At 47.7% G+C, this 115,343-nt stretch carries 81 protein-coding genes and 1 pseudogene (1 of these 82 cut by a window edge); 58 read left to right on the forward strand and 24 right to left on the reverse strand.

Annotated elements, in window-relative coordinates:
* Positions 1-52 precede the first annotated feature (52 nt).
* From ABWV76_RS04790 to ABWV76_RS04820, 7 genes are all read left to right on the forward strand, one after another.
* The gene (locus tag ABWV76_RS04790) at positions 53-406 is read left to right on the forward strand and encodes a MerC domain-containing protein (RefSeq protein ID WP_353375372.1); all 354 of its coding nucleotides are present in this window, start codon (positions 53-55) and stop codon (positions 404-406) included.
* A gap of 77 nt (positions 407-483) precedes the next feature.
* Positions 484-933, forward strand: coding sequence for a ZrgA family zinc uptake protein (locus ABWV76_RS04795; protein ID WP_353375373.1), 450 nt, complete (start codon positions 484-486; stop codon positions 931-933).
* 2 nt (positions 934-935) lie between these two features.
* The gene (locus ABWV76_RS04800) at positions 936-1,403 is read left to right on the forward strand and encodes a Fur family transcriptional regulator (RefSeq protein ID WP_020415334.1); all 468 of its coding nucleotides are present in this window, start codon (positions 936-938) and stop codon (positions 1,401-1,403) included.
* Positions 1,403-2,443: a CobW family GTP-binding protein gene (locus tag ABWV76_RS04805; protein WP_353375374.1), complete on the forward strand. Its 1,041-nt coding sequence runs from the start codon at positions 1,403-1,405 to the stop codon at positions 2,441-2,443. Before ABWV76_RS04800 ends, ABWV76_RS04805 begins: the two co-directional genes overlap by 1 nt.
* Before the next feature lie 122 nt (positions 2,444-2,565).
* The gene (locus ABWV76_RS04810; RefSeq protein ID WP_353375375.1) at positions 2,566-4,929 is read left to right on the forward strand and encodes a M1 family metallopeptidase; all 2,364 of its coding nucleotides are present in this window, start codon (positions 2,566-2,568) and stop codon (positions 4,927-4,929) included.
* 108 nt (positions 4,930-5,037) lie between these two features.
* Positions 5,038-5,523: a DUF6702 family protein gene (locus tag ABWV76_RS04815; RefSeq protein WP_353375376.1), complete on the forward strand. Its 486-nt coding sequence runs from the start codon at positions 5,038-5,040 to the stop codon at positions 5,521-5,523.
* A 471-nt stretch (positions 5,524-5,994) separates the two neighbouring features.
* Positions 5,995-6,600, forward strand: coding sequence for a hypothetical protein (locus tag ABWV76_RS04820; protein WP_282950662.1), 606 nt, complete (start codon positions 5,995-5,997; stop codon positions 6,598-6,600).
* A 758-nt stretch (positions 6,601-7,358) separates the two neighbouring features.
* Here the strand turns inward: ABWV76_RS04820 and ABWV76_RS04825 are convergent.
* The 3 genes from ABWV76_RS04825 to ABWV76_RS04835 form a co-directional block, all read right to left on the reverse strand.
* The gene (locus ABWV76_RS04825; protein ID WP_282950661.1) at positions 7,359-7,574 is read right to left on the reverse strand and encodes a PD-(D/E)XK nuclease superfamily protein; all 216 of its coding nucleotides are present in this window, start codon (positions 7,572-7,574) and stop codon (positions 7,359-7,361) included.
* A gap of 164 nt (positions 7,575-7,738) precedes the next feature.
* The gene (locus ABWV76_RS04830) at positions 7,739-10,045 is read right to left on the reverse strand and encodes a TonB-dependent receptor (RefSeq protein WP_353375377.1); all 2,307 of its coding nucleotides are present in this window, start codon (positions 10,043-10,045) and stop codon (positions 7,739-7,741) included.
* Positions 10,046-10,087: 42 nt separating this feature from the next.
* Positions 10,088-10,810, reverse strand: coding sequence for a DUF1826 domain-containing protein (locus tag ABWV76_RS04835; RefSeq protein ID WP_353375378.1), 723 nt, complete (start codon positions 10,808-10,810; stop codon positions 10,088-10,090).
* A 630-nt stretch (positions 10,811-11,440) separates the two neighbouring features.
* Between ABWV76_RS04835 and ABWV76_RS04840 the strand changes: the two genes are divergently transcribed.
* Complete coding sequence (locus ABWV76_RS04840; protein ID WP_353375379.1) at positions 11,441-13,666, forward strand: S46 family peptidase; 2,226 nt, start codon at positions 11,441-11,443, stop codon at positions 13,664-13,666.
* Positions 13,667-13,717: 51 nt separating this feature from the next.
* Here the strand turns inward: ABWV76_RS04840 and ABWV76_RS04845 are convergent, their stop codons facing one another.
* On the reverse strand, positions 13,718-14,341 hold the full coding sequence (locus ABWV76_RS04845) for a DUF3299 domain-containing protein (protein WP_353375380.1): 624 nt from the start codon (positions 14,339-14,341) through the stop codon (positions 13,718-13,720).
* 86 nt (positions 14,342-14,427) lie between these two features.
* Here ABWV76_RS04845 and ABWV76_RS04850 point away from each other — a divergent pair, with 86 nt between their 5' ends.
* Positions 14,428-15,165, forward strand: coding sequence for an ABC transporter ATP-binding protein (locus tag ABWV76_RS04850; protein ID WP_353375381.1), 738 nt, complete (start codon positions 14,428-14,430; stop codon positions 15,163-15,165).
* A complete protein-coding gene (locus ABWV76_RS04855) occupies positions 15,155-16,363 on the forward strand; it encodes an ABC transporter permease (protein WP_353375382.1) in 1,209 nt (402 codons plus the stop codon). The genes ABWV76_RS04850 and ABWV76_RS04855 overlap by 11 nt, the downstream gene beginning before the upstream one ends.
* 119 nt (positions 16,364-16,482) lie before the next feature.
* On the opposite strand, the gene ABWV76_RS04860 is transcribed toward ABWV76_RS04855, so the two are convergent.
* Positions 16,483-18,102 carry a (2,3-dihydroxybenzoyl)adenylate synthase gene (locus tag ABWV76_RS04860; RefSeq protein ID WP_353375383.1) on the reverse strand — a complete coding sequence of 540 codons (1,620 nt, stop codon included), beginning with the start codon at positions 18,100-18,102 and terminating at the stop codon, positions 16,483-16,485.
* Positions 18,103-18,223: 121 nt separating this feature from the next.
* Here ABWV76_RS04860 and ABWV76_RS04865 point away from each other — a divergent pair, with 121 nt between their 5' ends.
* The 14 genes from ABWV76_RS04865 to ABWV76_RS04930 all read left to right on the forward strand — a co-directional run bounded on the left by ABWV76_RS04865 (position 18,224) and on the right by ABWV76_RS04930 (position 49,259).
* Complete coding sequence (locus ABWV76_RS04865) at positions 18,224-18,961, forward strand: thioesterase II family protein (protein WP_353375384.1); 738 nt, start codon at positions 18,224-18,226, stop codon at positions 18,959-18,961.
* A 317-nt stretch (positions 18,962-19,278) separates the two neighbouring features.
* Positions 19,279-19,608: an isochorismate lyase gene (locus ABWV76_RS04870; protein WP_282950653.1), complete on the forward strand. Its 330-nt coding sequence runs from the start codon at positions 19,279-19,281 to the stop codon at positions 19,606-19,608.
* Positions 19,605-21,020, forward strand: a complete 1,416-nt coding sequence (locus ABWV76_RS04875; RefSeq protein WP_353375385.1) for an isochorismate synthase — start codon at positions 19,605-19,607, stop codon at positions 21,018-21,020. Before ABWV76_RS04870 ends, ABWV76_RS04875 begins: the two co-directional genes overlap by 4 nt.
* Positions 20,998-27,621: a non-ribosomal peptide synthetase gene (locus tag ABWV76_RS04880; RefSeq protein ID WP_353375386.1), complete on the forward strand. Its 6,624-nt coding sequence runs from the start codon at positions 20,998-21,000 to the stop codon at positions 27,619-27,621. The genes ABWV76_RS04875 and ABWV76_RS04880 overlap by 23 nt, the downstream gene beginning before the upstream one ends.
* A gap of 48 nt (positions 27,622-27,669) precedes the next feature.
* The gene (locus ABWV76_RS04885) at positions 27,670-33,255 is read left to right on the forward strand and encodes a non-ribosomal peptide synthetase (RefSeq protein WP_353375387.1); all 5,586 of its coding nucleotides are present in this window, start codon (positions 27,670-27,672) and stop codon (positions 33,253-33,255) included.
* On the forward strand, positions 33,256-35,064 hold the full coding sequence (locus ABWV76_RS04890) for an ABC transporter ATP-binding protein (protein WP_353375388.1): 1,809 nt from the start codon (positions 33,256-33,258) through the stop codon (positions 35,062-35,064). It abuts the gene before it with no gap.
* Positions 35,061-36,815 carry an ABC transporter ATP-binding protein gene (locus ABWV76_RS04895; protein ID WP_353375389.1) on the forward strand — a complete coding sequence of 585 codons (1,755 nt, stop codon included), beginning with the start codon at positions 35,061-35,063 and terminating at the stop codon, positions 36,813-36,815. The genes ABWV76_RS04890 and ABWV76_RS04895 overlap by 4 nt, the downstream gene beginning before the upstream one ends.
* Positions 36,812-37,912, forward strand: a complete 1,101-nt coding sequence (locus ABWV76_RS04900) for a saccharopine dehydrogenase NADP-binding domain-containing protein (protein WP_353375390.1) — start codon at positions 36,812-36,814, stop codon at positions 37,910-37,912. The genes ABWV76_RS04895 and ABWV76_RS04900 overlap by 4 nt, the downstream gene beginning before the upstream one ends.
* Positions 37,909-39,060: a class I SAM-dependent methyltransferase gene (locus tag ABWV76_RS04905; RefSeq protein ID WP_353375391.1), complete on the forward strand. Its 1,152-nt coding sequence runs from the start codon at positions 37,909-37,911 to the stop codon at positions 39,058-39,060. Before ABWV76_RS04900 ends, ABWV76_RS04905 begins: the two co-directional genes overlap by 4 nt.
* Before the next feature lie 9 nt (positions 39,061-39,069).
* Positions 39,070-41,631, forward strand: coding sequence for a class I SAM-dependent methyltransferase (locus tag ABWV76_RS04910; protein ID WP_353375392.1), 2,562 nt, complete (start codon positions 39,070-39,072; stop codon positions 41,629-41,631).
* Positions 41,621-42,727: a Gfo/Idh/MocA family oxidoreductase gene (locus tag ABWV76_RS04915; protein WP_353375393.1), complete on the forward strand. Its 1,107-nt coding sequence runs from the start codon at positions 41,621-41,623 to the stop codon at positions 42,725-42,727. The genes ABWV76_RS04910 and ABWV76_RS04915 overlap by 11 nt, the downstream gene beginning before the upstream one ends.
* Positions 42,728-42,794: 67 nt before the next feature.
* The gene (locus ABWV76_RS04920) at positions 42,795-43,682 is read left to right on the forward strand and encodes an ABC transporter ATP-binding protein (RefSeq protein WP_353375394.1); all 888 of its coding nucleotides are present in this window, start codon (positions 42,795-42,797) and stop codon (positions 43,680-43,682) included.
* On the forward strand, positions 43,679-47,089 hold the full coding sequence (locus ABWV76_RS04925; RefSeq protein WP_353375395.1) for an ABC transporter permease: 3,411 nt from the start codon (positions 43,679-43,681) through the stop codon (positions 47,087-47,089). Before ABWV76_RS04920 ends, ABWV76_RS04925 begins: the two co-directional genes overlap by 4 nt.
* Before the next feature lie 25 nt (positions 47,090-47,114).
* Positions 47,115-49,259 carry a TonB-dependent receptor gene (locus ABWV76_RS04930; RefSeq protein WP_353375396.1) on the forward strand — a complete coding sequence of 715 codons (2,145 nt, stop codon included), beginning with the start codon at positions 47,115-47,117 and terminating at the stop codon, positions 49,257-49,259.
* 89 nt (positions 49,260-49,348) lie between these two features.
* Here the strand turns inward: ABWV76_RS04930 and ABWV76_RS04935 are convergent, their stop codons facing one another.
* Positions 49,349-50,032, reverse strand: a complete 684-nt coding sequence (locus ABWV76_RS04935; protein WP_353375397.1) for a VOC family protein — start codon at positions 50,030-50,032, stop codon at positions 49,349-49,351.
* Between the two features lie 297 nt (positions 50,033-50,329).
* Positions 50,330-52,219, reverse strand: a complete 1,890-nt coding sequence (locus ABWV76_RS04940; RefSeq protein WP_353375398.1) for a potassium transporter Kup — start codon at positions 52,217-52,219, stop codon at positions 50,330-50,332.
* 324 nt (positions 52,220-52,543) lie between these two features.
* On the opposite strand from ABWV76_RS04940, the gene ABWV76_RS04945 reads away from it, so the two are divergent.
* From ABWV76_RS04945 to ABWV76_RS04955, 3 genes are all read left to right on the forward strand, one after another.
* The gene (locus ABWV76_RS04945; RefSeq protein WP_282950633.1) at positions 52,544-54,184 is read left to right on the forward strand and encodes an acetolactate synthase large subunit; all 1,641 of its coding nucleotides are present in this window, start codon (positions 52,544-52,546) and stop codon (positions 54,182-54,184) included.
* A 285-nt stretch (positions 54,185-54,469) separates the two neighbouring features.
* On the forward strand, positions 54,470-55,120 hold the full coding sequence (locus ABWV76_RS04950; RefSeq protein WP_353375399.1) for an MOSC domain-containing protein: 651 nt from the start codon (positions 54,470-54,472) through the stop codon (positions 55,118-55,120).
* 692 nt (positions 55,121-55,812) lie between these two features.
* A complete protein-coding gene (locus tag ABWV76_RS04955; RefSeq protein WP_353375400.1) occupies positions 55,813-59,412 on the forward strand; it encodes an amino acid adenylation domain-containing protein in 3,600 nt (1,199 codons plus the stop codon).
* Between the two features lie 160 nt (positions 59,413-59,572).
* On the opposite strand, the gene ABWV76_RS04960 is transcribed toward ABWV76_RS04955, so the two are convergent.
* The 3 genes from ABWV76_RS04960 to ABWV76_RS04970 all read right to left on the reverse strand — a co-directional run bounded on the left by ABWV76_RS04960 (position 59,573) and on the right by ABWV76_RS04970 (position 62,661).
* Complete coding sequence (locus tag ABWV76_RS04960) at positions 59,573-60,808, reverse strand: MFS transporter (RefSeq protein WP_353375401.1); 1,236 nt, start codon at positions 60,806-60,808, stop codon at positions 59,573-59,575.
* Between the two features lie 177 nt (positions 60,809-60,985).
* Positions 60,986-62,284 (reverse strand): type II toxin-antitoxin system HipA family toxin, encoded by a 1,299-nt coding sequence (locus tag ABWV76_RS04965; protein WP_020415370.1) that lies wholly within the window; start codon positions 62,282-62,284, stop codon positions 60,986-60,988.
* Complete coding sequence (locus tag ABWV76_RS04970) at positions 62,278-62,661, reverse strand: helix-turn-helix transcriptional regulator (RefSeq protein WP_353375402.1); 384 nt, start codon at positions 62,659-62,661, stop codon at positions 62,278-62,280. The genes ABWV76_RS04965 and ABWV76_RS04970 overlap by 7 nt, the downstream gene beginning before the upstream one ends.
* Before the next feature lie 801 nt (positions 62,662-63,462).
* Here ABWV76_RS04970 and ABWV76_RS04975 point away from each other — a divergent pair.
* The 5 genes from ABWV76_RS04975 (at position 63,463) to ABWV76_RS04995 (ending at position 66,939) form a co-directional block, all read left to right on the forward strand.
* Positions 63,463-64,314: a S1 family peptidase gene (locus ABWV76_RS04975; RefSeq protein WP_040629505.1), complete on the forward strand. Its 852-nt coding sequence runs from the start codon at positions 63,463-63,465 to the stop codon at positions 64,312-64,314.
* A 64-nt stretch (positions 64,315-64,378) separates the two neighbouring features.
* Positions 64,379-64,681, forward strand: coding sequence for a DUF1330 domain-containing protein (locus ABWV76_RS04980; RefSeq protein WP_353375403.1), 303 nt, complete (start codon positions 64,379-64,381; stop codon positions 64,679-64,681).
* Positions 64,682-64,920: 239 nt separating this feature from the next.
* A complete protein-coding gene (locus tag ABWV76_RS04985; RefSeq protein ID WP_282950626.1) occupies positions 64,921-65,346 on the forward strand; it encodes an MAPEG family protein in 426 nt (141 codons plus the stop codon).
* Between the two features lie 224 nt (positions 65,347-65,570).
* Positions 65,571-66,002, forward strand: coding sequence for a GFA family protein (locus tag ABWV76_RS04990; protein WP_353375404.1), 432 nt, complete (start codon positions 65,571-65,573; stop codon positions 66,000-66,002).
* 130 nt (positions 66,003-66,132) lie between these two features.
* Positions 66,133-66,939 (forward strand): amidohydrolase family protein, encoded by an 807-nt coding sequence (locus ABWV76_RS04995; protein ID WP_353375405.1) that lies wholly within the window; start codon positions 66,133-66,135, stop codon positions 66,937-66,939.
* A gap of 142 nt (positions 66,940-67,081) precedes the next feature.
* On the opposite strand, the gene hmpA is transcribed toward ABWV76_RS04995, so the two are convergent.
* A complete protein-coding gene (hmpA, locus tag ABWV76_RS05000) occupies positions 67,082-68,266 on the reverse strand; it encodes an NO-inducible flavohemoprotein (protein ID WP_282950623.1) in 1,185 nt (394 codons plus the stop codon).
* Between the two features lie 550 nt (positions 68,267-68,816).
* Here hmpA and norR point away from each other — a divergent pair.
* From norR to ABWV76_RS05030, 6 genes and pseudogenes are all read left to right on the forward strand, one after another.
* The gene (gene norR / locus ABWV76_RS05005) at positions 68,817-70,388 is read left to right on the forward strand and encodes a nitric oxide reductase transcriptional regulator NorR (RefSeq protein WP_353375406.1); all 1,572 of its coding nucleotides are present in this window, start codon (positions 68,817-68,819) and stop codon (positions 70,386-70,388) included.
* Between the two features lie 51 nt (positions 70,389-70,439).
* Positions 70,440-70,706, forward strand: coding sequence for a hypothetical protein (locus tag ABWV76_RS05010; protein ID WP_020415381.1), 267 nt, complete (start codon positions 70,440-70,442; stop codon positions 70,704-70,706).
* Between the two features lie 666 nt (positions 70,707-71,372).
* Positions 71,373-71,480 (forward strand): annotated as a pseudogene (locus ABWV76_RS05015) (IS66 family transposase); the annotation flags it as partial.
* 478 nt (positions 71,481-71,958) lie between these two features.
* A complete protein-coding gene (locus tag ABWV76_RS05020; protein WP_353375407.1) occupies positions 71,959-73,242 on the forward strand; it encodes a hypothetical protein in 1,284 nt (427 codons plus the stop codon).
* Positions 73,239-74,024: a transglutaminase domain-containing protein gene (locus ABWV76_RS05025; protein WP_353375408.1), complete on the forward strand. Its 786-nt coding sequence runs from the start codon at positions 73,239-73,241 to the stop codon at positions 74,022-74,024. Before ABWV76_RS05020 ends, ABWV76_RS05025 begins: the two co-directional genes overlap by 4 nt.
* A gap of 880 nt (positions 74,025-74,904) precedes the next feature.
* The gene (locus ABWV76_RS05030; protein WP_020415384.1) at positions 74,905-75,729 is read left to right on the forward strand and encodes a hypothetical protein; all 825 of its coding nucleotides are present in this window, start codon (positions 74,905-74,907) and stop codon (positions 75,727-75,729) included.
* A gap of 104 nt (positions 75,730-75,833) precedes the next feature.
* Here the strand turns inward: ABWV76_RS05030 and ABWV76_RS05035 are convergent, their stop codons facing one another.
* Positions 75,834-78,011, reverse strand: a complete 2,178-nt coding sequence (locus ABWV76_RS05035; protein WP_353375409.1) for a heavy metal translocating P-type ATPase — start codon at positions 78,009-78,011, stop codon at positions 75,834-75,836.
* 219 nt (positions 78,012-78,230) lie between these two features.
* On the opposite strand from ABWV76_RS05035, the gene ABWV76_RS05040 reads away from it, so the two are divergent.
* Complete coding sequence (locus ABWV76_RS05040; protein ID WP_353056927.1) at positions 78,231-78,359, forward strand: MerR family transcriptional regulator; 129 nt, start codon at positions 78,231-78,233, stop codon at positions 78,357-78,359.
* Between the two features lie 553 nt (positions 78,360-78,912).
* On the opposite strand, the gene ABWV76_RS05045 is transcribed toward ABWV76_RS05040, so the two are convergent.
* Entirely contained in the window at positions 78,913-79,494 is a 582-nt protein-coding gene (locus ABWV76_RS05045; RefSeq protein ID WP_353375410.1) for a TetR/AcrR family transcriptional regulator, read from the reverse strand.
* A gap of 113 nt (positions 79,495-79,607) precedes the next feature.
* Here ABWV76_RS05045 and ABWV76_RS05050 point away from each other — a divergent pair, with 113 nt between their 5' ends.
* The 5 genes from ABWV76_RS05050 to ABWV76_RS05070 all read left to right on the forward strand — a co-directional run bounded on the left by ABWV76_RS05050 (position 79,608) and on the right by ABWV76_RS05070 (position 82,931).
* The gene (locus ABWV76_RS05050) at positions 79,608-80,750 is read left to right on the forward strand and encodes an aromatic ring-hydroxylating oxygenase subunit alpha (RefSeq protein WP_353375411.1); all 1,143 of its coding nucleotides are present in this window, start codon (positions 79,608-79,610) and stop codon (positions 80,748-80,750) included.
* Positions 80,751-80,924: 174 nt separating this feature from the next.
* Complete coding sequence (locus tag ABWV76_RS05055; protein WP_083922857.1) at positions 80,925-81,071, forward strand: TetR family transcriptional regulator; 147 nt, start codon at positions 80,925-80,927, stop codon at positions 81,069-81,071.
* A gap of 63 nt (positions 81,072-81,134) precedes the next feature.
* Positions 81,135-81,386, forward strand: a complete 252-nt coding sequence (locus tag ABWV76_RS05060) for a hypothetical protein (protein WP_020415391.1) — start codon at positions 81,135-81,137, stop codon at positions 81,384-81,386.
* Between the two features lie 173 nt (positions 81,387-81,559).
* Positions 81,560-82,396: a metallophosphoesterase gene (locus tag ABWV76_RS05065; RefSeq protein ID WP_353375412.1), complete on the forward strand. Its 837-nt coding sequence runs from the start codon at positions 81,560-81,562 to the stop codon at positions 82,394-82,396.
* Positions 82,397-82,511: 115 nt separating this feature from the next.
* Positions 82,512-82,931 carry an acyl-CoA thioesterase gene (locus ABWV76_RS05070; RefSeq protein ID WP_040629508.1) on the forward strand — a complete coding sequence of 140 codons (420 nt, stop codon included), beginning with the start codon at positions 82,512-82,514 and terminating at the stop codon, positions 82,929-82,931.
* A gap of 44 nt (positions 82,932-82,975) precedes the next feature.
* Here ABWV76_RS05070 and ABWV76_RS05075 read toward each other — a convergent pair whose 3' ends face one another.
* Positions 82,976-83,866 (reverse strand): LysR family transcriptional regulator, encoded by an 891-nt coding sequence (locus ABWV76_RS05075; protein ID WP_353375413.1) that lies wholly within the window; start codon positions 83,864-83,866, stop codon positions 82,976-82,978.
* Between the two features lie 115 nt (positions 83,867-83,981).
* Between ABWV76_RS05075 and ABWV76_RS05080 the strand changes: the two genes are divergently transcribed.
* A complete protein-coding gene (locus tag ABWV76_RS05080) occupies positions 83,982-84,719 on the forward strand; it encodes an SDR family oxidoreductase (protein ID WP_353375414.1) in 738 nt (245 codons plus the stop codon).
* A 92-nt stretch (positions 84,720-84,811) separates the two neighbouring features.
* Here ABWV76_RS05080 and ABWV76_RS05085 read toward each other — a convergent pair whose 3' ends face one another.
* Genes ABWV76_RS05085 through ABWV76_RS05095 form a run of 3 tightly spaced genes read right to left on the reverse strand, consistent with a single transcriptional unit; the run spans position 84,812 to position 88,429 of the window.
* Positions 84,812-86,134 carry a phenylacetate--CoA ligase family protein gene (locus ABWV76_RS05085; protein WP_353375415.1) on the reverse strand — a complete coding sequence of 441 codons (1,323 nt, stop codon included), beginning with the start codon at positions 86,132-86,134 and terminating at the stop codon, positions 84,812-84,814.
* Between the two features lie 19 nt (positions 86,135-86,153).
* Positions 86,154-87,011: a TauD/TfdA dioxygenase family protein gene (locus ABWV76_RS05090; RefSeq protein ID WP_020415397.1), complete on the reverse strand. Its 858-nt coding sequence runs from the start codon at positions 87,009-87,011 to the stop codon at positions 86,154-86,156.
* Positions 87,008-88,429: an aromatic amino acid ammonia-lyase gene (locus tag ABWV76_RS05095; RefSeq protein ID WP_353375416.1), complete on the reverse strand. Its 1,422-nt coding sequence runs from the start codon at positions 88,427-88,429 to the stop codon at positions 87,008-87,010. The genes ABWV76_RS05090 and ABWV76_RS05095 overlap by 4 nt, the downstream gene beginning before the upstream one ends.
* Positions 88,430-88,607: 178 nt before the next feature.
* Between ABWV76_RS05095 and ABWV76_RS05100 the strand changes: the two genes are divergently transcribed.
* Entirely contained in the window at positions 88,608-89,471 is an 864-nt protein-coding gene (locus tag ABWV76_RS05100; protein WP_020415399.1) for a LysR family transcriptional regulator, read from the forward strand.
* Positions 89,472-89,613: 142 nt separating this feature from the next.
* On the opposite strand, the gene ABWV76_RS05105 is transcribed toward ABWV76_RS05100, so the two are convergent.
* A complete protein-coding gene (locus tag ABWV76_RS05105; RefSeq protein ID WP_353375417.1) occupies positions 89,614-90,750 on the reverse strand; it encodes a DUF294 nucleotidyltransferase-like domain-containing protein in 1,137 nt (378 codons plus the stop codon).
* Positions 90,751-91,278: 528 nt separating this feature from the next.
* The gene (locus tag ABWV76_RS05110; protein ID WP_353375418.1) at positions 91,279-92,454 is read right to left on the reverse strand and encodes a thiolase family protein; all 1,176 of its coding nucleotides are present in this window, start codon (positions 92,452-92,454) and stop codon (positions 91,279-91,281) included.
* A 1,233-nt stretch (positions 92,455-93,687) separates the two neighbouring features.
* On the opposite strand from ABWV76_RS05110, the gene ABWV76_RS05115 reads away from it, so the two are divergent.
* Both ABWV76_RS05115 and ABWV76_RS05120 read left to right on the forward strand, forming a co-directional pair.
* Entirely contained in the window at positions 93,688-100,317 is a 6,630-nt protein-coding gene (locus ABWV76_RS05115; RefSeq protein ID WP_353375419.1) for an RHS repeat-associated core domain-containing protein, read from the forward strand.
* A 20-nt stretch (positions 100,318-100,337) separates the two neighbouring features.
* The gene (locus tag ABWV76_RS05120) at positions 100,338-100,589 is read left to right on the forward strand and encodes an immunoglobulin domain-containing protein (protein ID WP_353375420.1); all 252 of its coding nucleotides are present in this window, start codon (positions 100,338-100,340) and stop codon (positions 100,587-100,589) included.
* Positions 100,590-100,709: 120 nt separating this feature from the next.
* On the opposite strand, the gene ABWV76_RS05125 is transcribed toward ABWV76_RS05120, so the two are convergent.
* Positions 100,710-100,901, reverse strand: a complete 192-nt coding sequence (locus ABWV76_RS05125) for a hypothetical protein (protein ID WP_353375421.1) — start codon at positions 100,899-100,901, stop codon at positions 100,710-100,712.
* 158 nt (positions 100,902-101,059) lie between these two features.
* Here ABWV76_RS05125 and ABWV76_RS05130 point away from each other — a divergent pair, with 158 nt between their 5' ends.
* The 4 genes from ABWV76_RS05130 to ABWV76_RS05145 all read left to right on the forward strand — a co-directional run bounded on the left by ABWV76_RS05130 (position 101,060) and on the right by ABWV76_RS05145 (position 103,246).
* Positions 101,060-101,341, forward strand: a complete 282-nt coding sequence (locus tag ABWV76_RS05130; protein ID WP_353375422.1) for a hypothetical protein — start codon at positions 101,060-101,062, stop codon at positions 101,339-101,341.
* A 412-nt stretch (positions 101,342-101,753) separates the two neighbouring features.
* Complete coding sequence (locus tag ABWV76_RS05135; RefSeq protein ID WP_353375423.1) at positions 101,754-102,044, forward strand: hypothetical protein; 291 nt, start codon at positions 101,754-101,756, stop codon at positions 102,042-102,044.
* Between the two features lie 245 nt (positions 102,045-102,289).
* Positions 102,290-102,745, forward strand: a complete 456-nt coding sequence (locus tag ABWV76_RS05140; protein WP_020415412.1) for a hypothetical protein — start codon at positions 102,290-102,292, stop codon at positions 102,743-102,745.
* A 30-nt stretch (positions 102,746-102,775) separates the two neighbouring features.
* Positions 102,776-103,246, forward strand: coding sequence for a hypothetical protein (locus ABWV76_RS05145; protein WP_020415413.1), 471 nt, complete (start codon positions 102,776-102,778; stop codon positions 103,244-103,246).
* A 36-nt stretch (positions 103,247-103,282) separates the two neighbouring features.
* Here ABWV76_RS05145 and ABWV76_RS05150 read toward each other — a convergent pair whose 3' ends face one another.
* Positions 103,283-103,507 (reverse strand): hypothetical protein, encoded by a 225-nt coding sequence (locus ABWV76_RS05150; RefSeq protein WP_353375424.1) that lies wholly within the window; start codon positions 103,505-103,507, stop codon positions 103,283-103,285.
* Positions 103,508-103,726: 219 nt separating this feature from the next.
* On the opposite strand from ABWV76_RS05150, the gene ABWV76_RS05155 reads away from it, so the two are divergent.
* Positions 103,727-103,921, forward strand: coding sequence for a hypothetical protein (locus tag ABWV76_RS05155; protein WP_353375425.1), 195 nt, complete (start codon positions 103,727-103,729; stop codon positions 103,919-103,921).
* A gap of 1,362 nt (positions 103,922-105,283) precedes the next feature.
* Here ABWV76_RS05155 and csrA read toward each other — a convergent pair.
* Positions 105,284-105,463 carry a carbon storage regulator CsrA gene (gene csrA, locus ABWV76_RS05160; RefSeq protein ID WP_353375426.1) on the reverse strand — a complete coding sequence of 60 codons (180 nt, stop codon included), beginning with the start codon at positions 105,461-105,463 and terminating at the stop codon, positions 105,284-105,286.
* Positions 105,464-106,507: 1,044 nt separating this feature from the next.
* Here csrA and ABWV76_RS05165 point away from each other — a divergent pair.
* The 3 genes from ABWV76_RS05165 (at position 106,508) to ABWV76_RS05175 (ending at position 111,464) form a co-directional block, all read left to right on the forward strand.
* Positions 106,508-108,217, forward strand: a complete 1,710-nt coding sequence (locus ABWV76_RS05165) for an alkaline phosphatase D family protein (protein ID WP_353375427.1) — start codon at positions 106,508-106,510, stop codon at positions 108,215-108,217.
* A gap of 242 nt (positions 108,218-108,459) precedes the next feature.
* Positions 108,460-109,893 carry an aldehyde dehydrogenase family protein gene (locus tag ABWV76_RS05170; RefSeq protein ID WP_353375428.1) on the forward strand — a complete coding sequence of 478 codons (1,434 nt, stop codon included), beginning with the start codon at positions 108,460-108,462 and terminating at the stop codon, positions 109,891-109,893.
* 296 nt (positions 109,894-110,189) lie between these two features.
* Positions 110,190-111,464: a serine hydrolase domain-containing protein gene (locus tag ABWV76_RS05175; RefSeq protein WP_353375429.1), complete on the forward strand. Its 1,275-nt coding sequence runs from the start codon at positions 110,190-110,192 to the stop codon at positions 111,462-111,464.
* A gap of 402 nt (positions 111,465-111,866) precedes the next feature.
* On the opposite strand, the gene ABWV76_RS05180 is transcribed toward ABWV76_RS05175, so the two are convergent.
* The gene (locus ABWV76_RS05180) at positions 111,867-112,874 is read right to left on the reverse strand and encodes an aldo/keto reductase (RefSeq protein ID WP_282950595.1); all 1,008 of its coding nucleotides are present in this window, start codon (positions 112,872-112,874) and stop codon (positions 111,867-111,869) included.
* Between the two features lie 237 nt (positions 112,875-113,111).
* Between ABWV76_RS05180 and ABWV76_RS05185 the strand changes: the two genes are divergently transcribed.
* Positions 113,112-114,017, forward strand: a complete 906-nt coding sequence (locus ABWV76_RS05185; RefSeq protein WP_282950594.1) for a LysR family transcriptional regulator — start codon at positions 113,112-113,114, stop codon at positions 114,015-114,017.
* A 205-nt stretch (positions 114,018-114,222) separates the two neighbouring features.
* Here the strand turns inward: ABWV76_RS05185 and ABWV76_RS05190 are convergent, their stop codons facing one another.
* Complete coding sequence (locus tag ABWV76_RS05190; RefSeq protein ID WP_282950593.1) at positions 114,223-114,525, reverse strand: hypothetical protein; 303 nt, start codon at positions 114,523-114,525, stop codon at positions 114,223-114,225.
* A 106-nt stretch (positions 114,526-114,631) separates the two neighbouring features.
* Between ABWV76_RS05190 and ABWV76_RS05195 the strand changes: the two genes are divergently transcribed.
* Positions 114,632-115,343 carry the 5' portion of a LysR family transcriptional regulator gene (locus tag ABWV76_RS05195; RefSeq protein ID WP_353375430.1) on the forward strand. Its footprint extends 194 nt past the window's final position, so 712 of the gene's 906 nt are visible here — the first part of the coding sequence; it begins with the start codon at positions 114,632-114,634; the stop codon falls past the right edge of the window.

The raw sequence follows: 115,343 nt of genomic DNA on the forward strand, positions 1-115,343 counted from the left end.
TGGCTGAAGTGTGGCTATCTGTCTTAATTACTCGAAGATTAAAAGGATTGTTGTGAGAGATACTTTAGGGATTTTGGCTTCTGGAGTTTGCCTGGTGCACTGTCTTTTGACCCCTTTATTACCGTTATTGGGTGGTTTGGGGATATTGGGTGCACTGCAGGGCGACCAGTTTCTCCACTTGCTTTTACTCGTGCCGGTAGTGACCTTGGCTTTGGCCAGCTTCCCGGCCTCCTGTCGACGCCATCAACGCTATGCGGTAATGGTCGTGGGCTTCTCTGGGGCACTGCTATTGGTTGGGGCGCTTTACTTGGAGGGAGTATGGGAGCTAGTCGCCAGTATCCTCGGTGCTGGCTTGTTAATCATTGCCCACGGGGTAAACCAGCGCTTGATATATCGGGTGGCTTAGGTTGATTAGGTGAGGATAATGAATTTTGCACGGGTTCCGTTGGTTGCTTTGTTTGTTGCCGGTCCAGTTGCGGAGATATGGGGGGGCATACTCACGGTGAGGCAGTAATGTACCTGGTGGCCGAGGCAGATAGAGTCCGTATCGAGCTGGAGTCACCTTCAGTCAATCTGGTGGGGTTTGAGCACGCGCCACGTAGCCATGCTCAACAACAATTGTTGGATCAGGTGTCCCTCGAACTTGCTAAGCCTGATCTTTTCCTGGAGTTTGTTGGAACCAATTGTAAGCCCCGAAGCGTGGATGTTGAGGTGCCTTATAGCGCGGAAGTTAGCAGTGATAGTTCGGTACATAGCGGTTTCCATGCTAGCTATGAATTCAAGTGTGATAATCTGGCACAGTTCAACAGCGTTATTGTTACCCTGTTCGAGAGATTTCCCGGTATTCATGGGATTGCAGTGCAATGGGTCAGCTCCGGTCGACAGGGGGCTGAACTGCTCACTGTTAAAGACAACAAACTGCAAATGAAATAGCTATGAAAGCATCCCAAATCAGACAGACCCTGAGTGTGGCAGAACAAGCCTGCCGTAGCTCAGGGGCGCGCCTGACTGAAAAGCGCAAGAATGTTCTTACCGTTTTGCTGCGGTCTAAAACCCCGCTCTCAGCCTACGAAATAGCGGAGCATTACAATAGTGACGTCGGCGACTCAATTCCTGCCATGTCAGTCTATCGAATGCTGGACTTCCTGGCCGCAGAGAACTTGGTTCACAAGCTTAATTCAGAGAACAAGTATCTGGCATGTGCTCATATTGCCTGTGATCACAGCCACCAAACCCCACAGTTTTTAATTTGCAACCGGTGTAGCAAAGTAAGGGAAATTGGCATCAGACCGGAAGTCATCACCGCGCTGCGCGATACGGTTGAAAGTGCTGGGTTTCATCTTCAAACGTCGCAGCTAGAGTTGGATTGTGTCTGTGATGAATGTAGCCGGGAAGCAGCTTAGTGGCGGCTAGTCAGTTGATACGCGGGGTACCCGCCAACGTTATCACCGGTTTTCTGGGTGTTGGCAAGACGACCGCAATCCGCCACCTTCTGGAAAGTAAGCCCGATGATGAACGCTGGGCTGTTCTGGTCAATGAGTTTGGAGAGGTGGGTGTTGACGGCGCACTTTTTGAACCGGACCAGGAAGACAGCATTTATATTCGGGAGGTACCCGGAGGCTGTATGTGCTGTGCGGCGGGCTTACCAATGCAGGTTGCTTTAAACCAGTTACTGGCCAAAGCCAGGCCCCATCGTTTATTGATCGAGCCCACGGGTCTGGGGCATCCGCGAGAGGTACTCGAAGCGCTGTCCGACGCTGTACGCGGCGGTGTTTTGAACCTTCGTGGTACGCTTACTTTAGTGGATGCCCGCTGTATAGAGGACGACCGCTATTTGCGTAGTGAGACTTTTCGGCAGCAATTAGAAGTTGCCGACCTGGTGGTTGCCAACAAGTCTGACCTCTATGGTCCTGAGGACTTGCAAAACCTTCAGCGTTTTCTCTCATTTTTAGGTGAAGGCACAGAAAAACCTCTTCAAGTGGTGGAGCAGGGGCGTATCGAACTAGACTGGCTTCTACTTTCAAGTGGTTTCCAGGTTTCTACAGGGAATGATCACCAGCATCCGGTAAATCAGTCGGTGGATGAAGTTGAGCTATTACCGGAGTGTGGTTATCTCCGCTCAGAGAATAGTGGAGAGGGGTACTACAGCTGTGGCTGGCGTTTTAGCCCTGAATTTATATTTGACTATGATGTGCTCTTTTCACTATTCAGCGGCGCTGAAGCTGAGAGAATCAAGGGTGTATTTATTACCGAGCAAGGTGTATTTGGATTTAACAAGGCTGACAAAGTGCTCACAGTATTGGAGCTGGATGATACTTTGGAAAGCCGGGTGGAGGTGATTAACCAGGTACCCTTGGGCTGGGATGAGATGGAGAAGTCCTGGATCGATGCTCTGGTAGATAATCAGGATGCAGAAACAAAAGTGTTTTATGAATCCAAATAGTTGTTAGGCCGGATATTCAAATCTGGCCTGGCTTATCGCAAATGCTTGCAAAGACCCTGATCATTTTTTGGGGACCGTGTTCTATAAAATTGTAATCTGACGTAAACCTCTGAAGTAAACCAATGAATATAAAATTACTCGGCCGCTTAACAGTGGCATGGCTTGCTATGTCCGGCTTTTCGGGCAGCTTTGCCGCAGACCCCCTAAATGTAACCGGTGATAAGTTCCGCCAGCTGGAGGAGCTGCTGCCGACACCTAATAGCTATCGCACTGCGTCGGGAGCTCCGGGTCATGCCTATTGGCAGCAGCAAGCGGACTACGATATCAAGGTGTCACTGGATGATGATAAGCAACTGATAACCGCTTCAGAGACCATCACTTACACCAATAATTCGCCAGATACACTGCGTTATTTGTGGGTGCAACTGGATCAAAATCGCTTCAAGCCTAACTCCTCTGGTAATTTGGCGAGGCCGGTTAACCTGGAAGCCATTGCCCCGGATACCATCCCGTTTAATAGTTTTCGTCATGCGGTGGTATCTGGGGAGTTTCCAGGGGGATACCAGATTACTAAAGTGGTTGACACACGGGGGAGGGAGCTTAGACATACTATTGTTGATACTGGTATGCGAATTGACCTGCCCCAGCCACTGGCCTCCGGTTCCAGTGTGAGCTTCCAGATTGGTTGGGCTTACAAAGTTGTTGAGCAAAAAGTGCTGGGTGGTCGCTCCGGTTTTGAATATTTCAAGCGCGATGATAACTACCTGTACGAAATAGCCCAATGGTTCCCGCGTATGGCCGCCTATAACGATGTTAGCGGCTGGCAAAACAAGCAGTTCCTGGGGAGCGGCGAATTTGCGCTTGAGTTTGGAAATTATCGTGTCGCTATCGAGGTGCCGGCAGATCATATCGTTGCCGCCACCGGCGTTCTTCAAAATCCGAGGGATGTGCTGACTTCCAAGCAGCGTGAGCGTTTGCGAAAGGCCCGTACTGCGAATAAGCCCGTGATGATTGTCACTAAGGACGAGGCCCTGGAAAATGAGAAAAGTCGTTCAACTGAGCGCAAAACCTGGGTTTTTGAAGCAGAAAATGTCCGTGACTTTTCCTGGGCATCTTCGCGTAAGTTCTTGTGGGATGCACAGGGTTATAAAAAGGGCGGTACCGACACAATGGCAATGTCCTTCTATCCAGAAGAGGGCACTCCTCTGTGGGATAAGTACTCTACAGAGTCCATTATTCATACAATAGACGTCTATAACCGCTACAGTTTTGATTATCCCTATCCGGTATCTATTTCAGTCAACGGCCCTGTGGGGGGAATGGAATACCCCATGATCACCTTTAATGGTCCGCGGCCAGAAATTGATGAGGAGGACCGCAGTAAGCGTACTTACTCCCGCCGCACCAAGTATGGGCTTATCTCGGTCATCATTCATGAGGTAGGGCATAACTACTACCCGATGATTATTAATTCTGATGAGCGCCAGTGGACCTGGATGGATGAGGGGCTAAACACCTTCGTACAGTTCCTGGCTGAGCAGGAGTGGGAGGAAAAGTATCCATCTCGCCGCGGAGATGCGCGAAAAATTGTCGAGTATATGAAGAGCGAGAACCAGGTTCCGATTATGACGAACTCGGAATCAGTACTTCAACTCGGTAACAATGCCTACGGAAAGCCGGCAACTGCACTGAATATCCTGCGTGAATCCATTATGGGACGTGAGCTGTTCGACTTCGCTTTCCGAGAGTATGCCCAGCGTTGGAAGTTCAAGCGCCCTATGCCTGCAGATTTTTTCCGTACTATGGAAGATGCATCAGGTATGGATTTGGATTGGTTCTGGCGCGGCTGGTTCTACACTACTGATAATGTTGATATCAGCCTTGATGCCGTACATCACTACACCGTTGGTACACAAAACCCTGAAGTGGAAGGGCCTTGGAAGCGCGCTCAGCATGAAAGGGAACCGGAGACTATCACTGTTATTGAGAACCGCGCGAGAAAGTTGACCCGTATCGTTGATGGTAAACCAGAATTGGAAGACTTCTATAACAAGCACGACGAGTTTGATGTTTCCAATGCAGATCGCAATAGCTACCGAAGTAAGCTGGAGGATCTGGAGGACTGGGAAAAAGATTTACTCAAGGTTGAGAGTAATGTCTACGTGCTGGACTTTAGCAATATTGGTGGCTTGGTAATGCCCCTGTTCCTGCGATTGGAATATGAAGATGGAAGTGTTGAGGATTTGCGTATCCCCGCTGAAATCTGGACTCGCAATGCTAAGAAGACCTCCAAGATGCTGGTGAGGGATAAGAGTAAGGTGCTGAAGTCAGTAGTGCTTGATCCCCACTGGGAAACAGCGGATGTCAATGTAGAGAACAACTTCTACCCACGCCGCATTATCAAGTCGCGCCTGGAGCTATTTAAGGATGAAAAGCAGCGTAATTTGATGAAGGATTGGGATGTAGAACTTAAAGAGGCAGGTTAAACCTTGGAGAAAATTGCAGCTCACTGATAATTGGTTTGGGGAGCTGCAATTTGTGTTTTTGACGCAAAATATCCATCTGAAACATTCATTATGTATTGGTAGTAATTGATGAAAGTTTTATTTTCCTTTTTGCTGGTAGTAACGACCTTAGTAATTGCACTCCAGGCAAATGCACATCGCTATCATTTTGGTTTGACTAGCCTCTCAGTAAATGAACGCACTCAAACACTGGAGATTTCCCACCGATTTTTTGTTGCTGATATTGAAAAAGCTTTGTCAATAAGTGCCGGTAAAGAGTTGAATGAAGCACAACAACAGATGGAGAACTATGTCAATTCAAGATTCCAGGTTAGCCAGAAAAATGGCGATGTGTTAAATCTCAATTGGGTAGGTATGGAAGCCGATGTTCATGATATCTGGATATATCAGGAAGTGCCTTTGGTAGATCTTTCCAGTAAAAAATTGAGCATTAAGCAATCGATGCTGATGGAGATTGAGCGGGACCAAGTGAACACTATTACTGTAAATAATAGCAGTGAAAATCAAAGCTATACCTTAAAGTCAGGTGAGAGTAGGGTAGAGTTCAGTTTGTAATCTGATCATATACTAGTTAATCACTATGAATAGTGAGTGATATGTGGGGTTTCAGCATACCTCACTCACTCTAACCAAATTCAGTCACTTATTATGGCTGTTGGTACCGTTATACAGTTCTACTGTTGTGGCCATTAGTGATAATAGCCACTGGGTCCAATTATTACTAATCAACCTGTTTTCAATAAGTGAAAAACCTCTTAAGAATCTAAAATATCAAAACGACTGGTAAGACCTCTGAACCCTCTCAGCCGGCGGAATAAGTTCTCTATCTCGCTCTGTTCTCTTATATGCCAGGCCGTCTTTACTTTATACGAGAAAATCCATGAGAACGTAGGCGTTAAAATCCATTATTGATAGTCTCTGTAGATGTAACTTGAGACTATCTTTTGAGCGCTACAAAAGTATATCTTCAAATGGGAAATATCAGTTTATATTCAATTCGACTTTTAAATTCCAAGGGAGACACTCATGACGAAGCATTCATTTTTACTCACAGTGGTTTTGATTGCCCTTGTCTTTGTGAGATTTGAAACGTCAGCTGAAGAAGACAATCTTAATTCCATCAAAAGTGGCAAGGGTATCATTTGCAGTAATGAGTATGTCTTATGCACATCTGCCCCCTGTATTCCAGACCCCAGGAATCCGGATTCAAATGCAATATGTAGGTGTGATGTTAACAAAGGATTGAACTTTGGGTTATCAGAATGTAAAACCCGGATACCTGCGACCAACTCAAACGGCGTTAAAAAAGCCTTGTCGACATTTTCTTTCGCTCAGGCTCCTACTAAGCCTGTACTTTCCTGCCCCGAGGGTAAACCGTGGACAGATTGCCTGGATCAGCCTTGTATTGTCGACCCAATGAATCCGCTCAAGGCCATATGCACATGCAAGATTGTACGTGATAAGCCTTTTGTAACTTTTGGAGGGGATTGTGTTTCTCTGACTTGTGATACGGGTTATTGGTCAGGTGCAACTGCAGAGTCCTATCTTGAGGCAAGTAGACAGCTTATGAAGGCAGTTGATTTAGATGAAATGCCCGCTAAATACTGTGTGGGAAGGCCCCCTGAGATTTAAAAGTGATTCCTGTATCATTCTGAGCCTTTCCACGGCTTCAGCCAATCGTTAAAAATGATATTCGATTTTTTCTATACGGTCCGTTGATCGTTAAATTGATTTGCTACTCGTATATATCTGCAAAAATAGATGTTTTATGTCTATGGCCAGATGTATCTCTTCAAGTCTGGTGCCTCCTAAATCAGCATTTAGACGGATACGTATCTGCGAAAGACTCCCATTTGCCTCGACAATCAGATTATTGCCCGAGCCAACCAGATTGAATATCTACTGAGCGATTGTTAACGCAACATAAACATCTAAAGAAAAACGGAAAATTCCGGGATCTCCGCTTGTCAGTGAGTGGAATAGTCCTATTGTATTTTTCTTTCATATCTATTTAGGGCACTTCTCCCCGCAAATCAAAGGTTGACACAATAAGAAAATTGTTTAAATAGAGGCTCAAGCGGAGCAAAAACATAGTTTTTCCAGGTATATTAACCTGGCTCCTTCTATTTACTAACAAACCCCTTCAGGAACATTCCTGACTCTAGATGCGCGAAAGCTAAGTCGCGTCATGGCACTGCCGGAGCATTAAAAATGGTCCACAGGCTGTCGCTAAATAAAGAGGTGGATGGATATCTAAATTTTATATGGTGGTGATATATGACTAAAAAATCTTTACATTTTCTTCATTTTGATAAGTTGGATTGATTTTTATATTCTTTGTCAGATTTTCATTTTTCGCAGATAGGCCAAAAGTGTTGATAGGTGCTAGATTATATTTTTTCACGCACTTGCTTAAACCAGTTGAGGACTTTCTGGTGGTGCTCTTGCCCATATAAGAGAACAAAGTTACGGGTATGGTAGTTATTCTTATCTTGGAGTGCGCTGATACGTTCATCAACAAAGCCTGGTGTTAGCTCAATACCGCATTCTATCGTAATACAATGCAGCCAAGCATTAAAATCTTCGGGTACTATTGGCTGAGTCATGTTAATTCCTAATTAGACTTTTGGTAACTGCACGTCCTATGGGTGAATTTATAGAAACGCTAGAATATTTCTCAGTACTTATTGAGTACTACTCATATAAAAGAAAAACCACCGGTAATAATCATTGCCGATGGTTTTTTTTGACTGACTAGAGCTTCCCTTAATTAAAACATGCCCCGCAATCCAAGACTAAAGTTCCTCCCGGGGAGTGGAGCAAGTTCTTTCAGGAAGGATGAATGCACATAGGCTAACTTGTCAGTTAGGTTATTACCCTTTAGGTAGACTGTAAGGTTGTGCGGATTTCCTAGAAAAGTGTACGCAAGCTCAGTACTCAAAAGTGTGTAAGCAGCGGTGGTAGTTTCCAGTTCTGCGACTTTGGTTTGCTTAAACGCGTGCGTAATCTCAATCCCTGCATCCCACCCATTGGAGCTATAATTTAGCATGCCGCCCAGTCGCATGGGTGGGATACGAGGCAAATTACCTCCGTTATCCAGCTTTCCACGAACAGTATCTCCCCACAATGTCAGTGTGAGAGGCTTGGATAATTGCCAGGCAAATTCAGCTTCTAGACCGTAGAGTGTCGAATCCGCTTGATCGAAAACATAAACCGGCAGTTCGCCATGATCATGACTCTCTTCTTCTTCGTGATCGTGTTCTTCAAAGTCTTCGCTGGTGTAGCCCGTATTGCGTTCGTAGTAGAAATTATCTATCTGGTTGTAGAATAAGTTCAGTACCCAGCCGATATTTCCTGAATGCCTGCGAAAGCTCAGGTCAATGTTGTTGGATACCTCTTCATCAACATTGTTTTCATAGTAAAAATAGGGTTCTTCTGTGTCATCATTTAGTTTAAAAAGCGCGCCGACTTCGAAGCTACTGGTGCCGATATGGGGGCCATACGAGAAAAGTTCAGCGGCGCTGGGGGCCCGTTGTGCGTGGGTAAAAGAGATCCCGGCATTGTAATTGGCGGCGATATCCCAGACCAAGCCAGCAGAAACGCTATAGGGCGTGAAAGCCAGTTTATCGAGATTTTCTCCTTCCCATTCATCATCGGCAGCTTCAACCGTGACTCTTTCGATACGGGCCCCTAATTGCCATAGGAATTCACCCGTGTGCTTTTCTTGTATCAGCCCAATTGCTGAGCTTTCTGTTGTGCTCGGCGGGGTGAAGGCCTCTTCACCTATCGCTTCAAAATCTGTAGTTTTGCTCTCCAGGGTTATTGCGCCGCGCCATCCGGCCCTTTCTTGCAGTAATAGGTTGACCCGAGCTTGAAGTGTCTGATTGCTGAATGTTGTACCGACAGCGTCGTTTTCGATTTCAGAATGTTCGTAGTCTGTGTATCCAATTCTGGTGTCCAGACCGCTCAACCATATGTTGTCCAGAGACAGTTCACTGACCAACTGCCATCGGTCCTGTTTCAAATCAGAAACTACTTCTTCTTCATGTTCATCATGATGCTCTGATTCATCATCTTCGTGTTCATCAGAGTGACCGTGCCCGGGAATACCATTAACTCGCTCCAGGCGTCCATAGGCAAGGCCGATAGATCCATTATCTAAAAACCAGTTGCCACCAATATTGAACCCGTTGCTTTCTGAATCGCTGTTCTCTAATACTCCTCTGGAATGTTCGTCATGGTCGCCCGAGGTGGGAATTTCATAGTCGTCACCTTTGCGCCAGAAACTGTCCACGTGGTATGCCAGCTGGTCATTACCGCCGGTATGAGCCAGTGAAGCTTCGCGCTCATTTGCAACAGTATTGCTTCCCAGCGAATAAGCAGTCCTGTTTTCACCAGAGGTGGGTATTCTCTCGTCTACCACATTGACTACACCACCGATGGCTCCGGACCCATAAAACAGGGTGGCAGGGCCTCGCAGGATTTCTATCTGCTCTGCGGTAATTGTCTCTGTGGCGACGATATGATCTGGGCCAACTCGGGAGGCATCAGCGCTGTCGAGTCCATTTTGGGTAATCAGAACACGGGGGCCGTTGAGCCCCCGGATGATTGGACTACTGGCTACTGGCCCAAAGTAGCTGGAATGAACTCCCACTTCATTTTTGAGGGTTTCTCCCAGAGTGGAGGCTTGTTTTCGACGCAGCTCTTCGCCAGCGACTACGGTTACAGGTTGTGCCGACTCAATAGTGGAGGCATGTAATGGTGTGGCTGTTACATCGATTTGTTCGATAACCGTGTGTTGCAGGGTAACCTTGAGGGGCTCATCCTGACCGGCTTGTAAAACTATTGTTTTGTGGCTGTGCCCTGGGGCATTGATGTGGATTTCGCGGAGTTGCGAAGTATTCACCTCAAGTGAAAATCGGCCCTGGGCATCTGTTTGGGTCTGTAGTCGACTTCCCGCGACTTCAATACTGGCGCCATAGATGGGCTCTCCGGAAGTATCTAATACCTGTCCGGAAATTCCATGGGCCAAGTTTGAAAGAGTCATCAGTGCGAAAAGGTTCGCGGTAAATTTCATGGGTTATTCCTAATAAGAGTTTTACGTCCCAGTAAGCGCTCCTCACTCGTCGGCGGACCCGAAATCGAAAGTGAGTAGCAGTCGCAGTTGGCCGGGCTCGACACTCGGCGAGCGGTGGATTAGACCGGCCCCTTCATTGCCCTCCCAGAGTTCGCCTTTGAGAAGGGCAACCGAGCCGCATGCCAGGTGATTGATGGAAGTTGGAGGGAATTCCTGGTTAGCCTTTAAGTCGAGCGTATTTGGGTGAATAGAGTCTGGTGCCAGCCACTCTGTACCCGTACCTAAATATGTCGTAATCAATCGGCAGGGCACCCGATCTACATGAAACTTGGGGCACATTGCTCCGTTCAGGGTTGTTAAACGAATACCGACTCCACTTAGCTCAAATAGGTAACTGAACATATCTGCCAGTAGCTGGATATCAGCACACAAGTGCGGGTAGGGAGCAAGCTCTGGCAATGCTTCACCGAGGCGCTCGATCTTGGCGGTAGGTAATAGAATCCTGCGGTTGGGGTGTACACCACTATTTAAGAGGGTACGGCAATCACTGGCTATGCTACTGGGCAGTTCCCGTTGCCAGATGGCCATATTGATATCAGCTTGGAAAATATCTGCTAATACTTCTCCATTATCTGCAGATACGGCCCGACGGGTATTTGGCAGGTATGCATCTGACAGTCCTTCCTCTTTCGGAGCCAGTTCAGCACTTGGAGTTTGTGTGATAAGTGTCTCATGGCTTCTTTCTGTAAAGTCGGTCAGGCTCAAGCTAATCTCCAATTAAGTAACTTCGGCTAATAAACACTATTTTCAGAGGCTTTAATTGCTTTGCTCTCTGCTGTGGCGGGCGCTGCAATACCTAAATTCCTCACTCGGACTACCCACTCCTCAATGCAGGCTATGATATAACATATCATATTGAGAATGGTCGGCCTTGGCAACCTCCAACATTGGGGTGAATCAAGCTTGAAGACCGAATTCATCGGGAGTTCTGATAGCTGGAGGGAACCTTGGTGAGGCGTATTGACCACTGCCTGGCGCAAGTAGATTATTCGGCGATGTTCTTTTTAGCTGCAAAACCGTTTATCGCAGATTTCTTTCTTGCTGTCGTCGTAATTCACATTTTGCTCAGATTTGATTGGATCAAAATGATACAATGTATCAATTGTGTATTTATGGTTTATCCCACTTGAGTGGAGGAGCCAGGGAAATAATGGCAATGATTGGCAGGATTTAGCTAGGGGTGCAGTTTCGTGCCGGCCTGCAGCCGGGGAGGGTGTGTTAAGCTGTCAGCCTGCCGTGTTTATGAGTGAATTTTCGGTGTACCGGAAAAGACAGGGTTAGCGTTGGGAAGTACCCAAAATTAACCTGTTATTTTTTAAATATTGCTGAGTAAATATGAAAATCAATAATTCTATTGTTTACGGGGTTGCAACTGCTGCATTATTTGCTGGAGCGAGTTGCGCCAGCCTCGCCGCAGAGAAAGAGAGTGTTTCGACTGAAGGCATGTGGCAACCTCACCAGTTGCCTGAGCTGTCCAAAGAGCTTCGGACTCATGGCCTGGAGCTGGACCCAGCCAGCATGACCAAGCTTACCGAATTTCCAATGAACGCGGTGATCAGCCTGGGGGGATGTTCCGCTTCCTTTGTCTCTCCCACGGGATTGGTGATTACCAACCACCACTGCGCCTACGGTTCAATTTCATACAATTCAACTGAATCCAAGGATTTACTGGCTGAAGGTTTCCTGGCCGGAGATTTGTCTGAAGAGCTGCCTGCTGCACCGGGCTCCCGCGTCTACGTCACCGTTGCAATGAACGAAGTAACGGACAAGGTTAACGAACGCCTGACAGATGAGATGGATGGTGCTGCACGTTTTGCCGCTATCGAAGAAGCGGAGAAGGCGCTGGTTTCCGAGTGTGAAAAAGATCCGGGCCATCGTTGTGAGGTCTATAGCTACTACGGCGGTTTGAACTACTACCTGGTTAAGCAGCTGGAAATCCGCGATGTGCGCTTGGTTCATGCGCCGGCGTCTTCGATTGGCAAATTCGGCGGCGATATCGATAACTGGATGTGGCCTCGCCATACCGGCGATTACGCTTTCTACCGCGCCTATGTTGGCAAAGATGGTAAACCGGCTGATTATTCCAAAGATAATGTCCCTTACGAGCCCAAGCACTATTTGCCTGTAGCGGCAAAAGGGCCTAAAGAAGGTGATTTCGTGATGGTTGCCGGTTATCCGGGGCGTACCAACCGTTATCGCACTGCCCAGGAAGTGGAAAGCAACTTCAACTGGTATTACCCAAACATGCAGCGGGTACTGGGTGAATGGTCGGAAACGATTGGTGCGGCAACTGCCGACAATAAAGATGCAGAGTTAAAGTATGCAAGCCTCGTGGCAGGTTTGAATAATTACTCTAAAAACTTTACCGGTATGATGGAGGGTTACCAGCGCAGTGATCTATTGCAGCGTAAAGAAAAGCTGGAAAAAGATTTGCAAGCTTGGGTGGATTCAGACAAGGCCCGCGAGAAAAAATACCAGTCGACGATCGATGATCTTGAGGCGCTGGTTGTAGAAAAAGAATCAACCCGTGAACAGGACCTGGCCATCGATTATATGGATCGTTCAGCCATGCTGGGTGCCGCGAGCAAACTGTATCGATTGGCCAAAGAGAACGAAAAACCCGATGTTGAGCGCAAGCCGGGTTATCAGGAACGGGATCTAACCCGATTCAAAGAGGGCATGCGTCGTATAGAGCGCAGCTATCACCCATTAGTCGACAAACAGATCTGGCTTTACTTTCTGGACCGTTACCAGGCGCTCCCGAAGGAGCAGCGTATAGCCAGCTTTGATCGTTACTTGAATATCGGCAAAGGCAATACTGACCTAGAGGCAACTTTCGACAAAATGTATAAGGAAACAGAGCTTTCCGATGTCGAGGTACGTGAAGCGTGGATCGGTAAAAAGCCTGAAGACTTCAAAGAGAGCAAGGATCCGTTTATCCAGCTGGCAGTGGCAATGTACGATGATATGCTTGCCCGTGAAGAGCATGAGGAATCCATGAAAGGGCGTTTCGCCCAATTGCGCCCACAGTATATGGAGATGCTGATAGATTATTACCACTCCCTAGGTAAGCCGGTCTACCCGGATGCAAATAGCTCTCTTCGCGTGACTTATGGCCTGGTTAAAGGCTATGAGCCACCAGCTGGAACAATTAAAGAGGCAGCAGATGGTAATGACGGTAAACAAGGCTTTGTACCTTTTACAACATTGCGTGGTATTAAGGCAAAGTATACCGGCGAGGACCCCTTTGATGCCCCCAAAGCTTTGATGGAAGCGATCGATAAGAAGAACTATGGCCGTTACTATGAAAAGCAGCTGGATTCAGTACCGGTTAATTTCCTAAGTACCGTAGATATTACGGGCGGTAACTCAGGATCTCCGACAATGAATGGTCGCGGTGAGTTGGTGGGAGTCGTATTTGACGGAACCTACGATAGCATCAATGCTGATTGGGACTTCACTGATAGTACCCGGGCGATTCATGTCGATATCGCTTATATTCTCTGGGTAATGGAGAATATTGACGGGGCCGGATACTTGGTTCGGGAGATGGGCCAGTAGCCGACTATAGTTGAGTTAACGTCCTCAAGTGAGCAATGCTCACTGAGGGCGTTATTCTTTGTAGGGTTGAATGTTATCCACTTCCATACTGTAAGCCGCAGTACCGAACTCACTCTCCATTTTTAGTGTTCTTAGTTTCCCTTCTATAGAGAAAGGCTCGTACAGAGCCTCAATTTGAACTCCCTCAGGAAAACGGCCATGGATAACCTGGTTTGGCGGTGGGGGTGGCAGATGAATACAGGCTCCGAAATAGGGCACAAAAAGTAAACGGGAGATCGTTAATTCGTCATTGAATTCAATCGGGACGATAAATCCGGCAATACGTATCTGTTGATTGTCAAACTCTGGTTTTATTCGGGTAGAGGTCAAAGCAGCTTGGTAACGGCTTTCATTTTCAGTCGTAGTGGTAATAGCTGATGTGTTAGGCATTGAGTCGGCAGCCGAGCCTTCAACAATATCATCTATGTATTCTGGTGGGTTGAGTAACGCATCCAGGTCATCTTTCGGGATTAACTCTTCCCAGCTGACTTCTCGATAATTGATACTTACTTGTTTGACTTGAGTATGTTCTGCAACTGGGGGCGAAACTGGACGAGTTTCAATTCGACTGTCACAGGCAGCAGCGAGTAGTGCGGTGGTCAGGGTGCAGGCTGCCGAAAGGGGAGTTCTATTCATGGCTCGGATTTATTTACTATATAAAATGATGTGATATATCATTATATATCTGTTTGCAAAAATCCATGCTGCAAATGAGGTGCAAGATGAATGCCTTCACTACAAGACCTCAACTTGCTATTGAGGTGGAGCAGTTGCGCTTCGCTTATCGTAAAGGCCCGGCGGTTTTAGAAGTCCCCTATTGGTCGCTACCAGTGGGGGAGCAGGTGTTTTTACGCGGCCGCTCCGGTAGTGGCAAGTCAACGCTGCTGAACCTCCTGGCAGGCATTCTGGTTACAAAATCGGGGAGCCAAAAGGTTCTAGGCCAATCGTTGGGTGAACTGAGTGAGCGCAAGCGGGACCGTTTCAGGGCAAAACACATTGGAGTTGTATTTCAGCGATTTAACCTGATTCCCTATTTGAGTGTGGAGGACAACATTCGTGTCGCCACCCACTTCGCTGGTTTCCGGGGCGATTTTCGAGGCAGGGTTAGGGAGTTGCTAGGGGGGCTGTGTTTGGGAGAAGAGGTTTTACCCAAGAAAGTGGTCCACTTGAGTGTCGGGCAGCAACAGAGAGTGGCAATTGTGCGTGTATTGATCAATGAACCGGAATTGTTACTGGTTGATGAGCCTACATCAGCTTTAGACCCCGAAGCGAGAGATGCATTTGTCCAGCTGTTGATGAATGCTTGTGAGCAAAAGAAATGCACACTGGTTTTTGTCAGTCACGATAGCTCCCTGGAACGACACTTCCCTTTGGTTGCGGATATGCGGGAAATAAATATTGCCTGGAAACTCAGGCCCGATTGGGATACTGCACCGGAGGCGTTGGCCGATGTTTATTAAGCTTGCCTGGCATAGCCTGATGCAGCGTAAGGGAAGTGTATCCCTGGCCGTTTTGTCTGTGGCAGTGAGTTTGATATTAGTGTTGGGTATCGAGCAGTTGCGAAGCCATACTAAAAGCAGCTTTGGTCGTACGGTGTCAGGGGTAGATCTTATTGTTGGAGCGCCCACTGGACAGTTAAATCTATTACTGTACAGCATATTCCATATCGGGAATGCCAGTAACCGTATTTCATGGGAGAGTTACCAGGAATTTGCTCAGCTCACGCAAGTTAATTGGGCTATTCCCCTATCCTTAGGAGATTCACATCAAGGTTATAGAGTGGTGGGAACCTCAACTGGATTTCTCGATCACTATCGGTATCGGAATAAGAGGCCATTGGAGCTTTCAAGTGGCCAGAATTTTGTCGATGCTTTTAGTGTGATATTGGGGGCGGAGGTTGCTCGTGAGCTAGACTACCAACTCGATGACTCCCTAACATTAGCGCACGGCTTGGTTGGAACTCATTTTACTGAGCACGATGAAAATTCATTTGTTGTTAGGGGGATACTCAAACCCACAGGTACTCCAGTAGATCGAGTTCTGTACGTAAGCTTGGCAGGGTTGGAAGCGGTCCACGGCGCTGATGTGGAGCATGATGATCTGGTGCCAGATAACATTACTGCCTTTTTGCTGGGGCTTAATTCCCCAATGGCTACATTCCAGGTGCAGAGAAAAATTAACGAATACTCCAAGGAGCCTCTATTGGCAATATTGCCGGGCATTGCATTATCGGAGCTCTGGCAGATACTGGGAGGTATTGAAAAGATATTATTTTTTGTCTCTGCGATGGTTGTTTTAGCTGCATTACTTGGCTTGTGTATCTTGCTACTTTCTACGATGCGTGAGCGAAGATCAGAGATAGCATTGCTGAGGACTATAGGATCGGGCCCATTGTTTCTATTTTTATTGATCCAGGCTGAGGCACTATTGGTTTTGCTTTTAGGTGCTGTAATCGCAGTTGCAGGGCTTATATTAGGAGTCTGGCTGGTTGAGCCGCTGTTGGCAGATCAGTTTGGAGTTTATCTTGATGGATTTAGTATGGGCGAACATACAATCATGCTTTTGGGGGCAGTGCTTGTTAGTACTTTGATAGTAGCTGCAATACCCGCTATTAGTGCATGTCGGCAGGGTTTAAGAGATAGCCACTGGGTAGGTTGAGCGGATAATTAGGCGCGGTATGGAGTATTTGCCCTCGTGTTTATTTAAAAAGTACGTCCTTTTTTGGCCAGTAGCATCACTAAACTAATCGAAATTGATTGTTCAGTGATGCATTAGGGCTAATCTACTCCCTGCTGATTTTCTTGCTCCAAAAGCTTCTTCTTATCAATTTTACCTACGGGGGTAACTGGAAGGCGAGATAATACTTTGAGATGTTCTGGTAGCTTAAAGGTGGCTAGGCCTCTTTCGGTCAGGAAGTTGCGTAACATTTGTAGGGTGGGCGCATTATCTGCACATACAATAGCTGCTCCAACTTGCTCTCCTAGCACTTTATCCGGCAAGGGCATAACAGCTGCTTGTTGAATGCTGGGGTGGGCGAGTAGGTGCTCTTCAATTTCGTCGCATACAAATGTTTCCCCGCCCCGATTCACAACATCTTTGAGTCGCCCGGTAACTACAATATTGCCATTGTCCAGAATGCGTACACGATCCCCGCTGCGATAGAAGCCATCTGGGGTAAAAGCGCGTCGGTTATGTTCTTCTGCACGGTAATAGCCTCTCAGTGTATAGGGGCCGCGAGTGAGCAGCTCTCCTTCTTCTCCGGCTTTCACTTCCTGTCCGTACTCATCGACCACTTTTAGAGTATCGAGGGAGCTCATAGGTCTGCCTTGAGTATTGGTGATGGTTTCATCGTTATCTTCGTAGTGGGTGTAACATATCAAGCCTTCGGCCATACCGAATACCTGCTGTAGTGCACCGGGAAAAGCATCTATTGCAGCATTGGCGTCAGTTGGACTCAGCTTTGAGCCACCGACTTGCAGTAAGCGGAGAGAGCTTAAATCAGTATCTTCCCACTCTGTCGCTGCAGTCCAGACCTGAGCCAGTGCTGGGACCAGGGCTGTGGCGGTTACGCCGTAGCGCTCTATCAGCTCGAAGCAGTAGTCCGGGCTTGCATCTTTGGTGAATATTACCTGCCCACCCATGGATAGCGTGCCCAGAATGCCGGGGCAACCCAGTGGAAAATTATGGGCGGCGGGGAGTACTGCCAGGTAGATTTCATCTTTTCCTAAATTACAAGCGGCGGTAGCGCAGGTAATGTTGTAACGATAGTCATTGTGGGTGCGTGGAATAAGTTTCGGAAGTCCTGTAGTGCCACCGGAAACGAGGAATAAGGCTGGGGCGTTGGGGTCTACGGGAACTGGGGTGAAGCCTTGGTATTCTCTTCTGGGCAGGGGAGGGAATGTGTCATTTTCATCAGAGCTGTATATGCCTCGCAAGGTCGGAGATTGCGAAGCAATTTGTTCTGTCATGCTTTGACGGCTTTCACCACTTTCCGCTCCTGAAGTGATATAGATACTGGCACCCGAGACCTGTGCAAAATGGCATATTTCATTTTGGCGATGTGCAGGCAAAGCTAGTACAGGAACCAGTCCCGCTCGAAATAAGCCGAGCAGGGCTGTAATAAAACTGACCTGGTTGCTCCACTGGAGTATTGCCCGCTCCCCAGCTTTGTAGCCTTGTTCCACCAGGCCTGCGGCAATACTATCGGCCTCGTTAACCAATTCTGTGTAAGTTAATTGATCCGATAGATCCCGAACTGCGCATCGGTTGGGAAAGTTTTTCGCATTACGCGTGATCAGCTCCCAAATAGGTTGGTTATCCCAAATTCCTTGCTGCTGATAGAAAGCCTCTAGTTCCTTTGGGTGAGGCGTGTAACCATTAAGTAAATTATTTTCCATGCTGGTCTCCTGAAATGTTTGGGTGGAGCAGGCGAGTGATTTTTTGAATCTTCTTTGGATTTCTAAATTAAGAATTAACAGTTAGTATTCACGGCTTCAAATTTCTTATTGAGATAAATTTATGTCCGGCGCTTGGCTACAGATTCCTCGCCCTCAACCTAAAGCGGCTATCCGACTTTTGTGTTTGCCTCATGCTGGTGGTTCAGCATCACTTTACCGGCCCTGGGCGAAATTATTGCCAGCTTCCATAGAGTTGGTTCTCGTATGTTTACCGGGTAGGGAGCAACGCTGTAATGAAGCTATGCCCGCAGATATGCAAACTTTAATTGCTTTGTTAAGTAGGGCTATCAAACCTGTCATCGATAAACCTTGGGCAGTATTTGGGCACAGTATGGGAGCTACAGTTGCTCATGAATTGGCTCTCTCCTTGTATCGCGAAAAATTGCGCGGTCCTGAACACATATTTGTCTCTGCGCGCGAAGCGCCACAATTTCAAAAGAGTGGAAACGTACACCAGTTGAGTGATGAGTCTCTCTGCCAACAACTTATTGAACTTGGTGGTACTGCCCCTGAATTATTAGAGATTCCTGAGTTAAGAGCCCTGCTGCTTCCCACTATACGCCAGGATTATCGATTGATCGAAACCAGCAAGATGTCCTCGGACCAACTTTTAGATTGCCCCATCACCGCGATGCTAGGACGGGATGATCCTGAGTTGAGCACCGATGAAGCTCGGGGTTGGCAGCAGTGGACCAATGGTGAGTTCCAATTGAAAGAATACGCAGGTGACCATTTTTATCTGTCAGATTGTCCCGATCTGGTTGTTGGCCATATTGTTCAGAAGCTCCGCTTGACCTAACTGCATGTGAAGTTAAGTTGGCCGTATAAAACCTTTCTGTTTCTTGTAACGCTATCAAAATCAATTGTCGGGAGAATAGGGCTGTTGAGCGGCTCTATATTCGCCATCGTTCAATAGATAGCGGATCTCTACTTCGATTAATTCGAGATCGTTATTTTTGATGATGTTCGAATTATTTCTCTTTAGTAACAAGTAGCACACAGTCTCTCCACCCTGATGCCCAAATCCAAAACAAACATCCCGTTGATTTCGCAAATGATATGTTATAACGTTTCATTATTGATGGGAAGATGAACAGCTTAGGTGATGGAGTTTCTATGCAAGCAACGAAGCTGCCAATGGAGTGTAAAAATCTGGATGAGATCCGCCAAGGTATTGATTCCATTGATCGCGAGATCATCAGGCTGTTGCGGCAGCGTATGGGATATGTTTTGTCTGCAGCGCAGTTCAAACCAGATGAAGCCAGTATTCCCGCTCCAGATCGGGTTGCGGCTATGTTGATTGATCGCCGTGGTTGGGCTGAGGAAGAGCAGTTATCTGCTGACTATATCGAGTTGCTTTTTTCTGGGATTATCCAGTGGTTTATCAAACAGCAAAAACTGCATTGGCGAACTGAGCGTGCCCTACATGCTGAGGAGGGTCTATGAAAGGGCGCTCTAAGTACGACGGACTGGAGGCCTGTTTGCAGGAAGCCAAGTCCAGGGTAAGCCAGGGGCAGCCAGAGGTTCTGGCATCATTTTCCTTCCCATGCCACAGGCGCGATCCAACTGGGTTGTTCGCTGCTAACTATCGACATGAACGAATAACATCTCTGTGGGGTACGCCCTCCAGTGACTTTTATGCCCTGAGTTTTGGCTCTGCCTACGAGTTTAGCTGTGTTCCTGGGAAATCCTGGTCTGAGATTCAAACTAATTGGCAAAAATTACAGGCTTCTTCTGTCGTGAGCGGGGGACATCAACCAATTTTGTGTGGTGGGTTTGCTTTTGATTACCAAAAAGACCCTTCAACGCTTTGGCAAGATTTTCCTTCAGGCGTGTTAACGCTACCTGAGTTAGCCCTTTATTGTGAAGCGGACCACAGTTATGTGGTAATAAATTTAATCGTGACTGGTCATACAGACTGCAGTCTCGCTACTGAGCAAGCCAAAGCGCGGTGGCAAGGCATCTTATCTCGTAACCCTGACTCCTCTACGAATAACATTTTACCGCTGGTGGAGAGTGATTTTAGTAATAGTGATACTGATCAAATGGATTGGCAACAGGGTGTTGTTGATGCGGTCGAATCAATTAAGCGTAACGAATTTCAAAAAGTGGTTCTCGCTCGTTCTGAAGCACTGAACGCGGATTGCTGCCCGGGAAGTATTCTCGGATATTTACAAGAATCTTACCCCGATGCCTATTTATTTGCCTTTTCCCGCGGAAAAAGTTGCTTTCTTGGGGCTTCGCCTGAGCGCTTAGCGGCTGGTAAAGACGGGCGTATCAGTACCGTTGCTTTGGCCGGTAGCGCACCTCGGGGAAAAAACCCGGCAACTGATTATAAATTGGGGATATCTCTGCTTGACAGCGATAAGGACCGATTTGAACACGACCTGGTTGTCCAACATCTCCTTTCTATTTTGCGTAAATACTGCCACAACGTAGCGGAACCAGAACCGCCCCAACTCTGCAAATTAAAGCAAATTCAGCATTTGCTTACGCCGCTGGAAGGCTTTGTGAAAGATGGCGTAAATCTGTTGGATATCTTATCGGATTTACACCCCAGTGCTGCGGTGGGAGGCCTGCCGAGGAAAAAAGCACTGAAGTATATCCGTGAAAATGAAGGCCTGGATCGCGGTTGGTATGCCGGACCTGTTGGTTGGCTTAATGCCGAGGGGGAAGGGGAGTTTGCTGTTGCACTGCGTTCTGCACTTATTACTCCGGGCAAGGTAACACTATTTGCCGGTTGCGGCCTGGTTGAGGCTTCCCTTCCTACCCACGAGTATCGTGAAAGTTGCATCAAAATGCGTGTTATCCGAGACGCAATAAGGAGCGTATCTCTTGTCGCCGAAGCCGCAGAATAAATCAGAGCCAATCAGTCCGGCCAGTTTGTTAAAGGATTTAGTTTGTCAGGCTATTGATGCCGATATTAATGACATTAATCCGCAGGCTGACTTAATTGCGCTGGGGCTCAACTCAGTGCAAATCATGAGGATTGTTGGCCAATTAAGGCAGAAAAAGATCAAGGTGAAATTTGCTGATCTTATCGCGGTGCCTCGATTGGAAGCCTGGCTTTCACTACCTCAGTTGGCTATTGGAACTGAAGAAAGTACCAGTGAACATTTATCTGTGCCGGGCGCTTTTGATGAAATCACTCCCTTTGATTTGGCACCGATGCAACATGCCTATTGGATTGGGCGAGACCCGAATCAATATCTAGGGGGCGTTGCCGCACACTTTTATCATGAGTTTGATGGCCAGGAAGTAGTACCTGATCGATTGGAACAGGCTGTGCACTCCCTCTTCGAGCGACATGGGATGCTGCGTGTTCAAATCCTCGATGATGGCCGACAGCAGATTCCCGCTGAAGTGAGCTGGCCCGGTTTAAAGGTTCACGATTTCAGGCATCAGGCTGCCGCAGAAGCGGAGCAGAGTCTTATCGCTGTTAGGGAGCAACTCTCCCATCGGCAGCTGGATATATTGCAGGGTGAGGTTTTTGATGTACAGCTCTCATTGTTACCTGCGGAATTAAAAGCTGGCGGCACACGCCTGCATATTAATCTGGATATGGTAGCTGCAGATGCCTTTAGTTTGCGCGTGTTACTGAATGACCTGGCCAAGCTCTACCTGGAACCAGAGCAGTCTCTGGTTCCGTTGAATTACAGTTATCCGCGCTACCAGGCTGACCGCAGCGCTCTTCACTCAAAAGAAGAGCGCCGAGCTGAGAAGCAGCAGGCCAAAGAACACTGGCAGGATCGCCTGGCAGATTTGCCCGGCGCTCCTCAATTACCCACTGCGATAGGTACTGAGTCTAAAGACACTCGTCGCGTTGTTCGTCGCCACTATAGTCTGTCTGCTGATCGGAAAAACCAGCTAGCGGAATTTGCGAGCCGTCACGGTATTACTTTGTCCATGACCCTGGCAGCGGCGCTTGCCGAAGTGCTTATGGTCTATAGCGAAGAGTCAGATTTCCTGCTGAATCTCCCCCTGTTCGACCGGGAATCCCTGCACCGGGATGTCAACTCCCTGGTAGGAGACTTTACTTCTTCGATCTTGCTTGCCTGGCAGGGCAGCCAGAGTGGAACCTTCGTTGAGCGTGCACAGCGTTTACAACACAACTTCCGTCAGGATGTAGTGCACGGGAGTTATTCCGGCGTAGAGGTGCTGCGTGACCTCAGCAGGCAACAGGGACAAACGGTGTTTGCGCCGGTCGTCTTTACCAGTGCGCTTGGGCTGGGAGAATTATTTGGCGAGTCAGTTCGCAGTGCCTTTGGAGATGTCAACTGGATTATCTCCCAAGGGCCACAAGTGTGGCTGGACGTACAGGTTATGGAGCTCAAAGGCGGCCTGTCCGTAAACTGGGATGCGAGGGAAGCTGCTTTTGCTCCCGGCGTCCTGGATGGCATGTTTGCGGCCTTTACGCAGTTACTGGAATGCCTGATCGGCAGCCCGGAATTCTGGGCCCAGCCCATACCATCGCTGCTGCCAGCGGAGCAAAAGCAGCAGCGCCAGCAGGTAAATTCCACAGCCAAACCATACCAGCCTCACCAATTACACGAACATTTTTTTAGCAATGCTAAAAACTGCCCTGAAGCAGTGGCTCTCTATTGGAACGGCGATCAAATCCGTTACGGGGAGTTGGCCCACAGAGCTTTGGCAATGGCTGCGTATTTACAGCTTCAAGGTGTTGAGCCCGGTGATTTGGTCGGTATTTTATTACCCAAGGGGCCGGAGCAGATTGTTGCAGCCTTGGGTGCATTAGCGGCAGGAGCGGCTTATCTGCCGCTGGGTATAGACCAGCCACCGTTGCGTAGAGAGCGCGTACTCAAACTTGCTGGAGCCAAGCTGGTTATAGATAACTTGTCTGTGCTCTCCGGTGTCGCGCCTTTATCCCAGCCTGTTGTGGGAAAGGCAAAAGATCTCGCCTATACCATTTTTACCTCTGGCTCTACCGGTGAGCCCAAGGGCGTCGAAATTAGTCACGGTAGTGCCTGGAACACCATAGCGGACATTAACGCGCGCTTTTCGGTTAATCAAAATGATCGCGTGCTGGCCGTATCAGCATTGGATTTCGACCTTTCCGTTTACGATATTTTTGGGCTCTTGTCCGCCGGCGGAGCACTGGTATTGGTTGAAGAGGAATCCCGGCGGGATGCTGAGCGCTGGCATCAGCTGGTGTGTCAGCATGGCGTTACTGTTTGGAATACGGTGCCGGCGCTGTTGGATATGCTGCTGACCACAGGTGGTGATACTCCAGCTGGCGAGCTGCGCCTGGTTTTAAATTCTGGCGACTGGATCAGCCTCGACCTGCCGGAACGATTAAAGCGCGTAAACCCCGGTTGCCGCTTTATCGCTTTGGGTGGCGCCACCGAAGCTTCTATCTGGTCGAACAATTTTGAAGTCAAAGAAGTTGATTCCTCTTGGCGATCTATTCCCTATGGTTACCCCTTAGCCAACCAGCAATTCAGAGTGGTGGATGGCCTGGGGCGCGATTGCCCTGACTGGGTGACAGGGGAGTTGTGGATCGGTGGTGCTGGCGTTGCTTTGGGGTATCGCGGTGCTCTCGGTATCACCGCAGCCCGTTTTGTGACAGAAGAAGGCGAGCGCTGGTACCGCACCGGAGACTTGGGCCGCTACTGGCCGAACGGGTGCCTGGAGTTTTTGGGCCGCGCCGATAATCAGGTCAAGGTCCGTGGACACCGCATTGAACTCGGCGAGATTGAAGCGGCACTGGTCACGCACAAAGGGATTGCGCAAGCGGTTGCACTGCTGACTCAGCGAGGTGTGGTTGCAGTTGTCGCTCTGGAGTCCAAATTATCGCAAGGGAATATAAATCCAGAAAAGTGCTTTGTTGATTTGCAGCAGTTGCAGGAACCCTTGAGCGACCTGCGTGAATTCCTGACCGAACGATTGACCAGCGCCATGCTGCCCAGTGAACTTTGCTGTCTCGCTGAAATACCCCTTACCGCCAATGGCAAAATTGATCGCGGCGGTTTACAGCAGTTTGCCGATGAATCCATAGCGCAACATCAGGCAAAGCAGAACCCACCGCAAGGTAAATTAGAGCAGCAGGTGGCTGCCTCCTGGTGCAAATTTCTCGATGTTACCGATATAGCCCGGGACGATAATTTCTTCGCACTTGGGGGTGACTCCCTGTTAGCAACCCGTGTTGTGCGAGACCTGCGCGAGTCTGGCTATGAAGGTGTCATGCTGTCGGAATTGTTTAGCCAGCCTAGCCTGGCCGACTTTACTGCGACATTAGCTCAAGACCCAACTGAGAACCCACAGCGAAATAAAGGCACTACCGAAATTACTGTTACACAGTGGCAATCGGATAAGGCCAATCGGTACGCCGCTTTTGAACCTACCGATGTCCAGCGGGCCTATTGGCTGGGAAGGGACCCAGAATTTGTTTTGGGTGGTATCGGCTGTCATTTTTATCGCGAATACGACGTTGTTGATCTCGATCTGGAGCGTTTGGAGTCTGCGCTAAACGCGATGATTGCCCGCCATGAAATGCTGCGGGCTGTATTCGACAGCGAAGGTCGACAGCGCGTCCTTGCCGATGTGCCGAGATTTTCCATCGATGTTACAGAGGTAGACAGCGATCCAGCTTCTGCTTTTGCGCAACTGCGACAGGAGTGCGCGGAGCAGGTGTTTGAGCCCAGCAGGTGGCCACTGTTTGATGTCCGTGCGGTGCGCTGTGGCCGCAATACCCGGTTGGCTATCGGTTTGGATAATTTGATTCTCGATGCCTTCAGTATTCTGCTGTTTTATCGTGAGTTAAATATTCTTTATCAGAGCCCTGAAACTCATCTACCTTCTATCGAACTCTCTTTCCGCGACTATGTGCGCAATGTATTGCCGCAAACGACCGCCGTATTTGATAGTGATCTTGACGAAGGTCCCCTGGCTGCCGCAAAAACATTTTGGCAGCACAAATTATCGGAGCTGCCTCCCGCGCCCCAGCTGCCCATTGTACGGGAGCCGGCATCCATTGAGCGCCCGCACTTTGTGCGTCATCAACAGCATATTGATAAGCGGACCTGGCAAAACCTGGTTGCGCGCGCGGCTGAGCAGGGAATCACGCCTTCGAGCCTGCTTCTAACCGCTTTTGCCGAAGTGCTTAGTCGTTGGAGCAGTCGCCCTGACCTGAGCTTGAACCTTACCCTGTTTGATCGCCGTGAAGTTCACCCGGATATCTATCGAGTGATGGGGGATTTTACCTCCCTGACCCTGGTGGGTTACCGGCCAGAGGCCGGTGACAGCTGGTTGGTGCGAGCGAAAAAAATACAAGGGGAAGTTGGCGCGGCCCTGGAACATCGCGATATTTCCAGTGTTAGCCTGATGCGGGAATTAGCCCGCCGGCAGAGCGACGCGGAAGCCACAATGCCCGTGGTCTTCACCAGCGCACTGGGTATTCCCGGTGGCACAGCGGCACCGGAAAATGGGCCTCTGCGAGAACCTATCTGGGCCCTGACACAAACACCGCAAGTCTGGCTGGATCACCAGGTGGTCGAAGTCGAGGGTGGCGTTTTCTTAAATTGGGATGTTGTCGAAGCGCTTTTCCCAGAGGGGATGTGCGCGGAAATGTTCCAGGCCTATATCGGCTTGCTCCAATGGGCGGGTGACGCTGAATGGGATTCCACACCGCCTGATTTATTACCCAGTGCTCAACGGGAGCTTAGAACTCAGCTTGAAAAGCGTATCGCAATTGACCCAACGGATAATTTGTCACAGCGATTTTTCCAACAGGCAAAAGCGAATCCCGACAATATTGCCTTATATTGGGGAGGTGATAATTCCCTGAGTTATGGTGTCCTGGCAGAGCGTGCTTTGCGCATCGCTGCCTGGTTATTGGAAAGCCAGGTTTCACCTGCCGAGGTGGTGGCCGTCAACCTGCCGAAAGGGCCCGGCCAGATTGCCGCTGTTTTGGGGGTACTCGCAGCGGGAGCTGCTTATTTACCTGTTGGTATCGATCAACCGCAGGCAAGGCGTGAGTCAATGTTGCGCCGTGCTGATGTAAAAGTGGTGCTCGACCAAAGTGCAATTCAACAGGCCGAACAGTTCGCTCCTATAGATGAGCCTATTGCAACAGAACCTGAGCAACTGGCTTATATCATTTTCACTTCCGGCTCCACAGGCGAGCCCAAGGGCGTCGAGATCAGTCACGGTGCCGCCTGGAATACCATTGCCGATATCAACGAACGTTTCTCTGTTGATGAAAATGATCGTGTACTGGCCATTTCAGCCCTGGATTTTGACCTCTCTGTTTACGATATTTTCGGACTGCTATCGGTCGGTGGTGCGCTGGTATTGATTGATGAGGAGGACCGAAGGGATGCCGAGTGCTGGCATCAACGGGTATGTCACTACGGCATCACCATCTGGAATACGGTACCGGCGCTATTGGATATGTTACTCACTGTCGGTGCCGGTACACCGCCTGGCAATTTGCGTTTGGTATTAAATTCCGGGGATTGGGTTGGCCTGGATTTACCCCAGCGATTAAAACAAATACAGCCCGATTGCCGTTTTATCGCACTGGGTGGCGCCACTGAAGCTTCTATTTGGTCTAACAGTTTTGAAGTTGTAGAAGTAGATCCAAGCTGGCACTCGATCCCGTACGGATACCCCCTGGCTAACCAGAAATTCAGGGTAATGGATACCCAGGGGCGCGACTGCCCTGACTGGACAACGGGTGAGCTGTGGATCGGTGGTGATGGTGTCGCCATGGGCTATCGCGGGGCGCCCGAATTGACCGAAGCGCGCTTTGTTACGGTCGATGGTGAGCGCTGGTATCGCACAGGGGATCTTGGACGCTACTGGCCCAATGGATGCCTGGAATTTTTGGGGCGCGCCGATAGCCAGGTCAAGGTCCGTGGCCATCGCATAGAGCTGGGTGAAATCGAAACCGTATTTAATCGTCAGATGTTTGTGCAGCGCGCACTGGTGCTGGCCACAGAACAACAGCTGGTCGCAGCTGTTGTGCTCGCACCCGAATGCCCACCAACGTTTAATACTGATGAATTGCGCGAGTACCTTCGCCACCACCTGCCGTCTTATATGATCCCGGACTTCATTGTGACTTTGCCGGAAATGCCCCTGAGTGCAAACGGCAAATTGGATCGGGCTTCAGTATTAAAGCTCGTGCATGCGGTGGAAAAACCCCAACAGGAAAAAGCGGCTGAACTGGTGACGGATAACGAGCGCCTGGTAGCCCAGATTTGGCAAAAGCTTCTTAGCCTACCAGCGATAAACCGCGATCAAAATTTCTTTGAATTGGGTGGCGATAGTTTATTGGCAACCCGGTTTATCGACCGCCTAAAACAGCAACACCGCTTGCTGCTTCCCCTCAGACGTTTATTTGCCTCTCCGAGACTGGCAGATGTTGCCGGTGCCCTAAGTGCAATGGAACCGCTAGTGGATGTTGATCCCGATACGGTGGAAGAGGGCGTGATATGAGCTTGTTGGCAATTTTATTTTTCAGCGATTGGACGGAGTTTTAACCCCATGACGGCTATGGAACTGATCGACGAATTACAAGGGCTTGGGGTGGAACTCTGGACCGAGTCTGAACAACTGCGCTTTCGCGCGGCCAAAGGCCTGCTGTCGGAGCAGCACAAGCAGAGGCTGCGGGAACACAAGTTACAAATTATCGAAATACTGAGCACGGCTCAAACAGCCGCTGGCAACGACCAGGACCTGGGAGTGGTGGTTGAGGCCGATAAAGATAATCGGCATGAGCCTTTCCCTTTAAGCGATGTGCAGACTGCCTACCTGTTGGGTCGACAAAATGCATTTGGCTACGGCGGCGTTGCTTGTCACGGTTACCTGGAGCTGGAGTACCCGGGATTAAATCCAAAAGGTTTACAGGAAGCCTGGAACCAACTGATTGAACGTCACCCGATGTTGCGGGCGGTTATCGAGCAGGAGGGATACCAGCGGGTTCTCCCCCAAGTGCCGCATTACGAAATGAAAAGCCAGGACCTTACCGGCTTGGACAAGGAGGTTCTGGAGCTTGCCTTGGAATCGGTGAGAGATGAACTGGGCCACCGCAACTACACCATTGGTGAGTGGCCCATGTTCGAGCTGCGCCATAGCCGCACAGATAAGGGCCATATAGTGCATTTCTCTATGGATGCACTGATCGCAGACTGGGCCAGTGCGGGCATTTTATTTAATGAGCTCGATCTTCTGCTGTCTCACCCCGGCGCAGCCCTGCCACCACTGGAGATTGATTTTCGCGATTATCTCCTGGCCGAACGAAGTCTATTGGACAGCCAGGGCTACCAAAATGATCGTCGCTATTGGTTGGATCGCCTGGAGCAATTGCCACCCGCACCTGAGTTACCGGTTTTGCCGCCCGCTTCCGAGACTGAATCTGTACGTTTTAATCGCCATCACTACCGCCTGGACACGGCGCACTGGCAGACACTGAAGCAGCGAGCCGGAACTGCCGGCTTAACCGCGTCGGTTGCCGTGCTGGCTGCCTACGGAGCGGTATTGCAGCGGTGGAGCCGCCAGCCATGCTTTAGCTTAAGTCTTACCTTATTGAATCGGCTGCCCTTACACCCTCAGGTTAATCAGCTAATCGGTGATTTTACTTCGGTCAGTGTGTTGGCGATTAGTGATTCCAATGGAAAAACCTTTCGCGATTGGGCGGCAGGCATTGGCGAACAACTGTTCAGTGATATTGATCACCGCTTGTTCTCCGGTGTGGAAGTGCTGCGGGAAATGTCCCGTGCACGAGGACCCGAGGCCGCATTGATGCCGGTGGTATTTACCAGTGCTATTGGCCTGGGAGATACCGAAAAACCTGCCAGCGGTAGAAAGTCCGGCAGGGGAATTACCCAGACACCGCAAGTCACCCTGGATTGCCAGGTGAGAGATGATGCCGATGGTCTGGAAATTAATTGGGACGTGCGCCAGGGTGTTTTTCCATCGGGCTTGGTAGAGGATATGTTCGCAGCCTTTACCGGCTTGTTGAATGAGCTTGCCGCTGGCAGCGACGGGCAATGGCTTGGCACATCTCCAGTTTCTTTACCCGAGTGGCAGGTGCAGGAGAGGTATCAGGTTAATCAAACCGATGGGCCTGTTCCTTCAGAGCTATTGCACCAGGGCGTATTTGCCCAGGCTGCGGCAACGCCGGAAGCTACCGCCATTTATGATAGCAATGGCAGTGTGAGCTATGGCGACCTGGCGAAAAAAGCGGCGGGTATCGCCAAATCGCTGAGCAAAGAAGGTTTCCAACTGGGTGGCCGCGTGGCCATTGCAATGCCGAAAGGGCGAGAGCAAATAGCGGCGACCCTCGGTGTGCTCCTGGCTGGTGGTATCTATTTGCCACTGGACGCGGCACAACCAGAAATACGGCTCAATAAATTGTTGCTCAGTGCCGAGGCGGAATACGTCCTGACACTCAGCAACCTCGCCAGCCAAATTAAGTGGCCATCAGAAGCGCAGGTGATCAGTGTTGATACCCTGGCACCTGAAACTGAGATTCCGGTAGCCAGTAACGGCGACCCGGAGCAGCTGGCTTATGTTATCTACACCTCCGGCTCTACCGGCGAACCCAAGGGTGTGATGATTAATCATCGGGCCGCGTTAAATACGGTGTTGGATATTAATCGCCGCTTCGAAGTGGGCCCGGGCGATCGCATTTTGGGGCTGGCCCAACTCAGTTTTGATTTGTCGGTCTACGATATTTTTGGCCCCTTGGCAGCCGGTGCGATTTTGGTGCTGCCCGATCCGGTCCGAGGTGCAGACCCTTCACATTGGGCGGAGGTCATGGATGAGCACCGGGTGACACTGTGGAACTCTGTCCCCGCGCAGTTGCAAATGCTGGCTACCTATTTGGATACAGAGCCTCGGCCGTTGTCTGAATGGCGATTGGCAATGCTATCGGGAGACTGGATTCCGGTTACTTTACCGGAACATATCAGGCGCCATGTGCCCGCACTCGACCTGATTGGCATGGGTGGGGCTACAGAAGCTGCAATCTGGTCCAACTACCACCGTATTGATCGAGTCGATCCCGCCTGGAGCAGTATTCCCTATGGCGTGCCGCTGACGAACCAGGGTTTCAGGGTGCTGGATAGCCAGTTGCGCGATGCCCCTGTGTGGGTAGCGGGTGAGCTGATGATTACTGGTATGGGATTGGCCGATGGTTATCTCGGTGATGCGGCCCTCTCTGAACAGAAGTTCTTCTCTCATCCGGTGGACGGCCAGCGCCTTTACCGCACTGGCGATTTGGGCCGCTATTTGCCCGGTGGTGAACTCGAATTCCTGGGCCGTGAAGACGGGCAGGTAAAAATTCGCGGACACCGTATCGAACTGGGAGAGGTGGAGTCTGCGCTATTGGCCCACCCGGCAGTGTCAACAGCAGCGGCGGTGATTGAGAAGAAAGAGGGAGGCTCGAGAGCGGATTTAAATCTGTTGGGCTTTGTGGAAAGTCGTCGCATGGATGATACCGAGCCGGCAGTTATCGATCCCGAACTGGTAAATTCGGTGCGTCAGTTTGCGCACTACCAGGCCGGTGAGCCGGAAGCTGTCAGTGTCGGCGACTATGTGCAGGCGCTTGAACAAGCGGCCCTGTTGTCGATGCTTCACGGCTTGATGGGCCTGGGAGCATTTGCAGATTGCGAGCAGGGATACAGTGCAGAAGAAATTCTTTCACTAGCGGAAGTCCACGATAAGCATCATTGGCTGGTGCGTCGTTGGTTGGACCTTCTTGTTAATGCAAAGCTGCTCAGTTTATCCACTATCAGCGCCGCTGCTGAGGAAAAATATACGCGTACCCAGGCAGTCGACATCTCTGCTGTTGATGAAGCGTGGAAGCGCGTTGAGCAGGGAATTGAAAGCGGTTTTTGTAATCGGGAGTTCCTGCAATATCACCGGGATCATGTCGAGTTATTACCCCAGTTACTAGCGGATCAACAAAATCCGTTTGAATTGTTGTTCCCCCAGGGCGACCAGCAGGTGGCTTTGTCCCTCTATCGGGATGATCTTATTGCCCGCTATAACAATGCCGCCGTTGCCGCATTAATTAACCGCATTGCCGCCCAGAGCGATAGAGGGTTAACGGTTCTTGAGCTGGGTGCTGGCACAGGGGCTACCAGTGCGTCGGTTATTCCCATGTTGGATGGATATGACGTTGACTATCTATTTACCGACATGACCGCATTTTTCCTGACTGAGGCTCGCCGCCAATTTAAAGAGTGGCCTTGGGTGCGCTTCGGGTTAATGGATCTCAATACAGACTATCGCGCCCAGGGTTTGGCACCCAATAGTGCAGATGTCATTTTATGTGCCGGGATGCTCAACAGTACCCGAGATCCAGACGCGGCTATTGCCAGTGCTGTCGAATTGCTGGCGCCCGGGGGCTGGTTAATCCTGACTGAGCCAACGGTGGATCACGCCCATATCTTACTCACCCAGGGTTTTATGATGGACCCCGCCGGTGATGATCGCTCTTGTGGTGCGACCAAGTTCCTGTCTATCGAAAAATGGCAATCGCTGTTAAAAGCCCATGGTGCCGGTCAAGTGCTCTGCCTGCCGGAAGATGAGCATCCTTTGTCGGCTTTTGGCATGAACTTATTGGCCGCGCAGATGAAAACTGATCGGCAATATTTAAGTGCCGGGAAACTGCGGGACTTTTTAGCGAATAGATTGCCCGCGCATATGGTGCCCGCTCATTTACAAGTTCTCGACCAGCTGCCGCTCACCGCCAATGGCAAAGTCGATCGCAAAATGCTCGCCGGTTGGCGCCCTGCGAGTGGCGATGCACAAGAGGCTGCGCACTCAGAACAGATGGACCCTCTGGAAACGGCTCTGTGCAAGCTATGGGCTAATGCACTGGGTCTCGATAATGTGGGTCGGCAGGACAGCTTTTTCGATCTCGGTGGTGACTCGCTGATTATGGCGCGGGTTGCAGGGCGCTTATTGGAAGAGATTCCCGAGGCGAAACCGTTCACTTACGACGCCTTGTTGCGCCACATGCTCAATGGACCAACGGTTGCGGCATTGGCCAGAGCACTGAGAGTTGAGCCGGGTGCCGCTGCGGAGGAACAGGCAGACACGGATAGCGACAACCTGGTGGCAACTACCCGCGAGGGCAGCAACTCCTTGATGGTGCCTTTCAGCCATAAAAGCGAGGGTAAAGGGGTATCCAAAGAAGAGTCGCCGGTACGGATTATGTTCCATGCCGCCCTGGGTACCCTGGATTATTTCCAGCACCTGGGCAAAGCGCTTGCGGCCCAGGATTTGGGCCAGGTATTCGGGATTGCTGTCGCCAATACAGAAACGTATCTGTCCATTGATGCCAAAGAATTAATCGAGCGCACCGCCGATGATTACGCCCAAAGAATCATCGACGAGGGCTATCAGCGTTGCCAGTTAATTGGTTACTGCCTGGGCGGTCTGCTGGCAACGGAAGTTTCGCGCAGACTGCTGGAGCGCGGTGTCGATGTGATTGACCTCAGCCTGATCGACAGTATCCCAATGTTTGTCGATACCGATGAAGAGCTGGCTTTCGAAGCGATTTTTGCCCCCAACCTGAATCTCGACCCGGTAAAAGCGGTATTTGGTGAGCATATCGAGAGCGAAGATATTTCCCGAGCGATCGAGACCTTAATGCAGAAACACAACGGTCGTGTTCCCGCCGGTGCAATGGCAGAACTCGACGGTGATGCCGGGCTTAAAGCGGTAGCGGAAGCCGTGCGGCAACGCTCTCAACTCACCCAGGAGCAGCGCCTGGCCGGTTATACCGAGATGGCCTCTGCCCAGGCGGGTGTGCCGGTTGAAGCTGCGATGATACCGGGGCTTTTCCGGGTGTGCCGACACAGTATGCGCGCTGCCTGTTTTGATCTGCCTCCCTATATTGGCGATATGACCTACTTGCGCTGCCAGGAAGAGCAATCCTTCGGTGTCACCGCCGGCGTAGGCCATATGGCTGCGCCTTATTGGCAGGATGTTTGTCTGGGTGACTTTGAATTAATTGATGTGCCGGGCAATCACTTCAGCGTGATGGAGCCGCCGCAGGTTGCCACTGTCGTTGAGCACTTGGCAAAACCATTACAGCGCGGTAAAGCGGGCAAATAGATGGCTGAGCACATTTTGCCAAAGACCAACTTGCGAAAGTTCAACCTGCGGGAACTGATGCGTCCATTTCGTGGCCTTGTATGGCTGGGGGTGGCGCTCGGTGCCTGTGGTGCGCTCACTTCGCTGATTCCTTTTATCGGTATTGTTGAGCTGGCTCGCCTGTTCCTGGCGTCCGATATCAGTGATATTGCAGAGGCGATTATTCCCGTTGTCTTCGCGATAGTTGCCGGGCTGGCGATGGGTTGGATCTGCACCGTGATCGGTTTGTGGTTAACCCATATTGCCGACCAGCGTATGCAGGCGGAACTGCGACGGGCCCTGGTGCGGAAATTGGGACAGGTGCCCCTGGGTTGGTACAGCGAACACACCTCCGGCGCGGTGCGCAAAGCGGTGCAAGACGATCTTGATGATCTTCACCATATGGTTGCGCACCATCAGGTGGAGTTGGCCGCTGCATTTGCACTGCCATTGGCGGGCCTGGGTTATTTAACTTGGCTCGACTGGCGCTTGGCCCTGTTGGCTGTACTCACCTTGCCAGTTTATCTGCTGTCCTACGCCTGGATGATGCGTGGTTTCGGGGAAAAAATGCAGCAGTTGGATAAGGACTTTGCTCGGGTCAGCGCTGCGATTGTTGAATTTGTTCACGGTATTGCGGTGGTCAAGGTTTTCTCGCAAACCGGCCGCGCCCACAAAAATTACCAACAGGCCGTCGAGGATTTCAGTCGCCGTTACACGGGCTGGGTGACACCGCTTGTCCGTTTGGAGGCTGTAACCTCTCTGGCCTTGTCTGTGCCAGTCATTATGTTGGTGAGTCTGGCCGGAGGCGCTTGGCTGGTGGTGAATTCAGGCATTCAGCCGATTGATGTTCTCGCAACAACGCTGATCGCCGTGATGATTCCCCAGACGATTCTCACCTTGAGTCAGGGGCTGACCGCCCAGCAAAAAGCCAAAGCTGCTGCAGGCAGGATCGATCAATTATTGGAGGTTGCGCCCCTGGCTGTTACCTCTGAACCCAAAGAGCCCAAAGATGCGGGGCTGCTCTTTAAGCAGGTCAGCTTTGCCTATACCCAGGATCGGCTGGTATTAAGCGATATTACTTTGCGCTGTCGCCCCGGTTCGATCACAGCTTTGGTTGGGAGTTCCGGTGCCGGGAAATCCACCCTGGCCAAGCTGGTGCCCCGTTTTTATGACGTGACTCAAGGTGCTGTACTCCTGGGGGGCGTCGATGTCCGTGATATTGCACCGGACAATTTATATCGACATGTGGGTTTTGTACTTCAGGAGACCCAGCTGTTGGCTGGCACTGTGGCAGACAACCTGCGCCTTGGGCGCCCGGATGCCAGTGATCAGGAGCTGGAGGATGCAGCGCGCAGTGCCTGCATCCATGAACACATTTTAAGTTTCCCCCAAGGTTACCAGGCGGTTATTGGCAAGGATGCCTTTTTTTCTGGTGGAGAAGCGCAGCGCTTAAGTATCGCGCGCACGCTTTTAGCAGATGCCCCTGTGTTGATTTTGGATGAAGCCACAGCCCATGCTGATCCGGAGTCCGAAGCGCAAATTCAGCAGGCATTATCCTGCCTGGTGCGTAATCGCACGGTACTGGTGATTGCCCATAAGCTGCACACCATCACCGGTGTTGACCAGATTGCGGTCCTGGATGGTGGCCGCTTGGTTGAATGCGGAAGTCACCGACAACTGTTGGCTGAGGGCAAGCACTACGCGGAACTATGGCGTTTGTACAACAGTGCCGAACAGAGTGAAAAAGCAATGAGTGGTGAGGCTCAGGTTATTAGCGGGGTCTCATCATGATTCGCAGTTTGCTTGCCATTCTCGGACCTGCGTATCGCCGTGAAGTTGGCATTTATGCGGTATGGCTTCTCGCCTATGGGGTTTTGCAGGGAATCGCGGTGACACTTCTGGTGCCTCTGCTCAGCTCATTGTTGGCCTCTGAGATGCAGGCGGTTGGGTTCTGGTTGATTACTCTGTTCTCGGTTGTTGCGATCGCCTGCGTTGCCCGTTACCAGCAAACCATTAAAGGGGCTGCGCTGGCCATCCTGGTATTGAAAACCCTGCACAATCGACTGGGTGAACACCTCTCTCAACTTCCTCTGGGTTGGTTTAACTCCGAAAAAGTGGGTCGTGTATCCCGCAGTGCAACCGGGGGCACCTTGATGGTGACCAATATCTTTGCACATCTGCTACCCCCTGTTGTCAGCGGCGTTGTCACTCCGCTTACCGTGGGGGTGGCGATGTTGTGGTTTGACTGGCGCTTGGGGCTGACCGCTTTGTTGTTTGTGCCCCTGATTTATATCGGCCATCGCTGGTCCGCCCAGTGGATAGGCGCCATGGAAACAGAAGTGGATGCTGCCGGTGCTCGCGCCAGTAGCCGGGTGGTGGAGTTTGCCCGCAACCAAGCGGTACTCAGGTCTTTTGGCAAAAATGTCAGCGGTTATCCCCCGCTGGAAGAGGCGATTGCCGGGCAAAGCAGAGCCGCTGGGTCCATGTTACGGCAGACCTTCCCCCGTTTGTTTGCCGGTGGATTTATGGTGCAACTCGCCTTTGCCGCAGTGATTGCCGTGGGTATTTGGCTCACGCTCAATCAACAACTTCCCCCTATTGAATTGGTGGCTTTGCTAGCTTTGGCGGCCCGATTTACCGGTCCTCTGGCGGAACTCGCCGGGCGCAGTGGTCTGCTGCGTATGGCCGGTAATGATTTACGCAGGCTGGCCGCTATCTTTTTTGAACAACCGCTACCAGAACCACCGAGATCTCAGCCATTTACCGAGCAGATCGGATTGGTTGAATTTTCACAGGTGAATTTCAGCTACGAGCCGGGACAACCGGTATTGAAGGATCTTTCCTTTAGGGTTTCTCCGGGTACCACCACAGCGATAGTCGGAGCATCAGGCTCCGGTAAAACCACCATCACCCGTTTGTTGCTGCGTTTTTTTGATACCGACCAGGGCCAGGTAAAAGTGGGCGGGGTGGATGTGCGGCAACTGCGCACAGAAGACCTGATGCAGCATATCTCTATCGTTATGCAGGACGTGTACCTGTTCAGCGACACCCTGGAAGCGAATATTCGCTTGAGCTGTCCCGAATCCAGTCAGGAAGAACTGGAACGTGTGGCGAAACTGGCTGGAGTGGATGAGATTATCGAGCGCTTGCCGCAGGGGTGGCAGACCCAGGTAGGGGAGGGAGGCGCTGCACTTTCCGGTGGCGAACGCCAGCGGGTCTCTATCGCCCGCGCCCTATTAAAAGCCGCACCGATCGTTGTACTGGATGAAGCAACAGCGGCGCTGGACCCGCGCAATGAAAAATACCTGAACAGCTCCCTGAGGCAGTTACAACAGGGTTCCACTCTTATTGTGATCGCCCATCAATTATCCACCGTGATGAATGCAGACCAAATTATCGTACTTGATGCAGGTACTGTGGCCGAGATTGGAAATCACCGGGAATTGTTATCCCTGCAAGGCCTTTACGCACATTTTTGGCACCAGCGCAGCCGTGCAACTGGCTGGCAACTGGTTGAGACCGATACGGAGGTAAGCTTGTGACAATTGCGATTTTAGGTGGCTACGGCGATGTGGGCGCAGCCGTTACCGGCTATTTACAGTCCCTGGAAATGGGGCCTTTGCGTATCGGTGGTCGCAATGCACATAAACAGCCGCTATCCAGTAATTCAGTTATTTCCTATCAGACGGTGGACTACCTGGATACAGCCTCACTGGATCAGTTTGTATCCGGTTGTAAGGTTCTGATCAATTGCGCAGGACCTTCACATTTAATTGGCGACAGGGTTGCCAGGGCTGCGGCACAAGTGGGGGCAGCCTATATCGATGTTGCTGGCGATGAGGCTCTCTATGAGCAACTCGATTCATCCTATTACCAGAGTAGTGGATTGATCGCAGTTTTATCAGCCGGCTTACAGCCGGGGCTGAGCAGCTTGCTACCACGCTGGCTGGCAGAGCAGGAGTTTTCACAGGTAGAGAGCCTGACCAGTTATTTCGGCCTGCGCGACCGGTTTACCGATGTCGCCGCCGATGATTATTTGCAAGGCGCCAACGAGCAGCACAGCAAGCCCTTAGCGGCCTGGCGTAATGGTCGCCGTTTGAACGGTGTACTGAAACGCCGCTCCGATGTGGAGCTGCCTTTTTTCCCAGACACAGCCACGGTTCTCCCCTATTTAAACAGTGAAAGCGAGCGTTTGGCCCGGGACTTATCCCTCTCTGAAGGCGATTGGTATAACGCGATTACCGGCTCTCATATCTTGTCGGCATTTAATAGCGCCCATGGTTTGAGTCGCGACGAAGCGCGGGCAGCACTGTGTCGGGCCAGTGCGCTGGATCTGGCGGGGCGCCATCCTTATGTGGTCATGCTTTTGCAGCTTACCGGTAAATACAGCGGGCAAGAGCGCACTCGCACGGCGGCGTTGCGGGGCACCGGTAATGCAGATCTAACAGCAGCGGTAGCCGCAGTTACCACTTTGGCTGTACTTCGCGATGAAATCCCAGCGGGTTGTCACTACTGCGCCCAAGTATTGCCGCCGGCGTCAGCGATGGAGCGCATGTCGAAGATTGGGGCATTCAGTTTTTTAACCACCCTGGAAACAAGTATTGAAGATATGGAGTGCCTTGAGGAGGGAGCCATTTGAAAAACCTAACACCTCCAACTGCCAATACCGTCCATGAGGCTGGGCTGGCAGCTCTACCTGCTGAGCTGACGGTAGACAGTGGTTTGGCACAACTGCCTGCTGCAATGCAGAGGCTGGAATTCATCAGCCTGTGGGCGATTATGGAGTTGCTTTCTTCCAGCGGCGCGTTGACCGCCGAAAATGTCGGGCGCAGCAGTGACGAAATTATTAATACACTGGGTGCCGCTTCCCGACACCACTGGCTGGTTCGCCGCTGGCTGGTGGCCTTGGTTGAACGGGAGTTTTTGAAGCTCAGTAATGGCTACTACTCCTGGGAGCAAATTCCCGAGAGTGCAGCTGGTGCAGATAAATTACCGGAGGCCTACGAAGCGTTGGGATTTCCCCTGGAAATGGCTCAGTCTCATCAAAAGCTCCTCAGGCATTTGGCTGAACTGGTGCGGGATCAGGTCTCCATTAATCAACTGCTGTTCGAGAATGGAGAAATACTAACGGCATTGGCCGCCTACCAGAACAACTGGTTTACGACTTATCTCAATTATGCGGCGGCAAGCATTGTAAAACAGGCTGTTAAACCCGGTCCTATGTTAAGGGTGCTCGAATTAGGCGGCGGCGCGGGTCTAACCACTGCTGCAATTTTAGATACTCTGGCTGGCAGGCCGATTAATTATCGCTTTACTGATATATCGCCTCTATTCACCACCGCTGCCCAGAAGAAATTCCGCAATCACATCGGTTTGCGTTGCAGCCTGCTCGATATCAATGCGGATTTCACTGCGCAGTCAATCCCAGCAGCCAGCACCGACATTGTTGTGGCTGGCAATGTTTTGCACAACGCCGCTCATATTGGCCAGACCTTACAGCGTATTCGTCGTTCTCTGGTCACCGGTGGTTGGTTGCTGTTTAGCGAGTCCACTCGGGAAAACCACGCCATGTTAACGGCAATGCAGTTTCTTCTTTCCCCCGCAGAATCGGAGTCGTTGCTGGGGAGTGAAGACCGGAGAGGGGGAACCGACCAGGTGTTTATCGACAGCACAGCATGGCAGGAAGAACTGGTTGTGGCCGGCTTTGAGGTTAAGTGCTTCTTACCTGCATCGACATCGCCATTATCGGTCGCGGGTCAGACTCTATTTTTTGCAAAAGCTGTTTAAGGGGCTGTGATGAAAATCGAAGTAATAACAGCGGAAATCATATGTGGGTTAGAGCAGTTGGGAGAAGCGCCTGCACTATCCCTTGATGGCCATGAGTGGAGTGGTAACCAGGTACTGGCCTGGACAAAAGCTGTTGCAGAAAACCTGAGTGAGCAGCTGGATATTTTGCAAGGTAAAGCACTGCTGTTACCTGCCAATAGTTGCAAAGAAGAAGTTCGACTGCTTTTGCACTTGGTGGCGCTAAGGTTGGGGATCGGGTTTGAAAATGAAGCCCCGACTAATGCAGAGGTTGAGCCCCTGGCAATTAAGGAGCCTCTGAATAACTCCGTGATGCCTCTGGCTTGCAGAGCGGTTCACAATCAAGGCGCGGCTTCGCAGGAATGTCTAGACCTTTCAAGAAGTCGCAACGCGGAGTGTGAATCGCTCTGCAAGCCCCGAAGGGCGGGCCTTGAAGGCCGCACCTGCTGCGTTGCAGCTCTTGCCAAGGGCTACGGCCATTCGCGGCGAGCTGCGCCTAACATCTGCAGCCTTCAAGACCCGCAGAGGTATTACGGAGTTATTCAGAGGCTCCTTCAAGTACAAACCCCAGATTTATTGGGAGTCGTTCAAGAAGAACTTTCCCTGTTGTTAACAGACAAGGGGATGATAGAGGCTGACACCGCTGAAGCAAATTTCACACTGTATAAATCCCAACAAGAGTCGCTAAGGGCTCTTCAGGGCAGGGTAGGGGTATTTTCCCCTCTCAATAAATTTGCCCGATTTGCCATTTTTGCGGCATGGAGTTGTGGGCTTGCTGTCTACTTGCAGTCGCCTGAAATCAATCCCGCAAAAGCACTGGTCGTTTTGGAGCGCTCGGGGTTTAGCGGAGTAACACTGCCGGCAACTTTATTGAAGGGATTGGTCGCACATCCCGCAATTGCCCTGACAAACCTGAAAAATCTGCAATGTCTGCTCTATGAAACCGAAGTTTTGTTGCCACAGCCCTTGTTGCAGAATGCTCGGCGCTTATTAACCAGTGATATAGCAGGTTGGGTCTGTAGCGAGACGGGTATAGAACCTGTTGCAAAGGCGGAGCAGGCGTTAACCCAAAAGCTTGAGGCCATCACTGAGAGCGTTGCGAAACACCCCGCCGTTGCCAACTCTTTCACTGTGCCCCTAACCGGGGGCGACCGCTGGGCTGTGTTTGCACAAGCTAAGGTACAGGAGAAGATACAGGACAAGCCTGGCATGCCCGATATAGCTGGGTTATTTGAAGGAATTAATACCGAGCTGGATACAGAATTTGCCCATATTGACTTGGAACATGCGGTAAAGGTTACCGAACAACTTAACGCTACCGCTTTGCTATCCATGCTGAATGCCTTTAGTCACCTGGGACTGTTTTGTGAGCAGCACTCAACACACAGTTTGGTGGAGATACTCGAAACCCCACCGGTTGCCCAACAGCACCGAGCCTTGATTAAACGTTGGATCAGGGTTTTACAGGAGCAACAGTTACTTAGTGCTGACGGTGACAGCTGGCGTGTCGAGGTTGATCCAGATAGCTACAGTGATACCGCTTTGGCCCAGGCCTGGGACCAACTGGAACAGGATTGGCGAGCACTCTCTGGAGCTAGCAAAACGATCGATTACGCCCGCGCTAATGCGGAGCAATTACCAGATCTGATTCGAGGCAAAGTCCAGGCTGTGCACCTGCTGTTCCCCCGTGGTAGCACTGAGTTGGCGAGTGCGCTCTACCGGGAGGGTATAGCTGCCAGGTACCAACAGCGTGCAGTCAGTGCTTTATTGAAGTCCATTTTAAATAACTGGGAAGGGCAGCCACAGCCCCTGAAAATTTTAGAGGTTGGTGCAGGCACTGGTGCGACAACCCAGGCCCTCTTGCCCGTTTTGGACGGTGCCAGTGGCCATATTCAGTTTGATTACCAGTTCACGGATATCTCTGCGGCTTTTCTCGACAGCTTTTTCACACAACATGGTGATCAGGAGCAACGCCCCTGGTTGCGCCGTGGTTTGTTTGATATTGATCGTTCGTTGCGCAGCCAGGGATTTTCTCCCAATAGCTTCGACGTAATTATTGCCGGTGGTGTTTTTAATGCCGCCCATAACACAGGTGCCTCACTGCGAAGAGTGACTGAGTTATTGCGCCCGGGAGGTTGGTTCATTATGACCGAGCCAACCAGTGAGGAGTTTTGGGTGATGGCATCACAGGCATTTATGTTGGTTGATGCCGTCGACGAGCGCACGGATTCCGGTGCAACATTTCTGTCACTTTCCCAGTGGCACAATGCCCTGGAGGCTGCCGGATTAGAGTTGGCTATGGATTTGCCAGTATCTGAACACCCCCTTTCCAGGCAGGGACATCGCTTCTTTGCCTGCAGAGCCAAACAAAATCAAATGCGCCTGACGGCAGATTGCCTGGCCGAATATATCGATCATTTTGATTCAGATATTTGTATCGAGGTTCTGGACCAACTGCCTTTGGCGCTTGATGGTGAGGTAGACAGCGCCCAGTTGCAGGAATGGGCCCAGTCCATGGGCAGTCATCAGGGAGATTCGTCCTATGGGAATTGATAAGCGCAAGCGGGTTGTCGTTGCAGGGACAGGCTTTGGGCGTATTTATCTCGAAGCCCTGACATCCACTAAATTACCCGGTCGGGATTATTTTGAATTGGCCGGTTTACTGGCTCGGGGCAGTGATTATTCCAGAAATTGTGCCGAGCAATATGGGGTGCCGCTTTATACCGAGGCAGAGCAAATTCCCGATGATGTCGACATAGTCTGTGTTGTTGTTCGTTCAGGGGCAACGGGGGGCGAGGGTTCTGAATTGGCCCAATCGCTACTCAAGCGGGGTATTCATGTATTGCAGGAGCACCCGGTTCACACCAAGGAAATTACTGCAAACCTGCTGGCTGCAAAGCAGGGAAAAGCGGCTTACGCGGTTAATACGCTATATCCGAATTTGCGTCCCACCAGGCAATTTTTGGCGGCGGCCGAATATTTGCGCCGGCACCAGCGCCTGGAGATGGTCGATGCTATCTGCAACAGCCAGATGGCCTATCCGCTGCTGGATGTAATTGGCCGCGCGGTAGGCGGCCTTCGCCCCTGGTCTTTTAGCGAGCCGGTGCAAGCGGAAGGGCACCCTTTTCAGAGTTTATCGGCCACTCTTGGTGGAGTGCCCTTGACGTTGCGCATACAAAATCAGGTGCACCCACAAGACCCGGACAATCACTCCCTGTTACTGCATCGACTTGCCATAGGTAGTGAGGGGGGTGTTCTAACCCTGGCTGATACCCACGGCCCCGTGCTGTGGAATCCAAGGCTGCACTCACCAAGGGATCAAACAGGCAGACTGATACTAAGCGGTGAGGGTACCGAGCGACTGGCGGTGCCCAGCATGGTAACCCTGGGTGATACGGACATGCGCAGTTACCACGATATTTTTGCCCTCACCTGGCCTGAGGCCGTTATCCAGGCTCTGCATTCCCTGTGCGCCGATATCGCGCAACCCGAAAGACGCAGGCAGAGTGGCCAGTGGGCATTGAGTGTGTCGATGGCATGGAGTGATTTAACCGCGCGTATCGGTATGCCGGCATTAATCCAGCCCGGGGAGCCGGAGCCAGTATCAGTGCAGGCGCTTACCGATATTGTTCGCCAGGCTTGCGACTAAAAGACAACGCAAATAGCAAAAAAAGTGATTACGGAATTTTTACTTATAAACGGGGTTAGGAGGAGAGATGCAAAAGCAATCAGGGTTGATCGTTGAAGGGCTCTTTAAGACTTATAAAAACGGGGTGAAAGCGCTAAACGGTGTTGATTTGGAAGTTGGCCCCGGAATGTATGGATTACTCGGGCCGAATGGCGCGGGGAAAAGTAGTTTGATGCGCACTTTGGCAACCCTGCAAACACCAGATAGTGGTCGGATTATTCTCGATGGTGTGGATGTTCTGGCAGACCCGGATTTTATGCGCAGTAAATTGGGTTATTTGCCGCAACATATTGGCGCATACCCAGGGATTGCCGCACGGGCATTACTGGATCGTTTTGCCTGGCTTAAAGGTTTTACCCAAACGAGCGCACGGCGCCGCGAAGTGGACAGGCTTTTGGAGCAGGTCAATTTGGCCGATGTGGCCGATCGAGCTGTATCAACTTATTCCGGCGGCATGTTGCGCCGCTTTGGTATTGCTATTGCACTTATCGGTGAGCCGCGCCTAATTATTGTCGACGAACCCACAGCAGGCCTGGACCCCGCGGAGCGCAATCGCTTTCACTGTGTTTTGGCGGATGTCGCGGCGGATGCGATTGTATTGCTGTCCACCCACATCGTTGAAGATATCGAAAACCTATGTCAGCGCCTGGCGATATTGGCCTCAGGGCGCATTGTCGTTGAGGGGACAGCCCCGGAAGTGGCTGCTCCCCATAAAGACAAGATGTGGCAAGCACTGATTCCTCGCGGCGAGCAGTTACCGGAATCCCTGCACAACATCGCTAAGCCCGATGGCACCCAGGTAATCGTACACGGTGAGAAACCCGAAGACCCTCGATTTACGGCCCATACCCCGCGCCTGGAAGATATTTATCACCTGGCGATTGAGCAGGTAAAAGACCAGCGGGAGGCGGCATGAATAAGCTGGCGCTTATTGCCCATGAGGCAAAGCTGGAAATAAGGGCCGGTTTTAGCAGCGGCATTGTGGCTTTGGCCTTTTGGGGCCTGGTGATCTACCTGCTATTGAATCTGGTGAATGCAGACTATATGCAAAAAATGGGGGCTACAGATATCCCCCGGAACTCCCCATCGCTCATTTACCTGATGGGTGCTGGGTGTATGTTCTTTCAGTTTTTTGCCTGGGCCTGGGTATTCTCACAACCGATTCTGCGCGATCGCAAAGCCAGTTTGCACGAAGTCATTTATACAACCCCGAATTCCCTGAGCGTAATGCTTTGGGGGCGGTTTATCGGTGCAGCGGTGATAGGGGCCATATTAAGTGCATCGGCGCTGGTAGGCTTTTTATTCTCGCCGGTATTGGTTTGGATGGGCTTATTGCCTGAAGCGGCGATTGGCCCAGCCCCCTGGAAAGCCCTCGGCTTTGCATGGATCTGGCTACAGATTCCTGCCAGCGTCGGTATCGGTGCTCTGTATTTTATTATGACGCTGCGCACTCGAAGCCTGGCGGGTCCCTTTGGGCTCGCTGCGGCTCTGATGATGTTGTGGATGTTTGCTGTAATCGTGCTTCAGGGTGCAAGCATTAATCCGCAGCTGGCTGCGGTCATGGACCCTTCGCTGTTTACTTTTGTTTATACGGAAGTCACCTCCTGGACACCTTTGCAAAAATCCTCTTCTTTATTGCCCTTTACCCTGGGCTCGGTATTAAACCGGATTTTTTGGTGTCTCTTACCACTGCTCGCTTTAGCTGTCTACTTGAAATACCTGCGAAGGGAGTCCCTGGTTCTGGAAGGGGCTGCCAAACCTTCTCGCGCTAAAGACAGCAAAAACAAATCCGCCAGTAAAGTAGTAGATCTCTCTCCATCCAAGCCGGATACCGCATCATTTGGCCGCAGCCTGCGTCAATTAATGCTGGAAGCCCGTTGGAGACTACACCATGTATGGACTAGTCGGGCCTGGTGGGTTGGTGTGGCGATCCTGGTTGTAATGGGAGTCGTCAGCTCTTTTACCCAGATTATCTGGCATGCGGAAGGGCCCATGGCACCGCGTTTGGAAATGCTGTTGCCGCTCCTCAAGGATGTTATTTTCCTTGTGATTGCATTTGCGATCGCGGCACTGACTGGCTTGGTATGCCGCAGGGATCAGGTGCCAGGGTTTGAGGATATGCTGGCTGCTACTCCAGCGCCGGACTATATGCGCCTGTTTGGTGTTGCCCTTACGGTATTTGCTATGACGGTGCTGTTGGCATTGCTACCGGGGTTATCGGGCATCTTTGCCGTGCTTCTTTCTGCACCGGCCTCTGTCGATATTGGCCAGGCATTTACCTACCAGTTGTTGATAGTGACAGCACCGTTATTGGAGTTGTCGATGATGGTGCTTCTGGTGCATGCGCTATTCCGCCATGCGGGCTTTGCCTACTCCATGTCAATGTTCGTGACCTTTATCTTGGTACTGAATCATGAGTTGGAGCTGGTGCATTACCCTCCCTATGAAGTGGGTATTACTGCACATATCCAACTGTCGGCTCTCAGTGGTTGGGAACCTTGGATCGGTTATTTGTTAGCGCTGGATGGATTCAAAGTTGCACTCGCCGTATTGATGGTCGGCCTGGCTGCTCTATGGGTGCCAAGGGGATTGGATAGCCGCATGTCCCGGGGTTTTGCCCTGATACGCTCTCGTCTAATAGCCCCTCAGGGTGCCTTGGTGGCTTGTTCCGCTTTATTTCTTCTTGTCATAGGCTCGGTACTGGAAGACAAGTTGGTAGTGCAGGGAGGTTATCAATCACCGGAGCAACTGAAGCGGGAAGATGCAGCCTGGGAAGCATACTGGTTGCCGAAAGCTAGTGAGTTTGAAGTATCTGGAGGTGATCTGAAAATCAGTATCAACCCGGATAATCAGACAGTGGAAGCTGAGTGGCAATTGCTCCAAGTCCAGGTTGATGGACAGAGGCTGCATTTTGAATTGCCTCAGGGATTTGTCCTGGTGAACGCTTTAGTGGATGGGCGTGAAGTAACGGCTGAACAACGTTACGACCATATGTCCCTGCCAATCTCAGGCTGCCCTGAGCCAGGTTGTAATATCAAACTATCGTGGCAACTGACTGCGCCCGGCTGGTCAGCTGAGGGGGAGCCCTCGGGGCTGACACCCAGCGGAGTCTGGTTACAAGCCAGTGATATTGTTCCGCGTCTAGGCATTGATCCCGAGCGTATTTTGCGGGTGCCAGCAGAGCGCGAAGCACTGGGTTTAAGCCGTGAGTTTACGCTGCCAACCGCACAGCTGGCCGCAACTCTTGAGGGCGCGGCCCCTTCGGGAGATTGGCGTTGGCAAGTTCGTATTAAAAGCGCTGACAAGCCTGTCTTCAGCGAACAGGGCAGTACTACTGGCCCCTTGGATTTCGCCATTCATTGGGCACCGTATACGAAACTTGCGGTATTCGATGGTTTTGAAATCCCCCATGATTCCAACCGCTCTACTATGGTCTCCGCCATTGCAAAAGATGTAGGACAGATGCAGGCCTGCGTTAATGATCGGCTGGGTACAGATATCGAAATTAAGCGGATTGCCCAGTGGCCGAGAGGACTCGGCGAGACTCGGGCCAGCGGTACCTTGTTGCAATTGTCCGAAGGGCCTCACTGGGATATCGCCGATGAGGGTACAGGACGCTGGCTGAGGCGGGTTGATATTGCCCGTGCCTTGGCCAGGCAGCATCTAGTTGCCAGGTCGGATTTACGACGTATTGCCGGTTCCGTATGGCTCAGCGATGGGGTTTCTGGAGCGATTGGCCTGCTGTGTGTTGCAGAAATCGACGGCATCGAAGTACTTGATGATGTACTGGTCCGCTACTCCGACAAAACGACTAGAGATTTGGCTGGCAGCGAGATCCCTGTTGAGCGTTTAAGCACAGCGCCGATTTCTGGTTGGGCTCGGTATTACGCGCCGGTCGCCGCACTGGATTGGACACTTCATCAAACCCCGGAATCCCTGTCTGCATTACTCGATGATATTCAGCAGCAGAAAAACATCGAGAGTGTGCTGCACGCCTATGTGGGCGTGACACGCACACAAAATATGCTCGGGGCTCCTCTCTCGTCAGCTTTGACGGTCGAATACTTGGAAACAGGCCAGATACGCCTGGATGGGCAGCGTTGGCGCTGGGAGAAAGGCGGGTGGCAGCCGGTTACCGAAACTGCCACTTACCGTTTGTTAGCCGATATCAACGAGCTGGATGCAAAGGTCATCAATGGAAATGCACTGATCGATCGCTTGCCTTCCGAAAAAGTATTGGCGCTGGATATCTGGCCATCTTATCAGCGGGACCCTGCACAGAATTTACTGGCTGAGAGTTCTGAAGTTTTGAATAACGATTAATTATAGGTAGAAAGGATATTAATTCATGCTCAGCTTAATCCGAGATAAAAAAGAACTCAGCAAACAGATTTCATTGCTATCCGCAACTTTAATGTACGCCTCTGGAGCCTATTCTGCTGTGGAAAACGCAGATAAAGAGAGTGCCTCTGAGAACGCGATGGAAGTTGTTGAAGTCACTGCACGGCATACAAAAGAGAAAGCCAAGGATATTCCCTTCAGTTTAAGTGTTATTGGTGAAGAGGAGATAAAAAACCGGCTGCATCTCAACGTTGAGGATGCTTTACGCAGTGCACCTGGAGTGGATGTCTACTCTTCCAGCGGTGCGGTGGATGCGAATATCCGCATCCGTGGTGTTGGCTCTCTCAACCAGGTAAACAAAGATGATGGCTCTGTGGTGGTTAACCTTGACGGTGTTTCTATGCCGGCAGGGAATGTATCCCTCGGGACCCTGGATATTGAACGCCTGGAAATTTTAAAAGGCCCGCAAGGGACGTTGTTTGGGCGTAACAGTGAAGCTGGGGCGATCAATATTACCACCCGGAAACCGACTGAAGAGTTTGAAACTTATGGGCGCATTGAGCTGGGTGAAGACAACCAGAGCCTCTTTGAAACTGTAATCAGCGGCCCATTTTCTGAATCACTCCGAGGTCGCTTAGCAGTGCGTCATACCAGTGAGGATCACTGGGTTGAAAATACCACTAACGGTGAGCCCATGACCGAACCTGAAGATCTGGCTTTCCGGGGGAGCTTACTATGGGATTTGGGCCCGGAGACCTCTGCTTTATTTATCGCAGAGAGGCAGCATCAGGAAGGCTTCCTGAACTTGCAGTTGTTGCAACCTTTTGGCGATGATCCGAGCAGTGAACATACCTTGGGGGCATTTGACGATAACGAGAAAACAGTTGAGCGTTTTTCTACAGAAATCAACCATCAACTGGGTAATAGTCAATTGACTTCAATCACCGCATTGGTCGACACAGATTTTAGTTACCTAACCGGATTTGATCAGGAGACAGCCGCAGCTGTTTTTAATTTCCCTGTGGAGTATCTTCGTGGTGACAGTCAGGATGAACAAACTATCAGCCAGGATCTGCGCCTGTCCTCACTGCCTGATGCATCTACTTTCTGGGTAGTTGGGCTTAACTTGCAGGATAGTGAAAGAAGCTTCGATTCGATTGATTTAGTGTCCTACGCCAACCAATACCGGGATTATGAAACGGATAGCCAGGCTATTTATGGTGAGACTACGGTTCCTTTAACTGAAGCCATAAAATTTACAGCTGGACTGCGTTACACCCAAGAGAGTAAGGATTACGCCGGTGAGTATGCCAGCTATGGTATGGATGGCAATTACTACATCTCGCAAGACCAGAGAGATTTGGATGATAACTATACTACCGGGCGATTGGCTCTGAGCTACTCGCTGACTGAGTACACTAACCTATACACAATGGCCGCACGAGGCCATAAATCCGGTGGCTTCAATGATTTTGCGTTACAGTCCGCTGATAGCGTGGCGTACAAGCCGGCAACCGTTGATAGTATCGAAGTTGGTTTCAAGAGAGAATCAGACAGCTTGAATATCAGCGGTGCGATATTCTTTAACTCTGTGGAAGATGATCATTTGCTCGGCTTTGATTTCGCTTCCTACTCATCGGCTGCGGTGAATGCGGATACGGAAACCTTTGGAGCGGAGTTTGAAGCCGATTGGTTTATTACCGAGAGGTTCAGTATTGCCGGAGGCTTGAGCTTCCTTGATACGGAAATTACCAAAGATGTTTACGGTGTTTCCGGTGGTGATGTTATGGCGGGTAATGAAGTACCCGATGTGCCTAGCTGGAGTGCAAGTCTGGCATTAAATTACTACCAGCCACTACCAGACTTTATGGGTTTAAGTGCACCAGCTCTCAATACCAATCTAACAGTTCGCCATGTGGATGAGCGTCCGGCAGATGCACAAAATCATTTTAACCTGGATGCTTATAGTAAAGTGGATCTGCGCCTAGCACTGCAAACAGATTCTATGGAACTCTACCTGTTTGCCGATAACTTGCTGGATGAGCAGTATCAACTATACGGTTACACCAATGCGATATATGCTCCTGACGCCAGAATAGGGGCGCCGGCAAAAGGGCGTCGCGCGGGAATTGGAGCACTTTATCGTCTGTAATGAGGTTATGACAGCTTAGTTAATAGCTGTTTTGTATAGCTCGATGGTTAGTGGATCAATCTCTTTACAAGATTGATCCACTAATTTGTTTAATTTGCAGGGTTGATTTTACTTCCATGCAATAGAGTAGAGTCCAAATTTTCTTTTAGCCCGCTAACTTCTATGCCTGTAACTTTGGTTGTGGGACCAGGTTTGATATTAAATATGGAATCTTGATCGGTTAAACGTCGCACAGACTGCCAGTCCTGCTCACTGACTTCCATATGCACTTTACTCAGGCCAGTAGCACCATTTTTATGATTTGTTTTTTGGGGGTATTGAGGTGGGTTGTACGGACTCACTAAAAATGGCAGTCGCTCAGAGCGAGGGTAAACAAAGCGAAAACTGGTTTTTTGTCCGTTTGGTTTGGTGCGTCGCCAGGGAATTACTCGCCCGGTTTGAACCCCTTCACGGTTCATTACTGAAAGATCATTATCAAAATCGTCACTGACTAAGGCAACATCACAAAAACCTTCCCCCTCTTGCGACCAACGTATCATTCTACGTCCCGCGCCCCGGCCAGCAAAGACATCAATCAGCCATTTGAAATAGCGAGCATTAGATGGAGATGTCAACAACTCAATAATTGCCCCTTCACTGAACCAAATGTGCGCATGCTGGGCATTTTTTTCTTTTGTGGCGTAATCCACGGTAAAACCAAGCTGGCGAAAATCCTGTACAGCTTGATGAATATCCTTAACCCAGAGTAAAACATGGCTACAGCGTGTTTTCATAATAGTGCCTAGTTGTGTGGATTAGTTTAGGGGTAATATTACAATCAAGGGAATCCTAATTTAAGGGTTGGGTCGTCATTTTTTGGTAATTAATAATAAAAATAATTTATCGTGCATTCTTATTGTTAGGTAACTGATGCCAGTTGTGGAATATGTATAATATTTCTAAGTGACTTGACGATAAAAGGGTTTTACTTAATCGGTACCCCAGGGAGGGCTAAGATTTAATGTTCAAGTGTGAAATGAAATGCCGAAACAAGGTGGTCGCATTGTTAGCCTCACAGAAAAATAGCGAATCTAGATCATAATATGCTCCCCCATTTCTACTGTGCGGTTTGCCGGTATTCGGAAGTATGCTATCGCACTACTTGAGTTACGTACCATGGCTGAAAATAGTCTTTCCCGCCAGGGAGGCATATTACTGTAACCATGTTTTACTGGGATTATATTTGTTCTACAAAGGAAGAAGGATGCTTTACTTGGATCGATATCCAATAAATGGGTATTGTATAATCGCCGTAGGGCTCGCTCAACATCCGGATGCTCCATATATCCATACCGAAGAATTAAGCGGTAGCACCCCTCCCTCATCTTGCTAATGATAAACCGGTTCCGTGGTGCAACAAGGGGTGTGTTGGCAACTGTTACGATGAGAAATAATAATTTTTCGTGAAGGACCTTATTGTGCTTAAGATTGTAAATTAGGGCATGGGGAGTATAAATTTTGTTCGTGGTCACAAATACTGCTGTACCAGGAACACGGGTTGGTGGATCTTTAAATAGGGAAGTTAAAAATGGCTCGAGTTCATAGTCTTTGCTTTTTTGATAGCGCTCTATAGCCTTTTTGCCTTCCCGCCATGTCGTCATCAGTAGTCCAATTACGGCTCCTAAGGTTATTGAAAACCATCCGCCATGGCTGATTTTGGCAATATTGGAGGTGAAGAAAGATAGATCAATGAGGATAAAGAAAATTGCACCAAGGATACAGATAGGCAGGCTGTACTTCAGGTGGTGTCGATAGACAATGGCCGCAATACAGGTTGTAGTCAGCATTGTACCACTGACAGAGACACCATAGGCTCCTGCCAGGTTAGTCGAAGATCCAAACCCCAGGACCACAATAATTACCAGAACCATCAATATAAAATTTACGCCGGGCATATAAAATTGGCCAGCAAGATCCGAGGATGTATAACGTATTGCCAAGCGAGGCAGAAAGCCAAGTTGGATTGCCTGCTTGGTAAGAGAAAATGTACCGGAAATACAGGCTTGTGATGCGATACATGTGGCTGCAGTGGCTAAGGCGATCATCGGGAAAAGCGCCCAGACCGGGTACATACGAAAGAATGGGTTGTCGGAAGAAGAGGGGTCTACCATCAGAAGGGCGCCTTGCCCCATATAGTTCAGTGTCAGAGCCGGGAAGACCAGCCCTAGCCACGCGATACGTACTGGGGTGCGACCAAAGTGCCCCATATCGGTGTAGAGTGCCTCACCACCGGTGAATACCAGCAGTACAGCTCCAAGAATCCAAAATGAGGCTATACCGTGCCCGGTAAGGAATTTGAAAGCATGGATTGGGTTTAACGCATGAATTATTTCGGGTTTTTGCACGACCCAGGTGATACCGATAGTTAATAAAGACAGAAACCAAAGAGCGGTAATGGGGCCAAATAGTTTTCCGACGGTCTCTGTTCCAAATCGCTGTAGAAAGAAGAGTCCCAGTAGAATTCCAATCGCAATAGGTAAAACCATCGGCTTAAAAATATCTCCACCAATCTCAAGGCCCTCTATTGCAGAAAGGACGGAGATCGCTGGAGTTAAAACGGCGTCACCAAAGAATAGTGCAGCGCCACAAAGGCCAGCCAAAATAACGAACTTCCGTAGATACCTCCGATCTTGTATTGAGGAAAGAGCAAGCGTCAAAAGCGCCATAATCCCGCCTTCACCACGATTGTCCAGGCGCATCACCAGGATGACGTACTTGACAGTGACAATAATCACTAGAGCCCAAAAAACTGCCGAAACGCCTCCAATGATATTCTCATGGGTAAGTGGAATACCATGTCTTTGGTGGAAGATCAGCTTAAAGGCATAAAGAGGGCTAGTGCCAATATCACCGAAAACTACGCCAAGAGCAGCAAGGGAAAGCACCCAGTGCTTTTTTACGCCTTCCGAGCGTTTTTTCATTTGCAACTCTTACAATCCGGTGTCATACAGAGGCAGGGATCAACAATGTATTGATGGAAAGGACTCCCGTTATTAATAGTTCATTCCTTTGCCCTGATGTTAGCAACCATGTAGACCGAGCGGCCTGGTCCGCTACTGGGATCCTAAGAAGATGATTATTTTGAAGCCAATTTAATTTGGAGATTTTCGTCGCTCACTGGCAGTTCTGATTTAGAAAAATACTGGCAGTCATGTTGTAGGTCAGGAGCATCTGGTGCCCCACATCCTTTGGCGTCATCCAAGTAAGCGCTGGCAAAAGTGCCAGCGATCATAGGAGCCGTATCAATGAAAGCATCCGATCTATTTATTCATGCCCTGGAGGCTGAAGGCGTCGAATATATTTTCGGTATCCCCGGGGAGGAGAACCTGGATGTACTCGAGTCTTTACGTGGCTCCAAGATCAAGCTGGTTCTAACCCGTCACGAGCAGGGTGCCGGATTTATGGCTGCTACATATGGTCGTCTGACCGGTAGATCGGGCGTGTGTTTGGCGACTTTAGGTCCAGGCGCTACAAACTTGGTGACGGCAGCGGCCTATGCCCAGTTGGGTGGCATGCCAATGGTACTTGTCACTGGCCAAAAACCCATTAAGAGCTCCAAGCAGGGCCAATTCCAGATTATCAATATCGTGGATATGATGCGTCCGCTCACCAAGTACACCAAAACGATCGTTGGCGGGGACTATGTGCCATCTTATGTCAGGGAGGCATTCAGGCGTTCAGAAGAAGAGCGTCCAGGAGCAACACACCTTGAAATTCCTGAAGATATAGCTCGTGAGCACTCCACAATGCCAGTGCTGGAAGCAAGCTATACCCGCAGGCCCATCGCTGAAGAGAAAGCTATACGCCATGCTGCAGAAGCTATCTCAGGATCACGCAAGCCGTTATTGTTAATTGGTGCCGGTGCAAATCGAAAGCTCACGGCAAAGATGTTGCGTAAGTTCGTCGATAAGCTGGGAATTCCCGCGGTAACAACACAAATGGGTAAGGGGGTCATTGATGAATCCGGCCCACACTTTATTGGTAATACGGCGTTATCTGATGGAGATTTTGTACATCGGGCGATTGAGCAGGCAGACTTGATTATCAACGTAGGTCACGATGTAGTAGAAAAACCGCCATTCTTTATGCGTCCTGGGGGAGCGGAAGTTGTACATATCAACTTCAACTCTGCCCAGGTAGATCCGGTTTACTTCCCCCAAATCGAAGTTATAGGGGACATTGCCAACAGCCTTTGGCAATTAACTGAGCATCTGAAGCCACAGGAACACTGGAGCTTTACCGATGCCCACCGTATTCGCGCTGCATTGTTAAAACAGATTGATGAAGCTTCCAAGATTGACACCTTCCCAATCCGCCCGCAGCGATTGGTCAGGGATGTGCGGGAAGTAATGCCAGAGAAGGGCATCATTGCCCTTGATAATGGCATGTTCAAAATCTGGTTTGCTCGTAATTACCCAGCACGATGCCCAAACACGGTACTTCTGGATAATGCGCTGGCCACTATGGGGGCTGGGTTGCCCTCGGCTATGGCAGCCAAACTGGTTAACCCTGATCGTCGTGTAGTCGCAATTTGTGGTGACGGTGGCTTTATGATGAACTCCCAGGAAATAGAGACGGCAGTTCGTTTAAAGATGGACCTGATCGTACTGATTTTGCGGGATGACGCCTACGGAATGATCAAGTGGAAGCAGGCTATGATGGAGTTCAGCGATTTCGGTCTGGACTTTGGCAACCCGGATTTTGTTGCCTATGCGCACTCCTATGGTGCTCATGGTCATCGTATCGAGGCAACAGGAGAACTAAAACCAATGATCGAGAAGTGCTGTAAAGAGGGTGGGGTACATCTGATTGATGTTCCTATGGACTACAGCCATAACGATCGCATCCTTAACCATGAGATTCGTGAGTTATCCAGCAAGCTGTAATATGGGGGCGCCAGGAGGGGCTAGTTGACTTTTAGCCTCTTCTTACACTCTTATACCGCTTTTGCGTTCTATCTATTGGTCTTTTTCCTGTTATTCCTACCCCACTTTTTTGATCAAGATTAAAAGTGGGTGTCCACTGATTGCTGGAGCTTTGCCATCGGCTCGATATGAGAGAAGTTATAGTGAGAAAGTAATCACCTTCAAAAAACCAAGTGTCAAGTTTCCGAGAATTATGATAGAAGAAGCTCCTTAGGGTGATGAAATCGAGCGATCAGTAATAAAGTTATGAAAATTGTTTCCATCAATGTTTCCAAGAAGAGGGTTGTTGAATACAAAGGTGAGCCGGTCACCACCGGTATTTTTAAGAAACCGGTGAAAGGTAAAGTGCTTGTTAGTAAAGGCAATCTGGAAGGGGATGAACAGGCCGACCTAAAGCATCACGGCGGCGTTGATATGGCCGTTTATGCATTTGCCAGTGACCACTATGAATATTGGAAAGGAATTCTGGACAGAAGCGAATTACCTTATGGAGCTTTCGGTGAAAATTTAACGGTGACCGGGCTTATCGAAGAAAAGATTTTTATTGGTGACCGGTTTCGTGTGGGAGATTGCCTTCTGGAGGTGAGCCAGCCAAGAATCCCTTGCTTTAAGCTCAATATAGCATTAGACAGTGATAAGGCCGTTAAACTATTCAAAGAGTACTTCAACACAGGTGTATATTTCAGGGTACTTAAAGAAGGCTATATCGGGCAGGGAGATGAACTCAGGAAAGTAAAGGAGTTAACAGGCTCTATTAGCGTAAAGTCTGTGTTTAGGGCTCTATTTGACAAAGAGTATACGCGTAGTAAGCAGATTCTTGAAACTGCTTGTCAATTACAATCCCTTTCTCAGGAGTGGCGAGAAAAAGCGAAAAAACGTTTAAAGCGGATTAGTTAGCCCAATGCCCAGATTTTTTTAAATAATCCTCTTGTAAAATATCCTGAACCGGCAGCCGCTTTGCAGCAGTATTTTTACTTGCTTTACCAGGTGACTTGCTTATCTAACTGTTACAGGTTTTCCTTTCCTATATCGCATCATTAGTTGCATTTTTTTAAATAAGTTCCCTGGGTAATATGGCTAATTAGGCTTGAGGTATGGCCAAGTGGATCGTGAAAGATTGTAAAGGGATCTTTCCACAGCAGTAGGAACCGTGTAACTTTTTTCATATCGACATAAAAAATAAATAGAAAATTATTACAGTTGGGCTGTGTGAAGAAGGTGTTGTGTGAAGAAGGTATTGTAAATGGTTGAGCTTGTAATATTTAGTTCAATGATCAATCAGAAATTTAGCCTAAAGCCCTTTTGCCTATATATTCCTTATTTTCACTGCAGAGTTATTCCAGCTTGCTTGATTAAAAGATAAAACTATGGTGCAAGAACAGTAGATTTCACTTAATAATGGTGTTTGTATCACTTTGTGCGATACGTCATTCGTGATTTTTAATTAAATATTACCCTTTGGTTTGTGGATTTGGGTTTAGAGGAGGTATTTCTAAAAATTGGGAAATTTATGACCAAATTTGAAAGACATTAAATTGAATTGAAAGTTAATTTCCAGATATTTAATAAAGATATAAAGGTAAGATTCTGTGAGTAGTCCAGTTAAAAATTCCAAAATACAGCCCCAAACCGATATTTCAGTCTGCAGTTTGATCACACAGCAAATGCTGGAAGCCCCTGATCGATTAGCCATTATCGATGGGAGAGCCAGTGTGAGTTTTAAGCGTCTGCTTCAACGGGCCAGTGCGATCTCAGCTGAACTTGAGATTCGTGGTATTAAGCCCGGATCTTTGGTTGGGGTATGCATGAGCCGCTCCTGGGAGCTTGTGGCAACTTTAATTGGCGTAATGCGAGCGGGGTGTGCCTATGTACCTTTAGACCCCGCCTACCCTCAAGGTCGCATTCGTTACATGCTGGAACACTCACGTGCTTTGGCGGCTATCGTGGATAATGATAGCTCTGCTGACCTATGTCGCGAAGTGGGTGAGTTAATCTGGCTCGACAAAGTGAGCGACCAAGGGGAGGAGATTTTAGATAGTCATGCCAGGCCATCAGCAAATGACTTGGCCTATGTTATCTATACCTCTGGTTCTACTGGCAAACCAAAAGGTGTTGCAGTTGAGCATCGGTGTATTGTGGCAATGTGTCACTCTATGGGTGAGTTGTTCAGTGAGAAGGAACTCCAGGGAGTATTCGCAGGGGCCTCAGTCTGTTTCGATACTTCTGTAATGGAAATATTTGGCGCCTTGTCACTCGGGGGCACGGTAATACTGGGTAAGAATATACTTGATTTGCCAAACCATCCGGCAGCGGATCAAGTAAGAACCTGTGTATCTGTGGCATCGGCAATGCAGACATTACTAGCCACTGAAAAGTTACCCGAGGGGCTTCAGTGCCTGGTATTTGGTGGTGAGGCGTTAAAGCGATCCCTGGTTGAACAGGTTTATTCATTGAAACCTGGGCTGCGTGTATTCAATGCCTATGGCCCTACTGAGGATACGGTTTACTCAACAATTACCGAAGTTGAACCAGGCATCAAGGCGATTACGATTGGAAAATCAGTGCCAGGTTCCCGTGCGTATATTTTGAATGAGTCCATGCAATCGGTTTCTTCGGGTGAAGCCGGTGAGTTGTATCTGGCTGGAAGCAAACTGGCAAGAGGGTACTTATATGATGAAATTCTCACTAAGGAGCGTTTTATCGAGAGGGAATCTAGTGACCTTATCCCGGATCGCCGCTTGTACAGAACGGGAGACCTGTGTCAGTGGACGGAAAATGGTGAGATAGAATTTCTTGGTAGAGTTGATCAGCAGGTTAAGGTCAGGGGGTTCCGTATTGAGCTTGAGGAGATAGAGTCGACGCTTGAGACTATGCCGGGTATTGAATCTGCTGCAGCGGCCGCCGTAGATGGTGGCATTGGTCAGAAAATGCTTGCAGTCTACATTGTTAGCCGGGACAAAACGATAACAGATACAGCCGTTAAAGAGTTCCTGGCGCAGCGGCTTCCGAAATATATGGTTCCCCAAATCGTGAGGCACTTAGAAGCATTACCTGCGTTACCCAACGATAAGCTCGATCGCAAAAAGCTGATGAAACTAGAGGAGAGCTATGCTGGGTTGGGATCAAGTGTTGATACTGAGAACAGTTCCAGTGACTTGATGCAACGCCTGATCGGTTCCAGCTCAGAACAGCAAGCAATTTTACTGTCGATTATTCAAAGAGAGGTGGCCATACTCCTTAATTTTGCAGATCCAGAAGAAGTATTACCGGAACAATCTTTTTCTGGCCTCGGTCTCGACTCTCTCACAACCCTGGAATTGGCTCGGCGTTTGAGCAATAACCTGGGCCGTTCGGTTGCTTCCCAGGCGATTATGACTTACGCAACCCCAAATGCCCTGGCAAACCACATCCTTGGTAGTTTGAGTGATAATTCAGCTAAGGATTCGAATGAAAAAGTGAATCGTGCAGCATCGGATTCACTTGCCAGCTTCCAATCGCATATTCAGTCTAGCCATCCGACTTTCCAGGCTGCAAAAGCACCGTCCTGGTCTGCGCTGGATAAGAGTAAGCTGGTGCAAGAAGTCATGTATATGGTGAACGACCAGCGCCGAAACCCTTACAGTAAAGTGCTGCGCACAGGTAGTGCCACTCGGGGCACAGTGAGTGATGTTTACAATGATGAAGAGCAGGAAGCAATAATCTGGACAACCAATCTATATCTTGGTCTGAACCGGGATAAGGAAGTTATGGAGGAAGCCGCTTCCGCGGTAGCGAAGTTTGGCACTGGGATGGGTACTTCTGCCGCTGCGTCAGGTCTCACAGATCTCCACCTGGAGTTCGAGACTGAGTTTGCAGAGCTGGTAGGAAAACCGAGTGCATGCTTATTCCCTACAGGGTATACCGCCAATGTTGGAGTGGTTGCAGGTCTTCTTGGTGAAGACGATGTGGTGGTTATAGACCAGCTTTGCCACGCATCTATTGTTGATGGTGCCCGTCTCTGTGGCGCAACAATCCGGACATTCAAGCATAATGATGCCGCCGACCTGGAGTCTGTGCTTGAGTCAGAAGTATCCCCATACCGTACGGTCCTCGTTGTTTTGGAAGGCGTATACAGCATGGGGGAGGGCGCCGCACCGGTAGCCAAAATTGTTCGTACAGCAAAGAAATATGATGCGCTCGTTTTGGTGGATGAGGCGCATTCCTTCGGATTCTATGGTGAACGTGGAGCGGGCATTTGTGCCGCGCAGGGAGTTACCGACCAGGTGGATTTCATTATGACGACGCTCAGTAAGGCGCTGGGCAGTCTTGGTGGCGTTATTGCCGCGAAGGAAGAGTATGTAGATCTTTTGAGGTCATCATCAAGAGCTTATATTTTCCAGGCTTCGATCAGCCCTGCAGATATTGCCGCGGCACTGACGGCTTTGCGGAGGCTTAGCACCGATGATGGCTTACGGGAGCGGCTCTGGGATACGACACGCTATATGCGGCAGCGGTTCGAACAAGCCGGCTATGATCTGGGGACAGGAGATGGGCCTATTGTTACGCCGCACTTTAGTAACAAAGATAAGCTGTTTGCAATAGTGCAGGAGTTATATAAACGCGGTGTCCAGACATCGGCGGTTACCTATCCCATAGTGGAGAGTGGGCGTGGCCGGCTCAGGCTTATTTGCTCAGCAGCCCATACGAAAGGGGATGTGGACAAGACCGTTGAAGCCCTGATCGAGGCAGAGCGGGAAGTTGATAACTTATTGGTTGCCACAAAAGAAAAAGCTATGGACCCGAGCATAGCGCAGTCCGAAGTGGAAGATTGGGCGAATAATTTCTCCAGCTATCTTAAACGATCATTAGCAGGAGGCTCAGCCCCAACTCCAAACCTGGCTATGTCTGTAAGTGTCACTGACCAGTCTGAGCCGGTAAGGATTTTGTACTACGACGGAAATGTGACCTTAAGTGATCATAAAATATCCGGCCTGCCTTCCTGCTCAATGCTCCTAAAAAGTAGCGATGCAGTTTCCGCCTTGCACTCCTCCGATGTACAAGGGTTACTGAAAAGCATCTGTGCAGGGAGTTGTGTTTTAAATGGTCAGGTGGAGGCATTTATTTGGTTTATCGCGCGCATGGTTGATCTGCGGCGGGGCTCAAACGAGTCAGCAGCTAGCCGGCTGCCTCATGAGCAAGTTGTCTGCTAGTTGAGTCGAAAATTAATCTGGATGATTGGCCCTAGCAAATACTGCGGGGCCTCTTTTGGATGCGTTATTGGCATCCATGCCCCATATGGCTCCAGGTGCAGTTGTAGCTTTGACATCTCACTCTTGAGGAAGCTTTCATGAGACGTAAGTTACTGATTTCTCACTTCTCCACTCTGGCTAAGTTTTGCCAACCCAGCTGAATTAGTAACAGGACCAATATTGCTGCGGCAGCAGTGATAAAAAATGGCAATCGAATATTCAATTCCATCGCTCCCCCACCGACCAGGGAAATCAGACTTGCTACCAGCGTAAAGCCCGCGGTGGCTATTCCCATTACCCAGCCCTGTTCAGTTTCATCGACGCTATTGGCAAATGTCTTCAAGAGGGCGGGGTAGGCGAGCCCAAAGCAGAGATAGGCAAAGAAAATGCTCAAGTAACAAAGCCAAATTTGATTACTGAATGCAAAGACTAAAGCGCTGCCTCCCATAACCAAGGCAGATAATTTGATAACCAATGGCTTGCTCCAGCGTGATAAGACTGGCTTAACCATAAACAGGCTGGATATCGCCACAGCAATGCCCATAGTCAGCATGGCCATGCTGGTCACCAGCAAGCCTGCCTGGAACCGGCTACTCAAGTAATTGGCGATAAAGATATAAAAGCTGAGATGTACCAGCATAAAGCAGAGGTAGGCGGGGCAAAGCCTGATTACCCCTGGGCGGTCTTTTAAATGTATGAACTGTGTAAAGAGATCCAGGAATCGCAGCTTAAGCTGCATCGGCGCCTTTCGGCTGTCATGGAAGAAGAGCAAGATTAGGCATAGGGTGACGGCGACAAGCACTAGCGCAAAGTAGAAGGGCAGTTGAATGCTGGCGATATTCCCCAGTAGTTCTCTATCTGCCAACAAGCCAGCCATGATAGGGCCGGCAACCGCGCCGGCACTCATGCCGGCCACTAGAAGACCCAGGTTCCTGGAGGCTTCCAGTTCTGTCTTGCTGGCATCAATCATTGCCGCCTGCGCTATAGGCTGGTTGCCTGCAGTGAATCCGCTGACCACTCGCCCCAGGATCAGGAGCCAGAGGCTGCTGTTAACCAGAGAGAGGATAGTTATTGCATAACCAACAAGAGCACCTATCAGGCATAGCACCATAGCATTCTTGCGCCCAATACTATCGGATAGCTTTGCGATATACACAGAGCCGACAAACCAAGCCAGAAAGAAACTACAGATAACGACGCCATAATATAGATGCCGTGTCGCCTGGGGCGTATCTGTAGGTAAGAACTGGAATTTTGTCGACATAACCAGTTCATTGATAATTGGAAAAAGGAGTCCCTGGCCCATTAGGTCAACAAATACCACAGCCAGCAGGGCTAAGCGGCACATTGAAGACATGATGGGGGCCTCGCTTCTTGTTCGGTTATCAATTCCAATAACTGAATCAAGATAGCAGTTGGGGTGCTTTGACAGGAGTATCTACTGGAGCGGTAGGGCGATTGCTACTTTGCTTTTTTCGGGTGTCGGTATGGTGGAATTACGCTCCCTTGCGTATTTTACTGTCTGGATTATCGATCAGCAGAGTTGTCGCTGGTTTTGGCGGATTTCGATCATCCAGCTTTCGGATACACCAGCGCTTTCAGCGAAGCCCTCCCATTTATTCACGGCTGCTGCTACCTCTTCAACAATATCCATTGGCCGCTTGATGCTGATTGCCCTCCCTACGGCAAGCAAATCTTCTAATTGGAAATTGTCGCGCTTACCATTGATACTCATCTGATGTTGACTGGTCCACGCGCCCCCCGGATTGTGGGCGTAGGTTACATCGAATGCGGGCGACAGAGACCATTCGCCTTCGGGGCCCATCAGGAATGCAATGTTCTTTGTGTGATCATCTTGGTTCCTGGCTAAAACATTGAATACCATTCGGCGATATTGTTGAATCGCTTCATTCTTGGGCAAGTAGAGTTCACGCATAACGCTGAAGGCCTGCTCGTAAGAGTGGGCGCCAGCCATATTGAAATCCAGGTGCGCGATGCCGCAGAGAGATTGCATATGTAGCTTCTTGCCATTCACGCGATCGAAGCGCCGCGTCATGAAATGTGCCCGGCCGTTTTCTTCGAGAAGCTGGCAGTCTGTCATGTTAATACCAGCCTCCAAGGCCATAAGATGGTATGCGTACTCAATCCTCCCGTACCCATCGGTGGCGCCGAGTTCCAGATCCCCGGCACCATCAAATTTCAGCAGCCAGTAGTCGTAATCTTTCGGCGCGGGAACTTGGCCCGAACGTATATCCCCCTCGCTATTCATAGCAATCACCGCTTTTGCTCTGGCGCCTCCAGCACTGGTACCCACTCTTAATATGTCCAGCAATGCCCCGGATTTCTCGGTATCACTCTTTCCAAGTTGGGCGTTCAGGTCAGTTTGCCTGTGGGTAATGGCTGCAGCTAGTTTTACCAGCTCCTCAATATTGAGATCGACAGAATCCTTAAAGCTGCCATCCACCGCGGGCTGAAATTCCAGCGCTCCCATACCACGGGTACCGGTATAGCAAAGCCGCTCAATGGGGTTAAAGCTTTCCGGAGTCCGCCCCTGCCGAGCGAGCCAGGCATCAATAACGGCATTACCGAATTTGTCGGGCAGACAGTCTGCAAGTAGCCCCGGCAGTCCCTTAAAGGTGTCCCGATTGAGTGTGCGGAACATATAGGGTTCTAATGGAGACTCGATAGGCATGGTAATAGGGGCAATATCCAGCCTGCGCTGTAAAAACTCTGGGGCATATTCAAAAGCACCATACCCGCTGTCGTCCCAATGGACAGCGCCAACTATTTCCCCCCACAGATGCACTACTGCAGTATTTGTTCGATTTACCATTCTGGCTTATCCCTCTTTTTAATGTTTCTTGCCGGGGTCTTGGGGGTGCCTTCATCAGCCCCCTCTTTAAGGGCTTTAGTGGCGCCAGAGGCTCTGGCTCTTTGCCGCTGCTTGCCATGCATAGCAAGTTGCATGGGACTAACAGTTGGAGCTGGGAGGAAAGCTTCCAGTGCATCCAGCCGTCGAAGCACTCTCAGTGCCGCAACCAGGCTGTCGAGCCTGCCGCGACCAGCCTCTAACCCTTTGATGGTGGAGGTAGATAAGCCGGCACGCTCAGCCATATCATCCTGGGTGAGGTTCATCCGCAAGCGGTACTCTCTGAGCCTGTTGCCCAGCGTATAGAGTATCTGTTTATCAGACTGTCCGTGGAAGGCCATTGTAGCTGTTATTCCATCTGTAAGTTACTAATCAGCTGTTTAATAGCTGCTTTTTGATCTATTAGCACAAGTTAAAGTTATATGCTATTAGTAGTTAAAAATCCACCTTTTAACTAGCTTAAAATTAAATTATAGGTGGAGAAGCGGCTTTTATTCAGGGTAAAGGTCAATGCCAGGGGTAAAATCGATCTCGATACCAATGTTCATAATTAAAAGTCGGGGCAGCCTCTATCTATGGTCCTCCGAAGATCCTCGTGCAGGTGAAGGTGCTTGGGGCTACTTCAGGAGGAAAAGAGCTGTAGATCCTGGAAAGGGCTTTGAGCCTTACGAGATGCGTAAACAATGATGTCAAGGAGCTTAGTCTGTTCGCGCATTGTTCACCTGCAGCAACTCCTTCCTAAGAAGCGTTTAAGCTAAGAGGGTTTAACTATAACCTGACCTGGATGGTACTTGTGCACCGTATGAAAATTCAATCTGGAGTCAGCCAGACAATATGTATCGATAAATAAATATTTAATTTTTAACTTAGAAGCCAATATTATTCGTGGGTAGGTTATTCATCTGTAGAAGAAAATATTCTTCGAGTATAAAAATTCGAAGTTCCCAAGGCTATGAATAGCTTAGAAGATACTAAATAGATAGTTATTTTTATATATCAACTTGTGAACAATTTGTACTAAGTATGGTGGGTTCCCAGTCAAGTGGAGTTGGTTATAAAAATTTAGGGAAAAGAGTGAGTCTTCGAGTAAGCTTAATAGCCGCCTTGATAGAGACGAAGTAGAAAATATGGATGTGAAAAAAATGAAGTACGTACAGGAATACATTTTCTTAGTTTTGTTTTCCCTGTCATCCACTGTCAGTGCCATTGTTATCCGTGATGATATTGAAGATGAGAATTACCAAGTACCCACCTCAATACTGCCAGCATTGGCCGACTTTCCAGGAGAAGGGCACGGGGTCCTGATTTTTCCTCAGTGGGTTGTTACCGCGGCACATGTGACCTGTTCGAAACATCCTAAGGAGATCAATATTAATAGCCGGCCGCGTAAAATTGCGTCCGTATTCGTTCATTCTGGGCACAAAATGCTTCCCGAAGCCCTTATCAAAGAGGCATTAGCTACAGGTGAAGGCATTAAGTTACAGGAATTCCTCGCAATGTCAGATGATATTGCGTTAATCAAGTTGGAAGAGCCAATCAATGATGTGGAGCCAATCCCTCTCTATCGTGGCAATGACGAACTTGGTAAGACTATCCAGTTAATCGGCAAGGGAAGCACGGGTAATGGTAAAGAGGGGCCAAAACCCAATAGCCCACATCGAACTTCTTTGCGTAGAGCCTTCAATGTTATCTCCAGTGTTGATATGCGCTGGATTTCCTACACATTTGATTCGCCAGCATCTGCTGTTTCACTTGAGGGTATGGCTGGCAATGGCGATAGTGGCAGCCCGGTTCTTATCGAGGAAGAACAAGGATGGCAGCTTGCTGGTCTTGTTGCTTGGGTTTCCAGCAACAGGGATTTGCGCACGTATCACGGTGGGCGTTATGGCGATAGAGGAAATAACGTTCGCATCTCTCACTATATAGACTGGATCGATAGTACTATATCTGCCGATGAGCAGGAGCGGAGTTTAGAGTCGGCCGAAGATAAATGATTGGTTCCTATGATAATGGGAAAAGGCCTGACGGTGATCTGAGGTTAGATTTGGAGTAAGTATAATGTATGAGATGTTAGTAGGCCTGGAAGTAAGTAATGATGATATTTACCAAGCGTATCGCGATGCGATGACGCCTATATTAGAAGCGTATGATGGCTCATTTGGATATGATTTCAGGGTGTCAGAGGTGTTGAAGTCTGAAAGCAGTTTGGAGATTAATCGCGTATTTACGATCAGGTTTCCAACTGAAGAGATGATGAGCAAATTCTTCTCCGACCCTGAATACCGAACTATAAAGGAAAAGTACTTCGAGTTATCAGTGCAGAGCACTACGATTATAGCCGGTTATGAGAAGCATATTTAAAAGAGCAAAATAATTAATTTTACCTCGCAACACTTGGTATAGCTCAGTATATTAATGATTAAAGGATTAGCAATATAAGAGAGTTGGTCTTCAATGGATAAATAGACCAGCAAACTGGAGATGCGGATAACTAGTAATTGTTCTGGTTGGAATAGTGCCATACAATTTTGGTGTTTGTTTAGTAATGTTGTTATTAAGTAAATGATAAATTTGTGAATTAGAGGATGGCCGGAGAGATCATGGAAGCAAATATTCAGTTAATTCAGCCGATAATAGCGCTAGTGATTTGGTCTCTGGTAATGTGGCTATGGATGTACGCTACGAGATTGCCAGCTATTGCCGCTATGAAAATGAAGTTAGATCCCGAGGCACCAGTTGGCACTCAAATGTCGAAACTTCCGCCAAGAGTTCGCTGGAAAGCGGATAATTACAATCATCTACTGGAGCAGCCTACTGTCTTCTATGCCATTGTGCTTTCTCTAACTTTCCTTGATGGAGCTACAGAGGTGAATGTTATTGCTTCTTGGCTGTATGTTGGATTGCGGATACTTCATAGTCTTGTCCAGGTCTTGTGGAATAAGATTGAAATTCGTTTTGTTATTTTCTTTTTATCCAATATTCCATTATTCATTTTAGCTTTTAGCGCGGCAAAAATAGCATTCTAAAGGGAAAAGAAAAATAGGTGATTTGAATAAGCTTATTGCTAAATCCGGTTGCTACTTCTGTTAGGTTATTATTCTTTCTGGCTGTATATAGAGCGGTCTATTTGGGTTGTGTTTACACTTTGGATAAACCATTTTAACCAATGAAGTGGTAAATGGTATCAAAGGATATACTTAATTGAATTTTCCCGGTTAATTGTGGTGCTACATATATACAGGTAAATTATATGATTGATGAAAATGCAATTTCAGTCGGTGGTTGTTTATGTGGAGCTGTACGATACGAGGTGAAAGGGCCGCTGCGAAACGTAGTAAACTGTCATTGTGATATGTGTCAAAAGCTACATGGAAACTTTGGTCCCCACACAAAAGCTCGCAAAGTTAATATTAAGATAACAAAAGATGACGGGTTAGCTTGGTATAAAACATCAGACATTGCTCGCAGGGGGTTTTGCCGGGAGTGTGGCTCAGGGCTTTTTTGGGAGCCGTATGAGCTTGATGCAACTGGAATTATTGCTGGATCATTGGATGGCCCAACCGGGTTGAAAACCATGGGGCATATATTTGTCAGCGAAAAGTCTGATTTTTACGATATTGAGGATAAACATCCTCAGTTTCAACAGTCATCAAATGGCCAATTAGTTAACGACTATAAGTAGGCAGATATTGTAACTATGAATGATGTGGTTTAGTACTTTTACCGCACTACAAACTTTGTAGGATTATGCAAGGAAGCATTGGACTCCATAGAATACTTAATAGCAAACCTAATATAAGGGAGCTGCTACTATGACGACAGTAATTGATGTATGGGCTCAGCATCCAACAAAGCGTTTTCTTTCTGAGCCCTTTTTAGATACATTGAAGAGGTGGACACGACAAGACTTTGAAGAGTTGCCTCTGGAGTGGACATTGCTGGCGATGGAATCAGCGAATGTCTCCAAGGCGCTTATCTCTGCTTGGTATGGTCCTAGCGGAGCATTGATTAGTAATGAAGAAGTTCTTGCAATAACCTCGACTCACCCAGACAAATTTTCTGGGCTTGCCTCAGTTGATTTGAGAAACCCCATAGAGGCAGTTCAAGAGTTACGTAAATATGTCTGTGAGCATGACTTTAAGGGCTTGCGCATCGTGCAGTGGCTGTGGGAGCTTCCATGTACGCATCCCCTTTATTATCCACTGTATGCCGCTTGCGTTGAGCTGGATGTACCTGTTTGTTTGCAAGTTGGGCTCACAGGCCCCTTACGCAGTTCTGAATCCGGTCGGCCTATTCATATCGAAAGAGTAGCGCTTGACTTCCCAGATTTGAAGATAGTTTGTGGTCATATAGGTTATCCTTGGCATAACGAGATGATCGCTTTCGCCACCAAGTTTCCAAATGTGTATATAGATACTTCTGCATATAAACCTAAGCGATACCCCAAAGAGTTGGTTTCATTTATGAAGGCCCATGGCAAGAATAAAGTGATGTTTGGCACTAACTACCCGATGCTGACACCGGAAGCCTGCATGAAAGAGATGCATCTGTTGGAGCTGGATGAAGAGGTATCGGAGTTTTTTTTGTATAAGAATGCTGAGAGAGTTTTTAAGCTTTAGTCTGTCCGCTCTAATGACGTCGGCTTTTCAAGACTTCACCTGGCGGTAGCCTGCCTGGTTAGCGAGTTCCAACAGATGAAGCCATTGTAAGCAATCGTATAGTTTAGAATGCAAAAGTGATTTTATGCTTTACTTTTATTTTCTATATATCACTATGCGGACCAAACACTTCATAAAATATCCTACCGGAATCAACTCCTAGCTCCATAAGTTGTTCCTTAATATTCTTCATGAAACCTGTTGGGCCGCATAAATAAAAATCGCCCTGGGTAATGGGCAGCTGTTCCCGGATAAAATCCAGATGCATAAGTCCGGAAAAGCTGTTTCCTTTAGCGCCTGAAGCATACCAGTAGTAGTGTTTTATGTTTGAATTGACTGAAGATAGTTCCGCAAGTCGTTCCTTGAACGAGTGTTGCTCTTCTTTCTCGCAGGCATGCAAGAACGTAATTTTCCTGTCTGGCTCTTTTTCATGTATGGATTCCAGCATGGAGAGCAAAGGAGTTAGGCCGACACCTGCAGAAATCAATACAATTGGCTTTATTGAGTCTTTTAGAAAAAATGCGCCGCTTGGTGGGTAGGCCTCCAGGATATCCCCAACCTCCACAGTTTCATGTAAGTAAGAGGAGACAATACCATCTCTAGGCTGGCTTTCTCTTTTTACGCTGATTCTATAGGTTGCACTATTGGGTTTATCGGAGAGTGAATATTGACGGATCTCAAGGTATTCATGTTTTGGAGGTTTTACCCGAATTCCCAGGTATTGGCCAGGCTGATAATCAATTACACCATTTCCATCCTCTGGTCTTAAGAGAAAGCTGGTAACCAGCTCAGACTCTACGGTTTTATCCTCTACAATAAACTGCCTGGGGCCATGCCAGCCTCCGAGGGTATTTCTTGAGAAGTCATAGAGTTCATATTCTCGTTCTATTAGTAACTTCGCAAATAGGTTATAAGCTCTTTGCCAAGCATCAATAACTTCTGAGGTGAATGTATCCGGCATAACCTCCACGAGAGTGGCAAGCAGATGGTCTCCTACGATTTCGTATTGCTCAGGCTGAATAAAATAGCTGGTATGCTTTTGAGCAACCCTCTCAATTAACGGATCCAGGGCTGGAAGGTTGTCAATATTCTTTGAGAAAGTTGATATGGCACTGAAGAGGGCAAATGGCTGTTTACCACTTTCCTGATTACTCATATTGAATATATTTTTTAACTCAGGATTGCAGGAGAACATTCTATTGTAGAAATACTTTGTGATATCTACACCTGCACTATCGAGTACTGGACTTGTGGCTTTAACAATTTTGATTTCTCTAGATGTCAACATGATTTGCTCCTATATACATCTAACGGAAAATTTATCGTGGACAATCCGAAACAGAGGCATTAGTCCAATGCCTGTAAAAATTGCTGATAGTTGCGTTCAGCCAATAAGTGAGAAAGCGGCTACTTATTTCACCTCTAAAGAGAGGCTATATTGTGCGACGCAGCGGCTTATGTATCCGATTTTTATTAGTGTCGCGCTGATCACCATAAAGATATGGCCAGCGACTTGTGCCGGAAGGGAGAAATAGTGGGACATGGGGTAGCAGATAACGACAGTTACTATCAAAAAAGGAACTGACAGTAGAAGGGTCAGATTGCCAGCTTTGAGCAGAAGTTCGAAGCGTCTGCGCAGGACAGGGTTTTCAGTGTCGAGCATTTTTAACCTCTATGGCAATTTTGGTTTCGCTATATAACTAGCAAGCCCCATGCCAAAAATAAAAATGCTTATAAATCAATAAGTTGAAGATTTTTTTCGGTTTTAACATGTCATTATGACTTGATAACTTTATGTGTCATAATGACCTCAATAGATCATATGGACCTATGCATGTATGACAGATATCAACGCCAATCTCCTGTTGGAAGTCGCATTGGATCTGGCTAATAGCCTGAACAACAGCGACCGCTTTGAACGCCTGCTCTCTACTATCCGCAAAGCCATCAAGTGTGATGCCGTGGCCCTATTGGGGTTAAATGAGAATGTACTTACCCCCCTGGCGGTACAAGGGCTTGCCAGAAGAACGCTTGGCCGCCGTTTTGTAGTCAATGAACATCCGCGCCTTGCCCAGATCTGTGCCTCAGAAAATCCAGTTCGCTTCCCATCAGATTGTGATTTGCCAGACCCTTTTGATGGCTTACTACTGGATAGGGAAGGGGACTTGCCGGTGCACTCTTGCATGGGTTTGCCCCTGTATTCTGATAACCACTTGGTGGGCTTGCTAACTCTCGATAGCATGGCTTCAGATGCTTATGGCCAAATTAGTGACAGAACCCTTGAGTTGATAGCAGCCCTTTCTGCAGCAACACTAAAAACAGCTTTGGAATTAAAAGAGCTTTCCCTTTCTGCAGAACATGCAGAACAGTTGGTAAAAGAACTGACACAGGAGGCTTTTCTACGAGATGGTGGGGAGCTCATTGGAGAGAGCCAAGTCATGAAAGCCCTGCGCAGTGATATTGAGCTGGTAGCAGGTTCTGACTACAACGTCCTGATCCTTGGAGAGACAGGTGTCGGCAAGGAGTTAGTGGCTCGCACTGTACATAGGCTCTCTTCTCGCAGGGAAAAACCACTTGTTTACCTCAATTGCGCATCCTTAACGGAGACTCTGGCTGAGGCAGAGCTTTTTGGACATGCAAAGGGCGCTTTCACGGGGGCGGATCGCGAGCGGCCAGGTAAATTTCTTCTGGCGAACGGTGGAACTATTTTCCTTGATGAGGTGGGCGAGCTACCTTTAGCTGTACAGAGTAAATTGCTGAGGGTGCTGCAAAGCGGTGAAATCCAGCCGGTCGGTAAAGATACAGTCCAGCATGTCGATGTCAGGATAGTTGCTGCAACAAACCGGGAGCTGTTGAAGGAAATAGAAGACGGAGGTTTCAGGGCCGACTTGTATCACCGTCTTTCTGTATATCCACTGGAAGTTCCACCCTTATCACAAAGAGAGAATGATGTTCTGTTACTGGCGGATTACTTCCTGGAAAAGTCCCGTAGAAAGCTGGGCTTTCGTCAACTCAGATTGTCGGCAGAGGTCTCACGTAAATTAAAGCGTTATGGTTGGCCGGGGAATGTAAGGGAGTTGGAGCATATCATTAGTCGTGCAGCCTTGAAGGCCAGAAAGGGCTCCTCTCCGTCAGAGATTGTATCGTTAACCGCTGCGCATATAGAGATTCCTGACGATATCATGGCACAGCCAGAGTTTGATAAACCGGCTCAACCATCGCTGGAAGTTGTGAATCTCAGGTCTGCGACCGAGGATTATCAGCGCGATCTTATAAAGCATACGCTGACTAACTGTGATGGGAATTGGAGTCGAGCTGCAAAATTGCTTTCTATGGATAGAGGAAATTTGGTTCGTCTTGCAAAACGATTGGGCGTCTATATCAAGAAAGAGGTTGTGGGCGGAAAGTGATGTTATGATTGCGTAATATAAATCTCACTTTTTTACAGTTAAGAGAAAGGCATGAATAAGGATATTACGTTTTCAATGGCTATTGGATTGCTAGCTTTATTAGTTGGCGTGGTGACCTTCATGTATAACTGGCTTATTGTCGGTGGTGGTTGGGAGTATTTTGGAGTCTTCCTATTTCCAGGGAATCTAATCTTATCTCTGTTCACAGAAGAAATAGATTTTTGGCCAAAGTTTGCTTTACAAATGAGTGGCCAGTTTTCAGTAATTTTTTCTGTTGCTTACTTGGCGAGGCGGGCTTTGAAGGAAGTCGTCAGCTAATAGAGTGCTCATAAGCTCTTTTTAAAGTTGAGTTGTTAGTGCTGCTAATTAAATAACGGTTTGAATTTTTACAGAATCTTTATTGTCTAATAGGATTGGGTGAGAGCAAGTAAGTTACTCACTTTTTGCGAGTAATTATAAAACAATCCTATTCGGCGACACACAATATATCAAATAAGTGCCAGCTAAATCAAAAGATGGAAAGGGGTTGGTCTCTACATCTTTTATTAAGCTAGATGGTATTGTTGGCTTTCAAAAAGCGGGTATTTCTTGAGGAAAGCGTATCTGGGCATAACAAATTAAATATTTTGTGAATTCTTTTAAAGATATACTCCTATACGCTCAAGTTAAAAAGACAATTACATTTTTAATGAGGATGAATGGCTGCAATGCTGTAGAGCTTTTGCTCCGCGAAGAGACGATTAACCCAAGTCATTGTAGTACACACACTCGACGCAAATTTGCACCAATTTCCAAGTCTACACAGAACAGGCGGACTGGCCAAGCAGGTTATGTACTTTTATAGGAAACTATATCGGATAGATTCAAAAGCCGAAGGTGATAGCTAACTGCAAAGCAGTGATGTGATTTACGACAGGAGGAGTCCAGGCCGATTGCGGCTATCAGTAAAACAGGCTAGATGAAAAGTAATCAAAGCTACTACACAAGTCTCCACTCAGTAAAGCCATAGAATACTGCCTAAAGCACTGGAAAGGACTTTATGAGCTTTTGAAGGGTGGCCGCACCGAAATCGAAACCAATTTGACTGAATAAAAAATCAAACCCTTCGTAAGGTATCGAAAAAACTACCTGTAAGTATCTTCACTCGAAGGGGTTGATTCAACTGTACTTACACTTTAGCTATTTTGCAAATAGCCAAGATCTACGGTATTGCTACATATAAGTATTATGTGGAAGTACTTGGAAAGTTCCACGCAATCAGTCTGTAGAGAGCTATGAAACATTACTACCCTGGAATTCTAGCCTAACAAAGTTGGGCTGGGAGAGTCGGATTGATATTTTCTGCTAGCTATATAAACTATTGGCGACCCCCTTTCTTGCTAGGCATCCTTTGAATGTACCCTCAATCTTGTAATTCCTGAACTTCAAATACAATCTTATCCTGCGAGATGGTAAGATTGCTTGCAATACATTGTATAGCCGCACTCAAGTTTGTACGAATTTCACTCATAAGTGATTTCTACTACTTGAGTAACAACTAGTTAAATACAACTAAAATAGAGAACTAAGTATGAACATCAAACTAATGCCAGCTATTACTACTGCTATTTTGCTGGCTGGCTGCTCTGCTACACAAAATACAGAGGATTCAAAGCCTAATGGGAATGATAAAACGGGTAGTTCATGGGGAATTTTAAGTTTAGATAATCTTCCATCTTGGATTCAAGATGAGATGCTGAAAGATAAAATTGTTGATAATAAGTCTTCACTTGAAGTTGAAAGTCTTAATTTCAAAAGAGAAATTTTAGGTAAGGTTGCGGCTTCAAAAAATAGTGATGGAACCTGGTATTACCTAATTGATATTGATACCTCTGTCCCAATTGAGTGTTATATTTTTAATGAATATGATGGCCCAGCAAATTCTCTTTATGGGTTGATTGATAGCAGCCTGGCTCAGGCTGAAGAGCTTAATAATAAATCACTTTCAGCCCGTTTTAACTATGCTGTTGATGTCGGCATTACCGAGAATACACCTTATCTATCACTAGATACCCTTTATTTTCTTGGCGAAAAAAGTGAAGCTGTAGCAGGGTTAATGAAGGGCTTGTCAGCGGAAGTTGATGGGAACCTACAGGTCTGTCTGCATAATCAAATGGGATACCACCAGGCTTTTGTTGATGTTTTTGAATCATTTATAGGCGTATCCACAGGAAACAATCAAAGTGCGGAGTTCTTTGAGTCTGTTCATCAGATGAAGCTTAATGATATATCTGTTGGATATAGCTATGAAAAATATACTACAGATGATGAAGGTGATATCAATATTCAAAGCAGAGCCGCCTTTATTTTCCCAGTAGATGCCAGCTCTATATCCGCTTCAGACTTTGTATCTTCTTCCTGGAGTAGGCCGGATGGTTATTTAATTAATGCTTCAGAATATTCAATTGATAATGGTGAGCTGACTTCACATTATTCAATTAAGAACCAAAATGATAAGTGGCTGGTAGGAGGTGAATTCCAGGGCAAAAAGATCAATTCTGAACTGGATTATACCGGTATGTTATTGTCAAACTTTGGTAGTTATCTTCAAACAGCCCACTTAAACGTGTCAGATCAGGATTCTGCTGAATTTTATATGTGGCTATCTGATGCGGACCCTACATCAGCACAAAAAGTCCTGGTAAGCAAGCTGGCTGATAACCCCAGTGCAAACTTTAAAATGGATATAGGCCCGATTGTTATGAAATTTACCGCTGAAGACAGTGGGATTTTCAAGCAGGGAACTATGAAGCAAGGGCCGCTTGTGCTGGATATGGAATTACTGCATGTAAAAGGTGAGCCTAAACTGCCATGAAGCAGTTTTTTCCGCTCCTATTAACTTTGTTGGCACTTGATGTAAATGCACAGAGTGTTCCATCCTTTGCTGAATTGAGCACAGAGCTTGCAACTGATCAGTCTCTGCCTCTTGCTGATACTATTCACTTTGAGCTAGTTTCACCAGAGGCACAAAGGATTGCTACAGCTTTGTTGGATTGGAAGGGCATCACTGTTGAGCACATTAAAGGTGAGTCCTTGTTTATTACCATGAGAACTAAGCCGAACTTTTTTGGTGAAGTTCATGCAAAACATAGAGAGAATAGTTTTGTAATTGACCTGGATGAGGAGAGTACAAAGGATTTTACTTCCGGCTTTACAAGTGGAGTCAGTGAAAATTGGACATTAACAGAGCTAGAATCATATGTAGATGATTATATTGAATATCCTACATATATCCATGGCTTTAATATAGCTTCAGTGGTGGCTACCCAACGTAGCGGCGACTGTACGGAGTATGCAGTGCTTACTACTGCACTTGCTCGATCATTAAATCTTCCTGCAAGAGTTGTTTTAGGCACCGTAATACTTGAAGATAAAGAACAGGTAACGTCTTTTGGCCATGCCTGGGCGGAAGTATGGCATAAAGGCCAATGGCATATTCTTGATTCAGCCTTATACCGCTCTAATGCAGTTCGGCATTTTTATTTGCCGGCAAGTGAGCTGGATAAAGAAGGGCCAGGGTTTTCTTTATCATTGATGAGATCAATTCAATTGTTTCCACAGAGAATAGAGAATATTAAGGCAGTTAAAATTAATTAAATGTTATCTGTTAGCTTATCTATAAGATTTATTTCATGGTAAAATGGCCTGATCAGTGAGCTTTGCTGATCAGGCTTTTTTATATGTACTCCAGGTTTTTCTGTCACTGCGAGAGAATACTCAGTATAGCTTTTGGACTAGTGCGAAGTTACCATTCGCGGTCCAAATTTATAGGTTCCATTAGCGTCCCGCCTGCTGATACAACGGATGCTCTGAGCGGCAGGCTGATAGCTGTATAGTTCTGATTTGTTGATATTCAGCTCCATAGCAAGGTTGTAAGTCGGTTACTTCGAGATTGCCATGGGTAATGGTACTGGCCGTACACTTCAACACAGAAGATGATCTTGCCGAGATCGACGGCGTGCTTAATCTTATTACAAATTGCTGGCGTTAGGCTACTAACAACGAATACCGGTTTAGCTAAATAAGAACTTTGGGCTTGCTTTATTTAATTGTCGAATGCCGAGCTATCTCTAGACAGCCAGTATCGATATCCTCCAAAAATTTTATTGTCTGTTATAGTGATTTTAATGGCACGATAATTTCAACGGGCGATATTTAATACATTAGTAAAACCACTGGGAATAAAAATTGATAAGGGGGCAGTTGTTAAGTAATCAAGATGCTTATACTAAGCTTCAGTGATTTGAATCCTTGGTAAAAAGATACACGATTATATTTTGGTTATCCTGAGCGGTGATCCAAATTTTACTATCTTGAAGTCAAAGCTGTCTTGTTTTGAGTGCTCCCTAATTCTTAGAGGCATAAGCGCTGTATTTTTTGATGTAAATAAAAATTTTTGAGTCCATTATTGAAATGCGGCCTTACTTCTCTATATTCATACTGTCAATTATATGCCTACTGTTCTGGAGAATATTCGATGAGTAAGAAATATAGAGGTGGCGCTAATATATTTATTTTATTGTTTGTCTTATTGCTATCCTTTGATGTCTTATCAGGCGAAGCTAAATCGTTTTATTCAAAGTTTGATTTTGGTCAAAGTTCTGAGGGTATCCTGGCTTCATATAAATTGGGGCATTCAGTATCTGGTCAAGAAATTATATATATTGATTATATTTGTGTTCCCGGTGATGAAAGTAAGCCTTGTATACTGGACCTGAATGGTAACTTTCCAACTGTCGAGTATGTAATTGAAGAGGGAGCTTATTTGCATGAAGTTCGCCTCTCTGGGCAAACAACAGTTGTGACCATGGGAGGAGGCCAGATTACCAGCTCTATTCAGGTATTTAACAATTCAGAATTATTTCTGCTGGGTGGAGAGATAGTATCGGTCAATGCTAGGAATACCAGTCGCGTAGTATTAGATGGCGGACAGGCATCAATTGCTCATGCATATGATAGCTCAACGATTTATAGCACTAGTAACTCACCCACAAGATCTCTATTGTCCTACCAGAATGCGTCAATCTATATCTTTGGAGCAGACTACGCGGAGGGTGAGCAGGTTCAACTGTTCTCTTTTGATAATTCAAATTTAAACCTATATGGCGAGAGATTTATCTATATATTAAGCACTAACGGTTGTGAATGGTCTGATAATAATCCTCCGGAAGGTGACCCGGGCATTTATACCAATATCTCTGGACAATGTCTTTCTGTAGGAAGGATAAGTGGAAGCCAGGTATTTATTACATCCACAGCAACAGAGAATGGGGAGGTAAGGTTTATTGACGTTGAGTCATAAACTAACTCCTGAAGGGTAAACTTCATCCGTCCCTAAGCTTTTGGGATGGATGAAGTTTAAAGCATATTACTAAGCCGAGTTTGTATATCGGATTCTACAGCAGGTCACTTCCGCATCAATCGCAATCCATTGAATACCACCAGCAGACTGGTACCCATATCCGCAAACACTGCCATCCACATGGTAGCTTCTCCAGCAAAGGCGAGGATAAGAAATATCGCTTTGATGCCGAGAGCAAGGACAATATTTTGCCAAAGTATATGGGCCGTGGTGCGTGACAAGCGTATAAAACCAGCAATTTTGCCAAGATTGTCATCCATTAAGGCAACATCGGCGGTTTCTATAGCGGTATCTGTACCTGTAGCTCCCATTGCAAAGCCGATATCGGCTCGCGCCAGTGCTGGTGCATCATTGATTCCGTCCCCAACCATACCAACTCTGCCATGACCGGCCAGGGACTCCACCTGCTGCAGTTTATCCTCTGGAAGAAGGTTGCCTTCGGCTCGATCGATGCCTACTTCGCGGGCGATGGCGTCGGCAGTATGTTGATTATCACCGGTTAACATTAGGGTTTTCACCCCTAATTCGTGGAGTTCTTCAATGGCTTTCCGACTGGACTCTTTGACGGTGTCCGCAACTGCGAACAAAGCCATTACTCCGGATTCTCCCACCAGCATAACGACTGTTTTGCCCTGGGATTCAAGTTTGCTAAGCAGCTGTTCAAGATCCGGACTACAGACCCCAAGCTCTTCTACCAAGCGGTGATTCCCCAGATAGTACCCCATATTAGCTATTTCGCCGCGAACACCCCGGCCGGCCAGGGCTTCAAAAGCCTCAACTTCATGTAGCTCTGCGTTTTCTGCGCTGAGATATTCTGCGACGGCTTTTGAGACAGGATGATCAGAACGTGAGGCCAGGCTGGCAGCTATAGTTCTGATTTCGTCAGGTTCAGCACCTGACCAGGGTTCGAAGTCGGTTACTTCGGGCTTGCCATGGGTAATGGTGCCGGTCTTATCTAGTGCAATCCAGCGCAGGCGACGACCCTGCTCGAGATAGGCACCGCCCTTAATCAGGGTGCCGTGACGGGTTGCTGCCGCTAGGCCGCTGACAATGGTGACCGGTGTCGCAATTACCAGAGCACAGGGGCAGGCGATTACCAGCAATACCAGAGACCTGTATATCCACTCCATCCAAGCGCCGCCGAAAAAGAGTGGGGGTATTAACGCTGTGGCTAAGGCTACGGCAAACACGAGGGGTGTGTACCAGCGGGCAAATTGGTCGACAAAGCGCTGCGTCGGCGCGCGGCTTCCTTGGGCCTCCTCTACCGCATGAATAATCCGGGCCAGGACAGCATCATTAGCGGCAGCGGTTACTTTGTATTCGAGCGCGCCAGATTCATTAATGGTCCCCGCAAAAAGTTCATTGCCGGCCGTCTTGTCTACAGGCAAGCTTTCCCCGGTAATTGGGGCCTGGTTAACTGCAGAGTTGCCTTTTACAACCTCCCCATCAAGGGCGATACGCTCGCCAGGTCTTACCCTGACAATGGCTCCTAAAGGTACCTCTTTTGCGCCGATCTCACGCCAACTTCCATCATCCTGCCGTACAGTGGCTGTTTCCGGGGTTAGGCTCAGTAGCTCCCGGATGGCATTTCGAGCGCGGTCCAAAGATTTTGCTTCAATCAGTTCTGCCAGGGTAAATAACACCATTACCATGGCCGCTTCTGGCCAGTGTCCAATTAATATGGCGCCAGTGACCGCAATTGACATGAGCGCATTCATGTTCAGATTGAGGTTCTTAAGCGCTATCCATCCTTTTTTGTAGGTGGAGAGGCCACCGCCAGCAATGGCAGCCAGAGCCAATACAAATACTAACCAGGTATTACCGCCTTGCAGCCAATACGCCAATTCTGATGCCAGAGCTGCAACGGCTGCGGCACCAAGCAACCACCAATTGGCCTTAGCGGCTGGAGGGGCACCCTCGGTATCTTCCTCGGTAGCCAGCCTGGCATCCAGGTCGAGTGGCGTTAATACATCCAGGATCGTCTGCTCCATGCCAGGTGCATGGCCGACCGTCAGGATTCGCTGTACCAGATTGAAGTCGAGGCTGTAGATCCCCTGAATACTGGAAAGCTTGGCGCGTATCAGGCTTTCCTCGGTTGGGCAGTCCATCTTGCCAATGGAGAACAGGGAAGATTCTCCTTCTTTATTGACTGTACTATTGCCGGGTCTTTCGAGTGGCTCTGTGGGCTTTTCACAACCGCAGCCAGTATCGCGCTTTTCCATAGTCAACTCTCGGATAGCTCAAAAGGTGAGCCATTATTACTATCCCTCTAGTAACTATAGAGTCAAGGGGACACCTGCATGCCCGATATGATTGGCGAAGCCAGCTGTGAAGTGGAGGCAGTGCGTTACTACGATCAGGTGGACTCGTTACCGGAACCTGTGCGGACCAGGGATAATTTATAACTTTATTCTGGAGCTCATTTAAAGCAATTTCACTGCATTCGCCACTGCCGTTCATTGGGCATGCCATTGGAAGATACTCGAAATCTGCTCGAACTCAAAGTGCAGCCAATTGAGAATTGCCTGGAAATCAATGAGCTGGTTGATAAAACCTATCCGCCATATTGAGGATCAAATGGATCTGTAGGTACAACTTCGGCAAAGTTTGTAGTAACTACGAGATCAATGTATCGACCTGGAAGCTGCAGGCACCTGTAAAGTCATGCGTATGCTTAGCGATCTCGAATTCTATGCTAAAACAGATTCCCAAGTTTGAAGGGTTTAATTTCGGAAAACTAAGCTACAGAGGTTCATGACTAAGATCTCTTAATTAAAATTCCCTAAGGTGCTCCAAGTGCTCCTGATTTTTTTAGGGAGGCCAGTGATATTAACCAGGTTATAAGGTGGGGCTAAGGGCAATGAGACCGTTCCAGTTAATCACAAATTTACCCAGCGAATAGATGGGCTTTTCTTCGATAATATCGATGCCTACAGGTTTAGAAGGTGCATGGTTCTGCATACGTCTAGATGATGGAAAAACCGTTAAAGCCCTTATTACTCAGATGCTGATAGCGCTTCAGAATGGTATCGCAATGAGGGAAGCTCAGCGTTACCGCCTAGCCTAGTCTGCTGCTTCTCTTGCCTTTACCCTACATAGAGGCAGTATAGCCTTTTGTCGTGATTAGTAAGCGCTCGTGATCAATCTTTCCAGTTCGATCAGGTGCTGTTTTTTTAGTGTCTTGAAGGTTTTTGCAGAGTAGAGCTTTTTCAAGGTGGGTTCAGATATCAAAAAATATTGAACGGCCCCAAGTAATTGGTAGATAAAGGCAAGCGGCTTTATCTCTTGAAAGTGTCCCTGTTTCTGGCTCGCTTTCACCAGTCCCTCTAGATGATCGAGAACGGGCTTTAGAAACCACTGATGGGCGTGTTCGGAGCGCTCTTTATTATCTAACAGCTCTCGCATCAGAAGAAGAATAACGCGGTGGGTTCTTTTGTCGGGTGCTGCCAGTACGTTTAATAAGTTCAACAGCTGTTCTCTGGGAGCTAGCTCATGCTCAATGTTGGGTTTCAGGTCCTCAACCAGATGGGTAACAGCGGATTCAAGTACCGCAGCATAGAGTTTTTCTTTGCTGGGGAAGTGGTGCAGCAGCCCTTGTTTGCTGATAGTCAGTTCGGCGGCGACATCATTGATGCTGGTTCCGTAAAAACCTCTCTCAGAAAAGAGAATTTCGGCCTTGAGAAGTAACTTTTCTCGTGTCTTCATTGAGCTTCAATATGGTCTGGCTAGACAGCTTGACACCTTACCGATTGGTAGGTAGCCTGTCAATAAACTTACCGATTGGTAGGTTCTGATTGCCATAACGCAAGGGATGGAGTATGGACAGACAAACAGAGCTCGATCTTATCCAGCGATGCTGGGGACTGATACAAGATAAAACCACAACCCTAGCGGATGAGACGGCCAACGCTGATACACGACGATACCGCAGCAAAGAGGTGTTCGAGCTTGAGATGGAGCATATTCATCGTCGTTGGCCATGGCCTCTGGTACATACTTCTGAACTGATTGAAGCGAATAGCCTCAAAGCGGTCGAGACGCCACTCGGCTCTTTGATTGTCAGTCGCGATGCTTCAGGCCAATGGCATGCCTTTCACAACAGCTGTCGTCATCGCGGTGCCACACTACTAGGGGAGGGAGAATGCCGGCAGGCAAAACGCATTCACTGCCCCTATCATGCCTGGTCATATACCACAGATGGCGCGTTGGCCTCGGTTCCTGGTAAGCAACAGTGCTTTCCTGATCTTGATAAGTCAGACAATGGCCTACTCGAACTGCCTGTTAAAGAAAAGCATGGATTCATTTGGCTTTGCCCTGATGGGGCTTCGGCTCCAGACCTGGATGAAGCTCTGGAGGGTATGTCGCAGCCGCTAGCGGCCCTGCAGCTCGATCAGCTCTCTGTGTTTGCGCAACATCGCAAGGTTTGGAACACAAACTGGAAAATAGTGGCAGAGGGCGGTATTGAAACCTACCACTTTTCCTATGCCCACAGCGAGAGTATTGGCCCTTATTTTTATAACAACACCGCGGTCATCGATGCCCTGGGACCCCATCTACGGGTAGTAATGCCGACCAAGGCTTTAGCTACGGTGGTGGAGAAACCCGTCGAGCAACAATCCCTGCGAGAATGCAGTCATACATTGTATTCATTGTTTCCTACCTCGGCCTTGCTGATTCAGCATCAGCATATTGACTGGGTGCAGTTCAGGCCCCTGGCCCTCGATAAAACGGCCATCGCTGTTACCACACTGGTTCCGACTGAGTTGCGGGATACCATGCGGGATCATTGGCAGCGTAACCATGATATTACTGTAGCGGTGTTGAATGAGGACTTTGAGCTAGGAGAGGGTGTTCAGCGCTCCATGAATAACGGTGCGCTGGAGCGTATCAATTACGGGAGGAACGAATGGGCCCTAAAGCGGATGAATGGTTTTATTGACGACCTGTTAACGGAGAAATAGTAGGGTTATATAGCGTTTTAGAGAGTGTATTGCCTGGTTTTACAGTCATGTGTACAACTCGGGAAAACTATAATAATTAGGCGCTCTCAGGTGCTGTAATTCTCAGGTGTTGTTGATTTGACCAATAAATGAGGCCCTTTCTCGTCCATTCATCAGTAGAAGCGTCGACAAAGGATTTTATCCGTTGCTAGCGCTGCACTGGAAAGCCATGACCCTTCAGAGCTGATCATGGAGAAGATCGTCAAGGTCAGTCAAGTTTCTAGCAAAACCCTGTATAACTATTTTAATAACCGGGATCTGTTATTGTTGAAGCGGCTGTGAATGGTTGCTGGATATCGAGAGTAGTGAGCAGTTGCAGCAAGCTGAACCTGGGCTGGTTAGCCTTTGACCTATAGACTTAGTGCGATTGAGCAGTTTAATCTCAAGCCCGATCGAATTTGTCTTTTCTTTTCCATTTTGATTCAGTATGACAAGGGTAATGATGGAGCGAATCAGCTGAGTACAACTCTATTTAGGGAAAGCAATATCCATCTTGCTGAGAATGGTATGGCGCTGCGTGAAGGCACCATTATAGATGCCACTACTATCTCCGCTCCAACTTCGACAAGTCCGCTAAATGCGGATCTAGGGCAGTAAAAATGGAGATAACTGTATATAGAAAGCACGATTTCGAGTAAAAAGTAGCTATTTTTAGTTATGTGAAGCGTGATGTAACGCTAAAGGCTGGTTTTTCAGAGTATCCCTAAATAGTAGATACCGTACTGTAGCCTGAAGTGTTGTAGGTTTGGGTCATTGAGTGAGTCTATTTCTTGAGCAAATGTCGTAACATTTCCGCAATACTTTTTATCATTGGTCTAACCATCTCTATTTGGGCTTTCTTTGCAGAGCCAAATAGTTTCAGAATCCGAGAGCAGACGATAACGATTGATTCCTGGCCAGAAGCCTGTAATAACAAGAAGGTGGCCATCCTTGCTGATTTACATGTGGGCTCTCCGTATAAAGGGGTTGATAGCCTTCGGTGGTTAGTTGATGAAGTAAATGCGAGTTTGCCTGATTTGATTTTGTTACCAGGTGATTTTGTTATCCAGGGCGTTGCAGGTGGCTCTTTTGTTTCTCCCGAAGAGGTTGCCGAGATACTGGAGGAATTGAAAGCGCCCATGGGCGTTTTCGCAGTGTTGGGAAATCACGACTGGTGGCTTGATGCCAAGCGGGTAGAGAAGGCATTCGCTGATCGAGGGATTACGGTACTTGAAGACCGATCAGCAAAGCTGAATAGTGGCGCTTGTAAGTTACGCCTGGTGGGTCTCAGTGATTTTTGGGAGGGGCCACATGATATCGCACAAGCGATGGATGGCATTGATACCGCTGAGAGCATTTTGGCTTTCACGCACAATCCCGATATATTTCCAGAATTACCGAAGCAAATCTCACTGACTATTGCTGGGCACACCCACGGAGGACAGGTTTACCTGCCATTTATTGGGCGCCCGATAGTTCCCTCTCGTTACGGGCAACGTTATGCGATAGGTCATATCGAGGAAGGTGGAAAAAACCTGTATGTAAGCCCTGGAGTAGGGACCAGTATTTTACCTGTGCGATTCCTAGTTCCGCCGGAAGTAACGCTCTTGTCTATCTCTAGTAACTAAGCGTAAGCAAGTGGGGCGTGCAGGATGATGGATTTGGTAATTCTGTTTGATCGGAATAGAGCAGGTACCTTGCCATACAATAGCAATGCTGCTTTGGACTTTCAGGATTGGCCAGATGATAACCGTTAAACGCAAGGTATTGTTCGGTGATTGTGACCCTGCGGGTATTGTATATACCCCAAGATTTTCCGACTTTGCCCTGGAGGCAACTCACGAAGCGATGTCTGTCCTGTTTGACGGCCCAGCCATTAGAAGGATGAAGCAGCTGGGCTTTATAACTCCGGTAAGAGCATTCAACTTGGAATTCCTGACCCCTGTGACTTGGGATCAGGAGTTAAAAATTCAGGTTTCTATCTCAGATATTGGCAACCACTCTTTTAGCTTCCAGCTTGAGGCTTATCTGGAGAGTGGGGCACCGGCTTTTACGGCGAACATTACCTATGTCACTTTATCTGCCTCCGACAGGGTCAAAATCCCTCTGCCAGGTCACCTTAGGGATACTTTGGCTCAAGCGAACCAAGCAAATGCACCATAAAGTAAATGAACTATAAAGGTGGTAGGTGGCGATGAAATCTGCAACTACACACTCCACTCGAAGAGGCCCTTCTCCTCGTTAAGGAAATCGAGCAAGGCCGCGAGTTTCTTCGGTTTGTTCAATCCGGTTCGGTATACGGCATGAATGTTCATTGGTGGTACATGCCATTCTGGAAGCACTTTTACCAACTGCCCGCCAGCCAATTCCTCAACAATATTGTTAATTGGCAATTGGGCGATGCCGAGCCCATTCAACGTTGCATTTTTTAATGCCTGGATGTTAGCGCAAAAGAAATTTCCGCTTACGGATAAGTTGATGGTTGAGTTAGCAGATGTCAGTGTCCATTCCGATTCCCCCGGATTGAATTGAAATCGAAGGCAGTTGTGACCCGCCAGCTCTTCAGGAAGTTGGGGCGCCCCATGCACTGCCAGATATTCTGGATTGGCCACAAGAACCCTGGTGGAGTGGCCGAGCTTGCGGCTTATTAGGCGGTCGTCCTGAATTTCTCCTACTCGGAAAGCCAAGTCGATACCCTGGGCAAATAGATCCTCGAAGTCATAGGTAAGGTTGAGAGAAACCGTAATTTTGGGCCAGCGTTTCAAAAATGGGGGCAAGACCTTTTGTGAGAGAAACTCGCCAAGAGCGGGTGGGGCAGAAACTTTAAGGAGCCCTTGTACCTGTTGCTCCATAACCAGCACATCGTGCTGAAGGGCTTTAAAATCTTCCACCAATTGAAGTGCTCGCTCATAAGCAATAGCACCGACTTCAGTTAACTCAACCCGACGGGTTGAGCGGTCCAGTAACTTTGCTTTCAGATGGGACTCCAACCGGGATATTTCCTTGCTGACTGTGGATTTCGGCAGGCCCAACTGCTCAGCCACAAGTGTGAGATTCAGAGTTTTACTGACCTGGACAAATACCGATAGGGTTCTCAAGCTTACTGTTTCTAAATCGCGAACATTCATTTTCAAATTGGGTAATTGTTCATTTATGGGTGGATAATAGAATGGCTTCGTCTTCGAAACAACATGATTCACAGGAGATTCAACCATGTCGAATGAACGAATTGCACTAGTTACTGGCTCTAATCGCGGTATTGGTCTCGAAGTTGCCAAGCAGCTCTCTGACCAGGGGGTCAAGGTAATTCTGTCTGGCCGCAACCAGGAGAAGCTTCAAGAGGTTAAAGCGGCCTGGACAGGCAAGGTAGCCCCACTGGACACCATAGAATTGGATATCACCAAGGCAAACGACAGGGCGCAAGCAGCTCAAAAAATTGCTGAGCAGTATGGCCGACTGGATATTCTAGTAAACAATGCCGGTGTGATTGTGGAAGGAGAATGGGCGCAGAATAACAGTGAGACTGTTTCCCAAGCCGATCTGCAAACCACCTTCGGTATCAACTTGTTTGCTCAAATTGGCCTCACGCAGGAACTACTGCCACTACTCAAGAAGAGTAAGGCTGGACGTATTGTCAACGTTAGTAGCATCTTGGGTTCCCTGGCAGTAAATGCCGATGTTGAATCCGGCTGGAGTGCGGTAAAACCGTTTGCTTACAACGCATCTAAAGCCGCATTAAATATGTTTACAGTTTCCCTGAGCCAGAGCCTTGCAGAGACCAATATCAAGGTCAATAGTGCGCACCCCGGTTGGGTTAAAACCGACCTGGGCACCAGCGCGGCGCCAATGGAAGTTACCGACGGAGCTTCAACGGTTGTAGACCTGGCCCTGATTGATAGCGATGGCCCCAACGGACAATTTGTCCACCTCGGTGAAGAGCAACCTTGGTAAGCACCTTTCGCAATATCAATAGCCTATTTGCTAGCTACCCCTTCACATAGTGAAGGGGTAGCTAGGTGTATGCTCCAGTTCAGTGGGGAAGGCTATCTGCGATCAATGATTTTTTTAACCTTGCCAGCTTTTTTACTGATTTCCCCAGGTTGTAAAATTTCTATATTGATTCTTGAGGCCGTTTCGAGCCCCAGGAAAATCATACGAAGGGTTACATCTGAACTGGTGAGGTTGCTATAAAATAGTCGTGCTAAACGCTCTTTCTCCTGCTGATTGACAGCTTCTCTTGCTTCAATTTCGAAGGTCAAATGATCATGCCCATCGACTTTTTCGATAATGCAGTGGTAAAAGGAGCTGAGACCAGCGATAGCAGTGATGGCGTTTTCCAGCGTAATCGGATAGATATTGCCGCCATTGATTGTGAACATATTATCGAGACGCCCCTTGATGGGCCCCAAATAGGTTCCGGGATGGCCACACTCGCAAGGGCCTCTGTGCATCTCCACCAGATCATGTGTGTTATAGCGAATCAGCGGAAGGGCTTCACGCTGCAGAGCGGTTATCACTAATTCCCCTGTGACCCCATCTTTACATGGTTCTCCTGTATCGGGGTCAATAACTTCTGCATGAAAGAAATCTTCCCACACATGTAAGTTATGATGCTGGCATTCACTCGCTATTAGCCCAAGCTCAGTATTCGCATACATATTAATCAGCTTGGAGTTGAACAACTGCTCATAGCGAGCCCGAAAGTCTTCAGAGAACAGTTCACCCACCATAAATATATTGCGTATGTTTAAGGATGCCGGTGATATATCTTTCTCCAGGCAGTGGCGTTCCAGCCGAGGTAATAAAGAGGGAAGGCAGACCATATAATCCAGCTGATCCCTTTGCAGGCTCTGAAGCTGATGGTCAATCCCCAGAAATGAATCTGCGGGAATGGTGAGGCCAAATATTTCAGCGGCAGCATGACAAATCATACCACTGGGCCAGGGGCCATAGGTCATTGCACACAAACATTTATCGAATGGTTCAACACCTGCAAATAAGTAGCTGCGCGCTTGAGAGATTACCGCGTTCTCAATATCTTTGCGGGTATAGGGCACTCGCTTGGGAGTGCCGGTGCTGCCTGAGGTGTGGCAATAGCGAACAATATCGTTAAAAGCCATACTCACTGTCGGCATAGGCTTTAAAAACACTTCAGAGCTTATAATCGGCAGTTGGTGTAAATCTGTACAGGTTTGTATTGCCTCTATATCAACATTGTTTTGCGCAAGTAATTCACGATAGTAGTTGGATTTTGCAACAGCCTCACTGAGCAGCTTCTTGATTTGACTATCTTTAAATGCCTGCTGTTCATTTCTAGACCGGCTATTTATGTGCAGAAAATCTGTCAGTAGTTCGTTATAGTTCATAAATACACTAACTATCTATTTATAGATATTTAACTGGTCGTTCTGCAGAGAAATGCACACGGTGTAATTCCCGCCGTTGATTGTAGTCATTTACCGCATAGTGTAAGACCTGGTGATTGTTCCAAAGCACCAGGGTGCCAGGGCGCCATTGCACTCGGCAATTAAATTCCGGTTTTTCGACGTGCTGAAACAGATAATTTAGCAGGCCCAAGCTTTCATCAGCTGTCATACCCTCAAACTGCGAGGTAGTAGTTCGGTTCAGGTAGAGAAAAGGCTTACCAGTTACAGGGTTTTTACAAACTGCTGGGTGTATTGCAGATTTCAACGGCATTAATTTTAGCGCCCGCTCTATACCGGACCCATCCTCATCCGAACTTTCCATTAATTTTGTTAATGGTTGCTTTTTGAGCATTAGTTCTGTGGTGTGTATCACATTGAGAGAGTTAACTACTTGCTGCATTGCAGTTGAAAGACTCTCATAAGCAAGTGTTGAGCTAGTAAAGAGGGTATCACCCCCCCTGGGGGGAATATCTATACCATACAAAGCGATACCTTTTACCGGATTCGAATAATAGCCCTGGTCATGATGCCAGATTCCCCCAGTATTTTTCTTTTCACCGGCCTCTTTAATGATTCTAGCAACTTGTGGATACTCCTCTGAGTGACCCTGAAAAAAGAAATAATTTTTTTGAAGTTCCCCAAATAAACTGCAGAAGTTGACAAATGCTTGAGTATCCAGGTCCATATCCCTGATAACCAATAGCTCGTGCTCATGCCATAAGTTTTGCAGTGTTAGCCCTGTGCTTTGGTCCATATCGGCTAGTTCATTCGCTGGAATCTCAATGCCGAAATTGCCTGTTAAATAGTTAAAATTCATAAAATGCTCTCTACCTGGGCTGTTGTAAATTGTGACCAGTTCGCCAATTTTAATGCTTCGGGTAAACCACCTGTTGAGCGCATCATTGCGGCTCTAGCTGAGCAAAAAGTTGCTGCGCGGACAATTTCTCTTAACGTATCCAGCTGGTCGTTGACATTGTTAAGTGCGGCCATTCCACAGGGTACGAGGTCCTGATTGTTGCCTTCACACGAGAAACTCATCTGACGCACGGGTGTTGACCTGGCTTTTATTTCCTGGAACAGAGCTGACGTCAGCTGGTGAATTCCTTTACAGTGGTTGAACGATTCAACACTCAAATTGTCCGGCAGTCCTCCATTTAAGCGATGGTCCATTAAAATCAATATTTGTCGATCAAGCATTTCGGCCAGGCGATGAATAATTTCCTGCATAAATTCAGCAGAAGCCGCCAGCCCAATCGCATAAAAGAGTCCGCCATGCCAGGGGCCAGACTCAAGAATTAGGGGATTGTCGGCAACGGCAAGCGCTTCGGAACTAATTTTGGCTTCGGAGTAATCCAATAAGTCAAGACAGTGCCCCAGTATCTGGGGAGCGCAGCGAACTGAATAACGAGCTTGTAATAGACTTTTCTCACCTTCGACAATATTCGGCGATTGTAAATAGTCATGTCGGAGTTGTGTTAGCAAGTTGCCTGCTCGAGCGTAGCTGGTATGTACCTCTCCATAGTGTAAACCTTCCGAGAAATGTTCATCTCCAGCACCTATGGCCAAGGACATCAGCGCTACAGATTTAAAACAGTCCCTTAATAACTTCCTTAATTGATAATCATGCTCAATAGCCCATGAAGCCATCATGGCATTGGTATTTACCAGGCCAATTACGTCGCGGGGGCCTTTTGGCCCATGCTCAAATAGTGGAGATATGGCATGGGCCATAGAAATTAAGTCACCACTGGCACCCAGGCTGCCTTTTCGGGGGACTCTGGGAAGAGTTTCACTGTTTGCCAGCTTAAGAAGTGCTTGGTAAGTGGAAGGGTGGATACCTGACAGGCCGTGAGCTGTTTTTCGAGCTTGTAGTTTTAACGCGCGCCTGACGACCGATTTGGGTAGCGGAGCACCGATACCAACTTGTAAATATTCCAAGAGGTTGACTTGGGTATTTTTCCATTGGTCTGGGTCTAGGCGATTTCGCTCATTCTCACCATAGCTGGTGTGTAGTCCATAGATAGGGTTGTTAGTATCGCCGATCTGATCTTGTAGTAATGCATAGGAGTGTTTAACTCTGGAAATGTCTTTATCACTCGCGATGATTGGGTTGTGTAGGTATCCCCATTCATACCAAGTCTGCAAAGGAAAAGTTAAAGCCATACTGAAATTAGTTTCAGAGGATACTGCATTACTATTCGCTGCTGAGGGATAGCTGAGAGATGATGTAGACACTCTGGCTCCGGAAATTTTTTTGAATAAATAGGAAGCAAAGAAATTAACATGAGTGTAAAAACATGAAAAATAGAAGTCGGCGCTGGTTGCCATAGCCAATATCTATGGCAACCAAGAGTATGTCGATGTAGACTCGACAACTGTTTTTTAAGTTAAGTAGCTAAATAAGTTGCGCTCTATGTTCCCACACGCTGATGAACTTAATTATTTTATTGAGGTTGCAAAAACAAAAAATATATCCAGGGCAGCAGAAAGATTGGGGATTCGGCAGCCTAGTTTGAGTGCTGCTATCAAAAGGCTGGAAAGACAGCTGGGTACTGAAGTAATAATACGGGAAAAAACCGGCGTTCAACTTTCACGTGCGGGTCTCAGGCTATTAAAAAGCGCTCAGCAGCTACTAGATGATTGGGATGAGGTTAAATACTCTGCGCTGCGAGAAAATAAAGAGGCCGTTGGCCACTTCACTATCGGTTGTCACAGCTCCATTTCACTACATATGCTGCCTGATGGTCTGCCTGCTTTTATCGCACAAAACCCAGGTATTGAATTAAGCTTTCAGCATGCACTTTCTCGTGAGATTGTAGAAGCAGTGATCAGTTGGAAAATTGATATCGGTATTGTCGTAAACCCTGTATCTCATCCTGATCTGGTGATCAAGCATCTTTGTCATGATGTGGTGAGTTTTTGGCATAATCCTGAGAAAATTCAATCTAGAGACGTACTGATATATGATCCAGCACTGATGCAGACGGATTGGCTACTGAAAACCATTGCTGAAAGAAATAAATATAAACAATATATAAGGTCTTCTAGTCACGAGCTGATCACAAAAATGACATTAGAAGGAGCTGGCGTTGGTATTATTCCTGGTCGTGTTGCGCAGACACTCGGAAGAAACCAGCTTGAATGGGTGAGTGAAGACCAACCAGGTTTTAAAGATGAAATATGCCTGGTGTATCGACGTGAGATAACACATAGCCTGGGTGCTGAAAAGTTAATTGAAGAATTTAAACTTTCTAATTATAAAAAAAATTTCTATTAGGGTAATTAAAATGAATACACTCAATTCGTAATTTTATTGGTAATATTTTGATGTGTAAGCGACTGATGATCAATATCCATGAAGTTTGAGTGGTTTTAAATTGCATGTGATCTTGAATTGAAAAAAACATCGAGAATTCTAATTATTTAATTAAGAACGGCTCCGAAAAGGGATTGTAGCGAATGCCATGCGCTCGCCCTTGTGAGGTGGTAAATTCATCAGCCCAGCCAATAATTAGCCTGACGCTATTCGCGGCATCCTCCAGAAGCTCTGACTGTTCCGGGTTCAGCCTTAGCCAGGCACTTTGATCTCTATTGGGTGTTACGTAGGCTGAGAGAACTTTGTCAAACTCCGCACGAGTAACAATATGTGAGGCAACCCTGACCCTCAGTGCTTCTGACATTGCTTTGCGGAAATGGACAGCTCTGGTTGGGTGCAGCTTTCCCATTTCTTCCAGTTTGGAAAGTTGAGCTAGGGAACTGACTTCATCTATATCATAGAACCACGCGAGGCCTTTCAATATGAACTGAGGAGCTCGATAAAACTCTCTTTTAACTCGCTTAATGTCAGAATAGGGGGCTGGCGGTTGGAAATTTTTATCATTAATCGCAACTTCCATAGCTTGCAGCCCCTGCTTTCTCTTCCTTGTTAGAAGCGAATTAGAGCCAAACTCAATAGCTTGCTTACCTAAAACAAATTTAACTTCATCCACTAGTTCTCTATGCAGCTTCGGGTTGCCAAAAGCGTGAGCACATTCTTGAAGTCCGCTAACAATATGTTTCCGGAGGTAACGTTTAGGATCACTTGGGTATTGGTAGTACTCTTCAAGAAGCCCCGTTAGAGCAGCTGCGGTATTGGTTAGGTCAAAAATAACTCGATCTTTTTTAATTAGGCCATCTTTGTTATTCCTTTCCATCCATTTCTTTGTCACCATTCCCAGTGGATTTAACCCTCCAGTACAGAAAACAAAACCTTTTCCCGGGCGCAGTGTTTTTATACGACTGTCATTGATATTATCTAGTCGCTTTTGAACGGCGAGATTAATCTTCCTCCATGTTTCCCTTTGATTTTGGGTAATCTTGGGTATTACGATAAAAGCATCTAAGTCTGATTGAGGGCAAGCCTCGCCTCTCGCACCGGAGCCAGTTATGCAGAAAGAAAAATCGGAAGGGCGGCTATGAATTGTAAATTGATCCTTATATAGCCTTTCGATAAAGCCAACTAATTTCTTTGTCCATGATGACATCATTTGCCATGCTGTTTTTTCGTTGTCAAGCATATCTTTGATGTCAGATCTTTGCCCGTCTAAAAAATCTGCAAGACAAAGTGTGCATGTATTTATTAAAGGGCCACTTAGGGATGGGCCTGGGCATAGCTGGCTACTGTATTTGCAAGACATAGATAACCCTAAATAAAAGAAAAGACTTTATGAGTAAAATTTGTAAAGATTGGTTTTTTAAAGAACCATATTCTTACAAGAACATACTCCCATGGATGAGAACAAACTCTCAACTAGGCGAAATTTGAGAGAGGGATGTACTAAGCCTGATTGAGAACTTACTTTATCGTGGTGTTTTTTAGTTTTTCTCCTGGCCATTCTTAATAACCGTAGTGGGAACTCCCTTTACCCCTGAGTAGAAGATAATAAGGTTAGCAGGCCCATTGCCTTCATTGCGCCCATAGTGCCACTTGTCAGTTACCTCGGCATAAGCCTTAGCCTCACCCAGGGGGTTCAATCTAAAAGGGTAACCTCATTGAAGGCGGGGGTGGTAGTCTGAGTAATCAGTGGAGATTTCTATTAACTTCACTAGCGCTCCAGGTAGGCCGCAGTTGCCATACCTCCTGCAGTACAGACACCAATAACTGCTTTATGCTTATCCCTTCTTCCTAACTCCAATAGGGTGGAACCCAGATAACGGATTCCCGACATTCCATAGGGGTGGCCAAGGGCAATGGCTCCTCCGTTGACATTGGTTATTTCCCACGGAGTATCCAGTTCAGCCTGGTTATAGAGTGTAGTTACGGCAAAGGCTTCATGGAGCTCCCATAAGTCGATATCTGCCACAGCCAGGCTGTGATGCTTCATTAGCTTTTTGATAGCGGGTGCCACAGCAATACTCATTTCCTTTGGTGCAACTGCAGATAGTTGCATGCCGCGGAACAGACCAAGGATTGGTAGATTTCTCTGTGCGGCTAATTCTGCATCCATCATTACCACAGCCGCTGCGCCATCGGAGAGCTGGGAAGCGTTGCCTGCTGTAATTGTGCCGCCTGTGTTCACGGGCTCTAATGCCGTTAGGCCTTCCAGGGTGGTGTCAGGGCGAGGGCCTTCATCTTCACTCAAGGTAACGTGTTTATTACTTGTTTCACCGGTTTCCTTGCTTTTTACCGACATTACCGTCTTGAAAGGAACAATTTCTTCGGCAAATTTCCCTTCCTTGAGTGCCGTAGCCACTCGCTTTTGAGAGTCCACAACGTAGCGGTCCTGGGTCTCACGGCTAATTGAAAACTTATCGGCAACAAAGTCCGCTGTTTGAATCATGGTCCACCAGACAGCGGGAATTTTCTTCTGTAGGGGTTCGTAAACGAAATGATCAAGGTTTAAGTGAAACTGAACCAGACTAGTGCTTTCTACGCCACCAGCAATACCAATTTGCATCTCTCCAGCAGCTATTCGGTTTGCTACAACCGAGGCGGCATTCAGCCCGGAACCACAATAGCGGTTGATCGTAATCCCCGGTGCCTGGGTCCCGCAGCCGGCAAATAGTGCGGCATTGCGTGCGATATTGTGCCCGGTGGCCCCCTCAGGTAAACCGCATCCCAGCACTACATCTTCAATCTCGTGAGGATCTAACTGTGCTCTATCAATGGCTTCCCTTATTACATGGGCCGCCATCGGAATACCGTGAGTCTGATTGAGTGCACCACGTCTTGCTTTGGCGATAGCAGTTCTGCAATAGGCGACGACGGCGACATCTTTCATAAGAAGCCTCGGGGTAGTGGGATGAGTTGTATTTAAAGTAGATTAGACAATGAAAAGGGGGCGGTTTTGTTATTTGTGCTTGCGGGAATCCCACGAGTGATCATTCCGTCTATGTGTGATTACGCGACTATGGGTCGTCATATGGATTTTAGTCCTACCCTTTCTCAATCGATTTGGTGGAATTTTGCTCATCCTGTTTGATTGAGATCAGTATTGCGAGCTTTATCACGAGCACTGACAGGAGGCTACTCCATTAGTTGCGATATTGTGTGAATCTAGGTCCAACTTCCAGAGTTAACTTTTCCATCAATTAGTGGAAATCCAGCTTAATTGAATATGAGTGCTTTTCAATAAAGGGCATAGCGGAGAGAATCTGGGCCCAAATCTAACCAAGCCCGTCCAAGTGTCTGGTATTAGCTGGTAGAGTTTAAGTTTCTTTTAAATTGACTGATATGCAGTTTAAGTAGAAGTATATTTGAAGCTTGATTGAGATATTAAATATTCAAAGGGGAATTCATGAATTAAATTTTCACTTTAATCTGTTTGCTGGTTATTGGTTCAAATGCTACCACAGAGTCGATATGGTATCGTGGCGAAACTAATAGGATATGGACGTATGGCCAAGGAGATTTTATCGTCACCTTTGTCGGAAACACAGGGCTTAGTGATTGCAGGTATAATTACGTTTATTTTACTTCAGCGGACCTTCACCCTGAAATGCTTAAAAGTTCTCTATCGGTGGCGCTGTCAGCATATCATACAGGTGAGACGGTCGGTATTGTCATTGATAAGGACCTAAATGATGATGCTTGTCATGCGGCAGGCATTGACCTTAGAAAATAAATAATAGATGTAGTAGTCAAGTCTGTATCGCAGCATGTTGCAACCAAGCCTAACCGGATACAGAGGTAAGCAGATTTCTCAAATCCAATCTTATTATTGTATGTATCCAACGTGAACTGTAATAAATGACATGGGCTCTCACGTCTCTTGCAATACCTCTCCGTAATAAGTAGGGGGTTTCTCGTTAACCTCCTACTTTTTAGGATACAAAAAACTCAGACAGTGTATTTCCCCAACTGAAAGATAGTCACACTTGACAGGTTGCATCGATCTCTTTTGTTTTACTTCTAGTTGCCCTTTATTCGATTTCCTTTAAACTCTCGCATGATTTTCTATTCGACTTGATGTGAATAGAGCTACTTTTAATGTTGCTACTTGGTAGGTAAACGGATGCGCTTCGGGGTTGCTTTATATTTCTTCCTAATATTTCTTGTGAGTGTATCTGGCTATGCATCGGATGCAGCCGCCAATATCTCGGGCCCTACAACTAGCGCTACTGGTAGATACACATTAACTCACACAACCAAAGCCGAATACCTGAAAACTGGAATATTTTTTGCTGGCGGAGGGTCTAGTTACGGGTCTATTCCAGTTGGAAATGGCTCGACGGATATCTATACCAATGATAGTGGGATGTATACCTACAGCGCCCAAGCTGATGGGCCTTGTCTCTTGTATGACCCAACGACCCGTCGCTGTGAAGAGTATGGTGAACCACTTGTATATGGCAGCCATACTGTATATGTCACCATAACCCCAAATAAGCCTGCAAGTATCGGCTTTCAGTCTGATCTTTCCGGGCCAACGGGTTTCATTGATACTGATGGTAAATATACTTTGGTCTGGGGCACATCCAAACAAGACTCCCAAGACCCCTATGTAAGTGGTTATCAGTGGTGTCAAGAGAAAGATGGTGTGTGGCAGGCAGAAAGTTCTTGCCTTACTGTCGAGAATAATCAGCTCTCAATAGATTTTCCAACCACTACGGGTGCAATGCCATCTGGCAACTATAGATACAAAGTCCGAGCATTTGTAAGTGTTGGCCCTTATTATCAATATAGTGATTGGATAGTTTCCGATTCACTTGAGGTTAAACATTACCCTGAGGAACCTTATTGGCAAGAGCCTGGCGGTAATACTCTTCCCAGTACTAACTTTGCTTTAGGCTGGGGTATGGAAGACCCAGACTCCATTGATCACTATGAATTACGGTGGAGTGGGGACGGTATCAATTATTGGGAGATTCCTCTCAATAATGGATTGAATAGCGGAAACCCGGCTAAATTAACCTCCACGGAAGTTGATCTTGCCAATCTTATAAATCCAACAGTGCCTGAGACCCCTGATACTTTAGTACCCATCCTTGTGGATGATATTACAGTTTTTGTTCCAAAAAGTAGGGATGTAGAATACTTGGATTCCTACTGGTTCCAGGTAAGGGGTTGCAATACTGTAGGTTGCGGAAATTGGTCAACAAAGCAGTTGTCTGTGCCTGCAGCACCAGAACCCCAATTCTCATCAGATCTTCCCGACGAATTTTTCAAGACTGATCAAACCATTACCTGGGAGGACGTTGGGGCTAAAAGCTATCGGCTCAGACGTATGAAGAAGGGATGTGTTGAGAGTGAGCCCGGAAATAGCTGCTGGGAAATTGTATATTACACAACTTCCGTTTTTGAGTATTTCGTCGGAGGAGGAACACCGGGCACCTATCTTTATGAGCTAGAGGCTTGTAATGAGTTTGGAAAGTGTAGTTCTGTATCTAGTACCTGGATTAAGGTCCATAACCTCGCAAATGTAGATGGGGATCCGGCGGTGACCACTGAAGTTGTGGATACTCCGGGAAGCTTGGCCTACAGTGCAGATGTCAGTGCAACGGGTAATGCGATAGTTAAGGTTCCCCTGCAAGCCGCCCCCGGTGTTAATGGATTACAGCCAAACCTGTCTCTACATTACACCAGTGCCCGCTTCCAGAAGCGGATGACTGAAGCTCTACCGGAGGATTTTCTCGGCTATGGCTGGCGCCTGGGTGGTTTAAGTAAAATTCGTCGTTGTACAGTGAATAGGCCAAAGTACACCAAGATTCTTCTTGATGATACGGACTCACTGTGCCTGGATGGGGAGCCTCTGGTACTTGTCAGCGGTAATCACTGGCAAGAGGGAGCACAGTATCGCACATTACGCGATGGCTTCCGCTTAATTGAATTGCAAAAGACTGATAATGGGAAAGTCTGGTTTACAGTCAAGAGTCCTAATGGCTCCACTAGCGAGTACGGAGCTACACAAGACAGTCGTCTCCGGGGTGAGGAAACGACACATTTTGGCTGGACTTTAAACAAGATTACTGATGCGTTCGGCAATACGATGGAGTACAAATACCATCGCGATATTATTGAAGGCATTAACTACCCATTAGAAATTACCTACGGTAACCAGGGCGATGCAAAAATAGAGTTCCAGTACGGAACCCGAACAGATGCACCACCAGTTCCATTACAGGAGATTCCTCAAAAACAGCTGGTGCTGTTACACCATATCCGTGTGCATCTGGATGGTGTACTGCAGCGGGAATACAAGCTGATTTCAGAAGAAGAGCTTGCTGGAGAGCATTTCCGCCGCTTAAAGCAAGTGCAGTTATGCGCCTATAGTGAAGATGGTGATCGTCAGTGTTTAAAACCACTGGATTTCAAATGGGCCTTTGATGACTTGGCCCACTATGAAGACTTTGAAACTGGTATTGAACGCATTACTAACGGCCTTGACGCTCAAACTGAGTTTACACTAAAACGAATTTCCTCTAGTGCAGGGGAAAGAACAGTGGCTCCTTTTAACGAAGGTTCAGCCCTGTTTGGCCCTGACGGCTCTATTCCTGATGTAAGTCCAGTTACACCTAATGAGGATGAAAACTACCGTACCGTCGTTACCGAGGTAAAGCGCTCTAATGGTCATAATGGGGGTTGGCATACTACTGAGTATGCTTATCAAGGCTACGGTCTGAGTAGTGACAAAGGTTGGGGTTTTCTTGGTTATAGGGCTCAACGTATTTACGACACTGCGGCTGATATTGTTACTTACCGTCAGTACCGACAGGACTTCCCTTTCTTTGGAAAAATTGCACGCCAAATCCAGTATAAGACGGACTATCAGTTTGGTGAGATGCTGACCAATCAGCGCTTTAGTTACGATGCACTGGAGTTGAATTCTGGGGGTAATACTACTTACTTCCCTTATATCGCACAGAGAATCGATACCCTACTGGAAGGTGATCAGCCACCGCTTGGATATGTGGTGAGTGACAGCGTTCCACAAGCCATGTCTTATGGTAATGCTGGCGACTTGTTGAGCGGAGCTGTAAATACGACTCGGGTGATCGAAACTACCCAAATCAATGATAGCCAGAGTATTTGGGGAGAGGCTCTGCCGATTTCGCAATACGGCAATGTCCGCCGCAGTGTAGAGAGCACTACCGTACTGGATAACCGTGTTAACGGAAGTTGGTTGATAGGTTTCCCCAGTGCCAAAGAGCAACGTTATTTTAGTGGGGATACCTCTGGTACTCCCGACCAGCAATCCAGCAGCAGTATGACACCCTATGGTAATACCAATAGGGTGAAAACGGCAGTCCAATACCCCGGCGATGCTAAATATCAGATGGAGGTGACTTATACCTACGATACTTACGGCAATGTGGCCAGTGAAAGCGCCAAAGGTAATGTAGATGCATCTACTAACAATGTGGACACACAAACCCGCAGTACTTCAGTAGTTGGCGACTTCCTTGATGGTCGCTATGCCACCAAACTGACCAATGCACTGCAGCACACGATTGAATTGAAGTATGACCCACGTTTTGGCAGCGTAAGCAAGATAACAGACCACAATGACCAGTCTACAAGGATTCAGTACGACCCCTTTGGTCGTGAGTCTTCGCGCACCAATACTGATAGGCTGAATACAGACAAGGTTAAGTTCGACAGCAAATACGACTTTTGCCATGGCAACTGTCCCGTAGTGAGCGAAGTGCAAGCGTCTTACTACGTGGAGACAACTTCGGACATTACCCCTGTAACAAAATATTACTATGACCAACTGGGCCGCTTGATACAGCAGGATACCAAGGCATTTTCCGGTGACTTCGTATCTCGCCGTGCAATTACGTATGACCCCCTAGGGCGTATGGATACTGAAACAGCCCCTTTCTTGGTTCCAGCTGAGGGAGGCTTTAGTGGAAGTAAGCCGATCACTCGTTACGAGTACGACCTGCGTAATCGCCTCGATTATATTCACAAGGCCGGTGGCGGCAGCGTAGATATAAACTACAGCGTCGTTAATGGCAGCAGTGGCAAAGAGGTTAAAGTTGAAGTCACTGAATCAGTGGTTGGAAACAGCGGTACAAATACGCAGGTGCAAGAGAGCTATTATGACCTCACCGGCGATCTGGCCCGTACTGTAGACGATGCCACCGGCACTGCCGTAACCACCGACTACACCTACTATGGCAGCGGTCTACCAAAAACTGTGCTGGTTAGCGGAGATACCCACGATATCGAGTCTAGCTTTGTATTTGACTATGCTGGCTTCCGTACCAGTCTCACCGATCCCAACATGGGCACAGTAACCAGTCGATATAATGCCTTTGGTGAGCTTGACCAGCAATCAGACAATAAGAATCAGAGCATTACCTATTTGTACGATAAGCTCGGTCGCTTGCTGGAACAGCGAGATGATGATGGTCTTGCTAAGTGGGAATACGATGCTACTAATTCGGTAGGTAGCTTGGCGAGCCGCAGTTATACCGAAAATGGCTCTCAGGTGTTTTTTGAGTCCTACACCTACAGGTATTCAGATGGCGAGCTGGATACTATCAATACTCAGCTGTTGGCTGGGGGAGTAAGCCGCAACTACCAGCATCAATACGGCTACGATAGTGATGGCCGTATGAATAAAATGGTTTACCCCGGCGGGGTTGAAGCCCATTACCATTATAATGATCGCGGCTATGTACAGAGCCTCAGTAGAGATGCTGCCGGCAACAACCCCCTGCAAACCTTTGACAGCATCAACGCCTGGGGACAGGTAGAGCGGGAGAGCTACGGCAACGGTCTGGTTACTAACCGCACTTACAATCCTAATACTGGGCGCTTGGAAACCATTAAAACCGGTGGCGGACAGGTTCAAAACAACGAGTACCGCTGGCGCACCAATGGCACTCTGGAAAGTCGCCTCAGTTACAGTGCCTCCCAGGCACTGCAGAAGCAGGAAGACTTTAGCTACGACGGCCTCAATCGCCTGCGCTACGCCACGATGCAAGTCGGTGGCGATCGCCAGCTCAGTACCCAGTACGATAAGCTGGGCAATATTCTGTCCAAGACCTCCAGTGTCAGCAACGACACCCAGGTAAGCGGCTACCAATACGGCGAGTTCGGCAATGCCGGTCCCAATGCGGTCAGTAGTGTCACCATTAATGACGTCTCCCACAGCCTGCACTACGATGCCAACGGTGCAATCGAACGCTACGACGCCGCCAGCGGCGACGACAAATGGATTAGCTGGAACGCACGGCAACTGCCCACGGAAATTGTACTGGGCAGCAGTCAAGGCGATAGTACACCGACTGCCAGGGACCGTTTCCAATATGGCCCTAATGGCCAACGCTTCTATCGCGAAAGCAGCTGGATGGAAGATGGCCAGCTCAAAACCGAGAAAGCCTTTATTGTGGGCAGCTACGAGGAGCAGATCCCCGCAGATGCCAGCATTCTCGCCATTGAAAAAACCACACTGGCCGGCAGTGTTCAACATATCGCCATTACGGATCTCACCGGCACCAGTGGAGAATATCAATACCTGCACCGGGACCACCTGGGCTCCATTGAGAAAATCACCGATGAAGCTGGCCTGGAGATCTTAAATCTCGCCTTTAACCCGGACGGCCGCCGCCGCCAGGGGGACTGGAGTGGGGACCTGGATCAGCAGCAACTCCAGGAACTGCTGGCAACACAGGGCCTCACCACCAAGCGCGGCTACACCGGCCACGAGCACCTGGACAGAACCGGCCTGATCCATATGAATGGGCGTATCTACGACCCCACACTGGGCCGCTTTCTGAGTCCCGATCCGATTGTGCAGGCACCGACCTACAGCCAGAGCTGGAACCGCTATAGCTATGTGTTTAATAATCCGTTAAGTTTTACCGATCCCAGTGGCTATGCGGCAAGCGAGCAGAAGGAAAGACCACAGCAATGTGCGGATGATGGTTGTTCCTCAGACATGGGACCTATTGAGGAAGTCGTTGTCACCGGGAGTAGGTTAAATGGTCCGAGCCTCAGTGATCCTTGGGGGCCAATTGCTTTAGGTATCAAAAAGATTGGAGATAAAACATATAGAGTCTACGGTGAATCATATGGGAGTCCGTTATATGCGCTTATACAGGAAATAAAATTAGATGGTGTTGAGTTGGATGGCTACTCAGATGCCAGTGGTGCTACGATTTTGGGGGTAAACTCTCACTCGTTAATTTCTGGTAGTAGCGTTGGTCGGGGATCTGCACAAAAGGGTGGTCTGTGGAATGCGGCTAAAGGCTATGCTGGTGCATTCTGGGATGGGGCTAAATGGCGTTATAACGCGGTAGCAAATGGGTTAAGTCAAGATTTCTCTGAAGGTGTTCTTGAGGGAATAATTAATTTTACTGGTGGTCGAACAGATCAGGGCTTCTTTGAGCAAACATTGGAGACTTATAAGTCTACGAGCATAGTCGCCGGCCCGATTGTTGACCTTGATAAAAAACTAACATCAATAGCTGTCGGCGGTGCAGTAACTAGGACTTACGGTGGTTACTCTTTTGGCCAGCTTGCCTTAAAAGGCCCTGCTCCTCACCTGGGTACCTATGCGGCGTCAGCACGGTTGGCAGCGGGAACGGCGGCAATCAACTCTGTATTGATAACTAGCTCATACGAGTTTGGAAACGGGGTAGGGTCGCTTACAAGAACATTCGTAAATAGAGCTGCGAGAGCTTTTGAATAGGTCGGTTGGAATAGAGAAAAATGAGTAACTTTATCGGGAAAGACCAAGTTAATAAATTGACAGCAGGATACCGGATATTATCTTTTTTTATATCGGTTTTCTGTCTCTTGGCTGTATTAAGCATTCTTTTCTTTGGGAGGGATGAAGAGATAACCGTACCCTTTTTGATAATATCTGCAATGCCAGTCGTGTTGCTATATGTGTGCATTCCAATAGTATTTACTGGTTATCCTCCAAAGTTACTGCGCTGGGCAATGGGCAAAAAAGAGTGAAGAAAGCTAAGTCCCTTCTCGGTACTTTGTATAGCTTCCCGCATTTTTAATGCTCAAGTTACTATTTTATAAGCCCCGGCAGGGCAATCTGCCGGGGCTTTGTCATATATGGCAATAGCGTCAGTGGCTAGCCTGCTGAATCACAGTCTCCAGCATCTCACTGACAAACTTCTGTTTGGCCTTGGGCAGCAGGGCCACCTGCTCAACTTGTCGCAGTAGCTTCGGCACCGGCCCGCGTTTGGCGGGTTTATCCTCCATGCCTACCAGCTCATCCACACTGATCCCAAACAGCTGTGCCAGCTTCGGCAGCATGGAAGCGGACACCTTGCGCCGCCCAGCCTCGAAGGATTGTTGGACGCACTGGATAGCGAGCGTGAAGCCGACGACGAGTAGCGTAGCGGGCTTTACGAAACCAGTTTCTACGTAGAAATTTTACGGCGGAAAGCAGGGAAGGACTAGGGGCAAGATACGTGGATTGTGTTACAAAACGGTCCCCGACACTGTGGCATCAATCCGCCTGTCACATGGCTCGCAAAGAAAGACGCAAGCCAAAGCGCCAGGCTCGCCCCCTGCCAGCGGAAAATACCAACCGTCCGTTCCACCTCCGCCACAAACAACGTGGCTCCGGGCAGCGCTTGCGCACTGCACAGGAAAAGGTGGCTGCAAGGGCAAGCTCGCGTCTGTCACCCCGCTTGCAGAAAAAGCGCAAGCAAGCCGCCAGCCACCATCTTCCCTTAGCGGCCGCTGTCTAAGCCATGCCTCCCCCGGCTCACAAAAGCCGTTCGCCTCCCCGCCCGAAAAACACCTGCCCGCCGGCACGGGCAAGCCCTGTGCCGGCTGGGTGGACGGTGCCTTCAATAAATACTGTACCAACGTCAGGTCTTTAAGGCGGGCAGGCCGGGCTGGTCGCAGGGTTTTACCCCCCTGGCCCCCCAAGGGGGCAATCCATAAGGCCGCGGCAAGCCGCGGAAACTCTTTACCTTGAGTCCGTGCCAACCCCGACCCCCGTGTCTGCTGTGTGTCTCCTCAGCATAACCCCGTGCTCGCCCCCTCAAGGCCAAGCCGCTACGCGGTGCTCCGCAAAAAACGCTGCGCAGCCTTGACCGGCCTGCGCGCGGGGTTCTGCGCGTTCGCCACACAACATCCACTCAAGGAGGCATGGCCATGCCATCGCAAAAAGAGATCCAAGAACAAATAAACCAGCTGTCGTATCCGCTCGACAAAATCCTCAACACCGCCAACAGCCTGCTCAAAGCCGGCACCACCGGAGCCAGCACCAGCGAACAGATCGCCGCTGCGTTCGTACTGGAGCGCATGGAATACCTGCCGCAAGGCTGGAGCGTTATCGAAGCCTGGGAGCGGCTTGATACCGAATGGCAGTACTACGTGAAGCTGCTGCAACAGGAATGCCGGCACCTGATCGAAGCCATCGAAGAAGCAGCACCACCGTTCTAGCCAGTAACCAAGAGGGGCAAGCGCCCCTCGGCGGCCAGGCGCTGGCGCGCCTGCGCGGCTGAACAGAAAGCGCCGTTGCCTCTGGAAAAACATCCGGCTAAGGTAAAACCCGCGTCGGGGCAAAAAAAGGGTGAAGAGCCGGCGGCGCCGGGAAAAATGGTTGTTAACTCGCTGATTGCGCTAGGGAAAATGGAAAGTTAAGGTACGACTGGCCTCGGGGTGATGTCTTTGCGCAAAAGGGATTGATGAATTCTATTAGGAGGAATAGAACATCATTTGCGAATTTCACAATTGACTTAGTTCAACCGGGCTTTTCATTATTTTTCGGCCAGATACCTATTATTCCGGAAACCAACTTTGTGTTTGATCTAGGTATTGCATTTAGTGATCTAGATGGGGATGGTTTTTCAGATAAGACTTCAATCTTTTATACGGTAAGTAGAGGGGATTTGGGTGGGGTTGATTTAGGAGCAGGACTTGAAATAGGGAATGCTAATGCTCATAACTTTTTTGGCAAAGGTTATCAGGTGAATGTAGGGTTTAAAGGGTCGGGAACCTTTAAGATCCCGGAAATAAACACTACTAATCCAAATGGTAGCTTTTTACAAACCTTGTCGAACATGACATTTTCGCTAGATGCAGGCGTTGGAGGGGGTGTCCATTATGGTGAGGTTGAGACGGTCGAATTTCTTTCATGGTGAACAATGATTAGAATTGATAAAAGAAACCATGTGAAGTTGCACTATTTTTGTGCATCTCTCGGAGTTTTATCTTTTGTTGCGATAGTATCTTTTTTGGTCTTTGTCTTTATTTTCAAAGATTTTGCGTTATCTATTGTGGTTAATAAAGAAGCTTTTATTCGGGACTTTTCATCGCCCACATATTTCATGATTCCATTGATGATTCTAGTTGCTATTTTTTTGCCCTATTATTATTTTCTTGTTTTTTCAAGGTCTATTTATCTTGACCTGAATAAAGATGTCTTTATTATTAATGGGAATTCCTTCCCAAGTAGTTCGGTTCGTTTCTTCGATGACTTTGTGTACTTTGGGCTTTGCTTTTCATTTGTTGAAACCACTGTGAACGGTCGAAAATGCAAAATTCCATTTATTGCTAAAGGCGGCATTGTTAAAGCTCTGTTTTGGGTTATTCTCAATCCTCACAAAAGTGGCATGGAATTATCAAGTAAATATCGTGGCTAACCCAGTAGTGGGCGCTAGCTGTTAATGGTTAGCGCTCTAATGGCCGCATAGCATGTTCCCCCTGACGCTGAGAGCGATAATCGCATCAATCACCCGAATCACCCGAATCACCCGAATCACCCGAATCACCCGAATCACCCGAATCACCCGAATCACCCGAATCACCCGAATCACCCGAATCACCCGAATCACCCGAATCACCCGAATCACCGTGTCCTTGTCTTGATCATCAAAAGTCTCCAGTAGCTTGAAGAGGGGCAAGCGCCCCTCGGCTTTAGCCGCCTGTCGGCGGTCAGGCGCTGGTGCGCCTAAACAGAAGGGGCCGTTGCCTCAGGAAAAACATCCGGCTAAGGTAAAACCCGCGTCAGGGCAAAAAAATGTTGAAGAGCTAATGGCGCCGGGAAAAATGGTTGTTAACTCGTTGATTGCGCTAGGGAAAATGGAAAGTTAAGGTACGACTGGCCTCGGGGTGATGTCAATGTGGGTATCAGTGGCGATATTCCTGGAGTAGGGAAAGCTTCTGCTGATGTAGCTATTGGAACTATTGCGTTTATGGATGGCCCTCCAGGGTGGATTGGCGGTGCTAGTTACTTTATTTTTGATACAACAGTCGGTATTGAGTCTTTAAGTAAGCCTCTAACTGATGCAATGTGCTCAACCTCGGGTAACTGTTAGGTTTCCATGATTTTTTTAAAGAAAAAATACATCGATTTATTTTTGGCGTGCTATATATCAATCGCTAAAAAGAGTCCACACGATGAGCATAGCAAAGTAAATGCCATTTACCTTATGTCATTTTTATTGAGTCTAAATGTTTCGTGTATACCAGCGCTCATGTCTATATTAGTTGAAATAAACGTAGCTAGTATATATTCGAGTTGGACTGCTCCTGCAATAGTGATAGCGTTTACTGTAATGCTGTTTAACTTTGTGTGTATACGTTTTTTGAGGAATGATATCCAAGAAAGTTTAAGGGCGGCCTCTGTTGAGTTAGGTGATAAAAACAAGGTTTTTGTAAAGTATGTGGCTTTTTCGGTACTATTGCCTACTGCCCTGGCGATTTATTTTTTTCTAGCTCAACAAAGCTGGTAAATTCAGGATAACCATAGATGGCGTTAAGGAGATTTTTTTGGATGCTAAAATTTCTTATGTTCCCCAAATAGGTGACACGATAACTAAATCGTGACCGCAGATGCGGTTAATGCTTTTCATTCTGAAAGTGGGGCGGCCAATGTTAGTATTTCCGTTACGGTAAAAAATAGCGAGGGGGGGTGGTTATTTCTCATCAGGAGGGAGGGTCGACCTTTTAGTGAGCAAAGCTATGTTTTGTTTTATTCGAGATTTATTTAAAAATGGACTTTTCTTAACGAGTTTTTGGGGGTTGATAATTTATTCCGCTTACTTCTTTAAGCGCGATTTGGGAGGGCTTGGCTGGATACCGTTAATTGTCTTGATTCTCTATTGGCTATATGCGTTAGGTTTATTTATTAAGAGATGGAGAAGGGAAGATTAAAATGGTTTGGGAGATGGTAAATTCAGGACTCTCATAAATTAAATTCAGAAAACCCATAAATTGAGGGGGAAGGTGTTAGCTGAGGCGCAGATGCCATCTTGGCGGCTGTTTCTTCTTAGATTGATACTAAGACCTAATGAAAGGAGCAAGAATTAGGTTTTGGATTCGAAAATTGGGGTTTTCGGTAAAAACCAAGAGGAATGCAGGTAGTGAGGAAGGGGGGACAGAATCAACAGGGTGTGGCAGAAAGGAAACGCCGGCAATCCTGATGCCGTGTACCCAGCGTTTATTAAGCCGGGTACAGGCTTGTTGTACTGCTTCCACTGATCCCACCAAGCTTTTAAAGCGGCTTTCAAAATTTCGGTTGAGATAGAGCCAGTGTTTGGATGAAATACCCAGCTGTTTGAGGATGGGAGGTGTGTTTTCGGCAATACACCCTCGCTTCCTGGGGTCAAAGTGTCGACCGTTCCAATCGACTAACTCCAAATGGTGACCCAGCTGAAAGGGCAACCCTTTTGGCATATTCAGTTATCCGCCTCCTGTCCCTTTTTAATGCGCCTATAAATCTCTTCACGGTGAACAGGCAGGGATTTAGGGGCGTTTATTCCTATCTTTACTTGATTCCCCTTAACTTCCAAGACTGTGACCGAGACATTTGCTCCAATCCTTAAGTTTTCTCCAGTGCGGCGCTTTAAAATCAACATGCTCATTTCCTATTGATACTTAAACAAGGGGTGGTCTTTCTACGGTGGGAAAGATTGGCAAGTAACGTCTGAAGGAAACGAGAGGAGGTGCACGAGAACGGTAGGCGTAGAAGAAGAAAAGGCGGGCGCAACGCTGCCAGAGCTTGAGGATACACTCCAAGCTGCTGAATCTACTCGACTTTATTGAAGACGAGCGGGTTTCTAGCGTATTATCCATTGAGCCATTTTGATACTTGCTTATCAATTTGGTTAGCTGGCCCCAGGTGTGTCCGCACCTTGGGTCAGCGCCTTTTACTTACTCTTATGTCACGCTACCGTTCTCCTTTGAGAGATGGGTTTTTAAAAAACTCTTGGATCTTTTGAGTGTTGACTTATACAGCTCAACTTAATTGCGACCCAAATACCGATAAATATCTACCAATTCTACGGAGCTTTGACATTAAAACAATCTTAATAAAATCCAATAAGATAATTTCCGCGCCTATATTTGTTGCGCTGTCGTTTAGAGTAAATTTTATTTCCCTCTAAAAATTGCGGGCTAAATTGGCTCTTTTCCCTAGCTCCCAGGCTTGAACTCAATAAAGAAAATATCAGTAATACAGCGGCTTGAAACTGTTTCCTTATGTCGATAGAAAGCGTTTGATTGGCTTTGGAGATATGGCCTTCTGAGTGATAACACGCTTAAAATTTATGAGCATACTCTTCAAGGAAGTATCTCAAATCTAATAATATTGATCGATTTTCCTGGTGTTTTATAAGAAAACTATTTGTTTCTCCACGGATTAAAGTGCTTGTTTCCTTTCTGGGAATACCTGTCGTTACCGCATAACTAATGTTAGTGACTGTTTAAGAGGTTTAGTATCTGTAAGCGATTTTCAATTAAGGCCAAATAAATTGACATTACTGTCATTTTATTATTTTCATCTTCGATTATCCGTTTACCTGGACTTTATAGGCCGTCAAATCTTCTTTGTTGGTACGTTCTTCTATAGAATCCGCCCCCTTTCACATTTTGCAACTCATAACTAACAGGAAGTGGGGTTTATGACTGTCTCTCGTCGTACGTTTGTTCAAGGTATGGGGCTTGCACTGCTGACGCCGTTTACCGTTCGCTCTTTGGCTGCCAGCAGCAGTGAAACCTATGCGCGTTTTAATCTCGGTAGTAGCCCATTCAATTCTGAAATCGACAATGACGGCATTGTCTTTGATCTATCCGTTGCCTCTGGAGATCCTAGCCAAACTGGTGTTGTACTTTGGACTCATATCAATCCGGCAGCGTACGTATCTGGCCAAACTCTCTATATTGATGTGGCATTAGATGAAGGCTTTACCCAGCCGATTCTAAGTGCTGAGGTCAGTGCCGATGACATCACCGCCGATCGTGATTACACGGTGAATATTGACCTGGAAGGTTACTTATCACCCAACCAGAGATACTACTACCGCTTTAAGTACGGCAACCTTTGCAGCCGTACTGGTCGTTGTCACACGTTGCCAACTGGCAGCCTGGAAAGTATCAAGATGGCAGTGGTGACCTGTCAGGATTACACCACCGGTTATTACAACGCCTACAGCCACTTGGCGGATGAGGATGTCCACTGCGTGTTGCACCTGGGTGACTTTATCTATGAGTATGCGGAGTATGAAGGCTTCGAAGATTCTATTGTTCACTCCTTAGCCTTGCCTTCCGGTGGATCAGTGGCGATGAACCTGGAAGATTACCGCCATATCTATAAGGAATACCGTAAAGACAAGAACCTGCAGCGCGCAATGGAAATGCACTCGTTTATCATCACCTGGGATGATCACGAAACTGCGGACAATGCCTACTGGGACTACGACCGCGATACCCTGGGCGTACCATCTCACCCATACCAATCCGGGAATAATAACCCGGATCAGTTGCGCCAACTTCGCCGCGATGCCCAGCAGGCCTGGATTGAGTATGTGCCTGCGCGGGTAAAAGTGAATGAGGCAGCCAGCCACGCTTTTGATTACCTGCAGATTTACCGCTCTTTCCAGTTTGGTGACCTGGTCGATCTCTATATGACCGACAGCCGTACCTATCGCACCAAAGAGCCTTGCAAGGACGGCACCGCCTGGGAAAATTACTGGTGCACCGACTATGAAAATGAATCCCAAACCATGCTTGGGAAAACACAGCGCGATTGGCTTATTGATGGCATAGTGAATTCATCTGCACGCTGGAAAGTTTGGGGCAACCAGACCTTGCTAGCGCAACTTGCCGGTACTGCATTGGGTCGCCCCTTGGTGTTTGCCAATTACGATGCCTGGGATGGGTATCAGTGGGAGCGCGAGAAAATTCTCTCCAGCATCAAAGACAGCAGCATCGATAACTTTGTTGTGCTGACTGGCGATCTGCATTCCAGTATTACTTCGTATTTGAAAGTGAACTTCAATAATATTAATAACTGGAATTACGATAACCTAGTGGGTGTTGAGTTGATGACTCCCTCCATCTCCTCGCCAAACATGAACGATACGGTGGAGAAGGGCATTGATGTAGGTAGTGTGTTTACCTCCTTGCTAAACGGTGGAGTGCAGCTAAACAACCCCCATATCAAGGACTTCGTCAGTAACATCTATGGCTATGCGGTAATTGAGTTCAACCACAGTGAGCTGAATTGGACTGTTTATGACATTGATAAAAAGTCTGACAACCCGGCTGCCACAAAGAAAATTTACAAAGAGTTCAATTATGAGCCTGTGGGAATGTGGTTGACTGAAAAGTAACTCTTTCTCTCCAAAGCTTCTTTCCAGAATCACCACTCTTAAGAAGAGTGGTGATTCATTGATATTTACTTCTCATTAGTCCCCCTGCAATTGCCTTTCTTTTGTCGCTTCTAACCTTCACTTGCTATCTCACTGATAAGCATATCTTGGTTGATTAATGGTCGGCCGTAACCTATACACTCGGGAAGCTTATCGCCGGCACTCAGGATGCCTGCCAATCCAAAGCCACCGCTTAAAAGGAAATGATCGTGCTGCAAAAGGCATACCCTTACTATCTAGCTAATGAAGCCGTATTCGCCAATGAGGATCTAGAGGTCACCGATAAGTATTCAGGTGAGGTGGCAACCCGCGTAGCTATGGCGGATGCGAGAACTATAGACAGTGCGATTGATTGGGCGCTTCTAGCTGAGAAGCCTATGGCAAAGCTACCTCCCTATCGCCGCCAGGAGGTACTTAATCACTGTGTTCAGCGCTTTCATGAGCGTTTCGAGGAACTGGCGGAGTCATTGTGCATTGAGGCTGGCAAGCCAATTCATGACTCCCGCGGAGAAGTTACGCGCTTGATCGATACTTTTCGTGTTGCCGCCGAAGAAACCGTACGTATCAATGGCGAGATTATCAACTTGGAGATTTCCAAGAACACCAGGGGCTACCGTGGTTTTGTCAAACGTGTACCGGTGGGCGCGTGCTCCTTTATCTCTCCTTTTAACTTCCCACTCAATCTGGCGGCCCATAAGGTGGCACCGGCCATTGCCTCGGGTTGCCCCTTTGTATTGAAACCGGCGAGCCGAACACCGATAGGCGCACTGATAATCGCAGAAATCCTGGCCGAGACCGACCTGCCCAAAGGGGCTTTTTCTGTGCTGCCCTGCCACCGGGAAGGTGCAGACCTCTTTACCGTGGATGACCGCTTCAAGCTGCTCAGTTTTACAGGTTCGCCCACTGTGGGCTGGGACCTAAAGGCCAGGGCAGGACGTAAGAAGGTGGTGTTGGAGCTGGGTGGCAATGCCGCTTGTGTTATCGATGAAAATACAGACTTAGATGACGCTTTGCAGCGTCTGATCTTTGGTGCCTTCTATCAATCTGGGCAGAGTTGTATTGGCGTACAGCGTATCTATGGGCATAAAAGCCTGTATGAAGAGCTGAAACAGCGCTTAGTGGAGAAGACGCAAAAGCTTAAGAAGGGGGATCCGAAAGACGAAGGGACTTTTATTGGTCCGATGATCTCCGAGGGGGAGGCAAAGAGACTGCACGGATGGGTTGAAGAAGCAATTAATGACGGAGCCACACTTCTGTGTGGCGGTAGCCGTGATGGCGCCATGCTCGATCCAACTCTATTGGAAGGTGTGCCTCACGAATGCTCAATAGTCCAACAGGAAGCCTTTGGCCCTGTAGCAGTACTGGAGCCCTTTGATGATTTCGATGAGGTCCTTGAACGAGTCAACGATAGTGCCTTTGGTTTGCAGGCGGGGATCTTCACCAAAGACTTATATCAAGCACAGAAGGCCTGGGATACCTTGGAAGTAGGGGGCGTTGTTATTGGTGATGTGCCCAGCTGGCGTGTGGACAACATGCCTTATGGCGGGGTAAAGGACTCAGGCCTCGGCCGTGAGGGTGTACGTTGGGCAATCGCCGATATGACAGAAGAGCGTTTGATGGTGGTGCGAACGCCTTAAGAGGGCTCAAACCTATTAACTTTGCGATTCTGAATTTTGAAGATTGTAAATAACCGGGTTTCTCCTTGTAAAAACATTCCCTGAGTGCCTTTGTGCTTCGATAAATACGTTGCTATTGAGTGTGTTTGTCTATTCATGACTAAAAGATTCTTTGATCGATTTGACTATTTCTTTGGCCTGCACCTTATACAGAACAGTTTTATTGTATTTGAAGAAACATATAGGAAATTCACAGTAATTTCAGTAGCTGTAGTTCTCGAAACTGTATTTACTTAAACAAAATTGGAAATATCTCTATGCCAAAAAATCTAAAATCAAGAAGGCGCGGTGGAATATATTTTATGGCCTGGAGTGCAGCTTTGATCTTGGTGGTCGGTTATGTTTCTCCCTCATTTGCCAAAGCCGAGGTAACACTCAATGATTTTTATCGTCCATTCGATCTTTCTGAAATCAATCAGAATAATATGCAAAGTTGGCCTTACTATAGATATACGTCCATGCATTGGGATGAGTATGGTATTTTCGGTACAGTACATATCATGGAGGCAGAAAAACCCGCCAAGCTGGAAGTCGTTAAAGAGCCCTTTAATATAAGTTTGGATATTCGTAAGGGATGGCCTTTCGTTGAGTCTCTAACTGCGACGCAAACCAAAGGTTTCCTGATTATGAAGGATAATCAAATTATTGGAGAGTTTTATGATAATGGGCTAGATCACAATCAAACTCAGCTTTTGCAGTCTTCTTCTAAAACTTACGCAGGGGTCATTATTTCAAAGCTGATTGATGAAGGTAAGATCGACCCCAATCAGTCGATTGAAAGCTATCTACCTGATTTTGCCGGTTCAAAAATTGGCAAAGCCAAAGTCCAAGAAGTACTTGATATGACCTCCGGCCTGCTGCCCGCTACGGATTATCATGTGCCCGGAGGTGAAGCCTTCTTATTTGAGATCGAACAAGGACTAAAGCCAGGCAAACCAACGGGACATCGTAATGCTATCAGGAACGCTAAGGTCCAGAATAAACCGGGTGAGGTATATACTTACAATGATAAAAATACCGATTTACTGGCCATACTAGCAGAGGAAGTTTCAGGGCACCCATTCAACAAGCTTCTTTCGGATCTCTTTAATGACTTTGGAGCAAATAGTTCTGGCTCCATTGCCTTAACGGTTGATGGAACTGCTAGTCCTTCCTATGGTATCAGTACCACCCTGCGCGACTATGCACTTTTTCATCAGTGGATCGCCCAGGGCAAGGCTCCAAAGAGTTTCTATGATTCTGTAAAGAATCTTGACAAAGACCTTCTTGGAAAATCAGAAAGTGGCAAGTCGCTTGCTAATGCACTGGGAACGCCTGTGGCATATGGTTCTCAAGCCTGGTATTTACCAGAATACAATGTCATCTACACTGCGGGTTCCTATGGGCAGTATGGGTTTAGTGATCTCAATAGTGGAATGTCTGTGGTCTTTATGCAGGACTGGGAAGACAATGCTGTACCCCCAAAATTAGTTGAAACAGTGGAACGTGCTAAATTCCTTATTAATCAGCTAGGAAAACAAAATGATTCTTAGCACAAGATTCATGTATGAACAATTCTTCACGCTTCAATTGATAATAATCTTGGAAAGACTGACAGGGCTCGTTGAGAGTATATCTAACTCTATTTTTTTAAGAATAGGTCAGGTTAAAATCAGTACTTCAACTGGACTGCTTAATATTAATTTAAATATAAAGTTATCAGTGTAAATCAAACTGAGATTGTAATTGTTACATTATGTGGTGTTTGTGTTGGTTTGGTTTTAGTGCTTCAGACTTGATCTGACAGTTATCATTTTTCATGTGATGGTCCGCCAGCTCAAGTCTGAATTAATCCAACATAGTGATACGAGATGCAGTCAGGCTATAAGATGAGTCATCCTATCAGTTGCCACACGCGCCTCTTCTCGCTTAGCTATTTATGCTAATCCTTATTCTCAAGTTGGTAGAGGAGCAGATTCATCGACAAGTTTTTCTTGACGTAGTTCTTGCCATAGTGTCTCTGGAATATTGGTTTCGAGAGCCTCAACATCCTCTTTGATCCTGCTAGGTTTACTCGCACCTGGTATAACTGCAGCTATAGCCGGATTAGCCAGAACAAACTGCAATCCAATAGCCTTAGTGCTGACTCCATACCTATCACCAATTGCTTTGATTTTAGAAACTTTCTGAACTATGTGCTTTGGTGCTGGCGCGTACTCAAAATTTGGTCCCCCAACCAAGGCTCCTGAACTATAAGGACCTCCGGCCACGATACTGAGGTCGCGTTCTATCACCTGGGGTATAACTCTCTGAAGAGCTCGAGAATGATCCAACAGGCTGTAGCGGCCAGCTAGTAAGAAGCCATCGGGGCGAGGTTCCTCAAGATCAAGAAGTATCTCAATCGGCTCCACTCGGTTTACTCCCAGGCCCCAGGCTTGAAGTACGCCTTCATCACGCAGTTTATCAAGAGCCCTGAAAGCACCTTTTCTCGCGCTTTCAAATATGCCAAGCCATTCGTCACCATAGAAATCCTGGGCTACATCGTGAACCCATGCAATCTCAATATGATCGGTTTTTAAGCGCTTGAGGCTATCTTCTATCGAGCGCATTGTTGCATCGTATGAATAGTCATTAACTATCTTATTGGGGCGGCCATACTTGAAAATATCACGCTTATCTCCAAGTTCTCTGCCGCCACTATCTTCAACTTCATCCAATATCAAGCGGCCAACTTTGGTGCTGATTACATAGTCTTCGCGTGGGAATCCAGATAGCGCCTCACCCATGCGAATCTCGGCGAGTCCGGCCCCATAGAAAGGGGCATTGTCAAAGTATCTGATGCCGCAATCCCAGGCTGACTCTACAGTTGCCAAGGCCTCAGATTCTGGAATCTGGCGAAACATATTGCCAAGAGGTGCAGTACCAAAACCGAGTTTACTGGGTAAAAGATTTCTCAATTTCACTTTGAACTCCCATCGATCAAATTCATAAATTTTGAAGGTTTTGACTAATTGGCCAGCCTGTTAAGAGTCCCAGACTAACCTGCTACTCCGCTTAACCATGCAATCTGTAAAGCGCTTCTGATTACTAGCACTTGTGCGACAGCAGTCAACGGCAGTGGCTTGAGGGGCTAGTCTGCTCTAGTTGCTTTTGATGAAAAAGCCGTCTATAAGCAATAGACTATTGATTTGGAGTCAACAATGAAGATCACCCTTCAAGAATTACAGGTATTTACCACTGTGGTAGATACGGCTTCGATCACTTCGGCTGCCGATAGGCTAGAGCAGACTGTATCTGGGGTAAGCCGTGCACTCGCCCGCTTGGAGAGTAAACTGGAATCGACATTGCTTCAGCGCACTACACGGCGTTTGAAACTCACTGAAGAAGGGCAGGCTTTCCTTAAATATGCTCGGGATATTCTCATCTCAGTGGAGGAGGCTGAGGAGCAAATGGCGGCTCGTCAAAAGCAACCCTCAGGTCTTCTGCGTATAGACGCTGCCACACCATTTATGCTGCATGTAATAGCACCATTGATAAATAGCTTCCGTGCTAAATTTCCCCAGATAGAGCTGGAGCTAAACAGTAATGAGGGAATAACTGATTTGATAGAGAAGCGAACTGATGTGGCATTTCGTATTGGGAAACTTCAGGACTCAACATTACATGCCCGCTCAATAGGGACTAGCAAAGTCCGAATACTTGCTAGCCCTGGCTATTTACAACAGCATGGTACTCCAGAGAGTGCAGAAGAACTTGGCCAACACGTATTACTTGGTTTTACAAAGCCTGAATCCCTTAACAAATGGCCGCTTTATGAACGAAGCGGAGATAAACTGCAGATTAAGCCAACGATGGCTTCATCTAGTGGGGAAACTTTACGGCACTTAGCCCTCTCAGGTGCAGGGATCGTTTGCTTATCTGATTTTATGACTCAGAGGGATCGTCATGCTGGGCGATTGGTGCAGCTATTCTCAGATCAAACTGTAGAAGTCAAACAATCCATTAATGCAGTTTATTACCGTAACACCGCGCTTTCATTACGAATTACCAGTTTTATCAACCATATTGTTGAAGAACTGGGTAAGCAACCATTTGATAAGGTTTAACCGCAGACATCCTTACTTAACACTCAAATAATCCACGGATTCCCAAAATACATAGTCCACAGGGTATTATCTATAGTTGTTAACAGTAATTAGACTTCTGCTATTGGTGGTTGCTTGTTAGAGTGACATATTGCTACGTTACCGTTGGCGACTATTTTTTGTACGACAAAGATTGGTTTGAAGATTGAGCCATTGGCGTGGCTCATTAAAAGCCAAAATTCAGAATTCCATTATAGTCTGCTAGGTAATTTTGATGACTATGTATGGCGTGTTGAACCAGTCCTCTATTGTCTATTTGATAAATAGCTGCACCACATTGATTACAAAAACCATATTCTTTTACTGGTCCAGACTCAAAAGAGTAAGTATTGAGCCGCTTTGATGGATCTTCAATCATTGCTGGATTTGAAGCCTCAACAAAGCTTATTCCACGACCTGTCTTTGGAGAGATTGAGCTATTGAAAAGTTTGTAATGGATGGCCCCACAGTGACAAGTTAAGTTGTTCATCGATTTATCTCCGGAGTGGATTGGTATGGGTTTAGAGTTTACTATTTGGCAGGTCTCGATAAAGATTATCAGCAGAAAGTCATAATTAGCTTTAAGGAAACAGTCGGTGCGGCGGGAATATGATAAGTACCACTTGATTAGTGTCTTTTGTGCCGTAGTGGATCATGGCTCCCTAAGTAAAGCTGCTAGCCACTTGGGATTATCAGCGCCAACTGTGAGCAAGACTTTGGTACAATTGGAGAAAGTGTTGGGCCAGGTATTGTTGAACCGAACTACCAGAGCACTTTCTCTTACAGAAGCAGGCAGGCTTGTATACCAGAGCGGCCAGAAGATACTCAGTGCATTTACTGACCTGGAAGATCAGGTCGCTGAGGTTGGTAGTCTTGATCGTGGTAAGTTACGCATTACTTTCCCTGAAACCATAGGGAAAACTGTGTTTAGCAAGATCTGCAATGATTTCCAAAAAGAGTACCCTGACTTTAGTCTCGAGTTAATTTTTACTCCCTTTCTCATGGATATGATTGAGGATGATATTGATATAGCCTTTCGCGTATCTGAATCATTACCAGATAGTCAGTTTTTTTCTCTACCACTGCTCAATATATATCCTGTATTCGTGGCATCACCCGAATATTTAGCGAAAAATGGGTGCCCGCATTCAATAGGCGAACTCAGTCAACATAACATGTTGCTGACGAGGCTAAATGGCCTTGAGGATGGATGGTTGATTGATGGGAAATATTACCAATTCAAAGGCAACTTAATTTCCAATGAAACTTACCATACCCGCTCTGCGGCATTGAATGGTAATGGTATAG

The sequence above is a fragment of the Microbulbifer sp. NBRC 101763 genome (genome assembly GCF_040371615.1).
Lineage (GTDB): Bacteria > Pseudomonadota > Gammaproteobacteria > Pseudomonadales > Cellvibrionaceae > Microbulbifer > Microbulbifer variabilis.

What these genes read in the sequence shown, in the direction of transcription:
- ABWV76_RS04975 (WP_040629505.1), top strand. Translation starts at nt 63,463, where the DNA reads ATGAAGTACGTACAGGAATACATTTTCTTAGTTTTGTTTTCCCTGTCA.
- norR (WP_353375406.1), top strand. Translation starts at nt 68,817, where the DNA reads ATGACAGATATCAACGCCAATCTCCTGTTGGAAGTCGCATTGGATCTG.
- ABWV76_RS05070 (WP_040629508.1), top strand. Translation starts at nt 82,512, where the DNA reads ATGATAACCGTTAAACGCAAGGTATTGTTCGGTGATTGTGACCCTGCG.
- ABWV76_RS05110 (WP_353375418.1), bottom strand. Translation starts at nt 92,454, where the DNA reads ATGAAAGATGTCGCCGTCGTCGCCTATTGCAGAACTGCTATCGCCAAA.
- ABWV76_RS04910 (WP_353375392.1), top strand. Translation starts at nt 39,070, where the DNA reads ATGAAAATCGAAGTAATAACAGCGGAAATCATATGTGGGTTAGAGCAG.
- ABWV76_RS05120 (WP_353375420.1), top strand. Translation starts at nt 100,338, where the DNA reads ATGAGTAACTTTATCGGGAAAGACCAAGTTAATAAATTGACAGCAGGA.
- ABWV76_RS04825 (WP_282950661.1), bottom strand. Translation starts at nt 7,574, where the DNA reads ATGACTCAGCCAATAGTACCCGAAGATTTTAATGCTTGGCTGCATTGT.
- ABWV76_RS05030 (WP_020415384.1), top strand. Translation starts at nt 74,905, where the DNA reads ATGAGTAAGAAATATAGAGGTGGCGCTAATATATTTATTTTATTGTTT.
- ABWV76_RS04795 (WP_353375373.1), top strand. Translation starts at nt 484, where the DNA reads ATGGGGGGGCATACTCACGGTGAGGCAGTAATGTACCTGGTGGCCGAG.
- ABWV76_RS05140 (WP_020415412.1), top strand. Translation starts at nt 102,290, where the DNA reads ATGAATTCTATTAGGAGGAATAGAACATCATTTGCGAATTTCACAATT.
- ABWV76_RS04960 (WP_353375401.1), bottom strand. Translation starts at nt 60,808, where the DNA reads ATGTCTTCAATGTGCCGCTTAGCCCTGCTGGCTGTGGTATTTGTTGAC.
- ABWV76_RS04950 (WP_353375399.1), top strand. Translation starts at nt 54,470, where the DNA reads ATGAAAATTGTTTCCATCAATGTTTCCAAGAAGAGGGTTGTTGAATAC.
- ABWV76_RS05025 (WP_353375408.1), top strand. Translation starts at nt 73,239, where the DNA reads ATGAAGCAGTTTTTTCCGCTCCTATTAACTTTGTTGGCACTTGATGTA.
- ABWV76_RS04890 (WP_353375388.1), top strand. Translation starts at nt 33,256, where the DNA reads ATGGCTGAGCACATTTTGCCAAAGACCAACTTGCGAAAGTTCAACCTG.
- ABWV76_RS05010 (WP_020415381.1), top strand. Translation starts at nt 70,440, where the DNA reads ATGAATAAGGATATTACGTTTTCAATGGCTATTGGATTGCTAGCTTTA.
- ABWV76_RS05020 (WP_353375407.1), top strand. Translation starts at nt 71,959, where the DNA reads ATGAACATCAAACTAATGCCAGCTATTACTACTGCTATTTTGCTGGCT.
- ABWV76_RS04875 (WP_353375385.1), top strand. Translation starts at nt 19,605, where the DNA reads ATGAAAGGGCGCTCTAAGTACGACGGACTGGAGGCCTGTTTGCAGGAA.
- ABWV76_RS04935 (WP_353375397.1), bottom strand. Translation starts at nt 50,032, where the DNA reads ATGAAAACACGCTGTAGCCATGTTTTACTCTGGGTTAAGGATATTCAT.
- ABWV76_RS04945 (WP_282950633.1), top strand. Translation starts at nt 52,544, where the DNA reads ATGAAAGCATCCGATCTATTTATTCATGCCCTGGAGGCTGAAGGCGTC.
- ABWV76_RS04895 (WP_353375389.1), top strand. Translation starts at nt 35,061, where the DNA reads ATGATTCGCAGTTTGCTTGCCATTCTCGGACCTGCGTATCGCCGTGAA.
- ABWV76_RS05175 (WP_353375429.1), top strand. Translation starts at nt 110,190, where the DNA reads ATGCCAAAAAATCTAAAATCAAGAAGGCGCGGTGGAATATATTTTATG.
- ABWV76_RS05190 (WP_282950593.1), bottom strand. Translation starts at nt 114,525, where the DNA reads ATGAACAACTTAACTTGTCACTGTGGGGCCATCCATTACAAACTTTTC.
- ABWV76_RS04925 (WP_353375395.1), top strand. Translation starts at nt 43,679, where the DNA reads ATGAATAAGCTGGCGCTTATTGCCCATGAGGCAAAGCTGGAAATAAGG.
- ABWV76_RS04800 (WP_020415334.1), top strand. Translation starts at nt 936, where the DNA reads ATGAAAGCATCCCAAATCAGACAGACCCTGAGTGTGGCAGAACAAGCC.
- hmpA (WP_282950623.1), bottom strand. Translation starts at nt 68,266, where the DNA reads ATGTTGACATCTAGAGAAATCAAAATTGTTAAAGCCACAAGTCCAGTA.
- ABWV76_RS05185 (WP_282950594.1), top strand. Translation starts at nt 113,112, where the DNA reads ATGAAGATCACCCTTCAAGAATTACAGGTATTTACCACTGTGGTAGAT.
- ABWV76_RS04855 (WP_353375382.1), top strand. Translation starts at nt 15,155, where the DNA reads ATGTTTATTAAGCTTGCCTGGCATAGCCTGATGCAGCGTAAGGGAAGT.
- ABWV76_RS04995 (WP_353375405.1), top strand. Translation starts at nt 66,133, where the DNA reads ATGACGACAGTAATTGATGTATGGGCTCAGCATCCAACAAAGCGTTTT.
- ABWV76_RS05050 (WP_353375411.1), top strand. Translation starts at nt 79,608, where the DNA reads ATGGACAGACAAACAGAGCTCGATCTTATCCAGCGATGCTGGGGACTG.
- ABWV76_RS04920 (WP_353375394.1), top strand. Translation starts at nt 42,795, where the DNA reads ATGCAAAAGCAATCAGGGTTGATCGTTGAAGGGCTCTTTAAGACTTAT.
- ABWV76_RS04810 (WP_353375375.1), top strand. Translation starts at nt 2,566, where the DNA reads ATGAATATAAAATTACTCGGCCGCTTAACAGTGGCATGGCTTGCTATG.
- ABWV76_RS04840 (WP_353375379.1), top strand. Translation starts at nt 11,441, where the DNA reads ATGAAAATCAATAATTCTATTGTTTACGGGGTTGCAACTGCTGCATTA.
- ABWV76_RS05090 (WP_020415397.1), bottom strand. Translation starts at nt 87,011, where the DNA reads ATGAATTTTAACTATTTAACAGGCAATTTCGGCATTGAGATTCCAGCG.
- ABWV76_RS05115 (WP_353375419.1), top strand. Translation starts at nt 93,688, where the DNA reads ATGCGCTTCGGGGTTGCTTTATATTTCTTCCTAATATTTCTTGTGAGT.
- ABWV76_RS04980 (WP_353375403.1), top strand. Translation starts at nt 64,379, where the DNA reads ATGTATGAGATGTTAGTAGGCCTGGAAGTAAGTAATGATGATATTTAC.
- ABWV76_RS04990 (WP_353375404.1), top strand. Translation starts at nt 65,571, where the DNA reads ATGATTGATGAAAATGCAATTTCAGTCGGTGGTTGTTTATGTGGAGCT.
- ABWV76_RS04815 (WP_353375376.1), top strand. Translation starts at nt 5,038, where the DNA reads ATGAAAGTTTTATTTTCCTTTTTGCTGGTAGTAACGACCTTAGTAATT.
- ABWV76_RS04965 (WP_020415370.1), bottom strand. Translation starts at nt 62,284, where the DNA reads ATGGTAAATCGAACAAATACTGCAGTAGTGCATCTGTGGGGGGAAATA.
- ABWV76_RS04970 (WP_353375402.1), bottom strand. Translation starts at nt 62,661, where the DNA reads ATGGCCTTCCACGGACAGTCTGATAAACAGATACTCTATACGCTGGGC.
- ABWV76_RS04985 (WP_282950626.1), top strand. Translation starts at nt 64,921, where the DNA reads ATGGAAGCAAATATTCAGTTAATTCAGCCGATAATAGCGCTAGTGATT.
- ABWV76_RS04865 (WP_353375384.1), top strand. Translation starts at nt 18,224, where the DNA reads ATGTCCGGCGCTTGGCTACAGATTCCTCGCCCTCAACCTAAAGCGGCT.
- ABWV76_RS04930 (WP_353375396.1), top strand. Translation starts at nt 47,115, where the DNA reads ATGCTCAGCTTAATCCGAGATAAAAAAGAACTCAGCAAACAGATTTCA.
- ABWV76_RS04860 (WP_353375383.1), bottom strand. Translation starts at nt 18,102, where the DNA reads ATGGAAAATAATTTACTTAATGGTTACACGCCTCACCCAAAGGAACTA.
- ABWV76_RS05080 (WP_353375414.1), top strand. Translation starts at nt 83,982, where the DNA reads ATGTCGAATGAACGAATTGCACTAGTTACTGGCTCTAATCGCGGTATT.
- ABWV76_RS05100 (WP_020415399.1), top strand. Translation starts at nt 88,608, where the DNA reads ATGTTCCCACACGCTGATGAACTTAATTATTTTATTGAGGTTGCAAAA.
- ABWV76_RS05170 (WP_353375428.1), top strand. Translation starts at nt 108,460, where the DNA reads ATGATCGTGCTGCAAAAGGCATACCCTTACTATCTAGCTAATGAAGCC.
- ABWV76_RS05105 (WP_353375417.1), bottom strand. Translation starts at nt 90,750, where the DNA reads ATGCTTGACAACGAAAAAACAGCATGGCAAATGATGTCATCATGGACA.
- ABWV76_RS04845 (WP_353375380.1), bottom strand. Translation starts at nt 14,341, where the DNA reads ATGAATAGAACTCCCCTTTCGGCAGCCTGCACCCTGACCACCGCACTA.
- ABWV76_RS04830 (WP_353375377.1), bottom strand. Translation starts at nt 10,045, where the DNA reads ATGAAATTTACCGCGAACCTTTTCGCACTGATGACTCTTTCAAACTTG.
- ABWV76_RS04915 (WP_353375393.1), top strand. Translation starts at nt 41,621, where the DNA reads ATGGGAATTGATAAGCGCAAGCGGGTTGTCGTTGCAGGGACAGGCTTT.
- csrA (WP_353375426.1), bottom strand. Translation starts at nt 105,463, where the DNA reads ATGTTGATTTTAAAGCGCCGCACTGGAGAAAACTTAAGGATTGGAGCA.
- ABWV76_RS05135 (WP_353375423.1), top strand. Translation starts at nt 101,754, where the DNA reads ATGCCATCGCAAAAAGAGATCCAAGAACAAATAAACCAGCTGTCGTAT.
- ABWV76_RS05165 (WP_353375427.1), top strand. Translation starts at nt 106,508, where the DNA reads ATGACTGTCTCTCGTCGTACGTTTGTTCAAGGTATGGGGCTTGCACTG.
- ABWV76_RS04940 (WP_353375398.1), bottom strand. Translation starts at nt 52,219, where the DNA reads ATGAAAAAACGCTCGGAAGGCGTAAAAAAGCACTGGGTGCTTTCCCTT.
- ABWV76_RS04885 (WP_353375387.1), top strand. Translation starts at nt 27,670, where the DNA reads ATGACGGCTATGGAACTGATCGACGAATTACAAGGGCTTGGGGTGGAA.
- ABWV76_RS04870 (WP_282950653.1), top strand. Translation starts at nt 19,279, where the DNA reads ATGCAAGCAACGAAGCTGCCAATGGAGTGTAAAAATCTGGATGAGATC.
- ABWV76_RS04850 (WP_353375381.1), top strand. Translation starts at nt 14,428, where the DNA reads ATGAATGCCTTCACTACAAGACCTCAACTTGCTATTGAGGTGGAGCAG.
- ABWV76_RS05035 (WP_353375409.1), bottom strand. Translation starts at nt 78,011, where the DNA reads ATGGAAAAGCGCGATACTGGCTGCGGTTGTGAAAAGCCCACAGAGCCA.
- ABWV76_RS05085 (WP_353375415.1), bottom strand. Translation starts at nt 86,134, where the DNA reads ATGAACTATAACGAACTACTGACAGATTTTCTGCACATAAATAGCCGG.
- ABWV76_RS05045 (WP_353375410.1), bottom strand. Translation starts at nt 79,494, where the DNA reads ATGAAGACACGAGAAAAGTTACTTCTCAAGGCCGAAATTCTCTTTTCT.
- ABWV76_RS05125 (WP_353375421.1), bottom strand. Translation starts at nt 100,901, where the DNA reads ATGCTGCCGAAGCTGGCACAGCTGTTTGGGATCAGTGTGGATGAGCTG.
- ABWV76_RS04820 (WP_282950662.1), top strand. Translation starts at nt 5,995, where the DNA reads ATGACGAAGCATTCATTTTTACTCACAGTGGTTTTGATTGCCCTTGTC.